This window comes from Flavobacterium sp. FlaQc-30 (assembly GCF_044005885.1).
In the GTDB taxonomy this organism is placed as follows: domain Bacteria; phylum Bacteroidota; class Bacteroidia; order Flavobacteriales; family Flavobacteriaceae; genus Flavobacterium.
On the sequence record NZ_JBIPCO010000004.1, the window covers coordinates 57,672 to 173,014 of the forward strand.

The 115,343-nt window shown below is 32.7% G+C and carries 111 protein-coding genes and 4 tRNA genes (2 of these 115 cut by a window edge); 62 read left to right on the forward strand and 53 right to left on the reverse strand.

Going from position 1 to position 115,343, the window contains the following annotated elements; translation table 11 throughout:
* The 10 genes from ACHRV0_RS10490 to ACHRV0_RS10535 form a co-directional block, all read left to right on the forward strand.
* On the forward strand, positions 1-145 hold the 3' portion of the coding sequence (locus ACHRV0_RS10490) for a trigger factor (protein ID WP_089054472.1). 1,178 nt of this gene lie to the left of the window's left edge; 145 of the gene's 1,323 nt are visible here — the last part of the coding sequence; its start codon lies beyond the left edge, outside the window; it ends in the stop codon at positions 143-145.
* Positions 146-478: 333 nt separating this feature from the next.
* Positions 479-1,153 (forward strand): ATP-dependent Clp endopeptidase proteolytic subunit ClpP, encoded by a 675-nt coding sequence (gene clpP / locus ACHRV0_RS10495; RefSeq protein ID WP_129024150.1) that lies wholly within the window; start codon positions 479-481, stop codon positions 1,151-1,153.
* Between the two features lie 189 nt (positions 1,154-1,342).
* On the forward strand, positions 1,343-2,575 hold the full coding sequence (gene clpX, locus ACHRV0_RS10500; RefSeq protein WP_395440803.1) for an ATP-dependent Clp protease ATP-binding subunit ClpX: 1,233 nt from the start codon (positions 1,343-1,345) through the stop codon (positions 2,573-2,575).
* A gap of 207 nt (positions 2,576-2,782) precedes the next feature.
* Positions 2,783-4,105 (forward strand): hypothetical protein, encoded by a 1,323-nt coding sequence (locus tag ACHRV0_RS10505; RefSeq protein WP_395440804.1) that lies wholly within the window; start codon positions 2,783-2,785, stop codon positions 4,103-4,105.
* An 18-nt stretch (positions 4,106-4,123) separates the two neighbouring features.
* Positions 4,124-4,600, forward strand: a complete 477-nt coding sequence (locus ACHRV0_RS10510) for a hypothetical protein (RefSeq protein WP_395440805.1) — start codon at positions 4,124-4,126, stop codon at positions 4,598-4,600.
* 7 nt (positions 4,601-4,607) lie between these two features.
* A complete protein-coding gene (locus ACHRV0_RS10515) occupies positions 4,608-5,183 on the forward strand; it encodes a DUF6705 family protein (protein ID WP_395440806.1) in 576 nt (191 codons plus the stop codon).
* 158 nt (positions 5,184-5,341) lie between these two features.
* Positions 5,342-5,545 carry a hypothetical protein gene (locus ACHRV0_RS10520; RefSeq protein ID WP_395440807.1) on the forward strand — a complete coding sequence of 68 codons (204 nt, stop codon included), beginning with the start codon at positions 5,342-5,344 and terminating at the stop codon, positions 5,543-5,545.
* A 400-nt stretch (positions 5,546-5,945) separates the two neighbouring features.
* Positions 5,946-6,266, forward strand: coding sequence for a hypothetical protein (locus ACHRV0_RS10525; protein ID WP_395440808.1), 321 nt, complete (start codon positions 5,946-5,948; stop codon positions 6,264-6,266).
* Positions 6,267-6,273: 7 nt separating this feature from the next.
* Entirely contained in the window at positions 6,274-6,867 is a 594-nt protein-coding gene (locus ACHRV0_RS10530) for a hypothetical protein (protein ID WP_395440809.1), read from the forward strand.
* Between the two features lie 174 nt (positions 6,868-7,041).
* A complete protein-coding gene (locus ACHRV0_RS10535; protein ID WP_395440810.1) occupies positions 7,042-7,641 on the forward strand; it encodes a hypothetical protein in 600 nt (199 codons plus the stop codon).
* 26 nt (positions 7,642-7,667) lie between these two features.
* Here the strand turns inward: ACHRV0_RS10535 and ACHRV0_RS10540 are convergent, their stop codons facing one another.
* Complete coding sequence (locus ACHRV0_RS10540) at positions 7,668-8,633, reverse strand: GlxA family transcriptional regulator (RefSeq protein WP_395440811.1); 966 nt, start codon at positions 8,631-8,633, stop codon at positions 7,668-7,670.
* A 143-nt stretch (positions 8,634-8,776) separates the two neighbouring features.
* Between ACHRV0_RS10540 and ACHRV0_RS10545 the strand changes: the two genes are divergently transcribed.
* From ACHRV0_RS10545 to serB, 7 genes are all read left to right on the forward strand, one after another.
* A complete protein-coding gene (locus ACHRV0_RS10545) occupies positions 8,777-9,187 on the forward strand; it encodes a VOC family protein (RefSeq protein WP_395440812.1) in 411 nt (136 codons plus the stop codon).
* A 17-nt stretch (positions 9,188-9,204) separates the two neighbouring features.
* Positions 9,205-9,618, forward strand: a complete 414-nt coding sequence (locus ACHRV0_RS10550; RefSeq protein WP_395440813.1) for an SRPBCC domain-containing protein — start codon at positions 9,205-9,207, stop codon at positions 9,616-9,618.
* An 18-nt stretch (positions 9,619-9,636) separates the two neighbouring features.
* Positions 9,637-10,041 carry an SRPBCC family protein gene (locus ACHRV0_RS10555; RefSeq protein WP_395440814.1) on the forward strand — a complete coding sequence of 135 codons (405 nt, stop codon included), beginning with the start codon at positions 9,637-9,639 and terminating at the stop codon, positions 10,039-10,041.
* A gap of 90 nt (positions 10,042-10,131) precedes the next feature.
* Positions 10,132-10,539, forward strand: a complete 408-nt coding sequence (locus ACHRV0_RS10560; protein WP_129026111.1) for a VOC family protein — start codon at positions 10,132-10,134, stop codon at positions 10,537-10,539.
* Positions 10,540-10,541: 2 nt separating this feature from the next.
* A complete protein-coding gene (locus ACHRV0_RS10565; RefSeq protein WP_395440815.1) occupies positions 10,542-10,979 on the forward strand; it encodes an SRPBCC domain-containing protein in 438 nt (145 codons plus the stop codon).
* A gap of 61 nt (positions 10,980-11,040) precedes the next feature.
* The gene (locus ACHRV0_RS10570; protein ID WP_395415193.1) at positions 11,041-11,478 is read left to right on the forward strand and encodes a VOC family protein; all 438 of its coding nucleotides are present in this window, start codon (positions 11,041-11,043) and stop codon (positions 11,476-11,478) included.
* Between the two features lie 241 nt (positions 11,479-11,719).
* Positions 11,720-12,949: a phosphoserine phosphatase SerB gene (gene serB, locus ACHRV0_RS10575; protein WP_129026105.1), complete on the forward strand. Its 1,230-nt coding sequence runs from the start codon at positions 11,720-11,722 to the stop codon at positions 12,947-12,949.
* 430 nt (positions 12,950-13,379) lie between these two features.
* Here serB and ACHRV0_RS10580 read toward each other — a convergent pair whose 3' ends face one another.
* Positions 13,380-14,888: a GH3 auxin-responsive promoter family protein gene (locus ACHRV0_RS10580; RefSeq protein WP_129026103.1), complete on the reverse strand. Its 1,509-nt coding sequence runs from the start codon at positions 14,886-14,888 to the stop codon at positions 13,380-13,382.
* Between the two features lie 225 nt (positions 14,889-15,113).
* Here ACHRV0_RS10580 and ACHRV0_RS10585 point away from each other — a divergent pair, with 225 nt between their 5' ends.
* Positions 15,114-15,908, forward strand: coding sequence for a DUF2797 domain-containing protein (locus tag ACHRV0_RS10585; RefSeq protein ID WP_395440816.1), 795 nt, complete (start codon positions 15,114-15,116; stop codon positions 15,906-15,908).
* Between the two features lie 259 nt (positions 15,909-16,167).
* Complete coding sequence (locus ACHRV0_RS10590) at positions 16,168-17,247, forward strand: glycosyltransferase family 9 protein (RefSeq protein ID WP_395440817.1); 1,080 nt, start codon at positions 16,168-16,170, stop codon at positions 17,245-17,247.
* A gap of 53 nt (positions 17,248-17,300) precedes the next feature.
* Here the strand turns inward: ACHRV0_RS10590 and ACHRV0_RS10595 are convergent, their stop codons facing one another.
* The 3 genes from ACHRV0_RS10595 to sppA all read right to left on the reverse strand — a co-directional run bounded on the left by ACHRV0_RS10595 (position 17,301) and on the right by sppA (position 22,790).
* Entirely contained in the window at positions 17,301-19,901 is a 2,601-nt protein-coding gene (locus tag ACHRV0_RS10595) for an AsmA-like C-terminal region-containing protein (RefSeq protein ID WP_395440818.1), read from the reverse strand.
* Between the two features lie 169 nt (positions 19,902-20,070).
* A complete protein-coding gene (locus tag ACHRV0_RS10600) occupies positions 20,071-21,018 on the reverse strand; it encodes an alpha/beta hydrolase (RefSeq protein WP_395440819.1) in 948 nt (315 codons plus the stop codon).
* Between the two features lie 14 nt (positions 21,019-21,032).
* Entirely contained in the window at positions 21,033-22,790 is a 1,758-nt protein-coding gene (gene sppA / locus ACHRV0_RS10605; RefSeq protein WP_395440820.1) for a signal peptide peptidase SppA, read from the reverse strand.
* A 201-nt stretch (positions 22,791-22,991) separates the two neighbouring features.
* Between sppA and ACHRV0_RS10610 the strand changes: the two genes are divergently transcribed.
* Positions 22,992-24,182: a carboxypeptidase-like regulatory domain-containing protein gene (locus tag ACHRV0_RS10610; protein WP_395440821.1), complete on the forward strand. Its 1,191-nt coding sequence runs from the start codon at positions 22,992-22,994 to the stop codon at positions 24,180-24,182.
* Positions 24,183-24,240: 58 nt separating this feature from the next.
* Positions 24,241-25,374: a 2-amino-4-hydroxy-6-hydroxymethyldihydropteridine diphosphokinase gene (gene folK, locus ACHRV0_RS10615; RefSeq protein WP_395440822.1), complete on the forward strand. Its 1,134-nt coding sequence runs from the start codon at positions 24,241-24,243 to the stop codon at positions 25,372-25,374.
* 37 nt (positions 25,375-25,411) lie between these two features.
* Here folK and ACHRV0_RS10620 read toward each other — a convergent pair whose 3' ends face one another.
* The 3 genes from ACHRV0_RS10620 to ACHRV0_RS10630 form a co-directional block, all read right to left on the reverse strand.
* Positions 25,412-27,607, reverse strand: a complete 2,196-nt coding sequence (locus ACHRV0_RS10620; protein ID WP_395440823.1) for a T9SS type B sorting domain-containing protein — start codon at positions 27,605-27,607, stop codon at positions 25,412-25,414.
* 107 nt (positions 27,608-27,714) lie between these two features.
* Positions 27,715-28,257, reverse strand: a complete 543-nt coding sequence (locus ACHRV0_RS10625) for an RNA methyltransferase (RefSeq protein WP_395440824.1) — start codon at positions 28,255-28,257, stop codon at positions 27,715-27,717.
* Between the two features lie 74 nt (positions 28,258-28,331).
* Entirely contained in the window at positions 28,332-28,769 is a 438-nt protein-coding gene (locus ACHRV0_RS10630; RefSeq protein WP_089054493.1) for a DUF1573 domain-containing protein, read from the reverse strand.
* A gap of 159 nt (positions 28,770-28,928) precedes the next feature.
* On the opposite strand from ACHRV0_RS10630, the gene mutS reads away from it, so the two are divergent.
* The 4 genes from mutS to ACHRV0_RS10650 all read left to right on the forward strand — a co-directional run bounded on the left by mutS (position 28,929) and on the right by ACHRV0_RS10650 (position 32,377).
* Positions 28,929-31,535 carry a DNA mismatch repair protein MutS gene (gene mutS, locus ACHRV0_RS10635; protein WP_395440825.1) on the forward strand — a complete coding sequence of 869 codons (2,607 nt, stop codon included), beginning with the start codon at positions 28,929-28,931 and terminating at the stop codon, positions 31,533-31,535.
* A 150-nt stretch (positions 31,536-31,685) separates the two neighbouring features.
* Positions 31,686-31,758, forward strand: a tRNA-Gly gene (locus ACHRV0_RS10640).
* Between the two features lie 14 nt (positions 31,759-31,772).
* Positions 31,773-31,858, forward strand: a tRNA-Leu gene (locus ACHRV0_RS10645).
* Between the two features lie 138 nt (positions 31,859-31,996).
* Positions 31,997-32,377 carry a DUF1508 domain-containing protein gene (locus tag ACHRV0_RS10650; RefSeq protein WP_129023926.1) on the forward strand — a complete coding sequence of 127 codons (381 nt, stop codon included), beginning with the start codon at positions 31,997-31,999 and terminating at the stop codon, positions 32,375-32,377.
* Between the two features lie 120 nt (positions 32,378-32,497).
* Here ACHRV0_RS10650 and ACHRV0_RS10655 read toward each other — a convergent pair whose 3' ends face one another.
* Both ACHRV0_RS10655 and ACHRV0_RS10660 read right to left on the reverse strand, forming a co-directional pair.
* Positions 32,498-32,722: a hypothetical protein gene (locus tag ACHRV0_RS10655; RefSeq protein ID WP_089054494.1), complete on the reverse strand. Its 225-nt coding sequence runs from the start codon at positions 32,720-32,722 to the stop codon at positions 32,498-32,500.
* A 346-nt stretch (positions 32,723-33,068) separates the two neighbouring features.
* Positions 33,069-34,298 carry a 3-deoxy-D-manno-octulosonic acid transferase gene (locus ACHRV0_RS10660; protein ID WP_395440826.1) on the reverse strand — a complete coding sequence of 410 codons (1,230 nt, stop codon included), beginning with the start codon at positions 34,296-34,298 and terminating at the stop codon, positions 33,069-33,071.
* A gap of 134 nt (positions 34,299-34,432) precedes the next feature.
* On the opposite strand from ACHRV0_RS10660, the gene ACHRV0_RS10665 reads away from it, so the two are divergent.
* From ACHRV0_RS10665 to ACHRV0_RS10685, 5 genes are all read left to right on the forward strand, one after another.
* Entirely contained in the window at positions 34,433-35,566 is a 1,134-nt protein-coding gene (locus tag ACHRV0_RS10665; protein ID WP_129023928.1) for a DegT/DnrJ/EryC1/StrS aminotransferase family protein, read from the forward strand.
* A 42-nt stretch (positions 35,567-35,608) separates the two neighbouring features.
* Positions 35,609-36,622, forward strand: a complete 1,014-nt coding sequence (galE, locus tag ACHRV0_RS10670; RefSeq protein ID WP_395440827.1) for a UDP-glucose 4-epimerase GalE — start codon at positions 35,609-35,611, stop codon at positions 36,620-36,622.
* 123 nt (positions 36,623-36,745) lie between these two features.
* Positions 36,746-37,651, forward strand: coding sequence for a DMT family transporter (locus ACHRV0_RS10675; RefSeq protein ID WP_395440828.1), 906 nt, complete (start codon positions 36,746-36,748; stop codon positions 37,649-37,651).
* Positions 37,652-37,703: 52 nt separating this feature from the next.
* Positions 37,704-37,901, forward strand: coding sequence for a hypothetical protein (locus ACHRV0_RS10680; protein WP_129023931.1), 198 nt, complete (start codon positions 37,704-37,706; stop codon positions 37,899-37,901).
* Positions 37,889-38,206: a hypothetical protein gene (locus ACHRV0_RS10685; RefSeq protein WP_129023932.1), complete on the forward strand. Its 318-nt coding sequence runs from the start codon at positions 37,889-37,891 to the stop codon at positions 38,204-38,206. The genes ACHRV0_RS10680 and ACHRV0_RS10685 overlap by 13 nt, the downstream gene beginning before the upstream one ends.
* Before the next feature lie 95 nt (positions 38,207-38,301).
* On the opposite strand, the gene fabD is transcribed toward ACHRV0_RS10685, so the two are convergent.
* Entirely contained in the window at positions 38,302-39,177 is an 876-nt protein-coding gene (gene fabD / locus ACHRV0_RS10690) for an ACP S-malonyltransferase (protein ID WP_155102558.1), read from the reverse strand.
* A 72-nt stretch (positions 39,178-39,249) separates the two neighbouring features.
* Complete coding sequence (locus ACHRV0_RS10695; protein WP_071636409.1) at positions 39,250-39,612, reverse strand: DUF983 domain-containing protein; 363 nt, start codon at positions 39,610-39,612, stop codon at positions 39,250-39,252.
* 95 nt (positions 39,613-39,707) lie between these two features.
* On the opposite strand from ACHRV0_RS10695, the gene ACHRV0_RS10700 reads away from it, so the two are divergent.
* Positions 39,708-40,571, forward strand: a complete 864-nt coding sequence (locus ACHRV0_RS10700) for a helix-turn-helix domain-containing protein (protein ID WP_395440829.1) — start codon at positions 39,708-39,710, stop codon at positions 40,569-40,571.
* 297 nt (positions 40,572-40,868) lie between these two features.
* Here the strand turns inward: ACHRV0_RS10700 and ACHRV0_RS10705 are convergent, their stop codons facing one another.
* The 5 genes from ACHRV0_RS10705 to ACHRV0_RS10725 all read right to left on the reverse strand — a co-directional run bounded on the left by ACHRV0_RS10705 (position 40,869) and on the right by ACHRV0_RS10725 (position 45,153).
* Positions 40,869-41,402, reverse strand: coding sequence for a YceI family protein (locus ACHRV0_RS10705; RefSeq protein WP_395440830.1), 534 nt, complete (start codon positions 41,400-41,402; stop codon positions 40,869-40,871).
* Positions 41,403-41,667: 265 nt separating this feature from the next.
* Positions 41,668-41,898 (reverse strand): (4Fe-4S)-binding protein, encoded by a 231-nt coding sequence (locus ACHRV0_RS10710; RefSeq protein WP_395440831.1) that lies wholly within the window; start codon positions 41,896-41,898, stop codon positions 41,668-41,670.
* A 172-nt stretch (positions 41,899-42,070) separates the two neighbouring features.
* Complete coding sequence (locus ACHRV0_RS10715; protein ID WP_395440832.1) at positions 42,071-42,787, reverse strand: pirin family protein; 717 nt, start codon at positions 42,785-42,787, stop codon at positions 42,071-42,073.
* A gap of 381 nt (positions 42,788-43,168) precedes the next feature.
* On the reverse strand, positions 43,169-43,579 hold the full coding sequence (locus ACHRV0_RS10720) for a DUF4375 domain-containing protein (RefSeq protein ID WP_395440833.1): 411 nt from the start codon (positions 43,577-43,579) through the stop codon (positions 43,169-43,171).
* A 92-nt stretch (positions 43,580-43,671) separates the two neighbouring features.
* Entirely contained in the window at positions 43,672-45,153 is a 1,482-nt protein-coding gene (locus ACHRV0_RS10725) for a helix-turn-helix domain-containing protein (protein WP_395440834.1), read from the reverse strand.
* A 208-nt stretch (positions 45,154-45,361) separates the two neighbouring features.
* Here ACHRV0_RS10725 and aceB point away from each other — a divergent pair, with 208 nt between their 5' ends.
* Together aceB and aceA are read left to right on the forward strand one after the other, a co-directional pair.
* The gene (aceB, locus tag ACHRV0_RS10730; RefSeq protein WP_395440835.1) at positions 45,362-46,963 is read left to right on the forward strand and encodes a malate synthase A; all 1,602 of its coding nucleotides are present in this window, start codon (positions 45,362-45,364) and stop codon (positions 46,961-46,963) included.
* 303 nt (positions 46,964-47,266) lie between these two features.
* The gene (gene aceA, locus ACHRV0_RS10735; protein ID WP_395440836.1) at positions 47,267-48,547 is read left to right on the forward strand and encodes an isocitrate lyase; all 1,281 of its coding nucleotides are present in this window, start codon (positions 47,267-47,269) and stop codon (positions 48,545-48,547) included.
* Between the two features lie 195 nt (positions 48,548-48,742).
* On the opposite strand, the gene ACHRV0_RS10740 is transcribed toward aceA, so the two are convergent.
* The 9 genes from ACHRV0_RS10740 to ACHRV0_RS10780 form a co-directional block, all read right to left on the reverse strand.
* Complete coding sequence (locus ACHRV0_RS10740; protein ID WP_395440837.1) at positions 48,743-49,318, reverse strand: Crp/Fnr family transcriptional regulator; 576 nt, start codon at positions 49,316-49,318, stop codon at positions 48,743-48,745.
* Positions 49,318-49,635: a DUF6370 family protein gene (locus tag ACHRV0_RS10745; RefSeq protein ID WP_089054968.1), complete on the reverse strand. Its 318-nt coding sequence runs from the start codon at positions 49,633-49,635 to the stop codon at positions 49,318-49,320. Before ACHRV0_RS10745 ends, ACHRV0_RS10740 begins: the two co-directional genes overlap by 1 nt.
* 3 nt (positions 49,636-49,638) lie before the next feature.
* The gene (purT, locus tag ACHRV0_RS10750) at positions 49,639-50,799 is read right to left on the reverse strand and encodes a formate-dependent phosphoribosylglycinamide formyltransferase (RefSeq protein ID WP_395440838.1); all 1,161 of its coding nucleotides are present in this window, start codon (positions 50,797-50,799) and stop codon (positions 49,639-49,641) included.
* A gap of 413 nt (positions 50,800-51,212) precedes the next feature.
* Positions 51,213-53,087 (reverse strand): U32 family peptidase, encoded by a 1,875-nt coding sequence (locus ACHRV0_RS10755; protein WP_395440839.1) that lies wholly within the window; start codon positions 53,085-53,087, stop codon positions 51,213-51,215.
* A gap of 312 nt (positions 53,088-53,399) precedes the next feature.
* On the reverse strand, positions 53,400-54,446 hold the full coding sequence (locus ACHRV0_RS10760; RefSeq protein ID WP_395440840.1) for an RHS repeat domain-containing protein: 1,047 nt from the start codon (positions 54,444-54,446) through the stop codon (positions 53,400-53,402).
* Positions 54,447-54,494: 48 nt separating this feature from the next.
* On the reverse strand, positions 54,495-55,040 hold the full coding sequence (locus tag ACHRV0_RS10765; RefSeq protein ID WP_395440841.1) for a dihydrofolate reductase family protein: 546 nt from the start codon (positions 55,038-55,040) through the stop codon (positions 54,495-54,497).
* A gap of 60 nt (positions 55,041-55,100) precedes the next feature.
* Entirely contained in the window at positions 55,101-55,691 is a 591-nt protein-coding gene (locus tag ACHRV0_RS10770; RefSeq protein WP_395440842.1) for a hypothetical protein, read from the reverse strand.
* A 146-nt stretch (positions 55,692-55,837) separates the two neighbouring features.
* Positions 55,838-57,028, reverse strand: a complete 1,191-nt coding sequence (locus tag ACHRV0_RS10775; protein ID WP_089058197.1) for a pyridoxal phosphate-dependent aminotransferase — start codon at positions 57,026-57,028, stop codon at positions 55,838-55,840.
* Between the two features lie 72 nt (positions 57,029-57,100).
* A complete protein-coding gene (locus tag ACHRV0_RS10780; RefSeq protein WP_395440843.1) occupies positions 57,101-58,198 on the reverse strand; it encodes a fatty acid desaturase family protein in 1,098 nt (365 codons plus the stop codon).
* A 107-nt stretch (positions 58,199-58,305) separates the two neighbouring features.
* Between ACHRV0_RS10780 and rsmG the strand changes: the two genes are divergently transcribed.
* Positions 58,306-58,935 (forward strand): 16S rRNA (guanine(527)-N(7))-methyltransferase RsmG, encoded by a 630-nt coding sequence (gene rsmG / locus ACHRV0_RS10785; RefSeq protein ID WP_129023948.1) that lies wholly within the window; start codon positions 58,306-58,308, stop codon positions 58,933-58,935.
* Positions 58,936-59,002: 67 nt separating this feature from the next.
* On the opposite strand, the gene ACHRV0_RS10790 is transcribed toward rsmG, so the two are convergent.
* Positions 59,003-59,734, reverse strand: coding sequence for a hypothetical protein (locus tag ACHRV0_RS10790; RefSeq protein ID WP_395440844.1), 732 nt, complete (start codon positions 59,732-59,734; stop codon positions 59,003-59,005).
* A 278-nt stretch (positions 59,735-60,012) separates the two neighbouring features.
* Between ACHRV0_RS10790 and ACHRV0_RS10795 the strand changes: the two genes are divergently transcribed.
* From ACHRV0_RS10795 to ACHRV0_RS10810, 4 genes are all read left to right on the forward strand, one after another.
* Positions 60,013-60,777: a carbonic anhydrase family protein gene (locus ACHRV0_RS10795; protein WP_371414516.1), complete on the forward strand. Its 765-nt coding sequence runs from the start codon at positions 60,013-60,015 to the stop codon at positions 60,775-60,777.
* A gap of 183 nt (positions 60,778-60,960) precedes the next feature.
* Positions 60,961-62,016: a sensor histidine kinase gene (locus ACHRV0_RS10800; protein WP_395440845.1), complete on the forward strand. Its 1,056-nt coding sequence runs from the start codon at positions 60,961-60,963 to the stop codon at positions 62,014-62,016.
* On the forward strand, positions 62,013-62,732 hold the full coding sequence (locus ACHRV0_RS10805) for a LytR/AlgR family response regulator transcription factor (protein WP_395440846.1): 720 nt from the start codon (positions 62,013-62,015) through the stop codon (positions 62,730-62,732). Before ACHRV0_RS10800 ends, ACHRV0_RS10805 begins: the two co-directional genes overlap by 4 nt.
* Positions 62,733-62,744: 12 nt before the next feature.
* A complete protein-coding gene (locus ACHRV0_RS10810; RefSeq protein WP_395440847.1) occupies positions 62,745-64,487 on the forward strand; it encodes a CocE/NonD family hydrolase in 1,743 nt (580 codons plus the stop codon).
* 97 nt (positions 64,488-64,584) lie between these two features.
* Here the strand turns inward: ACHRV0_RS10810 and pruA are convergent, their stop codons facing one another.
* From pruA to map, 6 genes are all read right to left on the reverse strand, one after another.
* On the reverse strand, positions 64,585-66,210 hold the full coding sequence (gene pruA, locus ACHRV0_RS10815) for an L-glutamate gamma-semialdehyde dehydrogenase (RefSeq protein ID WP_129023956.1): 1,626 nt from the start codon (positions 66,208-66,210) through the stop codon (positions 64,585-64,587).
* 156 nt (positions 66,211-66,366) lie between these two features.
* A complete protein-coding gene (gene apaG, locus ACHRV0_RS10820; RefSeq protein WP_008467225.1) occupies positions 66,367-66,753 on the reverse strand; it encodes a Co2+/Mg2+ efflux protein ApaG in 387 nt (128 codons plus the stop codon).
* A gap of 79 nt (positions 66,754-66,832) precedes the next feature.
* Positions 66,833-68,092, reverse strand: coding sequence for a DUF5103 domain-containing protein (locus tag ACHRV0_RS10825; RefSeq protein WP_129023957.1), 1,260 nt, complete (start codon positions 68,090-68,092; stop codon positions 66,833-66,835).
* Between the two features lie 74 nt (positions 68,093-68,166).
* Positions 68,167-71,067: a DEAD/DEAH box helicase gene (locus tag ACHRV0_RS10830; protein WP_395440848.1), complete on the reverse strand. Its 2,901-nt coding sequence runs from the start codon at positions 71,065-71,067 to the stop codon at positions 68,167-68,169.
* A 112-nt stretch (positions 71,068-71,179) separates the two neighbouring features.
* On the reverse strand, positions 71,180-71,953 hold the full coding sequence (locus ACHRV0_RS10835; protein ID WP_129023959.1) for a class I SAM-dependent methyltransferase: 774 nt from the start codon (positions 71,951-71,953) through the stop codon (positions 71,180-71,182).
* 19 nt (positions 71,954-71,972) lie between these two features.
* Positions 71,973-72,791, reverse strand: coding sequence for a type I methionyl aminopeptidase (map, locus tag ACHRV0_RS10840; protein WP_089058210.1), 819 nt, complete (start codon positions 72,789-72,791; stop codon positions 71,973-71,975).
* Between the two features lie 186 nt (positions 72,792-72,977).
* Between map and ACHRV0_RS10845 the strand changes: the two genes are divergently transcribed.
* Positions 72,978-74,231: a DUF445 domain-containing protein gene (locus tag ACHRV0_RS10845; RefSeq protein ID WP_395440849.1), complete on the forward strand. Its 1,254-nt coding sequence runs from the start codon at positions 72,978-72,980 to the stop codon at positions 74,229-74,231.
* An 84-nt stretch (positions 74,232-74,315) separates the two neighbouring features.
* On the opposite strand, the gene ACHRV0_RS10850 is transcribed toward ACHRV0_RS10845, so the two are convergent.
* The 5 genes from ACHRV0_RS10850 to gpmI form a co-directional block, all read right to left on the reverse strand.
* Positions 74,316-75,704 carry a TolC family protein gene (locus ACHRV0_RS10850; protein ID WP_395440850.1) on the reverse strand — a complete coding sequence of 463 codons (1,389 nt, stop codon included), beginning with the start codon at positions 75,702-75,704 and terminating at the stop codon, positions 74,316-74,318.
* Positions 75,704-77,050, reverse strand: coding sequence for an HlyD family secretion protein (locus ACHRV0_RS10855; RefSeq protein ID WP_129023962.1), 1,347 nt, complete (start codon positions 77,048-77,050; stop codon positions 75,704-75,706). Before ACHRV0_RS10855 ends, ACHRV0_RS10850 begins: the two co-directional genes overlap by 1 nt.
* On the reverse strand, positions 77,044-78,714 hold the full coding sequence (locus tag ACHRV0_RS10860) for a peptidase domain-containing ABC transporter (protein ID WP_129023963.1): 1,671 nt from the start codon (positions 78,712-78,714) through the stop codon (positions 77,044-77,046). Before ACHRV0_RS10860 ends, ACHRV0_RS10855 begins: the two co-directional genes overlap by 7 nt.
* A gap of 16 nt (positions 78,715-78,730) precedes the next feature.
* On the reverse strand, positions 78,731-79,402 hold the full coding sequence (locus ACHRV0_RS10865; RefSeq protein ID WP_395440851.1) for a TetR/AcrR family transcriptional regulator: 672 nt from the start codon (positions 79,400-79,402) through the stop codon (positions 78,731-78,733).
* 123 nt (positions 79,403-79,525) lie between these two features.
* Complete coding sequence (gene gpmI / locus ACHRV0_RS10870; protein WP_395440852.1) at positions 79,526-81,043, reverse strand: 2,3-bisphosphoglycerate-independent phosphoglycerate mutase; 1,518 nt, start codon at positions 81,041-81,043, stop codon at positions 79,526-79,528.
* Between the two features lie 502 nt (positions 81,044-81,545).
* On the opposite strand from gpmI, the gene ACHRV0_RS10875 reads away from it, so the two are divergent.
* Positions 81,546-82,271, forward strand: coding sequence for a murein L,D-transpeptidase catalytic domain family protein (locus tag ACHRV0_RS10875; RefSeq protein ID WP_129023966.1), 726 nt, complete (start codon positions 81,546-81,548; stop codon positions 82,269-82,271).
* Here the strand turns inward: ACHRV0_RS10875 and ACHRV0_RS10880 are convergent.
* Both ACHRV0_RS10880 and ACHRV0_RS10885 read right to left on the reverse strand, forming a co-directional pair.
* Entirely contained in the window at positions 82,260-83,843 is a 1,584-nt protein-coding gene (locus tag ACHRV0_RS10880; protein WP_395440853.1) for a murein L,D-transpeptidase, read from the reverse strand. The two genes, ACHRV0_RS10875 and ACHRV0_RS10880, sit on opposite strands and share 12 nt — an antisense overlap.
* Position 83,844: 1 nt before the next feature.
* Complete coding sequence (locus tag ACHRV0_RS10885; RefSeq protein ID WP_129023968.1) at positions 83,845-84,282, reverse strand: GNAT family N-acetyltransferase; 438 nt, start codon at positions 84,280-84,282, stop codon at positions 83,845-83,847.
* A gap of 136 nt (positions 84,283-84,418) precedes the next feature.
* Here ACHRV0_RS10885 and ACHRV0_RS10890 point away from each other — a divergent pair.
* Positions 84,419-84,491: transfer RNA gene (locus ACHRV0_RS10890), tRNA-Gly, on the forward strand.
* A gap of 107 nt (positions 84,492-84,598) precedes the next feature.
* Positions 84,599-84,671 (forward strand) — tRNA-Gly (locus ACHRV0_RS10895).
* Between the two features lie 133 nt (positions 84,672-84,804).
* On the opposite strand, the gene pepE is transcribed toward ACHRV0_RS10895, so the two are convergent.
* Positions 84,805-85,512, reverse strand: a complete 708-nt coding sequence (gene pepE, locus ACHRV0_RS10900) for a dipeptidase PepE (protein WP_129025990.1) — start codon at positions 85,510-85,512, stop codon at positions 84,805-84,807.
* A gap of 163 nt (positions 85,513-85,675) precedes the next feature.
* Between pepE and ACHRV0_RS10905 the strand changes: the two genes are divergently transcribed.
* From ACHRV0_RS10905 to ACHRV0_RS10940, 8 genes are all read left to right on the forward strand, one after another.
* Entirely contained in the window at positions 85,676-86,422 is a 747-nt protein-coding gene (locus ACHRV0_RS10905; RefSeq protein ID WP_241686631.1) for a carboxypeptidase-like regulatory domain-containing protein, read from the forward strand.
* Positions 86,409-87,170, forward strand: coding sequence for a carboxypeptidase-like regulatory domain-containing protein (locus ACHRV0_RS10910; protein ID WP_395440854.1), 762 nt, complete (start codon positions 86,409-86,411; stop codon positions 87,168-87,170). The genes ACHRV0_RS10905 and ACHRV0_RS10910 overlap by 14 nt, the downstream gene beginning before the upstream one ends.
* A 22-nt stretch (positions 87,171-87,192) precedes the next feature.
* Positions 87,193-87,885: a carboxypeptidase-like regulatory domain-containing protein gene (locus ACHRV0_RS10915; RefSeq protein WP_129025988.1), complete on the forward strand. Its 693-nt coding sequence runs from the start codon at positions 87,193-87,195 to the stop codon at positions 87,883-87,885.
* Entirely contained in the window at positions 87,875-88,630 is a 756-nt protein-coding gene (locus ACHRV0_RS10920) for a hypothetical protein (RefSeq protein WP_129025986.1), read from the forward strand. Before ACHRV0_RS10915 ends, ACHRV0_RS10920 begins: the two co-directional genes overlap by 11 nt.
* Positions 88,630-89,133: a DUF6702 family protein gene (locus ACHRV0_RS10925; protein ID WP_395440855.1), complete on the forward strand. Its 504-nt coding sequence runs from the start codon at positions 88,630-88,632 to the stop codon at positions 89,131-89,133. Before ACHRV0_RS10920 ends, ACHRV0_RS10925 begins: the two co-directional genes overlap by 1 nt.
* A gap of 66 nt (positions 89,134-89,199) precedes the next feature.
* On the forward strand, positions 89,200-91,437 hold the full coding sequence (locus ACHRV0_RS10930) for a M1 family metallopeptidase (RefSeq protein ID WP_395440856.1): 2,238 nt from the start codon (positions 89,200-89,202) through the stop codon (positions 91,435-91,437).
* Between the two features lie 103 nt (positions 91,438-91,540).
* Positions 91,541-91,888: a twin-arginine translocase TatA/TatE family subunit gene (locus ACHRV0_RS10935; protein ID WP_089054939.1), complete on the forward strand. Its 348-nt coding sequence runs from the start codon at positions 91,541-91,543 to the stop codon at positions 91,886-91,888.
* Position 91,889: 1 nt separating this feature from the next.
* On the forward strand, positions 91,890-92,453 hold the full coding sequence (locus ACHRV0_RS10940) for a phosphatase PAP2 family protein (RefSeq protein ID WP_129025980.1): 564 nt from the start codon (positions 91,890-91,892) through the stop codon (positions 92,451-92,453).
* 61 nt (positions 92,454-92,514) lie between these two features.
* On the opposite strand, the gene ACHRV0_RS10945 is transcribed toward ACHRV0_RS10940, so the two are convergent.
* The 7 genes from ACHRV0_RS10945 to ACHRV0_RS10975 form a co-directional block, all read right to left on the reverse strand.
* Positions 92,515-93,240, reverse strand: a complete 726-nt coding sequence (locus ACHRV0_RS10945; protein WP_395440857.1) for a phytanoyl-CoA dioxygenase family protein — start codon at positions 93,238-93,240, stop codon at positions 92,515-92,517.
* 72 nt (positions 93,241-93,312) lie between these two features.
* Complete coding sequence (locus ACHRV0_RS10950; protein WP_089054937.1) at positions 93,313-93,954, reverse strand: O-methyltransferase; 642 nt, start codon at positions 93,952-93,954, stop codon at positions 93,313-93,315.
* 110 nt (positions 93,955-94,064) lie between these two features.
* Complete coding sequence (locus tag ACHRV0_RS10955) at positions 94,065-94,430, reverse strand: hypothetical protein (protein WP_089054936.1); 366 nt, start codon at positions 94,428-94,430, stop codon at positions 94,065-94,067.
* A 182-nt stretch (positions 94,431-94,612) separates the two neighbouring features.
* On the reverse strand, positions 94,613-95,164 hold the full coding sequence (locus ACHRV0_RS10960) for a hypothetical protein (RefSeq protein ID WP_395440858.1): 552 nt from the start codon (positions 95,162-95,164) through the stop codon (positions 94,613-94,615).
* A 10-nt stretch (positions 95,165-95,174) separates the two neighbouring features.
* Positions 95,175-96,626, reverse strand: a complete 1,452-nt coding sequence (locus ACHRV0_RS10965) for a hypothetical protein (protein ID WP_129025977.1) — start codon at positions 96,624-96,626, stop codon at positions 95,175-95,177.
* A gap of 5 nt (positions 96,627-96,631) precedes the next feature.
* Complete coding sequence (locus ACHRV0_RS10970) at positions 96,632-97,201, reverse strand: YceI family protein (protein ID WP_395440859.1); 570 nt, start codon at positions 97,199-97,201, stop codon at positions 96,632-96,634.
* A 319-nt stretch (positions 97,202-97,520) separates the two neighbouring features.
* Complete coding sequence (locus ACHRV0_RS10975) at positions 97,521-98,084, reverse strand: YceI family protein (protein ID WP_395440860.1); 564 nt, start codon at positions 98,082-98,084, stop codon at positions 97,521-97,523.
* Between the two features lie 360 nt (positions 98,085-98,444).
* Here ACHRV0_RS10975 and rlmN point away from each other — a divergent pair, with 360 nt between their 5' ends.
* Positions 98,445-99,488 carry a 23S rRNA (adenine(2503)-C(2))-methyltransferase RlmN gene (gene rlmN, locus ACHRV0_RS10980; RefSeq protein ID WP_089054931.1) on the forward strand — a complete coding sequence of 348 codons (1,044 nt, stop codon included), beginning with the start codon at positions 98,445-98,447 and terminating at the stop codon, positions 99,486-99,488.
* Between the two features lie 82 nt (positions 99,489-99,570).
* Here the strand turns inward: rlmN and ACHRV0_RS10985 are convergent, their stop codons facing one another.
* The gene (locus tag ACHRV0_RS10985; protein WP_395440861.1) at positions 99,571-100,431 is read right to left on the reverse strand and encodes a hypothetical protein; all 861 of its coding nucleotides are present in this window, start codon (positions 100,429-100,431) and stop codon (positions 99,571-99,573) included.
* Between the two features lie 157 nt (positions 100,432-100,588).
* Between ACHRV0_RS10985 and ACHRV0_RS10990 the strand changes: the two genes are divergently transcribed.
* The 5 genes from ACHRV0_RS10990 (at position 100,589) to dnaG (ending at position 106,726) form a co-directional block, all read left to right on the forward strand.
* Positions 100,589-101,566, forward strand: coding sequence for a polyprenyl synthetase family protein (locus ACHRV0_RS10990; RefSeq protein ID WP_395440862.1), 978 nt, complete (start codon positions 100,589-100,591; stop codon positions 101,564-101,566).
* Positions 101,567-101,758: 192 nt separating this feature from the next.
* Complete coding sequence (locus tag ACHRV0_RS10995; protein ID WP_129023820.1) at positions 101,759-102,319, forward strand: RNA polymerase sigma factor; 561 nt, start codon at positions 101,759-101,761, stop codon at positions 102,317-102,319.
* Positions 102,306-103,046 carry a hypothetical protein gene (locus tag ACHRV0_RS11000; RefSeq protein ID WP_395440863.1) on the forward strand — a complete coding sequence of 247 codons (741 nt, stop codon included), beginning with the start codon at positions 102,306-102,308 and terminating at the stop codon, positions 103,044-103,046. Before ACHRV0_RS10995 ends, ACHRV0_RS11000 begins: the two co-directional genes overlap by 14 nt.
* A 431-nt stretch (positions 103,047-103,477) precedes the next feature.
* On the forward strand, positions 103,478-104,527 hold the full coding sequence (locus tag ACHRV0_RS11005) for a hypothetical protein (protein ID WP_395440864.1): 1,050 nt from the start codon (positions 103,478-103,480) through the stop codon (positions 104,525-104,527).
* 129 nt (positions 104,528-104,656) lie between these two features.
* The gene (gene dnaG, locus ACHRV0_RS11010; protein WP_395440865.1) at positions 104,657-106,726 is read left to right on the forward strand and encodes a DNA primase; all 2,070 of its coding nucleotides are present in this window, start codon (positions 104,657-104,659) and stop codon (positions 106,724-106,726) included.
* Positions 106,727-106,812: 86 nt separating this feature from the next.
* On the opposite strand, the gene ACHRV0_RS11015 is transcribed toward dnaG, so the two are convergent.
* Positions 106,813-107,442, reverse strand: a complete 630-nt coding sequence (locus ACHRV0_RS11015) for a response regulator transcription factor (RefSeq protein ID WP_026730588.1) — start codon at positions 107,440-107,442, stop codon at positions 106,813-106,815.
* Positions 107,443-107,534: 92 nt separating this feature from the next.
* Positions 107,535-108,341 (reverse strand): NAD(+) synthase, encoded by an 807-nt coding sequence (gene nadE, locus ACHRV0_RS11020; RefSeq protein WP_129023816.1) that lies wholly within the window; start codon positions 108,339-108,341, stop codon positions 107,535-107,537.
* A gap of 99 nt (positions 108,342-108,440) precedes the next feature.
* On the opposite strand from nadE, the gene gldB reads away from it, so the two are divergent.
* Both gldB and gldC read left to right on the forward strand, forming a co-directional pair.
* Complete coding sequence (gene gldB / locus ACHRV0_RS11025; RefSeq protein ID WP_089054923.1) at positions 108,441-109,397, forward strand: gliding motility lipoprotein GldB; 957 nt, start codon at positions 108,441-108,443, stop codon at positions 109,395-109,397.
* Positions 109,397-109,732, forward strand: coding sequence for a gliding motility protein GldC (gldC, locus tag ACHRV0_RS11030; protein ID WP_155102616.1), 336 nt, complete (start codon positions 109,397-109,399; stop codon positions 109,730-109,732). The genes gldB and gldC overlap by 1 nt, the downstream gene beginning before the upstream one ends.
* A gap of 120 nt (positions 109,733-109,852) precedes the next feature.
* Here the strand turns inward: gldC and yihA are convergent, their stop codons facing one another.
* Both yihA and ACHRV0_RS11040 read right to left on the reverse strand, forming a co-directional pair.
* A complete protein-coding gene (gene yihA / locus ACHRV0_RS11035; protein ID WP_129023814.1) occupies positions 109,853-110,473 on the reverse strand; it encodes a ribosome biogenesis GTP-binding protein YihA/YsxC in 621 nt (206 codons plus the stop codon).
* 41 nt (positions 110,474-110,514) lie between these two features.
* Positions 110,515-111,279 carry an alpha/beta fold hydrolase gene (locus tag ACHRV0_RS11040; protein ID WP_089054921.1) on the reverse strand — a complete coding sequence of 255 codons (765 nt, stop codon included), beginning with the start codon at positions 111,277-111,279 and terminating at the stop codon, positions 110,515-110,517.
* 377 nt (positions 111,280-111,656) lie between these two features.
* Here ACHRV0_RS11040 and ACHRV0_RS11045 point away from each other — a divergent pair, with 377 nt between their 5' ends.
* The 4 genes in view from ACHRV0_RS11045 to ACHRV0_RS11060 are tightly spaced (at most 16 nt apart) and all read left to right on the forward strand, a layout consistent with a single transcriptional unit that may run on beyond the window.
* A complete protein-coding gene (locus ACHRV0_RS11045) occupies positions 111,657-112,130 on the forward strand; it encodes a division/cell wall cluster transcriptional repressor MraZ (protein WP_395440866.1) in 474 nt (157 codons plus the stop codon).
* Positions 112,105-113,013, forward strand: a complete 909-nt coding sequence (gene rsmH / locus ACHRV0_RS11050) for a 16S rRNA (cytosine(1402)-N(4))-methyltransferase RsmH (RefSeq protein WP_206733598.1) — start codon at positions 112,105-112,107, stop codon at positions 113,011-113,013. The genes ACHRV0_RS11045 and rsmH overlap by 26 nt, the downstream gene beginning before the upstream one ends.
* Positions 113,014-113,029: 16 nt before the next feature.
* On the forward strand, positions 113,030-113,377 hold the full coding sequence (locus ACHRV0_RS11055; protein ID WP_129055279.1) for an FtsL-like putative cell division protein: 348 nt from the start codon (positions 113,030-113,032) through the stop codon (positions 113,375-113,377).
* Positions 113,368-115,343, forward strand: partial view of a penicillin-binding protein gene (locus ACHRV0_RS11060; RefSeq protein ID WP_370432554.1) — the 5' portion only. Its footprint extends 34 nt past the window's final position; 1,976 of the gene's 2,010 nt are visible here — the first part of the coding sequence; it begins with the start codon at positions 113,368-113,370; its stop codon lies off the right edge, out of view. Before ACHRV0_RS11055 ends, ACHRV0_RS11060 begins: the two co-directional genes overlap by 10 nt.

The following is a 115,343-nucleotide window of genomic DNA, read 5'->3' on the forward strand; positions in this document are numbered from 1 at the left end:
AGTTTTATCTAACCAAGAAGAGGTGAAAAGACTTTCTGAGCAAGTTGTAGCTGAGAAATTGTTAGAATTGTTTAAAGAAAAAGCAAATCCAACAACTAAAGAAGTAACTTACGAAGAATTTATTGCTGCTTCTTACGGAGAATAAATTTTAGTCTGAAAGTCGAGAGTTGTAAAGTCAAAAGTTAAGAAGCAGACTTCATTAACTTGATTCTAAAAATTAAGATTTTATTACAGAAACTGAAAGATAAAAATAATTATATTTGAACGTCAATGGAAGTTTTTCTTCTATTGACGTTCTTTTTTTGTTTCCGGTTTCAGTTGGTGAACGTTTCTTAGTTTTAAAAAAAACTTAGAATCTTAGCAGCTTAGAATCTTAGTATCTTAAAAAAGAAGACAAATTGACATCCTTTAGAAAGAGGTACAACCTTTGATAAAAGAATATATACATTAAATAAAGTAAAACTTAGAACAGATACATATGAACTACGGTAAAGAATTCAAAAAATTTGCTACAAAGCACCAAGGAGTAAACGCGATGTACTATGACAAAATCATAGCAGCGATGAATCCAACTAATATGACTCCATATATTATCGAAGAGCGTCAGTTGAATATTTCTCAATTAGATGTGTTTTCAAGATTGATGATGGATAGAATTATTTTTTTAGGAACAGGTATCGATGATCAAATTGCAAACATCGTTCAGGCTCAATTACTATTTTTAGAAAGTGCTGATGCTTCAAAAGATATCCAAATTTACTTAAACTCTCCAGGTGGAAGCGTTTATGCAGGATTAGGAATTTACGATACAATGCAATACATCAAACCAGACGTAGCAACGATTTGTACAGGAATGGCAGCTTCTATGGGAGCAGTTTTATTATGTGCAGGAGCGGCAGGAAAACGTTCGGCTTTACCACATTCAAGAGTTATGATTCACCAGCCGTCAGGAGGAGCACAAGGAGTTGCAACTGATATGGAAATCAACTTACGTGAAATGTTGAAATTGAAAGATGAATTATACAATATCATCTCGCATCATTCAGGACAAACTTTTGATAAAGTACACAAAGACAGTGAGCGTGATTACTGGATGATTGCTGACGAAGCAAAAGAATACGGAATGATTGATGAAGTATTAAGAAGAGGATAATTTTCTTAAAGGTTGAAAGTTGCAGGAACTATCCCGATTCCTCGGGACTAAGATTGACATGAAACCTGAAACAAAATTAAACTTGAAATAAAAAATAAAGATTAAGCTGTAAAGAAGTTAAGTTTTTAAGTTTTAAATTAAAAAGCTTAGAAACTTAGTATCTTTGCAGCTTAGTAACTTAAATAAAGAATGGCAAAAGTAGTATTAGAATGTTCGTTTTGTGGAAGAAAAAAGCCAGAAACTAATTTATTAATCGCGGGTATCAATGCACATATCTGTGATAAGTGTATTGAACAAGCACACGGAATTGTATTAGAAGAATTAAAATCAAGCGGAAGCTCAAAACTTGTTGGCGACTTAATTTTAAAGAAACCAAAAGAAATTAGAGCATTCTTAGATCAATACGTTATCGGGCAAGACCAAACTAAAAAAGTAATGTCGGTTGCTGTTTACAATCACTACAAACGTTTAATGCAGGAGCAATTAGACGACGAAGTAGAGATTGAAAAAAGTAACATTATCATGGTTGGTCAAACCGGAACAGGAAAAACATTAGTTGCTAAAACAATTGCAAAAATGTTAGACGTTCCTTTGGCTATTGTTGATGCGACTGTATTAACAGAGGCAGGTTATGTAGGAGAAGATGTTGAAAGTATTTTGACACGTTTACTGCAAGCTGCGGATTATGATGTAACCAAAGCCGAAAGAGGAATTGTATTTATTGATGAAATTGATAAAATTGCCCGTAAGAGCGATAATCCATCAATAACACGTGACGTTTCTGGAGAAGGTGTTCAACAGGCATTATTAAAACTATTAGAAGGAACAGTTGTAAACGTACCGCCAAAAGGAGGACGTAAACATCCAGATCAAAAATTTGTTGAGGTAAATACTCAAAACATTCTGTTTATTGCTGGAGGAGCTTTTGATGGAGTGGAGCGTATTATTTCAAAACGTTTAAACCGTCAAGCAGTTGGATATTCAACTTCTAAAAATGTTGATAATATTGACAAAGACAATTTACTGCAATATATTATTCCTAAAGATATTAAGGATTTTGGATTGATTCCAGAGATTATTGGTCGTCTGCCAGTTTTAACACATATGGATCCGTTAGATCGCGAAACACTTCGTGCGATTTTAACACAGCCTAAAAATGCATTAGTAAAACAATATCAGAAATTATTTTTAATGGATGAGGTTGAATTTACAATTACAGATGAAGCATTAGATTTTATTGTTGATAAAGCATTAGAATATAAATTAGGAGCTCGTGGATTACGTTCGCTTTGCGAAGCAATCCTAACAGATGCAATGTACGAACTGCCAAGTTCTGATGATAAAGTTTTATCGATCGATAAAGATTATGCAGAACATACTTTGAGTAAAAACTTATTGAAGCGTATGGAAATTGCTTCTTAAATCTTGATATTACTTTGTCAAAGTTCAAAACTTTGACAAAGTTTTTTTTATAAACCTGTTCACTTATTTGAACAGGTTTTTTTTTATGCTTTTTTAGAATTTCAACCTATTTTCGGGTAGTTTAAATAAATTCGTACAAAATGAGTTTGTTGTAAGAATTTATTCTATATATTTGATTTGTAGTTTTAATCTTAAATATTATAAATTATGAAGCAAAAAATTCAAAAAATTATTATTTTAAGTACTGTAATGATAATTTCAGTCACTTTTTTGAGGTGTCAAAAAGATGAGGATTTATTAAGTCCAGAAATTAAGAATGTCTCACTTGCCAAAGAATGGTTTAAAAAATATGAAGGAAATGGAGATAATCTTGATTTGTTTCGAAATTTAAATTACGAATGGGAAAATGCCGAGATTAAAGAAACCAAAGATGGTGCTCAATTAATTGTCGTTCCAATTGCAGAGGCAAAAAAAGACGAAAGCGAAACTTGGGAACAAAGGCTTTACATTTATAAATTAAATGGGAATGAGTATAAAGCACTATTATATGAGTTTTATCCTGATAAAGATACTGAAGATATTGTAAGTGTAGAATCAAATGGTTTTAACGGATATATTGTTGCTTGGGATCTAAAATCAGGTTTTATAAAAGCCGCTCGTTTTGAAAATGATGTCATGGTCTGTGCAGGGAATGTTGAAATATTGTCTAGCAAAAATCCAAATAGCAGTGCAGCAAAGGTACCAATGGAATCGGATGACTATGAGTATGGTTGTGCGCAGACTGGATGTAATAATCCAACACCATTAAGACCTGTAGTTGTGCAAAATGATTACAAAAACAATACAATCTATTACAACCCAAGAGGTTCAGATATTACAGGAGGAGATTCAGCTGATTATACTTCTGGTTATGCAGGAGGAGGCAGTGGTAGTAATGCAGGTAATAGTTTAACAGCTTTTACTATTTTAGCATCAGGGCCTAAAATAGATCCTAAAAAGGAAAATAAGTGTTTTAATTTATCTAAATCGGCAGAATTAACTATTTATGTGCAACAGGGTAAGGAAGGAACGAGAGAATTAATAGGTCCAAATGAAGTTGGTCATGTTTTTATTGGTATAAGACAAGATGGAATAGAGCGTTATTATGGCTTCTATCCTGAGTCTGGAGCTAATAGTGCTTTGGTTGGTGTAGGTAAAAATTATGTTTCTGAATTAAGAGATAATAGTAAAGAAATGTATCATGTCAGTATATCCAAATTAATTTCATCCAGCCAGTTAAGTTTAATAGTAAATTATGCTAATAATCCTCCTGGAACTTACAACGTAAATAGTTATGCGTGTACAGATTTTGGAATCGTTATAGGTAGACTCGGAGGTATTAATTTGCCATCAACAAAAGTTTCAGCCATAACATTTAGCGGAACCTCGCCTGGGAATTTAGGAGAAGATATTAAGAGTGGTAATTTCCCAAATACTACAAAAACAATAATTAAAAGTACTGCTCCAGCGAGAAAAGGGGATTGCAAATAGAAATTTAAAATAAAAAAAATGAAATATGTAATTTTGACTTTATTAGTAGTTAACTCTTTTAGTATTAATGGACAGGAAGTGACTGATCACAGCCAAATTTTAAAAGAATTTTATTTTGATCTCTATGCTGATAATATTACTCCAGAAGAAATAGTTTCAGAGTATATTCTTTATTCGGATGCAAGTCAATATAAGAAAGCTATTGATATGGTATTAGACTTTCGTAACCTTGCTATTGAAGAAAATGAGCATTTTGGTTTGCTAAAAAAAGATATTAAGGAAAATAATTTTTCTATTTCTGCTTACAGTTATTTTGATGAAAGTGACAAAGTAAAATTTACTGAAGTTGCTAAAGAGAAGAGGAATAATATTTATAAAGTTACTTTAAAAAATACCATTCCTCAGTATGTTTTATTAGAAAACAATAAAATTGTATCCTTTTTTGGATTTCAAAAGGCAGGATCTAATGAATATTACTTTGTCGGTTTTCAGTAAAATAAATATGAAAAAAATATTAATATTAGGATTTATAATCCTGTCAGCTATATCATGTAAGGCACAAACAATTGTTCCTGTAGAAAAAATGGGTGATTATATTGATGCTGGAGATGGTATCCCAGAAAACACTTACCTGAAAGATGTGAATAATTTGCTTGCCAAATATGTAGGCACTTGGAAGGGATCTTATCAAGACAAAAATTATATTCTATTTATTAGTAAAACTACCTCTAAATATGGAACAATAACTAGTGATAAATTACTGATGCGCTATTTAATCACATCAAGTAATGGTGCTTTAATATCAAGCACTCAAAATCTTTCTGATAATAGCCCATATATTATTGAAGGATCTTATTTTGGCAAGGACTTGGCTGTTTATGCATTAGATTTTTCTGGCAATAATTCGATGTGTGGAAATGCGGGAACGGTGTTTATACGTATGAAAAATGTAGCAAATACACTATTGTCATTTGGTTTTGAACCCGATAAAATTATGATTTCAGAGGATACCTGCCCAGGATTAAAACCAGCAGAATTAACTTTTCCTAAAGATGGTTTGATGCTGATTAAACAATAATTTTTATTTAAACCCCTCAAGAACTTTTAATACTTGAGAGGTTTAGATATGATAAAAATCAGGAGGATTCAATCAAGTAAAAAAATGGAGGCCATATTTGTAATGTATCCGGACACATAGGACAAATTTCTCCGCAGCAATTGCAGAAAATTATTTCTTTGTCAGTAAAATATCAAAATAGTTGGTACGATTTAGATGCTAATAATTGTTCAGATTTTACAGCTGATGTATTGAATATTGTGGGAGTTGCAAGTAATAATTCGTTCGAGACTCCTAATAAAGTTGCAAACACATTGCAAAAAGTACCAAATCACACTTCTAATCCAAGTTATGCACCAAAAACAAAAAGAACATGTCCTTAACGATTAAAATTTTAAAAACCGTAGCAATAATTTCATTTTTAATGCTACCAGGGCTTAGTGAAAATGGAATTCCATATTTTGCCTTTTTATTATTCTGCTTACGTCAATTTATTACTAGTCTATCTGGTAATTCAGATTCGATATTTTGGCAAGGATTTCTTGTTTTGCCTATATTGGCAACTTTAATTGTTTTTCTTATTAGCAAAGTCAATAAAATTTTGTCTTTTTGCTTTTTAGGTTTATTAATAACACAGATACCTAGTTTAATAACTAATTATAAAAGAATCGATTTTTTGTTTTTATTTCTTTTTTTGACTTTTATAATATCGTCAATTTGTGTAATTGTGTTAATAAAAAAGAAAAGGAGGTGAAATATTCATTTTTATGATTAATGAAAAGCATGGAAATTGATAAAGATAAAAGCAAAATGCCAAGTGAGCATCATGAAGTAATTGCGAAAAAATATGTAGCAGTAATAGCAGCAACGATTCAAGAATTTCATACAAAAAAAAGTGTGCCTTTAGGTTTTGCCTCTGAGATATATACAGATTTGGCGTGGTCTGGTCTTTTTGGCACTAGTGAGTTTAATAGATTATATCCAAATGATCCGAGTTCAGTATGTTATAATGATAGAGAGAGAATAATAAATAGATTTTATTCAGAAAAAAATGCTGAATTAAGAGGTGTTTTAACTCCGACAGGAATCCCATGCGTAAAATAAAAGTTTTATGGAAAATTTAAAAAAAATAATGTTTCTAGTTTTTTCGTTTTTTCTTCTATCCTGTGCCTCCTTACATTTTAAAAGTAATGAACCGATAAATACTTTTTTAGAATTAGAGAATGTTTCTAGTAAGAAAAACTATATACTAAGGATGAAGGAAAGTAGTAGTCAGATTTTAAGAATTTTTAATAGAGGAGAAGGGGATAAACATAATGTATATCCAAATAAAACAGATTATACAAGTAAATTATTTAATGAAAAACATTGGCGGAAACTATATTCGAAATATTCTCCAGATACTATTAAAAAATATTGGAAAAATGATGACTTTCCTGAATTTAGATTTGTAGAAGGAAATCGAAGTCAGCTTTTTACGAATGTTTTTTCAAAAAAATATCCAGATCTAAAAGATGTCGAAAATGTAATTGTTTTATCTGAACCAATTTATTATTATAAAAAAAGATATGTAATGTTCTTTTATCATATTGATAACTCTTTATATAGTAGTAAACCTCAAATTGTTGTTGTAATGAAAAAAGAGGGAAATAAATGGATACTAGTTGAAAAAATAACTGATTATAGTTGCAGTGGATGTTTGTAGGATTGAATTTGTGGTGTACTTAAGTTTCTTCGGGATTTAATGTTACTCCTACAAAAATTAGTTACTACACCTGTTCATTTATTTGAACAGTTTTTTTGTTGAATATTCTTAAGTCATATTTTTCTTTCTTTACTTAAAATAATATATTTGATACTTAATCTTTTACCGTAAATTATGATAACTGAAGTTTTGAAAAAGTTAGCTCATCTATATTATCCTAAAAACATATGTCCTTGGACTCAAAAAGAGTTATATTTTGAAACTGTAGAGTATAAAAGATTACAGTCGTTAATTGATTTTTTTGATTCAGATAGCAATCGGGAAATTCGAAACAATATTAAAGCTGAATTTGCTAAAGATTCTGTTCTAAAAGATTTTCAAGATTTTTCTAGACTTGATAATCAGGATCGATGTTATACTTTTTTTTTGAATGTCGTTGAGGGAGGAGAATTGTGTTCTATTACCTTATATTTGAGTATATTGATTCCTTATTACGTAATTAATGTTTTGGTTCATAAAAAACAAATGATCATACCAAGATCTAAAATTGAAGAATTGGAAAAGGAAAATTTAGATCCAAGAAAAATTAAGGATTTGGTTTTAGAAGTAGAAAATATAGTTGAAAAAAAGTTATTTTATTCAAAATTTCCAAATGAAATATTAAACACTAAATTTGAAGATATTAGTTTTCAAGATTCATATTTAGGTGAATTTAAAATGTTTAATGCTTTTTTCAATAATCACATTATTCATCGAGATGAACATGGTAATTAAGAGTTCTTCAATTCTGCTTTTAAAAACTATTGCACCCTAAACTTTTCTCGATATTCAATAGGTTTCATTCCAACCATTTTATAAAATACCTTTCTAAAGGCTTTCGGGTCATTATACCCTGTTTTTTCTATAATTTCTGAAATAGAAAGCTGCGTTTGTTCAAGATATTTTTTAGAGCTTTCAACTCGAATGTTTTGTAGATACTCAATTGGCGGAATTCCGGTAACTTGTTTAAAACGACGCGTCATGTTTCTGGCACTCGTGGGAATGTCTTTTGTGATTTCTTCCAGTTTTTCTATGCTGTGGTATTGGCTTTCAATTTTATGTTGTAACATGGCAACCAAAGTATCATTATGCAAATGATTCGGCCTAAAAGTGCTGAAATAACTTTGTTTATATCGATTTAAATCAATCGAGAAAATCTTGGCAATTTGTACCGCAATTTCATTGCCGCAATATTTCTGAACTAAAAGAATCAGCAAATGAAATGTTGAGGTCGAACCGCCGCTTGTATACAAACTGCCATCAGCAGTTAAAGTTTCTTCTGGTTTTAATTTTACCATCGGAAAAGCTTTTGTAAAAGCACTGCAGGCATCAACATGAGTAGTAGCCAGTTTTTCGTTTAATAATCCTGATGCAGCAAACAAAAATGCTCCTGTGCAAAAGCTCGCCAGTTCAGCTCCAGATTGATGCTGTTTTTTTAACCATGGAATAAAGTTTTTGTTTTTTGCGATCATTCCGCTCATATCATCAGTAGTGAAAGCGGGAATCAAAATCAAATCTAAAACTTTGTTTGAAGTTTCAATCGAGTTGGTTTCATATCCAAACAAAACACCTTGATTAATTTGTTCTGCTGATTGAAAAACCATAATGTCAAATGGTTTTTCGGTTTCCTTACTTAATTTATTTGCCGTTTCAAATACTTCTAAAATTGCAGCAATACTCAACAATTTATACTCGTGAGGAACGATTAAACCTACTCTTGTGCTCATGATTCTGTGGTTTTTTGGAAGATTAATGATGTAACAAATGTAAGTAAAATGTCTCAAATGCCCCTAAAGTTGACTTTTATTGTATCCTAAAGCCGATAGTAATATTCTAAATTTGCTTTAAATAATTTGTAACTTTAGATATTATGGAGACAAAAATTTATATAAATCTTGCTGTAAAAGATTTAAAAAGAGCAATTTCATTTTTTAATGAATTGGGGTTTTCTACCAATTTGAAATTTACAAATGAAAAGGGAGCCTGTATTGTTATTGGTAAAAACATAAATGTAATGCTTTTGCTTGAGGAGTTTTATAAAACGTTTACCGATAAACAGATTTGTGATTCAAATACAACCAGCGAAGTTCTTATTTCTATTTCTGTTGAAACACGTATGGAGGTCGACGAAATAATAGACAAAGCAGTTAAAGCCGGAGGAACAGATTATCAAAAAGCAAGCGATTATGGATGGATGTATCAAAGAACTTTTTTAGATTTAGACGGACATCATTGGGAAGTTTTCTTTATGGATGAAACTCAAATTCCAGAGCAGATGTAATTTTTAAAAGGAAAAAAATGATCACAGTTCAAAATACAATTAATGCATCTATAGAGAAAGTATGGGATTTTTGGATTTCTCCAAAACACATACAAAACTGGAATTATGCTTTTGACAGCTGGCATACACCTCAAGCAGAAAATGATTTAGAGGTAAAAGGTAAATTTAAATATAAAATGGAGGCTAAAGATAAAAGCGCAGGTTTTGATTTTGAAGGTGAATATACCAAAATAGAAAAATTTAGATTAATAGAATATAAGCTTTTAGATAACAGAACAGGAAGCGTTCATTTTGAAGATTATGGCGGCAGGGTAAAATTAACAGAAGTATTTGAGCCCGCAAAAGAAGATTCTGAAAGCATGCAGAAACAATGGTGTCAGGCTGTAATTAACAATTTTAAAAAATATGTAGAAAACATTGAACAACAATAATCTTAAAAAATATAAATAATGATAACAGTACAAAATACAGTCAATGCATCAATAAACAAGGTTTGGGATTTTTGGACTTTGCCGGAACATATTACAAAATGGAGTTTTGCCTCTCCAGATTGGCATACGCCTTATGCCGAAAATGATTTGCAAGAAGGAGGAAAGTTCAAATCGACTATGGCAGCAAAAGATGGCAGTATGAGTTTTGATTTTGAAGGTGAATATACATTGGTGCAGCCAAATAAAAATATTGAATACATAATGGCTGACGGCAGAAAAGTTGAAATTACTTTTAAGGAAACGGAGAATGGGGTAGAAATAATTGAAAGTTTTGATCCAGAAACTCAAAATCCAGAAGAAATGCAGCGTGGCGGGTGGCAGGCCATTTTGGATAACTTTAAAAGATATGTAGAGAACAATTAATTTTTTTTAAGGAACAAAGTTGCAGAGAAGCAAAGGTTCAAAGAAAAACTTAGCATCTTAAAAAATAAGTTTAACGAAAAACATCAAAAAATGACAAAGCAAATATGGCTGAATCTGCCAGTGAAAGAGGTGGCAGTTTCAAAAGCTTTTTTTTCGAAAATAGGATTCTCTTTTAATGAAGAACATGATACGCCAAGTTCGACCTGTATGGTTGTTGGTGAAGGGAAATTTGTGGTAATGCTTTTTGAAGAATCGCTTTTTGCGAGTTTTTCTCAGAACAGTTTAACAGATACAAAATTAAGCTCAGAAGTTTTGATTTCGATTGATGCCGAAAGCAAAGAAGAAGTCGATGAACTAGCCCAAAAAGTGCAAGATGCCGGCGGTACTATTTTTGCTCCGCCCGCTGAAAGTCAAGGTTGGATGTATGGCTTCGGTTTTGCTGATACAGACGGTCATCGATGGAATGTTTTATTTATGGATTTTGCTAAATTATCTTAATTATGGAAACCTTAGAATTTAAAATACGAATTAAAGCTCCAGCCGAAAAGGTTTGGAGTGTTTTATGGGATGAAGAAACGTATAAAAAATGGACTAGTGTTTTTTGCGAAGGATCTCATACTATAAGCGACTGGAACGAAGGGGACAAAATACATTTTATGTCACCAAACGGAGAAGGAATGTATAGTATAATCGAAACAAAAACACCAAACGAATATATGGCTTTTAAGCATATAGGCGAAATAAAAGATTTTAAAGAACAGCCTCTCAATGAAGAAACCAAAAAATGGAGCGGGGCAATGGAAACTTACAGATTAATTCAAGATGATGAATTTACAGATTTGATTGCGCAGGTCGACTCGGGCGAAAAATTTGTCGATTATTTTAAAGAAGTTTTTCCAAGAGGTTTAGAAGTCGTTAAAGAAATTTCGGAGATATAAATTACAATAACAAAATCAATTAGAACAAAGAATAGTAACAAACAAAAAACAAAAAAAAATCATGACAACAGTAAATCCTTATTTAGTTTTTAATGGAAATTGCGAAGAAGCATTTCTACATTACAAATCCGTATTTGGCGGAGAATTTCCATACATTGGAAAATTTAAAGACATGCCTGCTGCTGAAGATGGCGGCTGTACTCAAGTTTCAGAAAAAGAAGCCAACCGTATCATGCACGTTTCACTGCCTATTGGGAATACCATCTTAATGGGAAGCGACAGCACTGAACAATCAGGCGATGTGAAATTTGGAGGAAATTTTTCTGTTTCGGTTAATGTCGAAAGTACAGAAGAAGCAGATCGAATTTTTAACGGACTTTCAGAAGGCGGGAACGTTTTTATGCCAATGGATAAAACATTTTGGGGCGCTTATTTCGGAATGTTCACGGACAAATTTGGCATCAATTGGATGGTAAACTTCGACCAAAGTCCAAAATAATTTTTATCACTGTGAATTCACGAATTGTGTAAGCATAGTGCTTAAAAAAATACGAATTCGAAGCTGAAAAAAAATCAAATTTAAATTATGTTACGTTATTTTAATAGCGGAACATAATTGTTAAATTACTCAAAAAAGCACATTATTATGTGCTTTTTTGCTGTAAAAAAATAACTGTTATTCTTTTTTATCATCAAGAGATTGTCGATTTTTGTCGCTTCGTAAAATCAATTCAGATAACATGGCAATAGAGAATAAAGAAATTATTTTATTAAAAGTTTCAGGACATGATAAACCAGGAGTTACAGCTGGTTTAACAGCGGTATTAGCGGCTTATGATGCTGTTATTCTAGATATTGGGCAAGCCGATATTCATGATACGCTTTCTTTAGGAATTTTGTTTGAGATCGAAGCAGGTTCTACTTCTGGCCCAGTTTTGAAAGATTTGCTGTTTAAAGCTTATGAATTAGAAGTGAAAGTAAAGTTTATTCCAATTTCACTTGAAGATTACGAAAAGTGGGTAAAAACACAATCAAAACAGCGTTATATCATTAATATTTTAGGAGAAAAATTGGCTGCGTCGCAATTGGCTGCCGTAGCAAAACTTTTATCCGATCAAAATTTAAATATCGTTTCTATAATAAGATTAACAGGAAGAACTTCTGTTGTCGAAAAAGAAGAATACCCAAGATCTTGTATACAATTGTCCCTAACAGGAGATATTGTCGATAAGATTGCCATGACAGCAAGTTTCATGGAAATTTCCAGAACCTTAAACGTAGACATATCTTTTCAAGAAGATAATATTTACAGACGAAACCGTCGTTTAGTTTGCTTTGATATGGATTCAACTTTAATTCAGACAGAAGTTATTGACGAATTGGCAGAGTTGAATGGAGTAGGGCCTCAAGTAAGAGCAATCACAGAATCGGCAATGAATGGCGAAATTGATTTCAACGAAAGCTTCAAACAACGCATGGCTTTGTTAGAAGGTTTGAGCGAAGAAGTTTTGCATAATGTTGCTGTAAATTTACCAATTACACAAGGAGCACATCGTTTGATGAAAGCCCTAAAATATTACGGCTATAAAACCGCAATTCTTTCTGGAGGATTCACCTATTTTGGAGATTATCTTCAAAAAGAACTCGGAATCGATTATGTTCATGCCAATCAATTAGAGATTAAAGACGGTAAATTAACCGGTAAATATTTAGGCGATATTGTAGACGGACAAAAGAAAGCGGAATACCTAAAAGCAATTGCCGAAAAAGAAGGCATTCACATCAACCAAACCATTGCGGTTGGAGACGGAGCAAACGATTTACCAATGCTTAATTTAGCTGGTTTAGGAATTGCTTTTCACGCAAAACCAAAAGTAAAAGAAAGCGCTTCAACATCAATTTCAAGTTTAGGACTTGACGGAGTTTTATATCTTTTAGGATACCATGATCGATATATTGATATGATGTAAATAAAACAGTTTGTCATTTCGACGTAAGGAGAAATTACAATCGAAACTCCATAAAGTGAATTGTCAATCTTTGTCGATTATTGTGTGTGATTTCTCCTTACGTCGAAATGACAAATAGAACCTAAATAAAACAAACAAACAAACCTTAGTTTTTCAATAAAAGCTAAGGTTTTTTTATGGGCAAGTCCCTCTGGAACGGATAGTCCTCATGCGACTTAGTGGAATTAATCTTTAAGAGAAAAGACAAGTTTTAAAAAGTATTTTTATTATGAATTGCCTCCTGCTTTAGCTGGAGGAGTATTGATTGGAATAGATTTTTGGCTAAAGCCAAGAAAAGATGCATTTATACCACTAGCTAAAGCTAGTGGCTATGGAAAAATAGATATTAAAATTCGTGCTAATTAGTGAAATTCGTGGCAAGCCTTAAATCCTACATCTCCTTCAACTGCTCCAAATAATCTCTCTGATTTGAAAGTCTCGGAATCTTATGCTGCCCGCCAAGTTTATCACGTTCCTTTAGCCAGTCATAAAATAAGTTTTCGCGAGCTACATTAATCACCAAAGGATTTAATGTCATATTATTGTAGCGTTTCGCTTCGTAATCAGAGTTTAAAGTTTGCAGCGTTTCATCCAGCACTTTTTGGAAAAGACCAACATCAGCAGGTTTTTTCTTGAATTCGATCATCCATTCATGTGCGCCTTTTTCTTTGTCTTGCATAAAAATAGGAGCAACCGTATAATCGATAACTTCAGTATGTGTAATTTGACAGGCTTTTGCAATCGCTTGATCTGTGTTTTCGACCATTAATTCTTCGCCAAAAACATTAATATGATGTTTTGTTCTTCCAGTAACTCTTATTCTATAAGGATTTAAAGAAGTAAAACGAACCGTATCACCAATTAAATAGCGCCATAAACCAGAATTGGTTGTAATAACAATAGCGTAGTTTTTATTCAATTCCACATCAGCTAAACGAATTACTTTTTGATTTGGAGTTCCAAAAGTCTCCATTGGAATAAACTCGTAGAAAATTCCGTAATCGAGCATCAATAATAAATCGCTGGAATTGTTTAAATCCTGAATCGCAAAAAAGCCTTCAGAAGCATTGTAAATTTCGTAATATTTAAAATCTTTACTCGGCAAAATTTTCTTGTATTGTTCTCTGTAAGGAGAGAAACTTACGCCTCCGTGAAAATATACCTCAAGATTCGGCCAAAGTTCTAATAAACTTTGCTTGCCCGTATTTTCTAAAACTTTGTTCATTAAAACCAGCATCCACGAAGGAACTCCAGCAAAACTCGTTACATTTTCATTTTTCGTTTCATTTATAATCGCAGCGATTTTAGTTTCCCATTCGCTCATTAACGAAGTTTTACTGCTTGGTGTACTGCTGAATTCTGCCCAAATAGGCATATTCTCGATCAAAATGGCCGATAAATCTCCAAAGAAAGTATTGTTGTTTTCATAAATCTGAGAACTTCCGCCTAAGCGAAGACTTTTTCCAAGAAACAATTCAGAATCCTCATTATTATTCAAATACAAACAAAGTAAATCTTTGCTCCCTTTATAATGACAATCTTCTAAAGCTTCATTACTAACAGGGATAAATTTACTTTTCGCATTAGTAGTGCCACTCGATTTGGCAAACCATTTAATCGGTGATTCCCAAAAAACACCTTGTTCACCCTGACGTGTGCGTTCAATCAAAGGCTGCAGCTCTTCGTAACTTGAAATAGGAACCCTTTCTGCAAAAGTTTGATAAGAATTTATAGAAGCAAAGTCATACTGTCTTCCTACAACTGTATTTTCTGATGCTGTCAATAAATTATGCAAGAGTTCTTCTTGAACTTCATTTGGATATTTTAGAAAAAGTTCTATTTGATGTATCCTTTGTTTCAGGACCCAAGAAGCGAAAGAATTTATAATGGATAAGGGCATGAGTGAATTTTAGATTTTAGATGTTAGTCTTTACAGATTGACGTAAAAAACACGAAACTTAAAATTTGAATATCGACAGACAAATATTAACTTTGCCGTTGTATCAAAAATAGTGTTTTTTTGCAAAAAACAATTCTATTTAAGGCAAAGATTCTACTTCAAAAGCCGAACTTCTCAGAACTGAATCTAAAATTTTTAAATCAGCAATCTAAAACCTAAAATTAAATGCAATATCAAGGCGTACTTACAAAAATGCAGACTGAACTAGGAAACCCAATTCAATATTATTTGGTTTTTGAGGACAGTTTTATCAACGTTAATCAGTTATTGAATAAAGAGATTGAGATTAATTTTGCAGGTTATGAATGTTTGAATTGCCATAAAAAGAAAAAAATCTACAGACAGGGTTTTTGTTACGAGTGTTTTTATTCAAGTCCAGCTGTGGGCGACTGGATCATGAGACCAGAATTGAGTACGGCGCATTTAGGAGTTGCTGATCGAGATTTAGAATACGAACAAAAAGTACAATTGCAGCCGCATATTGTTTATCTGGCATTGTCGAGCGAGATAAAAGTAGGAGTAACGCGTAAAACGCAAGTTCCTACCCGATGGATTGATCAAGGAGCAACGCAGGCAATTACAATTGTTGAAGTTCCAAATCGTTATTTGGCAGGAATTACTGAGGTTGCATTAAAAGATCATTATGCTGATAAAACAAATTGGAGAAAGATGCTGCAGAGTACCGCAGAATCTTGTGATTTGATTCTTGAAAAAGCAAAAGTAGAAAACCTAATCCCTGCTGAGGTTAAAGATTACTTTTACAGCGAGAAAAACGATGTTTATGAGTTAAACTATCCCGTTTTAAATTACCCATCAAAAGTAGCAAGTTTGAATCTGGATAAAACACCTTCATTTCAAGGAAAACTAATTGGAATTAAAGGTCAGTATTTAATTTTTGAAAACGGAACTGTCTTTAATATCCGCAGTTCTGAAGGATATGTGGTCAATATAAACGTCTAGGGAATTTACCTATCTGTCGATTTTTATTGCGTAACTATCTAGTATTTTGTCGTTTATGAAATTAATATTGTATTTTTATGTCTCTTTCCAAAGACATAAAGATGCAAATATTGATACATTTGGTTACAATTTTGTAATAAATGCTTATTGAAAGAATTTATTTTTAGAAAAATAAAGAACCTAGATTTGGAAACAAGTCATTAGAGGTTTTATTCTAAAATTAAGAGCGATTTAATAATTCATAAATTATTCGATACAGATGAGTGTTCTAACAAAAGTAAATCAATACAGGCGTAGTATAATGCGAGGTCTGACTAAAAATATTGGAAAACCAAAGGAAGATCCCGGTTTTGTTTTAGTAGACAAAATGGAGATAAAAAGGGTTTTAGTCTGCAGACCAAATGCCAGATTAGGAAACCTTTTATTGATTACTCCGCTTGTTCAAGAAGTAAGCGAAATGTTTCCAAATTGTAAAGTCGATTTGTTTGTTAAGGGAACTTTAGCTCCGGTAATTTTTGAGAATTATGACTGTATCGATAAAGTTATTGATTTACCCAAAAAGCCATTCAAAAGTTTGTTGAAATACCTAAATGTTTGGATTTCGATAAAAAGACGAAAATACGATATTGCGATCAACGTCGATCAAAATTCTTCTTCAGGACGTTTAGCGGTCCAGTTCTCAAATGCTAAATACAAATTCTTTGGAGATTTATTAGAAGAATCTCAACTTGTAAAAAGCGACTACAATCATATTGCAAAATATCCTGTTTATAATTTCCGATATTATCTAACAAAACTAGGATTTGCAAAAAGCAACAAAATAATAGCTCCAATAGACCTTAAATTATCTTCTCCTGAAATTGCTGAAGGCAAAGAAATTCTAAATGATTTAGTTTCTAATGCCAAAAGAACAATTTGCATATTTACTTATGCAACTGGTGCAAAATGTTTATCTGTAGAGTGGTGGGAATCTTTTTATTCGCAGCTTACCGCAGAATATAAAGACTATAATATTGTTGAAATTCTGCCAGTAGAAAACGTTTCGCAGATTGATTTTAAAGCGCCGACATTTTATAGTAAAGATATTCGCGAAATAGGCTCGGTTATTGCAAATGCGGATTTGTTTATTGGTGCTGACAGCGGAATTATGCATTTAGCAAGTGCAGTTCAAACACCTACAATTGGTTTATTTTCTGTTTCAAACATACAAAAATACGAGCCTTATGATAATTGCAGTGTAGGCATAGATGTCAATTTGTATTCTAAAAAGGATTATATAAAAACCATTAATTCAATTCTAAACAATGGTAAATTAAATATCTTTTCGAAAGCTATTTAAAAACTATAGATCAAAAAAAAGCATCCGTTTAACAGGATGCTTTTTTTTTGGGTTTAATTTTTCTTCTTAAATAATCCATTCAATAAGTCGCTGGCTTTTTTAGTAACCTCTTGAGTTTTTTGTTCTTTTTCAGTTTTCGCAGCCTGAGTCGTATCTTTTGCTTTCGTGTTTTTATTGATTAAATCAGTCAAAGCAGCAGTACCCTTTTGCGTCAGCTTTTCTTTCTGCTGATTTGCTACTTGTGTGGCTAAACTAGAAACCGCAGTTTTCATATCAGTAGTAATTTTTGGATTAGAAAAATTACCAGTAATTATTGCGTTTATTGGTATGTTTTGCAGTTTTGCAGCATCTGCAGGAGACATTTTAGCAATAAAAGCATTTGCTTCATTTCCTAAATATTTAGCAGGAACATCAAGTTTTAAATTGTAGTTCATCGTTTGATCAAAACCATGAGTTCCGCCAACCGTAATTTTTATGTCTTGATATTTAATATCAAACGGTTTTACGTTTACTTTTCCATTATCAAAAGTCAAAGCCGCTTTAATATCATTCAAATTGACTTTATTCATGTCAATAAATTTGATGTTTGAACCTAAAGCATTCAATAAAGTAGAGTTTTTAGAGTTTACAGTAGTCGAAAGCAGCTGCCCTAATAAATCGCCTGAAATTGATTTTAGATCTGGAGTAAGTTCATTGGCATCAAGATTACCGTTTAGTTTTACAGTCGAATTTAATTTTCCATTTATGATTCCTGCAATTGGAGCAATTTTTTTCATCATGTCCAATTGCGTAAAAGTCTGCGCAATATCAACTTGGTTAAAGCCTAAATTCATATCAAATGTGGGAACTTTAGTTTTAGTCGAAACAGCACCGGTTAAACCAATTGTTCCGCCAAAAATTGATGTTTTAAAGTTTTCCAATAAAGCTTTTTCATCTTTGATGATTAATTTTCCAGAAACATCTTTAAGCTTCAAATTGTCGTATAAAACAGTTGTTGCTTTTGCATTCAAAGTACAGTTTAAAAAAGCTGGAATTTTCATTGCCTCTGCTGGTTTTGCTGCAGTTTTTGTTTCTGCTTTTGCAGGTTCGCCCGCAGTCATAAAATCATCAACAGCCAATTGATTTGAACTCATATTAAAGTTTCCTTTTAATTCCTGTTTTTTGAACATAAAACCATAGAAGTTTTCAAGAACACCATTTATTGCAAGATCACTTTTTCCAGTAGTTGCATTAAATTGTTTCAAATTAATCGTACTTGGATTGAACTCAACTAATGCTGTGCTGATATTCATCGATTTATTGTTTTCATCAGTATATTTAAATCCTGATAAACTCATTGTTCCAGCATTTTTAATGTTTTGATACTGACTTTTTTCTACAGAAGCCATATCAAATTGTGTAGTAACATCCGCTTTTAAAATACCAGCCAAAGGTTTATCCATCTTAATAGGATATGCTTTTGATAGATTAGCCAAGTTGATTGTTCCTTTTAAAGCCGCATTAACAAAAGGATTTACAGTAATGTTTCTGATATTTGCTTTAGCGTTAAAAACATCCTGATCAATTCTAAACGATAGTTTGTCTAGATTAACATAAGTATCATTTAAAATCCCAGTTTCATTTATAATTTTAGTATCGATTACAATATTTTGAACTGATTTTGGCAAGTTAGGATATTGAAATGAAGCATTATTTGACGCGATCGCAATATTAAATTTTGGTACAGTAGTATCTGTTAATTGCCCTTTTGCAAAACCTGCAACCGTAAAGTCTCCCGTTGTTTTTACACCATCAAGACTTGATGAATAGGCTGACGGGATTAAACCTAAGAAATTAGTAAACGATGAGGTTGGTGTTTTAAATTTTAAATCATAAATCTGTCCCGCTTCAACCATTTGTATAAAACCGTCAAACTCTAATGGCAATTGATTAATTAAAGCTTTGTTTTCTTTAAAAGTGTATTTGCTTTGATCTAAATCGATTCCTAAAACTGCGTCTAAAGTCAATTTTACATTTTTCATGTAATTGATCTTGTCCATATCTAAAGATACTTTAGCAGTTGATTTTGTTGTTAAATCCAATTTGGAATTGGTAAAATCTCCTGTTCCTTCATGATTTAAGCTATCAATAACCATTTTTATTTTTGATCCTTGATCAATGTATCTGAACGTGAAATTTTCGATTTTATAATTTTGAATTTTTAACGAAAGTGGTTTGCTTGCATTATCCTTAGTAGTTTCTTTCTTGTCTTTCAAAGCAATATCAAAGTTTCCTACGCCGTCTTTATTAAAGATGATATTTACTAAACCATTTTCAGAAGTAATTCCCTGAATGTTCAATGGTTCATCTTTTCCTTTAAAAAGTTCTTTAATGCTCATTTTTAAATTCAACTCGCCTAGCGAAACAAGCGTATCACCTTCAAAAGGAGCTTTGTTAATGATTACTAGTTTTTCAATTCCTACCGCTGCATTTGGAAAGTTTTTAAACAAACTCAAATCAGCATCAGCAAAACTTACTTTAGCATCTACACTTTCATTTATAGCATCGGCAATTTTTGCTTTGATTTGATCTTTAAAGAAATAAGGAATGGCGAATAATGCGGCAACAAAAACCACAATTACAATGGCGCTTATTTTTAAAATTTTCTTTAACATATTTATAGATTTGAGATTTAATTTGAAATTAGGACTCTTGCAAAAATAGTTTTTTTGAATGAGACAGACGATAAAGTTTTCTTAAAAACTGTAAGAAATAGCTGTAAAACGGAAATAAAAAAAATCCGTCTGATAATTTTCAAACGGATTTAAATTTATGATATTGCATTTATTTTTTAATAAAGGAGACTATTTTTTCAATCAACACCTCCGAAATTGGCAGGGTTTCATTATTATAACTGTCCATATTTGCCTGCTTATCGCCGTCAATAATTTTCATAACATGATTCATTTTATCAATGATTGCCAATTGCGAGTTTTTATTGGCTTGAGCCAAACTTTCGGCATCTTTAACGCCTACTTGCATATCGTTGTTTCCTTGTAAAACTAAAACAGGAACGGTTAATTTTTTAATCTCAGTTTGAGGATCATATTTAAACCATGAAATTAAGTAAGGCTGAATGCTTGGTCTAAAAAGAGAATTTAGAAGCGGATCAACTTTATTTACTTTATTGCCGCTTTTTAAACTGTCAATAATAGGAAACGTCATATCCTCCAATTGCTTATTTGATTTAGAAGCTATTTGAGATTTTATAAGTTTATCTGCAGATTCTCCTGCGCCTGCAATAGAAACAAATTTATTCGCTTTTGCTCCCGCAATCATTCCAATTAAGGAACCTTCGCTGTGACCAATAACAGTAAGTTGTGTAAAACGTTTGTCAAGTTTCAAAAAGTTAATCCAGCTTTTTACATCTTCAGTATAGTTTTCAAAAACCAAGCTCGATTCTGTTATTGCAGAAGCTTTACTTTCTCCAATTCCTCTTTTGTCAAATCGTAATGATGCAATTCCGTTTTTTGCCAAAGCTTCTGCCAGCATTTTTAAGGAATTATTTTTCATCATCGGATTGTTCCCATTTCGGTCAGTTGGCCCTGAACCTGCAATTATCAAAGCAACCTGACATTTTTTGACTTCATCAGGAACAGTAAGCGTTCCGTACAGCTGATCAACATTTATTTTTAAAGTTACATTAGTTTCTTTAAAAGTATGCTGCTTTGTACTTTGTGCATTAGTAATTGTCAAGAATAAAACGGAAAAAAAGAGAAATATAGTTTTCATTTTTTTAAATAGTATTACTTAATGTTTATTCCAAACGGCATCATTGCCTGTACACCTTTTTGTCTTTGAAACCTTTTAACTTGCTCAATAAGCAGATAATTTTCTTCTCCAATTTCTTCTTTTATAAACGCCTCTTTCGATTGTGCAAAAGGAAGATTAGCCATTAAATCGCTAAAAGTTTTTTCGTACTCAGGATAATTTTGTGTGCTGTAATCTTTGATCTTAGCAATTTTAGCAGCTTCAGCAATTGCGTCATTAAGACCGCCAATTTTGTCTACTAATCCAATTTTTACAGCCTCAGATCCAGACCAAACTCTTCCTTGAGCAATAGAATCAACTTGTGCAAAAGTCATTTTTCGACCTTCGGCAACATGCGTAACAAAATTTTTGTAGATCTGTTCAACTCCTTCAAGTGTAAACGCTTTAAATTTTTCATCAAGCGGCACAAACGGACTGTAATTTGCTGAATTTTCGTGGGTTTTAACCTGTTCTGTATAAATTCCTAATTTAGTAGCCAGCGGCGTGAAATTTGGCAATACTCCAAAAACACCTATAGAACCCGTAATCGTATTACTTTCGGCAAAAATCTTATTAGCATTACAAGCAATATAATAACCTCCAGAAGCTGCATAATTTCCCATTGAAACCACAACTGGTTTTACCTTTTTAGTGATTTCAATTTCTCTCCAAATTAAATCTGAAGTTAAAGCGCTTCCGCCCGGACTGTCAATTCTAAGAACAATAGCTTTTACATCATCATTTTTTCGAGCTTCTTGCAGCGAACGACGCATTGAGCCTTCGCCAATTACAGTGACATCACCTTCGCCGCCAATAATTTCGCCTTGAGCATAGATAATCGCAATTTGATTATCAGCAGTATTTGTTAATGCAGTAGTAATATTGTTTTGAGTATAATCTAGAATAGAAATTTTGTTATAGTCATCATCACCAGTCACTTTCAAAGCTTTTTTGATGGCATTATGATAAACATCTTCATAAGCAACAATGTCTACTAAACGTTCTGCTTTTGCCATTGCAGGAGTTCTGGCTAATAAACCATTTGCTATTTCATTTAATTTCGCAACAGGAATATTTCTGCTTTTCGAAATATCGCTGCAAACCGTTGTCCAAATAGAATTTAAAAGTGCAGTAACTTGTTCTCTATTTGCATCGCTCATTTTATTTTCTAAAAATGGCTCAACAGCACTTTTGTATTTTCCGTGACGGATAACTTCCATATGAATCCCTGATTTTTCCTGAAAATCTTTAAAGAACATAACTTCAGACGAAAGTCCTTTAAAATCTAAATCTCCAGCTGGATTCAAATAAACAGTATTGGCAACAGAATTTAAATAATATTCTTTTTGAGAATAAGTATTAGCATAAGCCCACACAAATTTTCCTGATTTTTTGAAGCTTTCAAGAGCATTTCTCAAATCTTTATATTGAGCCAATCCTAAAGATGATTCATCATTTAAAATCGAAATTCCCTTAATATTACTGTCTGTTTTTGCTGCTTCAATAGCATTAATAACATCCGTTAAACCAATTCCTTTTTTTTCTGAAAAAACAGTTACCCACGGATCTTTATACTTACCTGCATAATCATTATTGATTTGTTTTAGATTTAATTCTATAACTGAATCATTTTTTACAGAAACCTTGTCTTCTCCTCCAAAAATGGCTCCAATTAGAATAACTCCAAAAAAGAAGATCATAATAAATACAAAAATACCAATAACAGTGGCGATTACATTTCCTAAAAATTTCATATGTATATTTTTTTAATAAGTAGCAAAAAGACGGATTTGTTACAAATATAATCTAAAATCGATTTAACTTTTGTATCCGCATCAGCGAAATATTTGTAGTTTTTACATTTTTAATCGTCTAATTAAAGATAGCATAATTTGTAAGATAAGTATGGTTTGAAGTTGGAATATTTTATATTTGATAAAAATAAATACTGCAATATGAAAGATAAAATTGCCTTGTTGAGCCTTTTTTTTCTCGTTGGTTTTTATGCCGAAGCACAAAAAGTACAAACTAAAAAAGTGGTGGTTGATAAAATGACAAAACTGCCATTGGAAAAAGTAAATGTTTATAATCAAAAAGATAACTCTATAACAAATGAAGAAGGTTATTTTTCTTTTATTACAGATTATAATGAATTGAATTTTAGCTTGATTGGTTATGAAAATCTAAAACTTAGTTTTGAGGAAGTAAATAAACGAGATACAATTTTTTTACAAAGCAAAACAATTGAGCTTGAAGAAGTAGTAGTAGGCGGCGAAATGGCTATAATGAAAAAGGCATATGCTAAAATGAAGGAAAATTATATACTCGAACCTTATAATGAAAATTTCTTTCTGCGATGTGTTTTGAAAAGAAATGACGAATTAGTCAGGCTGCAGGATATTTATGGAAAAGTATCAAGAAAAAGTATTTTTAAAACCAAAACTCAGCCGGATAATAAATGTGAAGTTGAGATTTTGAATATGAGAAAAGTTGGAATTAAGGATAAAGAAGATTTTATTTATTTTGAATTTCAAAGCTTTGAAAAATTATTTGATATCAATGCGATGATATCTATAAAGTTGGAAGACTTCGAACTTACACAGGAAAAAAATGCAGCGAATAATTTTTTTAAAATTAGTTTTAGTAAAAAAATAGATAATTCTGTCGGGCAAAAAACAAGCGGTTATTTTATAATTAATAAGGAAGATTATGCAATTGTCGAAACACACTTTGATCTTTATGATGATGGAGAAAAAGTGCCGTTTCAAAAAAAGGGTAATGTCGAATATCGAACAACGATTTTTAAAACGACATCAAATTATAGAAAGAGCAGCAGTACCAATAAATATTATTTAAATAATGCAAAATCAGATGTTAGAGTAGAGCTGCTTGGTAACGAAAAGGTTCCAAAAGCTTTTTATGATTATTCGACCAATTTTTTTGTAACGAATAGTTTTATTGCCGAGAAAGCAAAATCAAATTTATCTATGGATAAAGATATTTTTAAAGTAAAATATCCATATTCAGAACAATTTTGGAAAAGTCAAAACCAATTACCTCTAACGAGCGATTTAAATGCATTTTTAAAACGTGTTTCAGAAAATAAAGACAATAAGAAAGAGTTTGAAGTGGTTGGAAACTTCTAATTCTTGAAACAAATAATGTGGTTAATTCTAAAATAGTTTTAGTTAATTTGCATTTATTATGAAGTCACAGCATCAAGTCGTTTTATCTATAGGCAGCAATCAAGGAAACAGGTTAGAAAACATCGAAAGCTGTATCAATTTGATACATCAAGAAGTGGGAACAGTAATCAAGGTTTCAAAATTGTATGAAACACCTGCCTGGGGTTTTGAGAGCGATGCTTTTTATAATTGCGCTTTACTTTTGCATACGGCTTCATCTGCACAAAAAATATTAAATCAAGTTTTAAAAGTCGAAAAACAATTAGGCAGAATTCGATCTAATAAAGACGGATATCAATCTAGAATTATTGACGTTGATTTGATTATTTATGATGATGAAATTATCGAATCTGAAAAACTTCAGGTTCCGCACCCATTAATGCAGAACAGAAATTTTGTTTTATTACCAATATCAGATTTAAAATTGGATTGGAAACATCCGGTTTTTCAGAAATCAATTTCGGAGTTAATTGCAGTTTCTCCAGATGACAGCGTTTGTACAGTAGTTCAAGATCTAAAAAATCCTTTGCAGGAAATTGCACTTGAAAACTATAATTATATTGCTTTCGAAGGTAATATTGGTGCAGGTAAAACTACTTTGGTGCATAAAATTGCCGACGATTTTAACGCAAAAACAGTTTTAGAGCGTTTTGCGGATAATCCGTTTTTACCCAAGTTTTATAAAGACCAAAACAGATATGCGTTCCCGCTCGAAATGTCTTTTCTAGCCGATCGTTATCAGCAATTGTCAGATGATTTGGCACAGTTTGATTTGTTCAAAGACTTTATCGTAGCCGATTATCATATTTTTAAATCGCTGATTTTTGCTAAAATTACATTGGCAGAAGATGAATATCGCTTGTACCGAAACTTGTTTGATATTATCTACAAAGAAATGCCTAAGCCGGATTTGTATGTTTATTTATATCAAAATACAGAACGACTTCTTCAAAATATAAAAAAACGAGGCAGAAGCTACGAACAAAATATAGAAGCTGAATATTTAGATAAAATCAACAATGGTTATTTAGAATATATTAAATCCCAGTTTGATTTGAATGTTTTGATTATTGATGTTTCTAATCGTGATTTTGTAAAAAAACAAGAAGATTATCTTTTTGTTTTAGACGAAATTAGAAAGAAATTGAATTAAGATAATTTTCTAATTAGCACATTCTCTAATTAGTAAATTATCTTTTCAGCGAAAAATGACCTCTTAAAATAGGTTGTGTATTATCTATTTTTAAAGCATACCAATAGTCAGAAGCAGGCAAAAGAGTTTTGTCGAATGTTCCGTCCCAGCTCATTTTAGATGCATTTAGCTGCGCAATCAACTTTCCGTATCGATCAAAAATAGTAACCTGTGCCTCAGGATAATTTTCCATTCCGGTAACTTCCCAAGTGTCATTATAAGAATCATTGTTCGGAGTGAAAAATGCTGGAAAAATAAGAACAACAAAATTTTGCATATCCAATCCACAACTATTTTTATCTCGAGTATACGCCGTTTGCAATCCGCCCGGAACATCATAAAAAGTATTTGAGTCCTGAAAGTTTATTCCATCAACAGAATATTCAAAATAAGCAGTTTCTTTTTTAAGATAAATCACAACTTTTGTTCCACTGACGCCAATTCGATCTATTTGTGGAATCTCATGTTCTTCAACCGTAATTGTCTTTCGGCTTGTACAATTTTCAGGAGCGGGACTGCTTACATCAACAGTGTAAATACCGCCTTGAGTAATGTCCGTAGTCTGCGTTGTTGCTCCATTAGACCATAAATAACTCATTCCTGTAATTCCAGCATCTAATGTTATAGTTTGAAATTGGCATAAAGGCAAAGTTTCATCTGTAACAACAGGAGGAGTGTAGATAGTAATGGCAACTGGAATACGATTCGTGTTAATGCAACCGTTATTTGAAGCTTCTGCGTAATACGTTGTATTTGTAGAAATAGCAGGAGTTTGAAAACTATTGCCTGTAAAAATACTTGTGCCGCCAGTTGAGTTTGCATACCAATTAATAAGCCCAATATTTGAACTGGCTTGCAAAGTTACACTTCCAACACCGCATCTTGAAACATTCGAAGAAACAGCAGTTGGAATATTTGGAGTTTGATTAACCGTTGCAATTACCGATTTTCTATTTATTTCACAGCCCGCATCGGCATAATAAGTTGTAGTTACTGTTATTGGTGATGGAGTTGTATAACTGTTTCCTGTTCCTAATAAAGTTCCACCTGTAGCTGAATCGTACCAGCTAATAGTGGCGCCGGCAGTTGCAGTCGCGTTAAAAGTAAAGTTTCCTGAGTCACAAACTGGACTTGGAGTAGGTAAACTTGTGATTTGAGGAATTGTGATTTTTGTGCTTGAGGCAATTTGTAAAGGAGCCTCTCCAGGCATTCCGCCATATTCAACAACATAGCCTTTAGGTTGATAAGCATCACCTGTGGTTAATGATCCCGTATTTGATAAATCGTTCCAAGAACCTCTTATGCCTACGCCAGGCTGCGTAATATGAGCATAATCTTCATTTCCTTGATTGTTTGGTTCACCAGTGTTCCAAAAAGCAAAATTTGGTGTTGAGCCATTTGCAGTTCCGTTCCAGAAAACAGTGCCTGCCTCAGGGCCGGTAACCCATTTCCAAACACCTTCTGTTTCTGCATCGCTTCCTCCAATCCATCCCGTTCCAGAGGCTTGTTCACCAATTAATTTAGCTTCGTCAGCAGATAAAATAGTTGCAAGATAACCTTGTAATCCATAATAAGTACTTGATTCGGCTGCTGTTTTTGCACTCGACCACGTGATGCCAATACTTGGTACGAATAAATAAAAATGTTGTGTTGAAGGAAGGTAATTGGCTTGACCAATCGTTATAGAAAAAGTTCTAGTGCCTGAGGCTGTAGCTGAGGAATTAGAATATACAACATCCTTAATTGCATTAACAAAATCAGAGTATAAGATATTCGCTCCTGTTGAACTGTATAATCGTAATTTTCCAGCGGTTACATCCCAGCTTGTTGTAATTGCAGGATGAGAAGCTGGGTTTAAAAGTTCTAGTTTGTCAAGACCACTTGAATAACCAGATGAAATTTGAATGTAAACTGCCTGAGTTGATGGTTCAGCAGGATCGTGAGTTATGCTAATAGTCTCAACAATTTTTATAGTGCTTTGCGGACAGTAAAATTGATTTCCAGTTGCAGTTATAACGGGAGGTGTGATAGCAAAATCTAAGGCTGTATTTCTTTTTTTATTCGTTTTAAGACTGTCATGTAAGCATATGTCTGCATACTTATTTTTAGTTTTAAAATTCTCATTTGCATGAGTTTTTACCACATTTAAAAGAAGTAGTAAAAGCGTTATTTTGAAGAAATTAACATTTTTCATTTTATAAAAGTATCAATTTTATAAGAATAAAAAAATATATTTAAAAATCTAACATTTACAGCTGCTTTTCGATTTAAAATCACAGTTTTTTGTGAAAGAATAATTTCTTAATTGTTATTTGGCCAGTTTAGTTTTTGAAACAAATCCCAGACTACAATTCCTGCGCTAACTGCTATATTCAAAGAATGTTTTGTGCCTAATTGAGGAATTTCGATACAGCCGTCGCAAATAGCTACAGCTTCTTGTGCAACACCGTATACTTCATTCCCAAAAACCAAAGCATATTTTTGATTTTTTTCCACTTTAAAATCTTGAAGAAAAATAGAGCTTTCCACTTGTTCAATGGCTAGTGTCATTACATTTTCTTTTTTAAGATTCTCGATAACTTCTAATACATTTTCGTGGTGTTCCCAGGCGACTGTTTCGGTAGCGCCAAGAGCGGTTTTATGAATCTCTTTATTTGGAGGTGTTGCAGTGATACCGCATAGAATTATTTTTTCGATCAAAAAAGCATCCGAAGTTCTAAAAACAGATCCAATATTGTGCAAACTGCGAATATCATCCAAAACTAATATTAAAGGAGTCTTGTCTGATTTTTTAAAATCTTCAATTGATTTGCGCTCTAGTTCGCTGTTTTCTAGTTTTCTCATTTGTATAAATTCAGGTCATAAAAAAAGCTTCCAAAGATAAGGAAGCTTTTTCGATTATTTTATTGTTTTTCAGATTAGCTTTTTACTGGATCTGGTAAAACTGTACCTTTAATAGTAAGTACTTTTGTTGGTTGTCCTTCAGCGTTAGAAGTAACAGTTACTGTTTTTGTAAAAGCACCAACTCTATCAGTAGCATATTTTACACCAATAATACCTTTAGCACCAGGAGCAATTGGCTCTTTTGGAGTTGTTGGTACAGTACATCCACAAGATCCTGTTGTGTTTGTAATGATTAACGGTTTTGTTCCGTTGTTAACAAAAACAAACTCACGTTTTCCATCAGCATTGTGAGCGATAGTTCCGTAATCAATAGTTTCAGTTTCAAAAGCCATTCCAGCTCCTTCAATTTTAGCTACTTTGGCAGCTTTAGCAGCAGCTTTTTTAGTGCTTTGAGCGTTAGAAGCTGTAATACCAACAACTGCTAACATAGCGAATAAAATTATTTTTTTCATCTTTTTAGATTCTTAGTTTAAATGATTGAACAAATCTATATAAAATTCTTAAAAGTGAGCTTAAAAATAGCTTAAAATATTTTAATTTTTGAAGCCTTCAATATGCCGTTAAAAAATTATAAATTCGCTGTCTTAATTTTCATTTAAAATATATCAATTTTGGCAGCTAAAGAAAAAGTAGTGAAGGAAACACCTTTAATGAAACAGTACAACGAAATCAAGAGAAAATATCCTGATGCATGTCTGCTTTTCAGAGTAGGAGATTTTTATGAAACATTTGGAGAAGATGCCATTAGAGCTTCAAAAATTCTTGGCATTACTTTAACAAAAAGAGGCGCGGGTTCAGATACAGAAACAGCGCTGGCAGGTTTTCCTCATCATTCTGTTAACACCTATTTGCCAAAATTGGTAAAAGCAGGACTTCGTGTTGCCATCTGCGATCAGCTGGAAGATCCTAAGATGACTAAAACTATCGTGAAACGAGGTGTTACAGAGCTTGTAACGCCGGGAGTTTCTTTAAACGATGAGGTTTTGCATTCTAAAACAAATAACTTTTTAGCATCAGTTTATTTTGCTAATAAAAATATCGGAATCTCTTTTTTGGATGTTTCAACAGGAGAGTTTTTAACGGCTCAAGGAAATGCAGAATATATTGATAAGTTATTGCAGAATTTTAATCCGAGTGAAGTTCTAGTTCCTAAAAATAATAAAAGCGATTTTAGAGATGCATTTGGCGATGATTTTCACAGTTTTTACTTAGAAGATTGGATTTATAAAGAAGATTATGCACTCGAAACGCTTACCAAACATTTTCAAACCAACTCTTTAAAAGGTTTTGGAGTAGAAGAATTAAAAGAAGGAATTATTGCTTCTGGAGCGATTTTGTATTACTTGTCCGAAACGCAGCATAATCGTGTGCAGCACATAACGGCTATTCAGCGAATTGCAGAAGATGCATATGTTTGGATGGATCGTTTTACAATTCGTAATTTAGAATTGTATCATAGTTATAATCCAAATGCTGTTACGCTTTTAGATGTTATAGACAGGACACTTTCTCCAATGGGAGGGAGATTGTTGAAGCGTTGGCTGGCTTTGCCTCTTAAGGACAGTAAAAAAATAAAAGCACGGCATGATGTGGTTTCATATTTGAAATCAAATCCAGAAGTCTTACATAATATTCAATATCAAATTAAACAGATTTCAGATTTAGAGCGTTTGATTTCTAAAATCGCAGTAGGAAAAGTTTCTCCTCGCGAAATTGTTTATTTAAAAGAATCTTTAGATGCGATTATCCCAATTAAAACATTAGCGCTGGAAAGTAAACAAGAAGCGGTAAAAATTATCGGAGATAGTCTGCATGCTTGTGATTTACTGCGAGAGAAAATAAAAATAACTTTAAATCAAGATGCGCCAGTTGCGATTGCAAAAGGAAATGCAATTGCCAAAGGTATAAGTGAAGAATTAGATGATTTACGTGCTATATCAACTTCAGGAAAAGAATACTTAGAAGGAATTGAAAGAAGAGAGTCAGAAAGAACAGGGATTTCTTCTTTAAAAATTTCATTCAATAATGTTTTTGGGTATTATATCGAAGTTAGAAATACGCATAAAGATAAAGTTCCAGAAGAATGGATTCGTAAGCAGACACTTGTAAATGCGGAACGTTATATTACAGAGGAATTAAAAGAATATGAAACAAAAATATTAGGTGCAGAAGAGAAAATTCATAAAATTGAAACAGAGCTTTTTGAGCAATTAATCGCTTGGATTGCAACTTATATTAAGCCTGTTCAAATGAATGCAAATTTGGTGGCGCAACTAGATTGTTTATGTTCGTTCACTCAGTTAGCTGTAGAAAATCAATATGTGTGTCCAGAAATTGATGAAACTTTTGAACTTGATATAAAAAACGGAAGACATCCTGTAATCGAGAAACAATTACCGGTTGGAACACCTTATATTGCAAACGATGTTTTCTTAGATAGAGAAACGCAGCAGATTATTATGATTACTGGTCCTAATATGTCTGGTAAATCGGCTATTTTAAGACAAACCGCTTTAATTGTTTTACTTGCTCAAATGGGAAGTTTTGTTCCTGCAGACAGCGTAAGAATGGGAATTGTAGATAAGATTTTTACTAGAGTTGGAGCTTCTGATAACATTTCGATGGGAGAATCTACTTTTATGGTAGAAATGAATGAAACAGCTTCGATTTTGAATAATTTATCAGATAGAAGTTTAGTGCTTTTAGATGAAATTGGAAGAGGAACCAGTACTTATGACGGAATTTCGATTGCGTGGGCGATTGCTGAATTTTTACATGAACATCCTGGTAGAGCGAAGACTTTGTTTGCAACGCATTACCATGAATTGAATGAAATGACAGAATCTTTGTCTAGGATTCAGAATTATAATGTTGCTGTAAAAGAGCTAAAAGATACTGTTCTTTTTGTTCGTAAGCTTGTAAAAGGAGGAAGCGCACATAGTTTTGGAATTCACGTAGCAAAAATGGCGGGAATGCCTCAAATTGTAATTTTAAAAGCACAGAAGCTTTTAAAGAAGTTAGAAAAAAATCATTCTAATGAAGCTTTAAATGGAGTGAAAGAGGTTAATGATGAAATGCAGATGAGTTTCTTTAATTTAGATGATCCTTTGTTAGAAGAGATAAAAGAGGAGATTCTGGGGCTTGATATAAACGCGATTACACCTGTTGAAGCACTGATGAAGCTTAACGAGATAAAAAGAATGTTGGTTAAAAAATAATTTCATATTTAAAGTTTAGGTTATCAGAAAGTTATAAAATAAGTTGATTTTTTTTTGAAAAAACGCTTGTGTAATTGAATAAATGTCCTAAATTTGCACTCGCAATGCAAGACAAGTCAAGTGTTGCGGTTCTTAATTAGAATTTGAAATGCGAAAATAGCTCAGTTGGTAGAGCGCGACCTTGCCAAGGTCGAGGTCGCGGGTTCGAGCCCCGTTTTTCGCTCAAAACCATACAATGCTCGGATGGTGAAATTGGTAGACACGCTGGACTTAAAATCCAGTGAACAGCAATGTTCGTGCGGGTTCAAGTCCCGCTCTGAGTACTAAAGCCTCTTCTTTTGAAGGGGCTTTTTTTGTGGTGTAAACTCAGTGATAAAATCAATTTACAGAGTAGATTGATTTTGAAGATTCTAAGGAAATCTAAAATCAATAATTTAAAATCTAAAATCAACAATCAAAATATGGGGGCTTTTGTAATTAGCAAGCGGTTTAATGATGAGTATAAGTTTGTGTTTACATCTAGGAAGGGAAAGGTTATTTTTACGAGTTTGAGTTATGAGTTGAGGTTTGAGTGTGAAGAAGATATTGAGAAGTTTAAAAAGACAATTGAGCTTTCGAGGTTTTTAAAATTTAAAGGCTCGGGAGGGAAGTATTTTTTTAAATTGATGCTGGGTGATGTTCACTTTGCAACAAGTCGAAAATACACTACGGAATTGCTTCTTCAAAAAGGAATTAAGGAAATTGTGACTTATGCTTCGAGATCGGAGATTTTAGATTTCTCATCGGGCGAATCTATTTTTGGGGATGAAGAGATTCCGGTTGAGGAAGAAGTAGAAGAATAAAAAAAAGCGTTCACCAAGGTGAGCGCTTTTTTTTTTAGTTGTAAAATCCAAAGGTTGAATTTTGGTCAAAAAAAAACCATCGAATCGATGGTTTTAAAATTTTTAGAATTTAGGTTCTAATTATTTTTTTACTTCTTTAGCAGCTTCTTCTACTTTAGTAGCAGCAGAATCAACTTTAGCAGCAGCAGAATCAACAGTTGCAGCAGCAGAATCAACTACAGTAGCAGCAGAATCAACAGCAACAGCAGTAGAATCTACAGCTTCAGTAGCTGCAGCGTCAGCTTTTTTACAAGATACAACAGTTAAAACAGCAACAACAGCTAAACTTAAAAATACTTTTTTCATCTTACTTTATTATAAAAGGTTAATTATTAATTCGTGGCAAAGATATAAATTTTTTAATATGTAAAATATTTTTTTATTTTTTTTTTAAAATATTTTCATCGCTCACGTTTATCTTAGTTAACAAATAATGTGCCAGAATGATAAAGTTATCTTAAATTGTTTATTTTTCTGTGCAAATTATTATTTGCTGAATATTCTTTATGGAAATAGGTGGTTTTGATCCTCTTGGTTAAAGTTTATTTTGTTTTCTTAGTGAATTTATAAGATGGTAAAAAAGAACAAAATGGGTAAATTGGTGTATGATGTGAAAATAATAGCCATAATAATGAGTAAGGGAAAAGATTTTTTATGAAACGATCCTCATTATAGTATCAGTTGCGCCTTTGTTTTCTTGAATAAACGACTTGCAGATTTTGCTTTTTTCTTTATAAAAGATATCATCATTTAATAAACGATCAAAAACAGTCTTCAATTCGTTAAAAGTAGATACAGATATGCATCCTTCAAGTTCTACTAAAGAAACAGCTTCTGCAAAATTTGCAAAATTTGGTCCAATCACAATTGGAATTCCAAATGTGGCTGGTTCTAGAATATTATGAATTCCTGGATTTCCAAAACCGCCGCCCACATATGCAATTGTAGCATAACTATAAATCTTTGTTAGAAGTCCAATAGTATCTATTATAAAGACATTGTAATTTGATAGGTCTTTCTCTTCTTTTTCAGAATACAAAATAGTAGATTTTGTAAGGAGCGATTTCAATGCATTAATTTGATCGGTCTTAATATTATGAGGAGCAATAATGAATTTTATATTGTCTGGTGCTTGATTGATATATTCGGCTATTAAAGCTTCGTCTTTTGGCCAAGAACTGCCTATAACTATCGTTGGCTGATTGTTTTTGAAATTTTCGATATAATCAAGTGTATTATCTCTTTCTAAAATTGCTGCGACTCTGTCAAAACGAGTATCGCCGGAGATAATTACATTTTTAAAACCAATTGTTTCGATTTTTTGTTTTGAACTTTCGTTTTGAACAAAAAAGTAGGCAAAAGCTTTGAGAGCATTTCTATAAAAACCTCCATACCATTTAAAGAACATCTGACTGTCTCTGAAAATTCCCGAAATCAAATAAGTTGGTATTTTGCTTTTCTCCAGTTCTTTTAAATAGTTCAGCCAGAATTCATATTTAATGAAAAAGACAAATTCAGGATGAACGAGTTTTAGAAAACGTTTTGCATTGCTTTTAGAGTCTAATGGCAAATAAACAGTAACATCGGCAACAGTGTTGTTTTTACGCACTTCGTATCCTGAAGGCGAAAAAAAGGTTACAACAATTTTGTGAGATGGATATTTTTCTTTGATTTTTTCAATTACAGGCAGACCTTGTTCGTATTCGCCAAGTGATGCAGAATGGAACCAAATAGTTTTGTCTGAAGGTTTTATTTTTTCTTCTAAAATTGAAAAAACGTTTTTTCGTCCCTCAATGAAAAGCTTAATTTTCGGACTAAAAAGGGCGACAATTTTCAGAAAAAAGCCCACAATAGAAATAACTAAATTATATAGAAAAAGCATCTGTTTATTTTTGTGGCTAAAATACATTTCTTTCGACTATTTTCATGGTTTGAAGTTATTAAATAACTATTTTTGTTCCTCCTTTTAGAGAATCTGATAGTAAAATAGATCTTTAATTTTAAAATATATTGAAAATGAAAAAAATTCAAATGGTTGACTTAAAGAGTCAATATGAAAAAATAAAAACTACTGTTGATGCTTCGATTCAAGAAGTTTTAGATACTAATACTTATATAAACGGACCTTTAGTACATCAATTTCAAAAAAATCTTGAAGATTATTTAGGGGCAAAACACGTAATTCCGTGTGCAAATGGAACTGATGCTTTGCAAATCGCTATGATGGGATTAGGTCTACAGCCAGGAGACGAAGTTATTACTGCTGATTTTACTTTTGCAGCAACTGTTGAGGTTATTGCACTTTTGCAATTAACACCAGTTTTGGTTGATGTTGATATGGTAAATATGAACATCGATATTGAAGCAATTAAAAAAGCAATTACGCCAAAAACAAAAGCAATTGTTCCAGTACATTTATTTGGACGCGCAGCTAATATGGATGCGATTATGGAAATTGCAGCTGAGCATAATTTATATGTAATTGAAGATAATGCTCAGGCGATTGGAGCTGATTACATTTCTAAATCAGGAACAAAAAGTAAAGTTGGAGTAATTGGTCACGTTGCCGCAACTTCATTTTTTCCGTCTAAAAACTTAGGTTGTTATGGAGACGGTGGAGCAATCTTTACAAACGATGATAAATTAGCACACATAATCCGCGGAATTGTAAATCACGGAATGTATGAGCGTTATCACCATGATGTTGTGGGGGTAAATTCACGTTTAGACAGTATTCAAGCTGGAGTTTTAAATGCAAAACTGCCTTTGTTGGACGAGTATAATAAAGCACGTCGTTTAGCGGCAACAAAATACAATGCAGCTTTTGCTGGAAATGCACATATTATTACGCCAGATTTTGATGCAAACGAAAACGATCACGTTTTTCATCAATATGTATTAAGGATTTTAGATGCTGATAGAAATGCTTTGATGCAGCACTTATTAGATAAAGGAATTCCATGTGCAATTTATTATCCAATTCCGCTGCACTCTCAAAAAGCATATGTAGATTCTCGTTATAAAGAAGAGCAATTTCCAGTTACCAATCAATTAGTAAAAGAAGTTATTGCTTTGCCAATGCATACAGAACTTGATGACGAACAAATTAAATTTATCACAGATTCTGTTTTAGAATTTTTGAATAAATAAAATAATTAAACCAAATAAACAACAGCACAAAACAACCACAAAATGAAAGTATTAGTAACAGGAGGATTAGGATTTATTGGTTCTCATACCGTAGTCGAATTGCAAAATGAGGGCTTTGAAGTTGTGATAATTGATAATCTTTCAAACTCTACCGAAGATGTTTTAAAAGGAATTACGACAATTACAGGAAAAACGCCTTTATTCGAAAAAATTGATTTAAGAGAAAAAAGTGCCGTTCAGGATTTCTTTAAAAAACACAACGATGTTACAGGAGTAATTCATTTTGCAGCGTCAAAAGCAGTTGGAGAAAGTGTCGAAAACCCATTACTGTATTATGAAAACAACATTAACACTTTAGTTTATCTTTTACAAGAATTGCAGCAAAAACCAGAAGCGAGTTTTATTTTTAGTTCGTCTTGTACAGTTTACGGTCAAGCCGAAAAAATGCCAATTACAGAAGATGCTCCAGTGCAAACCGCGATGTCTCCTTATGGAAATACTAAGCAAATTGGAGAAGAAATTATTACAGATACAGCCAAAGTAACTAATATCAATGCTATTTTATTACGTTATTTTAATCCAGTTGGGGCACATTCTACAAATGAAATTGGCGAATTACCAATTGGTGTTCCTCAAAATTTAGTGCCGTTTATTACACAAACTGGAATAGGACTTCGCAAAGAATTGTCTGTTTTTGGAGATGATTATCCAACTCCTGACGGAACTGCCGTTCGTGATTACATTCACGTGGTAGATTTAGCAAAAGCACACGTAATTGCATTACAGCGTTTGTTGAATAAAAAGAATTTGGCAAAAGTAGAAACCTTCAACTTAGGAACAGGAAAAGGAAGTTCGGTTCTAGAAGTTATTCATAGTTTCGAAAAAGTAAGCGATAAAAAACTGCCTTATAAAATTATGCCGCGTCGTGAGGGTGATATTACCGAAGCTTATGCAAATACAGATAAAGCAAACAATGTTTTAGGCTGGAAAGCTGAATTAAGTCTAGACGAAGCAATGGCAAGTGCTTGGAAATGGGAACAAAAAGTTCGTTCTTAAAGAAAGAACTATAAGAAAGATATATATTGTCGAGACGCACAACAGTGTGTTTTAATTAATAAAAAATACCAGATAATCGATTTTTGATTATTTGGTATTTTTTTTAAATGGTATTTCACATTTATGAAACAAAGTTTAGATTATAAATTGATTTTTGCTCTTGCGGCGGTTGGAATTATTTGGGGGACAACATTTTTAGGAATCCGTGTTGCCGTTGAAACCATTCCGCCTTGGTTTGTAACTTCAATTCGTCAAGGACTAGCAGGATTTGTAATGATGGCTATTTTGTTACTTAAAAAACAACTAACATGGATTGGCTGGAAAAATTTAAAACAACAACTTATTCCGTCAGTTTTAATGATTGTAATTGCAAATGGTTTTACGACAATTGCAGAGCAAACACTCCCTAGCGGATTGGCTTCTGTAATAAGTGCGTTGTCTCCGATACTTATTTTTTTAGGAAGTATTTTATTCGGATTGCAAAAAATGAGTTTAAGAGGATTTGTTGGTGTGATTATTGGGTTCTCTGGAGTCGTTTTTATTTTTAAAGACGGACTCGGATCCTTTTTAGATGCAAATTACAAAACGGGAATGATGTTCATGGGATTTGCAATTCTAGCTTGGGCAGCGGGAACAATTTATACAAAAACACATGCCGTAAAATCTAATAATATTACGCTCAATTTGTTTTATCAATTTACGATGGCTTCTTGTATTCAGCTGGTGTTGGCATCTATTTTTTCGCCAAATCCAGATTTCAGTTCGTGGAGTTCAAGAAGTGTTTTTGCGGCTTTGTATTTGTCAATTTTTGGATCTGTAATTGCTTTTTTTAGTTATAGTTATGCTTTAAAACATGTTACAGCGGTTCAAGTTTCTATTTTGGCGTACATAAATACGATAATTGCAGTTTTTCTTGGATGGTTGCTTTTAGATGAAGTTATTACAATTGATTTTATTATTGCTACAGCGTTGATTATACTTGGAGTTTTTATTGTGAATTATAAAAAGAAGGAAAAGAAAGTTGTATAAATTTTGATTCATTTTATTTCGTAAATTTGTAAGAATTAAAAGTGTAAGAATAATGGATTCCGATAAAGAAAATAAAAAGAAAGATAAGGTTGAAGAACCAAGAGTAGAATACGAAGTTCAAAAGCCAAAATTTAAAGGGATAGATCCCGAAACTTTTGATTTTGATGCTGAGTTTGCAAAAGGATTGACCCCTGAGGAGTTTAAAGCTGAAATGTCTAAAAGAATAAAGGCATATCCTTGGAAAAAGTAATTTTTAAAAATGCTGTTCTGGAGTATTTTGATGATTTAGTTTATATTCTTTTTAAGGACGAATATTTTGGTTTTGCTGAATCGGCTCAAAATTATGTTGATAAAATAGTAGATTTTGTCATTTTAAGTATTTCGAATTTCCCTCACAAGAAAACCCCAAAATCACTTCAATATTTAGGTTCGTATTATATTTTTTATAAATCAAATGCCAGAACAACTTGGTACGTGTTTTTTGAAAAAAGAAATCAAAATTATCTAATTACTGGAATTATAAATAATTATAGTGAAGAAATAAAAGAATTATAAAAACAAAATCCTCATAAACTGAAAAGTCTATGAGGATTTTTTGTATGTAAAGTTTTTAACTGATTACTAAAAACTGAATACTGACGGCTTAAAAATTAAGCATTCGCAGTAACCGCTTCTTTATCAATTTTATTAATCAAACCAGCTAATACTTTTCCTGGTCCAACTTCTGTAAATAAAGTAGCGCCGTCAGCGATCATTTGTTGTACAGATTGTGTCCATTTTACAGGAGCTGTTAGTTGAATGATTAGGTTCTTTTTAATTTCGTTTGCGTCAGAAACCGCATTTGCCGTTACGTTTTGATACACTGGGCAAATAGGAGTAGAGAAAGTAGTTGCTTCAATTGCGGCAGCCAATTCTTCTCTTGCTGGTTCCATCATTGGTGAGTGAAAAGCTCCTCCAACAGGTAAAATTAAAGCACGTTTTGCTCCTGCAGCTTTCATCGCTTCACAAGCTTTTTCAACTGCTGAAGTTTCTCCTGAAATTACCAATTGTCCTGGGCAGTTATAATTTGCGGCAACCACAATTCCATCGATAGAAGCACAAACTTCTTCAACAATATTATCCGCTAAACCTAAAACCGCGGCCATTGTAGATGGAGTGATTTCGCATGCTTTTTGCATTGCTAAAGCACGTTGAGAAACCAATTTTAATCCGTCTTCAAAAGACAAAGTTCCGTTGGCAACTAATGCAGAGAATTCTCCTAAAGAATGTCCTGCAACCATTTCTGGTTTAAAATCTTCGCCCAAAGTTTTAGCTAAAATAACTGAATGTAAAAATACAGCAGGCTGTGTAACCTTAGTTTCTTTTAGTTCTTCGGCAGTGCCTTCAAACATAATATCTGTAATTCTAAAACCTAAAATCTCATTAGCTTTTTCGAATAATTCTTTGGCTAAAGCCGAGTTTTCATATAAGTCTTTGCCCATTCCTGTAAACTGTGCGCCTTGACCTGGAAATACGTATGCTTTCATTTGTCTAATTTGTTTTTTATTTTTTTTGGAATTGAAAATTAGCTTCAATTGAAAGGCAAAAATAACACTTTTTTATTTCGTATAATCTTTAAACATATAAATCCATGCTAACCTAGAGAATCTCAAGTTGAAAGAAGTTAGTAAAGTAATAACAACAGCAATGATTGGAATGATTCTTAAATCGAAATTTTTCTCAAAGAAAAACTGTGCAATACAATAGGTGGCAATTCCTTGAGCCACTGTTAATCCGTAGTTTACATACATAGCCCCAAAGAAATAACCAGGTTCTTTTTGAAATTTGTAATTACAATGACTGCAGTATTCATTCATTTTTGGAAGTCCGAAAGTCAAAAAAATATTTTTGTCTGTAAATACTTTTCCTTTATGACAAATAGGACATTCGTTGCTTAATATATGAGTTAATGCGCTTGACATGATCTTGTTGTTTTTTATTTATACAAAGGTAATTCAGAGTATTATAAAAGGCTTTTTTATATCTTCGCTGATTATAGCACAATAAAGACATTTTTATGAAGAAATATCCCGTTTATAGTGTTCAAAATTTTAACTGCAATGATATTCATCGTGATTTTTATGTGAATACCTTTAAAGAACATCTAAAAAGCCACAGCTTTGTCGAAGAACCGCATCGTCATGATTCGTATTTAATGGTGTTTTTTACAAAAGGTTCTGGATTGCATGAAGTCGATTTTGATCAATTCGAAATAAAAAAAGGCAGCTTGTTTGTGCTGCAACCTGGGCAAATGCATCATTGGAGTTTGTCTGAAGATGTCGAGGGTTTTGTAATTATTTTTTCTCAGGAATTGTATAATTTATATTTCGGACAAAAAAATATCAACGATTACAATTTTTATCATTCCATTCATAATCGTCCTGAAATGGTTTTTGAAGAAAAAGAAATTCCCAGAATTCTTTCGTATTTTAATTTACTGATTCAAGAAAGTAATGAAAATGCGAAATATCAATTAGATAAAATGCTGAATTTATTAGATTCAATTCATATTGAAATTGCTCGTAAATACAGTGAAACCTATTCACATCAAACACATTCATATAATATTAAAATCAACAAGTTTGAATCACTTTTAGAGGAATATTTCAGAACTGAAAAGCTACCCTCTTTTTATGCCGAAAAACTAAATATTACTTTGAAGCATTTAAACAGAATCTGCAATGAAATCCTGCAAAAAACCGCCACAGAAGTAATTACAGACCGCGTAATCCTTGAAATAAAAAGAATGTTAATCGATAAGCAATTAGCTGTAAATGAAGTGGCGTTCAAGGTAGGCTACGAAGATTATTCATACTTCTCCAGATTCTTCAAAAAACAAACAGGAGTTTCGCCAACAGAATTTCGAAATACTGTGCGATAATTTTTTTTAGCCACGACTCGAGCGATAGCGAACAGGCGAAGCAATTGCACTAATTTCCACGAATTATTATTTTAGTTTTTGTCACAGATTAAAGGATTTTCACAGATTATTTATTCTCACAAAGCAGGAAAAAAATCTTTTTAATCCTTTTAATCTGTGGCAGAAAACATTTTCAGTTTAGAAAGAAAAAATTAGTGAAAATTAGTGTAATTCGTGGCAAACCCCAAAAAATAAGCCTGCACTTCCTAAAAAAGTGCAGGCTTATTAACCAACCAAATTAAAACCTATTATAAAGTATTAAGCTTGTTTTACAAATTGTAATTCAATGTTTAATTTCACTTCTTCTCCTACTAAAACACCTCCAGTTTCAAGAGCTGAGTTCCAGTTTAAACCCCAATCTTTACGATTAATTTTTCCTTCTATGTTAAGACCTACTTTTGTGTTTCCCCAAGGATCAGTCATAGTTCCGCTAAATTCTACAGGAAATTTTACAGTTTTAGAAATCCCCTTAATATCTAAATCTCCAGTTAATTCATATTCTCCATCATTTACTTTTTTGAAAGAGGAAGCTTTGAATGCTAATTTTGGATGATTTTCAGCATCAAAGAAATCCCCGCTTCTTAAGTGACCATCTCTGTCTGCATTTGCAGTATCGATTGAAGCGATATCGCCAGAAAACTGGATATCTGCATTTTCGAAATTATCTTCGTCTGAAGTAATTGTTGCATCATAAGTTCTAAATTTGCCTGAAACATTTGTAAACATCATGTGTTTAACTTTAAAACCAATTTCTGAGTGTGTTGGGTCAATTGACCATTTTGTAGTTGCCATAATTTATTTTTAAATAATTAATTTCATTTTGATAGGACAAAGTTACGGTGGGAGTAAGCGTAACGCACTTAATCTAGATTAAGAAATAAAAAATGTGATGTTTTTTGTCGCAGATTACACATATTAAAAAGATTAAAAAAAATATGTCGCCACGAATTACACAAATTTTTAACCCAATTTAATTAGTGAAAATTTGTGTAATTCGTGGCGACTAAGAATCACTTTAATCTGTGTAATCTGTGGCGAAAAAACTAATGCGTAAAGTTTAGCTTTTCTTATTCATATAAAATGTCAAAGCTCCAGATGGACATTTTTTTACAGTTTCTATAATTTTATCAGAAGTCGAAGCTTCGGCTACAATCCATGGTTTTTCTTTTGGACGAAAAACATCTGGATTGTTTTTTACACAATTGGTCGAATGTATGCATTTTCCAGATTGCCAAACAATCGTTACTTCGCCATTTGTATATTCTTTAGTTAGGTTATTTGGATTCATGATTGAAAATTTTAAACAGTTAGTTTTAAGTAAATTAAGACCGGTTTCTATCTAATAAAATTACGTTTTCTTTTTGAGTTTTGATGGAATTTTAGCAAAAAAAGAAACGATAATAAGCTGAAAATCAACTTAAATATCGTTTCTAAAAAAAATATTAATTGTAATCTTTGAATTAATAGTTCATCGGGATGTCCATCAATAAAAATTCAGCGTCTGTGTTGGCTTTAATGTTTAAAACATCTGTTCCTGAAATTCCAACCGCATCGCGAGTGTTCAATTCCTGACCGTTGATGGTAACATTTCCTTTCAAAACAAAAGCATAAACTCCGTTTCCTTCTTTTTTGATTTTATATTCCGTTGCAATTCCTGCATCAAAATTTCCCATATTAAACCAAGCATCTTGATGAATCCAAACACCTTCATCATCAGCATTTGGTGATAAAACCTGAGCTAATTTATTGTGTCTGTCAGCAACATCTAAAGTAATTTGTTGGTAACGTGGCGTAACATTTCTTTTATTCGGAAACAGCCAAATTTGCAATAATTTAGTCTGCTGATCTGCATTTGGGTTAAACTCACTATGTTGAATTCCGGTTCCGGCACTCATTACTTGAATATCACCATTTTTGATAATTTCAGTATTTCCCATGCTGTCTTTATGAGCCAAATCACCTTCTAATGGAATTGTAATAATTTCCATGTTATCGTGAGGATGCGTTCCAAAACCCATTCCGCCTGCAATTGTATCATCGTTCAAAACACGAAGCGCTCCAAACTGAATTCTGTCCGGATTGTACCAGCTCGCAAAACTAAAGCTGTGATAAGCGTTCAACCATCCGTGATTTGCGTTTCCTCTTGTTTCTGCTTTGTGCAATACTATATTTTCCATGATTTTGTATGTTTTGTTAATTTTATAGTACAAAGATACTATCAAGGTAAAGGAAAAGCACTTAATGTAGATTAAGAAAGATTCTGAGGTTCTGAGAAGCTAAGGTTTTTTGAAATTTTTGCGATTCAGTAAAATTATCTAATTATTTTTTGAAGCAGAAGTTTGGGTTTTCAAAAGACGTTTAGTCCCGCTATCCGTTTCAATCTTTTACGGTGAACCCCACCATAAAAGGATTTCCACTTTTATCGGGGCTAATTTAGAAGTTTTTGTTTTCAGAAGTTGAATAGACGTAAAGGGAAAACGTTCCGAAGGAACAAAATATATTCTAGGGATGGATTTTAATCCATTCTACGCATGAAGCTCTACAAAGATTGGTGTAGATTATTCTTGTAAATTTCCATCAGGGTATTTATAAAACTCTAAATCCAAGAGTTCTAATTGTGTATTTATTTTTTCATTGTTAAGTTCTTCAACTTCTCGATTTCGGAGTTTTTTAATCAAATCTTCATTGGATAGTTTTTTTGGATTAATTAAATTAATTGCCGATTCAAGAATTTTTGCGGTTTTAAACTTTTTATTTTTCTTTAATGATTTTAATGTTTCAAAACAATTTTGACCACTTGAATTAAAAAAGTATTGATTAAATCCTCCATTATTTACTTCCATTTCTAATTCTTCAATATTAGCTGTCGGTTTTGAAATATTAGTTTTCTCTTTGTTTGAACTAACTTGGCCTAAGCAACTTGAAAAAGTCATTAGAAGTAAGAGAAAAATGGAGTTGAATAATTTCATTGCTTACGGTTTTGGGATTTTAATGCTTTGTTAAGTTACTTACAGAGATCTCTCCTTCGTCGAGATGACAAGATTGCGTATAATATCTAAGATCAACTATATTGACTTATAAACTGCTGCACAACAGCATCAGTATTTTCATGACGTTTTTTCTTTTCCAATTCGATTGGCGGAGAAGCGCGTTCCAAACAATCTTTTACATCGCAAGTCTCACAAGTAACACCAACAATTCTCTTGACTAAAGGTTTTCCTTCAATGAATTTGAATTTCTTTTTCATGGTCGGATTAATTAAAATTCCAACAGAAATACTTCGAATGGTATCATGTAAAAAAGGATCTTTAGTTGCCGATGAGAAAACCAGATATTCATTTCCGCTATGAACGTAACTCGAAATTTGCGCATCAAAAAAATGTGGTTTATTTTGTTTGATGGCTTCGTCGATGGTTTTTACTGAAACCCATCTTCTGCAATAATGTTCGTTCGTTTCGTTGGCATGTGGTTCTTGTTGGTTCGTTATGTGTAGTTCTTTTTTAATATGATAAACATCTGAACCAATTTTATGAGACATTCTTAAAAAGAATAAATTTTTAAGCTGAAAATCTTTCGGCAACAAATTCGTTAATCGTTGGTAAAACGATTCTGGAGAAACTTCAAAACTTTCAATCAACGCTACAAATTCTTCTGGATTTGGTTTTTCATTGATTAAAAAAGCATTCACTTTGTCTACAACCAATTGTCTAGGTAATAATAAAGCACCAGCGAAATAAGAAGCATAAAAATTATTTAAGACCTGATCAAAATTTTCAAATTTAATCCAACTGAAAGTTAGTAAGCGATCCGAAATTTTCAAGTAGTTATAAGCGATCTCTTTAGCTAAAATAAAAGCTCTTTGTGGTGCATCGATTTCTGTTGAAAGCAATAAAGTTTTGCTTTTCGGAACATAAATAGAACGCAAATCGCCCAAAGCTTCTTGATCTGTAAAAGCGATTTCTTGAATTTTGTATTCGTATTCTTCTTTTAAAATTGCCTCTAATTCTTCAATTGTGATTTTAGAATCCAGATTTATCTGAAATGATTTAGAAAACGTAATTACTTTTTCTTCTAAATCTTCAAAATAATTACTGTGTGCTTCCTGATACGAACGTAAAGCTGCTAAAAAGAAACTTTCGCGACTTAAATTATAATGCTGAGCGATTTCGATAATAGTACTAATAAACGCATTGACTTTTGCAGGAGCATTAGCAATAATATCAATTAAATCAGCTTCCTGAATGCCAAAAAGCTCTAACGGAATCTCTTTTAAAATTCCGGATTTCAAAATTTCGCCAATTGGAGCGAGATTATTATCGAGTTTTAATGACACCATTTGGTCATAAGTAACATCTAAATGTTCGCAGAGAAGCAAAATTTTATCTGTTTTTGGATATTTTTTCCCCTTTTCAATTTCATTTAAATACGATTTTGAAAGATTTGTCAGTTTGGCTAAGCCAAAAAGTGACAGATTTTTTTGAGTACGAACTTGCTTCAATTTTAGTCCGAAGATCAGCTTTATATAGTCTTTTTCGATATCCATGAACCAAATATAACCATTATAAAAATAATCGCCAAAAAATTATTTTTAATATTTAGCGAACGTTCGCTTGTTTTGTAAAAAACTTTTTTCTAATATTGTCATGTAGAAATTATTAAAAATCAAAACGTTATGATTTTTATATTCTGAAATGAATAAATGATAATCTAACGAAAAGATTTTTTTTTAATAAAAAAATAAAACCATAGCTATGAAAAACCAATTAGAAATTACCGAAACGGCAATGGAATTTTTAGCCGAAAAGAAGCTTCGTTATCCAAAAATCTGGACAGAAGAAGCGATTGTTTTTATAACCGAATTGCATCGAAAATTCGAATCGCAACGAAAATTATTGCTTTTGCAGCGAGAACAAAAACAAGTCACTTTTGATCAGGGAGTCCTGCCAGTTTTTATTCCGGAAACCAAAAGCGTAAGAGAAGGCAATTGGACAGCTGGTGAAATCCCAAAAGATTTATTAGACCGAAGAGTGGAGATTACCGGACCAGTTGATCGCAAAATGATTATCAATGCGTTGAACTCAGGAGCTAAAACTTTTATGGCCGATTTTGAAGACAGTACTTCGCCGACTTGGCAAAATTTGATGGACGGACAAGTGAATTTAATTGATGCGGTTAACAAAACAATTACCTATACCGATTTGGTAAAACAAAAATCCTATCATTTAAATGAAAAAATAGCAACCTTAATTGTTCGCCCAAGAGGTTTGCATTTGCCAGAAAAGCATGTTTTGATTGAAGGAAATGAAGTTTCGGGTTCGTTGGTAGATTTTGGTTTGTATGTTTTTCATAATCATAAACGACTTTTAGAAAATAATTCTGGACCGTATTTCTACATTCCGAAATTAGAACATTATCTGGAAGCTCGCTGGTGGAATAATGTAATTGATTTTACCGAGGATTATCTGAAACTAAAACGAGGAACAATAAAAGTGACGGTTTTAATTGAAACCATAACAGCAAGTTTTCAATTGGACGAAATTATTTACGAATTGAAAGAACATATCGTGGGATTGAACTGCGGACGTTGGGATTATATTTTCTCTTACATTAAAAAGTTTAGAAAAAATCCAAAATTCATAGTTCCAGATCGTGATCAAGTAACTATGACTTCGCCTTTTATGAATGCTTATTCGAATTTAGTTATTCAAAGATGTCATAAAAGAGGAATTCATGCGATTGGCGGAATGGCAGCTCAAATTCCGATTCGGAATAATGAAGAAGCCAATGCCATAGCTTTCTCAAAAGTAAAAACCGATAAAGAACGAGAAGTTCGAAACGGACACGACGGAACTTGGGTGGCTCATCCAGATTTAGTTGCACTGGCAAAAGAAATTTTTGATAAAGGAATGCCAACTCCAAATCAGATTCACATTAAAAGAGAACATCGAAAAATTACAGAAGAAGATTTAATTGAACCACCAATAGGAATCATAACTGAAAACGGCGTTCGAAAAAATATTAATGTTGGAGTTTTGTATTTAGCTTCATGGCTAAACGGACAAGGAGCTGCTGCATTACATAATTTGATGGAAGATGCCGCAACAGCCGAAATTTCGAGATCGCAATTGTGGCAATGGCTTCAGAACAAAGTGATTTTGGATAATGGACGAAAATTAGATTTGGCTTATTATCATGAATTGGCTTTAGATGAATTCAGAAAAATTAAGGAAGAATTAGGAGAAGAAAATCACGAAAAACAACAATTTCCGTTAGCTGAAAAAGTGCTGGAAAGATTAGTAGTTAATCCTGATTTCGTTGATTTCTTGACAATCCCGTGTTACAAATATTTATAAGAAAAAAATCCGCTTAATCTGTGAAATCTGCGGGCGAATAATTTTTTCACGCAGATTTTGCAGATCAGGGAGATAAAATGAGAATGAAACTTTGGCTTAAATTATCTAACACATAGAAACATAGATTTTAGGTTTTAAATAAAAAGGAAGAAGAAAAAAACAAGTTTTTCACACATAGCTATGTGTATTGAAACAAGTGAAACGCCTTTTACCACAAAGTATAACTATGTTTCTATGTGTTAAAAAAAATATCCAGTTAAACTGAACACTATATACTTACTAACCACTTTAACTATACTATTTATGAAAACAACAGAAGACAGAATTCAGGAATTGATTAACGATTGGATAACGAACCCGAGATGGAAAGGTGTTGAACGTCCTTACACTGCGAGTGAAGTAGTTACACTTCAAGGATCCTATCATATTGAGCATTCTATTGCAAAAATGGGAGCGCAAAAATTATGGAGAAAGTTAAAAAGTCAGGATTTTGTCGCTGGTTTGGGGGCGTTGACTGGAAATCAGGCGATTCAAGAAGTCGATGCGGGTTTAGAAGCGATTTATTTAAGCGGATGGCAAGTTGCTGCAGATGCAAATCTGGCGGGAGAAATGTATCCTGATCAATCACTTTATCCAGTAAACAGCGTTCCGATGGTGGTAAAAAAGATCAATAATGCGTTGTTACGTGCTGATCAGATTCAGACAGTAAATAATATTGAAGATAAAAAAGATTATTTGGTTCCGATTGTGGCTGATGCCGAAGCTGGTTTTGGGGGAAACCTAAATGCTTTCGAATTAATGAAATCTATGATTGAATCTGGAGCTTCTGGAGTTCATTTTGAAGATCAGCTGAGTTCTGCTAAAAAATGCGGACACTTAGGCGGAAAGGTTTTGGTTCCAACTCAGGAAGCGATTAACAAATTAATTGCAGCACGACTGGCTTCAGACGTTATGGGCGTTTCGACGTTAATTGTTGCTAGAACAGATGCAGAAGCAGCTAATTTATTAACGAGCGATGCAGATCCGAGAGATCGTAAATTCCTAACTGGGGAAAAAACGGCTGAAGGTTTCTTCTATGTGAAAAACGGAATCGAGCAGGGAATTGCAAGAGGGTTGAGCTATGCGCCTTATGCCGATTTAATTTGGATGGAAACCAGTAACCCAGATTTAGAATTCGCAAGAAAGTTTGCAACAGCTATGAAAAAAGAATTCCCGGATAAAATGTTAGCATACAATTGTTCTCCGTCATTTAATTGGGCAGCAAAATTGACGGTTGCCGAAATGGAAACGTTTAGAGAAGATTTAGCTGCAATGGGATATAAATTTCAATTCATCACTTTGGCAGGTTTCCATGCCTTAAATACAAGTATGTTTGAATTGTCAAGAGCGTATAAAGAACGCGGAATGGCAGGTTATTCTGAATTGCAGGAACGAGAATTTGCTTTACAGAAAAACGGATTCAGAGCTGTAAAACACCAAGCTTTTGTGGGAACTTCTTATTTTGATGCCGTTCAAAATACCGTTATGATTGGAAAATCAACGATAACAGCGATGGAACATTCTACAGAGGTTGAGCAATTTTAATTCAAAAGAAAAGCCAGTTCATCGAACTGGCTTTGTTTTTTTTTGCCACAGATTTCACAGATTAAAAGGATTAAAAAAGGTTGCCACGAATTACACAAATTTTTGCGAATTTTATTTTAATTTTTAAATCAATTAATTTGTGTAATTCGTGGCTAAAAAAAATCACTTTAATCTGTGAAATCTGTGGCGAAAAAACTATTTCTTTAAAAGGCGAGCTTTCATTTTGCTGAAAAATTCTGGAGTTACTCCTATAAAAGATGCGATTTGTTTTTGAGGAACTTTATGAACTAACGTTCCGTACTTTTTGCAGAATTTTTCAAAACGCTCTTCTGCAGGTAAACTCAAGTTGTCCATTAATCTTTGTTGATTCGCAACGAGTGAATTTTCGATCAGAATTCTAAAAAAGCGTTCCAATTTTGGAATCTCAAGAAATAATTGTTCCTGATTTTCTTTGGATAAAGAAACAACTTCTGCATCTTCTAAAACTTCAATAAAAAGCTGTCCCGGTTTTTGCGAAAAGTAACTGTACATATCACTCATCCACCAGCCTTCGCAGGCAAAAGAAAGAACGTGCTCCACAATATTATCGTTGATATTGAAACTTCTTAAAATTCCAGAGTTTACAAAATACGAATGTTTGCAAACTTCTCCTGCACTTAATAAAATAGTTTTGGCTTTATAAGTCTTAGTTTCTATTTTAGACAAAAAAAGAGCTTGTTCTTCGAGTGTTAATGAAACGTGCTTGGCAATATTTTCAAGAATTAATGCCATTATTTTTCGTTTACTAAAGTGAATGAAGTAGCTTTAAAACGATTTTTTTCGATTGTTCCGGTTACTGTTGCTTTTTTGACTGCATTGCAAAATCCGTCTTCAGCATGAGCATCACCATGATCATCGATTTTTGTTCCGTCAACGAAATAGGTTTTTCCATCAATACGAACGGCCAAATCACAGCTTTTGCCTTTCATTCCAAATTGACATTCTCCACAAGCAGCTTCTACAACTGTTGGTTTGTCAATTACTTTTTTACTTTGAGCCTGAGTTGAAATACCAACAAATAGGAAAATTACGAATATAAGTTTTTTCATTTTTTAAGAGTTTACAGTTATTAATTTTGCCGTTTCTTTGGCACGTTCTATTACTTCAATTATTGGAGTTGCAAGTGAATCGTGGCTTAAAACAACTCCCATTCGGCGATAGGGTCTCGAAGTCGGTTTTCCAAAAATCCTGAAATCAGTTTTTGATAATGCTGCTACTTTTTCGATTCCGTTAAACGTTGGATTTGTAGAATCTTCTGATGCTAAAATTACAGCGCTTGCTCCAGCTTTTTCTAAAGTGATTTCAAAAATTGGAAGACTTAAAATAGCTCTTAAATGAAGTTCAAATTCGTTGAAATTTTGCGTTCCAGCCAAAGTTACCATTCCGGTATCGTGCGGACGAGGAGAAAGTTCAGAGAAGTAAACGCCTTCTTTAGTAAGGAAAAATTCAACACCAAAAAGTCCGGCACCTCCAAGTGCTTCGGTAATTTTTTCGGCCATATCCTGAGCTTCGTACAAATCTTTTTCTGAAACTAAAGCTGGTTGCCAGCTTTCTTGATAATCACCGCGTTCTTGTCTGTGGCCAATTGGCGCACAAAACAAAGTTGGATTGTTATTTTGAGTAATTGTTAAAAGCGTAATTTCCGAATGAAAATCAACAAAGGCTTCTACAATAACTTCGATAACATCGCCACGCGAACCTGCAACAGCATATTGCCATGCCTTTTCGATATCGCTTTCTGTTTTTATAGTTGATTGCCCTTTTCCTGATGAAGACATTAAAGGTTTTACGACACATGGAATTCCAACTTCTTGAACGGCTTTTTGTAATTCTTCGGCTGAAGTCGCGTATTGATATTTTGCTGTTCTTAGTCCGAGTTCTTTTGCTGCTAAATCACGAATTGCTTTACGGTTCATGGTGAAATTAGCCGCTTTCGCTGAAGGAACAACCGTGATTCCTTGTTTTTCGTAATCATAAAAGCGTTCAGTGCGAATGGCTTCTATTTCTGGAACTATAAAATCGGGTTTATGTTTGGCTACGATTCGGTCCAGTGCTTCGCCGTCTAGCATATTGATCACTTCAAAACTGTGAGCGACCTGCATGGCCGGTGCATTTTCGTAACTGTCAACTGCAATTATGGTTTGTCCGATTCGTTGCGCGGCAATGACAAATTCTTTGCCTAATTCGCCTGAACCTAGGAGTAGTATTTTCATTTTGGAGTGTTGTAATGTTTGAGTAGTAAAAGTACAGAAAAAGCTTTTTTTAACCGCAAAGAGCGAAAAGAAATTCTCACGTAGATTTTGCAGATCGAGCAGATTTAATTTTGTTTTAGATTTTAGTTCTGACAAAGTAATCACGCAGTTTGTCATTTAGAGGAACGAGAAATCACACTAGAAGCTCGACAAAGATTTGTGATTCACTTTTTGGAATCCCGCGTGCGATTTCTCCTTACGTCGAAATGACAATATTGAGGAAATGATAGTGAAAATTTAACCGCAAAGAGCGCAAAAAATTACGAAAAGAACTCAAGGTTTTAACTTTAAGTAAAAAAGGTTCGCAAAGATTGTTTTAAAATCTTTGCGAACCTTGCGTATACCTTTGCGAACTTTGCGGTTAAATAGTAATATTAATGAAAATGATCTTCTTCAATCTCAAATTCGGCATCTTTTTCCCAGATTTCCATTTCGCAGGGTTTGCAGTTGAATTTTAGTTTGTATTCTAATTCTCCCTGTTTCAATACTAATGGTTCTTTTACCTTAACACCAACTATATCTTTTTGGTGTATTGGGCATTTTTTTAATTCGTATTTGATGCAATATTTTGTTGTCATTACACGAGATTTTCCTGGATCCCATTGTAATTCGAATGCTTTTTCGATTTCAGTCACACCATGACGTTCGTAAAATTTACGAGCCGTTTTGTTCGAAACATTGTACATGAAATCCAATTTGGTTTCAGGATACGGATGTGACGTTTTTACTAATTGGTGTTCTTCGCGTTTGTAATTTGCCAAACGAATTTCAGTTAATTGATCGTAAACAGTTCTTCGCATTTCGTTGATTTTTGAAATAGGAAGGAACCAGTTTTGAGAAAACATAATGTTGATTTCATTAGCAGTATAAGGCGTAAAACCTGTTTTAGCTAATTGTGTTTTGATATTTTCTTCGATTGATTCGCCCGTTTTTGTTTGCTCTTTTGCGTGATCTAAATTAACGATGCTTACATTTCCGTCTTCATCGGTTGCGATTAATTCAAAACCAGTTTCAGTTTCTGTAAGTAATAAAGTGGTGCTTAATTTACGAACGGCGCTATCTTCTCTTTCAACAATTTTGATGAAAGCGGCGTCATTATTTCTGTAGATGAAAGTTCCGTCTTTTACTTCTTTTAAAACGTTTGGATAAATTTTGCCGTTTTCGGCTTTGTTTACATAGATTCCGTCAGCTTCATTATTTTCGTTGATGAAGCAAAGTCCGTCACCGTTGTTTAATAATTCGCCGTTTTCGATTTCATAAGCGTTTCCAATAGTTCGGATTAATTTACCAATATATTGACCTTTTGATTTTGGGCTTTCCCAAGAACCGATAGAGCTGTGTCTTTCGTTAACGAAATAATCGGTATAACCACGATTGAAGGTTCTGCTTAAAGAAGAATCAAAAGTATACGTGCAAGTTCCAGAAGAAGCTTTCATGTATTTTTCGCTTCCTTCGCCTTCTAAATAACTGTCTAGTTTTTGACGTAAATAAGAAACGTTGTTTTTAACGTAAACTACATCTTTCAATCGTCCTTCGATTTTAAAAGAAACGATTCCGGCTTCAATTAAATTCGGAATTTGTTCTGAAATATCTAAATCTTTTATCGAAAGCAAGTGGCTGTTTCTGATTAAAGTTTCTCCGTTTCCGTCGATTAAGTTATAAGGCAAACGGCAGTTTTGAGCGCAAGAACCACGATTGGCGCTGCGTTCTCCGTTTGCTACACTCATGTAACAGTTTCCGCTGAAAGAAACACATAATGCTCCAGTTACGAAAAACTCTAATTCAACATCAGCTTCGTCGTAAATCGTTTTAATTTGATGCAAGTTCAACTCACGTGCTAAAACGACACGTTTGATTCCAGCATCTTTTAAGAATTTTATTTTATCGGCATCACGATTGTTGGCTTGTGTGCTGGCGTGAAGTACGATAGGAGGTAAATCCATTTCCATAATCGCCATATCTTGAATGATCAAGGCATCAACACCAATATCGTATAACTCCCAGATCATTGAACGACACGTTTCAAGTTCGTTATCGTATAAAATGGTATTCATAACAACAAAAACCTGAGCATTAAATAAATGCGCATATTGTACTAAAGCAGCAACATCTTCAATAGAGTTGTTGGCGTTAGAACGTGCACCAAATTGTGGTGCTCCAATATATACTGCATCGGCGCCACTGTTTATTGCGGCCATTCCTCCAATTAAATCTTTAGCAGGTGCTAATATTTCGATTTTCTTCTTCATTTCTAAAACTTTAGACTTTTGTGGTATTCCCGAAAAAAAGTGTGCAAAGGTCTTATAAAATATTCGAGTTTGCTAATGATAGAGGGATTTTTTTGAAATTGTTAACTTAATATGGGATGATGATGGTTAAGATTTGGGTTTGAATTGATTGGGGGGCTTAAAATAGTGTTGAATAAAAAAAAACAGATAAACAATCATTTTCGAAGAATCAAGAAAATGATTGTTTATCTGTTTTTTACTTTTTATAAAATATTGTTAAGTTAATTAGTTGGAAATTAATAAAATAAATCTGTTCTCAATTTTATCTGTTAACTAATATTCAAACAAAGTTATAGACGATGCTATTCCATTTGTGTATTCGGTTGTTGTAATTTTTTTAATTAGGTAACCTTGTTTATTGTAAATGTAATGTTCTTTAATTGGTCTATTAGCGTACCAAAGCCAGTCTGTAATATGCGTAGTTGGTGTAGGAGAAAAAGTAACATAATCGCTGCCTTGAGTTTGCATATAAAATAGAATAGGATAGCCTGTTACTTTATACCAAGCTTCATTAGCATAAATTCCCGGTTTAGAAGTATCAATATTATAAACATCTTCGTTAAGGCTGTAATGCTCTTGTCCTGGTACAATATGGCCACTTTTATCATAGGTTTGCATCCAGTAATAGGCGGATACTTTTACTTTGTTATCGCCCATATCCATGTAAACAAAGTCAATTATATATCTGTGCCCAGAGATATTTGGAAAGAATGAATTATTGTAGGCTACATATTTTTTTGCCTGAGTTAAACGGTCTTGATCATCATAAGTATATTGAACAGTTATGTCGTCATTTGTTTTTAATTCGGTGATATTACCTCTTGTATCATATAGATATCTATTTTCTGTGGTGGTGCTTACTTTGCCGTTAGAATAAGAAAAAGTATCCATAAAATCAATATTACTACTTGCCTGATTACCGTTGTAACCTGCTGCATATTTTTTGGTAGATTTTAATTGTTTTCTTGCGTCATATTCAAAATCAGTTCTACTTCCCCACCAGCGCTTTATAGTATCTCTAAATTTGTTTAGTGAATCTTTAATAGCGGCTTCTTGTGCAAAATGCAGTACATCTCTATAGTAGTATACTTTCTTGACTAATTTTAAAGAATCACTTTCGGCGGTATTTTTAGCGGTTAGTGATTTAAGAATGTTGTTAGTAATCGCAGGTTTAAGTACGACTTTAACAACCGGTGGTACTGTCGGTGTAATTGGCTCAGTTGGAACATTGCCTTCTGGTACAGTAGGAGTAGGAGTTTCTTCGCTTGCACAACTAATTACAATAATGGTTATTATAATTGCGAGTAGTGTTTTCTTCATTTTAGTTGGTGGTTTTTGGTTGTGATTATTCCTGATAAAAATAATCTTTTATTTGATAGGTTCGTAAATAAGCTGTACTACTCCAGATTTGAAAATATTGGTTTTAAGTAAGGTTAATTCTAGTCGTTCTTTTAAGTCTTCAAATAATGGCTTACCGCTTCCTAGAGCTATTGGATGAACTGATATTCTGTATATGTCAATAAGATTTAATTGAATAAAGGTTTTAATAAGACTTGCTCCACCATAGAGCCAAATGTCACCTCCGGGTTGTTTTTTAATCTCATTTACTTTTGTTACAATATCTGAGTTTATAAATGTTGCTTTGTTGTCTTGTCTGCTTTGACTTGAAAAAACATATTTCTTTTTTGAATGTACTCCTTTCCAAAGCATTAGTTCTGCATTACTTGCATTTGTTTCTGGCTGATAATTGCCCCAAGAATCATAACTTACCCGACCATAAAAAATGGTATCTATGCCTGACAAAAATCCATCAAAATCTATTTCATCATCCATAATACACCAATCAATTTCTCTGTTTGGACCTTCAATAAAACCATCTAAGGTTACAGCTAAATCTAGAATTACTTTTTTCATTTGTGAAATTTTTATGCTTGTTACAATTTAATAAAAGATAGTTTTTAATTTGAATAAAACCTAATCTAGAGGGATAGAATATCCAATAGCAAATACACCGGTTGACTGTTTTGCAGCAGGATGAAAATATCCAGAAATACCAATTTCCAGGCTGTTTTTTCTGCCCAGCGCTAATCCAATACTAAATGGGATATGCAGTAAAACATCACTTTTGTTAAAATTAATGTTTGGTGTAAAGGTTTCGAATTTACCTATCGAAGTTCCTATACCACCTTCGATAAATGGTGCTACCCATGGAATTGGTGCGCAAATACGAACTTTTCCTCCCATTAAAAAAGCATTAGTTGTTACTTTATATTGAGGTTGGTTTTGTATATTTTGATCTTTATCTACAGATTCAAAAATGGCGCCAGCATAAGGTCTTATACTTAGCCATGATCTTACTCCTAAAACATATTCTGCTTGAAGATAAAGTCCGCCTCCCATAACATCTACTTCTTCCTGACTTCCATAATCTTCGATGTAATATGAACTGCTCGATCCATAACCTATGGATGCTTTAATAAAATTACCCATAGTCTGGGCTTTTGAATGAGACGAAAATAATAGTGTAAACATTATAGCAGTAAAATAGCGTAGAGTTAAGGTCATTGATTTTTTTTTTTTAGATTATTAAATAGTGAGGCGAATATAAGAATTTATTTACATGTTTAAACAAAGACAAAAAAACAGCTTAAAGTATAAAAGTGATGAAACTTTTGAACCTTAAGCCGTTTTAATAAAACTTATTTATGTTGTTATGCAGTCAAAGCTTCTTTGATTCTGCGTAATGCTTCTTTTAAAATATCGTCGCTTGTTGCGTAAGAGAAACGAATACAATTTGGATTTCCGAAAGCGTCTCCGGTTACAGTTGCAACGTTAGCTTCAGCTAAAAGATACATCGAAACGTCGTTTGCATCTTTAATTTCAGTTCCTTTTAAAGTTTTTCCGAAGAAAGAAGAAACGTCTGGGAAAACGTAAAATGCTCCTTCTGGAACGTTGATTTTTACTCCAGGAATTTCTTTTAATAATCCAACCACTAAATCTCTACGTGTGTGGAACGCCTGAACCATGTGGTTTAATACACTTGGATCTGCATCTACTGCTGTAATTGTAGCACGTTGCGCCACAGAATTTGCTCCAGATGTTACTTGTCCTTGAATTTTTGTACATGCTTTTGCAATAAATTCTGGTGCTCCAATATAACCAATTCTGTATCCTGTCATGGCGAAAGCTTTTGCAACTCCGTTTACAGTGATTGTTCTTTCTAACATTCCTGGGATTGAACCGATACTGCAGAAAGTTCCTGAGAAATTAATGTGCTCATAGATCTCATCTGCAACTACGTAAATATTTGGGTGTTTTTCTAAAACTTTAGCAAGTGCTGTTAATTCTTCTCTGCTGTAAACAGAACCTGAAGGGTTGCAAGGAGAAGAAAACCACATCATTTTTGTTTTTGGTGTGATGGCAGCTTCTAATTGTTCTGGAGTAATTTTAAAATCTGTATCTACAGAAGTTGGAACTTCAACGGGAACTCCTCCTGAAAGTTTTACAATTTCGAAATATGAAACCCAGTATGGCGCTGGTAAAATAACCTCGTCACCATCATTTAACATTACTTGTGCAATGTTGTATAAAGATTGTTTTGCTCCTGTAGAAACTACGATTTGAGTTGGTTTGTACTCTAATCCGTTGTCTCTTTTAAATTTTCTGCAGATTGCTTCTCTTAATTCAAGGTAACCTTCTACTGGAGAATATGTGCTATAATTTTCGTCTACTGCTTTTTTAACAGCTTCTTTAATAAAGTCAGGTGTATTAAAGTCAGGCTCACCTAAACTTAAACTGATAATGTCTTTTCCTTGTGCTTTTAATTCGCGAGCTAATGCCGCCATTGCCAATGTTTGTGAAGTCGCAAGGTTGTTGATTCTGTCTGAAAGAATATGGTTCATTATAAAAATTTTGAATGTCCTTAATTTTCAACTTTTAATTAAGGAAGGTTATTATTAATAGATTTTTTTAGCTTAAACTGATAATTCAGGTTTCATTCCTAAATCGCGTAAATGCTTAAAGTGTGCAACAATAGCACTTCGCATTGTTTTGTATTCATAATAAGGCAAGTTGCACTCCTTTGCAGTTTCTTTTACAATTTTTGCAATTTTACCGTAATGAATGTGACTTATATTTGGAAAAATATGATGTTCGATTTGATGATTCAATCCTCCTGTGTACCAGTTAACAATTGCATTTTTTGGAGCAAAATTTGTTGTAGTAAACAATTGGTGAATTGCCCAAGTATTGTCCATTTCTCCTAATTCATTTGGGGTTGGATTTGTAGTATGTTCTACAACGTGAGCCAACTGAAAAACAACACTTAAGATTAATCCTGCAGTGTAGTGCATTACGAAAAAGCCAAGAAGAACTTTCCACCATGTAATTCCTATCACAATTGGTAAAACAATCCAAATAGAAACATATATAATTTTGGTGATGATTAAAGTTGTCCAAAGAATTTTTGGGCTTTTTGGTTCACCATAAGATAATTTTCTTTTAAGGTAGTTTCTCATTTGCTTAAAATCGGTAGTAATGGCCCAATTAAAAGTCAATAATCCATATAAGAAAACAGAATAATAATGTTGAAAACGGTGAAAACTATGCCATTTTGCATCTTGAGTAAAACGGATAATTCTTCCAGCGTCTAAATCTTCGTCATGTCCTGGAATGTTGGTATATGTATGATGAAGCACATTATGCTGTACCTGCCAGTTGTAAACATTTCCCGCCAGTACATAAATAGTACCTCCCATAAATTTGTTAATCCAGTTTATATTAGAATACGAACCATGATTTCCATCATGCATTACATTCATTCCAACACCAGCCATACCAATACCAATTACGATCGATAAAAGAAGCATTACCCAAAAAGGCATATTAAGTGTAAGGATTAAAAAATACGGAGTAAGAAAAACCGCGAACAGAATAACAGCTTTTAAGTGCAGCTTCCAGTTTCCGGTCTTCTGAATGTTGTTCTCTTTAAAGTAATTGTTTACCCGAGAGTTAAGTGTTCTGAAAAACTTCAGATTGTCTTGCCTTGCAAAAGTTGGAGCAGTGTTATTCATAATTAATTTAAATAGTTTTCAAAGGTAATTATTATAAATTTTCAATTTGCAAAATTGAGTTAAATATTTCAATCGTAAAGTAGTACTTTTGTTAAAAATTTAGAGCAATGGATGAGATATTGAAATATTTTCCTGATTTGACCGATCTTCAAATCGAACAATTTCAAAAATTAGACTTTTTATACCACGATTGGAATGAAAAAATCAATGTGATTTCTAGAAAAGATATTGATGCCTTATATACAAAACACATCTTGCATTCTTTAGGAATTGCTAAAATCATGAAATTTGAGCCGGGAGCAACAGTTCTTGATGTTGGAACTGGAGGTGGCTTTCCTGGAATTCCGTTGGCGATTCTTTTTCCTGAAACACGTTTTTATTTAATTGATGTAATCGCAAAAAAAATAAAAGTTGTTCAAGGTGTTGTTGATGCATTAGAATTAAAGAACGTAAAAGCGGAACAAAAGCGTGCCGAATTAGTAAAAGGTGATTTTGACTTTATTGTCAGCCGTGCCGTAACCAATATGCCAGATTTTGTTTCTTGGATAAAAGATAAAATTAAAAAGCAGCACAAGCATACTTTGAAAAACGGAATTTTGTATTTGAAAGGAGGAGATCTGACAGAAGAATTAAAAGATTTTCCAAATACAACTCTGTATGACTTATCAGAAATATTTGACGATGAATTTTTTGAAACTAAAAAAGTGGTTCATCTGCCTTTAAAATTTAAAGCTTAAATTAAACATAAAAAATAACCCGAATGAATTTTCTTTCGGGTTATTTTTTGAATTAATATTAGGTTGGCTAGGATGCCTTTTTAGCAGAATTCAAAAAAGGATTTGCTTTAAGATTTAAATTATCAATAAAATTTTGAATTGCATTTTCTGACGCTTCAAGACTGTATTTAAACTCAGGATCAAAGAAAAAATCGCGGCATATTACAGGCTCATTTGATGAATTGTAAACTGCCTCATCAGATTCGTTTAAATCAATATAACTATAAGTACAAGGATAAAGTGAAACTAAGTTAGCAATTGTGCTGCTAAGCCATTTGTCAAAAGTTTTCTTTTTTGGAGTAATATGACGCGCTAACAATGCTAATCCTAAAAGTTCATTTTGTAAAAAATAAGATCCTTTTCTATATCTAACATCAATCATAGTCACGTTCATTAAAGCAATCCATAATGCACCGTCAACAGGACCTGCGGCAGGAATTTCAAGTTCTGTATCAAACAATAAAGGATTTGTCTGCTCTCGGTTATTAATAGAGCACCAAAGAGCTTCAATTCGTTTTTGGGTGTCATTTGTTGTTTGTGTGAATCCTGTAAAGCGCCAATAAATCCATTCTAATAATGCCGCAGTTAGACCAATAGAGCCTTTATGGTTAATATGGGTTAACGCATTTTCCAACTCTTGATTTTGTTCAAGAGGATCTAAAAATTTGTTTATTTTCTTCCGAGTCCACGTAAAATCAATTGAATGACCAATACTTTTTGATTCTAAAATTATTTTAGGGACATTGTTTAAATTCCTCATTTGATTAATGTGTTAAATTATTTTAGACAAATTTAAAGTGATGTTTTTTTACGAAATGTTATTAGAAGTTTTTAAAACAACAAAATAAGTTTTTTAACAAAGTGTATAATATTGACAATCAGTAAAATAAGAAAAGTATTACAATAATTATTCAAAAAATGCCAGTTAAAGTAATGTTAATTTGTGTAAATTTAATTTGGTAAAAATTGTAAGAAATTCTATTTTACTTTGATTGATTATTTGAACCTTTTTTATTATTTAATTTAAAAATATGTATGATGAATAAAATACTTTGTACGATTGGTTTAATGATGTTTTTCGTAGCTTCTTGCGAGAAAAAACAAACAAAAGAAGCGCAAGAGCCTGAAGAATTACATGAAAATGTAATGATCGAAACAGCTTCAAAATTAGTTCCATTAAAAGAAAAAGTTCTAACTGCAGAACAACAAAAAGCACTTACACCCGATTTGGTTATTCAGAGATTGAAAGAGGGAAATAAGCGGTATATGAATAACGACTTAACTTTAAGAGATCATTCAGCATTGGTTCGTGATGCCGTTGAAGGGCAATACCCAAAAGCAGTTATTCTTTCTTGTGTTGACAGCAGAATTCCTGTAGAAGATGTTTTTGATAAAGGAATTGGAGATCTTTTTGTTGGAAGAGTCGCTGGGAATTTTGTTAATGAAGATTTATTAGGCAGTATGGAATTTGGCTGTAAAGTTTCTGGAGCAAAACTCATTTTGGTTTTAGGACATGAATCCTGCGGAGCTATAAAATCAGCGATTGACAATGTAGAATTAGGAAATATCACGGCGATGCTTGCTAAAATAAAACCGGCAATAGCAAAATCTCAAGATTTTAAAGGAGACAAAACTTCTAAAAATGATGAATTTGTAGAGCATGTTGCAAAAACGAATGTGCTTGAAACAATTGAAGATATCAAAGCAAAAAGTCCTATTTTAAAAGAAATGGCAGATAAAGGCGAAATCAAAATCGTAGGAGCTTATTATGATTTACATTCTGGAGAAGTTGTTTTTCTTTAATTCTATAAACATTAAAAATAAAAGCCGAATCTTGAAAATAGATTCGGCTTTTTTCATGCAGATAAAATTCTAAGTAAGAAAATTTCATTTATCACCTATTATTTTTCTTTCATGTACTTTTATTTGTTCGCTCTATATTAGAGAAATACCTTTACGATGTAATAAATACCTTTTACTTTGAAAATGAATAAAACAATATCGACTTATTGGAAAATTCAACTGGCGGGATGGCTTACAGCATCTTTATACTGGGGATTTCAGGCTTTTTTCAGCGGTAATTTTATCTGGAAAATTGGTGTTGCCGATTTAATGCTAGATGTCTCGATTGGCATTGGACTAACACATCTTTACCGAAATTTTGTTTTAAAAAAGGGATGGAATAAATTAAATCTAAAAAAATTAATTCCAAAAATGATAATAGGTGTTTTGATTCTTTCTTTGGTATACACCGTTTTGATTGCTGGTAAATTATATCTGGTTCGTCTCTTTATACTAAAAGGCGGTCTTTTACCTTTTACGGTATTTTTTAAGTCGATGCAATTACAAATTTTTATTACAGGAACCAGGCTAATGTCGATTTGGGTATTAGCGTATCACCTTTATCACTATTCAAGACTTGAATTGCAAACAGTAAAAGAAAACGCTAGACTGTCTATTATTGTAAAAGAAGCACAACTTAATAATTTGAGTGCGCAACTTAATCCGCATTTCTTTTTTAATTCATTAAATAATATAAAATTTTTAGTATTAGAGAATCCACATTTAGCCAGAAGAGCAATTGACCTTTTGTCTGAATTGTTAAGGAATTCTTTAAGCAGTAATGTTGAGAAATTAATTCTTTTAAGTGATGAAATTAATCTTGTTAGAGATTATCTCGAATTAGAAAAAATGCGTTTTGAAGAACGCTTGCAAGTCAAAATTGAAGCAAATGAAAAAGAATTAACGCATTTGATTCTGCCTTTTAGTATTCAGTCATTGGTTGAAAACGCTGTTAAACATGGAATTGAAAAAAGAAAAAACGGCGGATTTATAGAAGTAAAAGTAAAAGCCGAAATTGATTTAATTAAAATTACGGTTCAAAATTCAGGCAAATTCAACAAAGAAATAAAGGATTCGGGCATTGGACTAAAAAATCTAAAAGAGCGATTGCTGCTGCAATATAATGGGCAAGCTTTTTTTGAAATTAAAGAGATGCAGGATGAAACAGTTTTGGCAACCATTTTAATACCATCGAAATGAAAAAGATAAAAGTTGTAATAGTTGATGACGAACGTTTGTCGAGAGAAGAACTTAAAAGAGCTTTATTATTGTATGAAGATTTTATTCTAATTGGTGAGGCTGAAAATGCGTATGATGCCAAAGATCTGATTGAAAAGAAAATGCCTGATTTGATTTTTTTAGATATTGAAATGCCTGAAAAATCTGGATTTGATTTATTAGAATCCTTAAAGAATGTTCCGGAGGTATTATTTATTACAGCCCATAATCAATTTGCAGTACAAGCATTTGAGGTAAATGCATTAGATTATTTGCTGAAGCCCATAAGAGATGAACGTTTTTCGAAAGCAATTGAAAAAATAAGAAATACCATAGGCATGAAATCTGTTTTGAGCAGTGCGACAGAACAAGACCGAAGGATTTTTATTAAAGATGGCGAAAAAAGGTTTTTCATTCCATTAGATGAAATTTATTTAATTGAATCTCTAGAGAATTATACGAGACTTTATTTTCAAGACAAAAAAGCGATGCAAAGGCGATCACTCCGACAATGGGAAGAGATGCTGGATAGAACTGTTTTTTTTAGAATAAACAGAACCGAAATTGTAAATATTAAATACATACAACAAGTTAATAGTACAATCGATGGCGGACTTGAAGTAAAACTTAAAACAGGAGAATTATTAAAGGTGTCTAAACGTCAATCTGCAAAATTTAAAAAAAGCAATGGGATTTAATAAAGCTATTCAATGAAAACAATTTTAAATTTTGTATTTCTTATTTTAATAGTCTCAAATACATTTTCACAACAAACCAACAGAATAAAATCTGAAGATTTAAAAAGTGCTTATGATATTCAAGACAGTGTAATGATTAAAACACGAGATGGCGCTTATATTTCGGCAATAGTTGTTCGGAAAAAAGAAGTTTCTAGTCCAAAACCAGTAATACTTCAGTTTACGATTTATGTTAGAGATAAAGGAAGAGACATTAAATCCTTAAAAGAAGCTGTTGATAATGGCTATGTAGGTGTAATTGCCTATACAAGAGGAAAGCGATTTAGTCAAAGCGATATACTTCCTTATGAAAATGACGGCAATGATGCTTATGATATTATTGATTGGATCAGTAAACAAAAATGGTGTAACGGAAGCGTAGGAATGTATGGCGGCAGTTACAACGGATTTACACAATGGGCGGCTTGTAAAAAAATGCATCCAGCACTTAAGACGATAGTTCCGTATGTTGCTAACAGACCCGGAATGGGCTTGCCAATGGAAAACAATGTATTTATAAATCCTAATTATGAATGGTCGTTTTATGTTGGTAATAATAAATATCTGGATACAATTGCGGGAAATGACAGGCAGCGTTTTAGAAAAATGCAATGGAAATGGTGGGAAACAGGCGAAGCTTACAAAAAACTAGACAGTCTCGATGGAAGCCCGAATCGACTTTTTCAGCGATGGATTAAGCATCCTTCATTTGATGAATATTGGCAAAAAATGGCACCCTATAAAAATGATTTTGCCCAAATAAATATTCCCGTATTAGTATTTGATGGTTATTATAATGATTCTCAAAATTCAAGTTTATATTACATAAGAGAACTTCAAAAATACAATCCCAAAGCTCCAGTCTACGTAGTTATTGGACCCTACGATCATTTTGGGACTCAGGTTGGAGGTGAAAAAGAATTGTATGATTACAAAGTTGATTCAGTGTCGATAATCAATATTAAAAAAATAACCTACCAATGGTTTGATTACATTTTGAAAAATGGTGCAAAACCAGAAATACTCAAAGACAAGATTAATTATGAAGTAATGGGTGCAAATGAGTGGCGAAGCGCTCCTTCTCTCGATAAGATGGCTAATGGTTTTCTTAAATTGTATTTGTCAGATAGTAAAAGAGGAAAATTCTATTCTTTAAAAGAAAAAAAAGCAGCTCAAAAAAAGTATCTGTACCAAGAAGTTGATTTTGCTGACCGACAAATCCAAAATAATGACTATTATCCAGATCCTATTATCAGAAAAGAAATTGACACAACAAATGGCTTTGCTTTTGTAAGCGAACCGTTGAAAGAGCCGATCTTGATTAATGGTTCGTTTTTAGGCGAAATAAAAGCCAGTATCAATAAGAAAGATATGGATATAGGAGTTACTTTGTATGAAGTAATGCCAAATGGGGAATATTTTCATCTTTCATACTTTTTAGGACGTGTGAGTTATGCTAAAGATATTACTAAAAGAAATTTACTGAAACCAAATGAAATTGAGTCAATTCCTTTTTCAAATACGCATTTAGTAAGCAAACAATTAAGTAAAGGAAGTCGTTTGCTGGTAGTTATTAATGTCAATAAAAATCCGTTTTCTCAATTAAATTATGGAACAGGAAAAGAAGTCAGCAATGAAACAATTCAAGATGCAAAAGAACCATTAAAAGTAAAATGGTACAATGACAGTTTTGTAAAAATTCCAATTTGGAAATAAAATAACACAAAAAGCAAAAGCCTCAATTTTCAATTGAAAATTGAGGCTTTTTTTATATAATCTAAAATCTGATTTCTAAAATCTAAAATCAGAAATATTAACCTAAGAAAGGATATCTGTAATCTTCTGGAGTTACAAAAGTTTCTTTGATAGTTCTAGGAGAAGCCCAACGCAATAAGTTCAATGCAGAACCTGCTTTATCGTTAGTTCCAGAAGCTCTTGCTCCACCAAAAGGCTGCATTCCTACAACTGCTCCAGTTGGTTTATCGTTAATATAGAAGTTACCAGCTGCATTTTGCAATTTAGTAGTAGCTACTTCAATAGCATAACGATCTTGGCTGAAAACAGCTCCAGTTAAAGCGTACTCAGAAGTAGTGTCAACTAATTCTAAAGTCTCTTCCCACTTAGCATCTTCGTAAACATAAATTGTGATAACTGGTCCAAATAACTCAGTTTCCATTGTAGTATATTTTGGATTTGTAGTTACAATAACCGTTGGCTCAACAAAGTATCCAACAGATTTATCGTAATTTCCACCAACGATGATTTCTGCGTCAGCATCTTTTTTCGCTTGGTCAATATAACTTGCTAATTTATCAAAAGAACCTTCGTGGATAACTGCAGTAATAAAGTTTCCGAAATCTTCTGGAGAACCCATTTTCATAGATTTTACATCAGCAATTAATTGCTCTTTTACAGCCGGCCATAAACTTTGCGGGATATAAGCTCTTGAAGCTGCAGAACATTTTTGCCCTTGAAATTCAAATGCACCACGAGTAATTCCTGTAACCACTTGTTTTACGTTTGCGCTTGGGTGTGCAATGATAAAATCTTTACCACCAGTTTCTCCAACGATTCTTGGGTAAGTTTTATAATTATGGATGTTTGCTCCAATTTTTGCCCAAATATCTTTAAATACGTGAGTTGAACCTGTAAAGTGAACACCTGCAAAATCGCGGCTTGCTAAAACAGTATCAGTAATCATTAAAGCATCTCCAAAAACTACGTTGATAACACCGTCAGGAACTCCAGCTTCTTTGAAAACTTCAAGAATAATTTTTGTAGAGAATACTTGGCTGTCACTTGGTTTCCAAACCACAACGTTACCCATCATTGCAGCACTTGCAGGCAAGTTTGCAGCAATAGCAGTAAAGTTAAAAGGAGTAATTGCGTAAACAAATCCTTCAAGAGGTCTGTATTCTAAACGGTTCCAAACAGAAGAATCTGATTTTGGCTGATCGTTATAAATTTGAGTCATGAACTCTACGTTGTAACGTAAAAAGTCAATTAATTCGCAAGAAGCATCAATTTCTGCTTGGTGAATATTTTTAGATTGACCAATCATAGTAGCAGCATTAATGCGTGCTCTGTATGGCCCTGCGATAAGTTCAGCAGCTTTTAAGAAAATAGCAGCACGTTGTTCCCATGCCATGTTTGCCCATGCCGTTCTTGATTCAAGAGCATTTGCAATCGCTTTTTCGATATGTTGTTTTTCAGCTAAATGATATTTTCCAACGATATGTTTGTGATCATGAGGAGCTGTAATGTTTCTAGTGTTTCCAGTTTTGATTTCTTCACTTCCAATATATAAAGGAACATCAATTTGAGAGTTCCACATTGTAGTGTAAGCCGCTTGAACAGCTGCTTTTTCTGGAGAGTTAGGTGCGTAGCCTTTTACGGGTTCGTTTACCGCTTTTGGTACATGAAAGAATCCTTTTAGCATGTTATTTAAAATTAGATAATTAGACAATTTACAGGTTAGATGATTTGATTGTTACGAATAATCTAACGTTGCACAAAAGTACAAAGGATAAATTAATAATTTGATAAATTTATGATTTAGATAACGATAAAAAGAAGACAGCCTTTAAACTATGATTTAGTTTAAAGCAAAAGGAGCACACATTCTAAAAGTAGGTACAATAACCTTGAATGTTTTTGTTGTAGTAAAATTGATCATATTAAAATGACCTTTCATAGCACCATATGGCGATGATAATAAACAGCCTGAACTATAAGTGTGATTTTCTCCCGGTTTTAAAACTGGTTTTTTACCAATTACACCTTCACCGTCAACAACTTCCAAATCATTTAGAGAGTCAAAAATTTCCCAATGACGAGAAGTTAACTGAACAGAATCTTTACTATGATTTTCGATTGTAACTACGTAACTAAAAGCAAAGTGAATTTTGTAGTTTTTGAAGTAAGTTCCTTCAAAACTAGTCAAAACAGATATTTTTATGCCTCTTGTAATTTGAGAAACCATACTAACGTAGTAAATATGTGTATATTATATATGCAAATCTACAAAAAAAAATCTTTTGTCCTAAAACCTTAACAATGTTTTAATTTACGATATTTATTGAGTTTGCATTTCCTTTTCCTATAACTCTTTGATAACGATCTATGCTTTCTTTATAATAAACCAAAATTGTGTATTCGTTTTCTGTTTGATAAAAATTGCCATCAATAGCATTTTCATTATCGATGTTTCCTTTTTTATCAGCTACCGTATATTGAAAATTAGTAAAACCTTGTTTTATCATTACAGCCTTTTCATAGATGCCTTTTTCCGTATTATAATCCATTTTGTATTCTGGTGATAAACTGTAATTATTAAACATTCCTGTTATATAAATATCTTTGTTAAGTCTAAAGGCAGGAGCCGAAAGCGAAAAGTAAACCCACGCATAATCAGCCTCAATATCGTTATTTGATCCGTTTATGTTCTTAACTACAAAATTACCGTTAACGTCTTGGTATAAAGTATAGATCTGATTGCCTCGAGCGCGATTCGTGTACAAATATGAATTGTAAACATCGTTGCTGGTTCCCACTTTTCCAACATTATTATTGGCAGCTCGAATGTCTTTGTTTTCAAAATATAAAAATTCATTCCCGCCCCAAAACTGAGTTTCAGCATCGTATTTGTAAACAAGTTGATTTCCAATTGTATATTGTGGTGGAACATTTTTTATTGCAGTATTGAAATTTCCGTTTTGCAATAAAAGAACTTTTACATTTTGCGTCGGCGTTTGAAAAACAATATCATTTGAAACTATTGCAAAATCAAGATTCTGTTTAAAATCAATGTTGCTGAGGTTACGGCTTCTTTTTACTTGAGCTGCAACGGTACAATGATTCTCAAACAAAATAAACTTTCTTGCAAGTACAACTTCTTTATCTTCATTTAAAATTTTTAAAATGTAGTTTCCAGAAATTCGCAGCTGCGTAGTAAACTGATTTGGAAACGGAAGTCTATAATGTGAATATATTTGAAGCGTATTAAAAGAATTAGAATAATCAGTTATTCGCTGACCATCAAAACCACGTAAAAAATCTGTTTTTGGAATGTCTGACGGAATCCAATTGTAATCGCAATGAGTAATTTCGAAGTAATAATTGGCTTCGCTTCCAAATAAATCATCAAATTGAAATTCAAATGTTGATCCTAATTCAAAAATAGGAACAACATTACTGCCATTTTGTACAAACGAAACAGTTTTGATATTGTAAGGCGGATCAATTTCTTTTTGAACATTTTGGGCTTTCGCCAAAGTGAAAATTAGAATAAAAAATAAGCTTGTATATAAAAATTTTGGCATCTTATTACGTTGTAAGATTGTAAATATAACAATTTTATGTAACGAAAAATAGACTGTTTTATTGGTTTAACGTATTAAGAATTCAAAATGTACTCTAAATTAGCTTCGATTTCGTCATTGATATAACTTTCTTCTAAAAGCGAATCAGATAACAGTTTTTTGTTTTCCTGCAGTTTGATTATTTTTTCTTCAACCGTATTTTTCGAAATAAATCGTATAACATTGACTTTGTTAAGTTGTCCAATTCGATGCGCGCGGCCAACTCCTTGTTTTTCTGCAAAAGGATTCCACCACGGATCTAAAAACAAAACATAAGAAGCTTTGGTAATATTCAATCCAACGCCGCCGGCTTTAAGTGAAATAAAAAACAACAAAGGATTTTCTTTTTCCTGAAACAGTTTTACCTGCTGTTCTCTTTTATGAGCAGGAGTTTCGCCCGTAATTTCGCAATACTCTATTTTATTTTCTTTACACCAATCAGTGTAGAAACTTAGATTAGTAACAAATGAACTAAAAATGATCGCCTTTTGTTTTCCTTTTACTAAAGTTTCTAAATAATTTGTAACGGCGATATATTTTCCAGAATCGATTTCTGAATCTTGATCTACCATTTTTGGGTGATTACTTAATTGTCGCAGCTTCATCAACGTATTGATAATACTGATTTTATCAGGACTAGAACCATCCGTTTTAAGTAAAAAATTACGCGCTTTTGATTTTTCTTTTTCGTATAATTTCTCCTGTTCAGGATCCATAGTACAGTAATAAATCTGCTCCGATAACTCAGGTAAATCTTTTAAAACCTGTTCTTTAGTTCTTCTTAGAATATAAGGCTGAACAAGATTTTTTAGTTCAAACAAAATATTTTCATCTTGTTTTTTTTCTATCGGAATTTTAAAATTGGTGGCAAAGAAATTGTAACTACCCAAAATATCTGGATTTATAAATTGCATCTGCGACCATAAATCGTCCAAAGAGTTTTCAATTGGAGTACCGCTCAGCGCAATTTTATGAGCCGTGTCAATTTTGTTAATAGCTTTGAAAATCTTAGAATCTTTGTTTTTTATGTATTGACTTTCGTCTAAAATCAAATAACGGAAATCATATTTTTCTAAAATCGAAATATCACGATGAATAATGCTGTAGCTCGTAAAAATTAAATCAGTTGAGGCTAGTCTGCTCGCTAATTGCTTTCGGTCATTGCCTACATATTGCATTTTTGAAAAGTGCGGAGTAAATTTTGCAGATTCGTTATACCAGTTAAAAACCAATGAAGAAGGTAAAACAATCAAAGCTTTAAGCGGTTCTCTTTCTATCGTAGTTTCATTGGCAAACAAATCAAAATTTGTAGTTTTTGTTGTAAAACCTAATTGTTCCTGAACGGCAACAAGAACTGCGAGCGTTTGCAAAGTTTTTCCAAGTCCCATATCATCCGCAAGACAAGCGCCCAAATTGGAGTTGTGATGACCTAAAAGCCATTTTACGCCGTCAATTTGATAAGGTCTTAAAGTTGCTTTCAGTAACTCAGAAAAGGTATATTCAGCTTTTTGAATAACTTCGTTTTTGATTTCTGTAATGGTGTCTAAGGCAGCAAAATTACTTTTACGCAAAAGCAGATTTCCATTTTCTGTTTTAGCTAGTTTTGCCAGCGAACTGTATTTGCTGAACCATTCTAACGGAATCAAAAAATAGTTTCCGTCAGGCAGTAAAAAGAGTCTTTCTTTGCTTTTTATATTGGGAATAATTTCACTGAAATTGATCGTATACGACCCAATCGTGATGATTATTTTGATGTCAAACCAGTCTCCAGCGGTTTCTTTTGATGTTAAAACAGAATGGTTTTCGGTAATAATTTCTTTGCTTTCTAGTTTTAGATTTTCAATTGTAAAACCCAAACTTTCAAGTTCTTCTTTGTGATCAATAATGAATTGAATATTGAGATAAGGATCTGGAGTTTCTACTGAGGCATTTAATCCAAATAATTCGTTTTTGATTTTTATTAAACCAATTTCAAGCAGTTTTTCTGTATATAAAGTTTCATCAGAACTTCGTTTGAACTGAATAATTTTAGGTTCGCCTGCAGCGTTGAAATCTACAAATGAATGTGTTTTTTTTGTTTTACCTGAATCAAATGTATAACCATTGTAGTCAAAATAAAGGTTGAGGTAATAACAGTTTTTAAAGAAATCATAAACGGGCTGAATCGTACAGGAAATAATCTTGTCACGATTTTCAACCTCAAAACCAGTTGCTTCTATGTCAATTTTTTTAGCTATTTCAGGAATGAAATTTTTGAAAAAATTATCGACTAATTTTGAAGGTATTTCTATTGATTTTTTAGTTAAAAAGGGCTGTAACTTTTTAGTGTTAAGATCTTTTAGCTGTCCTAATTTTTTATTGATAATCAGCCAGCCTGGTTCATTTAAAAGAATATCAATTTTACTGTTCATCGGTAGAAAAACAGTTTCATTTTCTTTTAAAGAAAGGGTATAAGTGATTCCTTCAGAATGTTTGTCGAACTGAATAAGCGGTTCAAAATGCAGCGGATTTACATCAACTCTGGAATGATAAAAATCCTTCTCAGGACCAATGTCAATAGACAGCGGAAATTGTTTTTTTACAATTAGATTATAAAATGAACTTAAATTAAAGTTTAAATATTGACGAATAGCAAAATCAATTTTGGAATCTTTTTGCAAATCAGCAATGGTTTTTGCCGATTTTACTTTTGCACTGAATTTTTTAAAAATGAACTCCAATTTTAAAGATTCGCAGGCAGTCAATATTTTTTTTGTGTTAGAATCCAAGCTTTCAAATGCGATTCCAAAACTTTCAAGTACTTCAGCGCTTGCTTTTTTGTTTAAGTATTTAATTTCATCAGTGTTCTCAACAATGTATGCGGTCGGGATGTGAGTGTTTAGGTTTTTTTCAAAACTGATGTCAAAACAAAATTGATATGATTTTGCAGGTTCCAAGATTTAAGATTTGGTTTGATTTGATAAGGCGTATAAAAATTAAAAAGTTTTCAAATTATCGCTATTTTGAAAACTTTTTAAATGAACTTATGTTACTATATTGGGAGAAAAATTAGTTCTCTGGTTTAAAGCAAAGCGGGATGATTTCTCCTTTTGCTAAACAATATTTTTCTACCAGTTCTGGTGCAATTTTATTAGTATAATCTTCTTCAATTACAATAAAGCCAATACTTCTTAATTTGTCGAAATAATCACGTCCGTAAATGCGAACATGATCGTATTGTCCAAAAATTCTAGCACGTTCTTTTTGATCTGTAATCGAATCATCAGCAAATGTAACTTCACGAGATAAATCTTGTGGAATTTGAAGAATCGCCATTCCGCCAGGTTTTAAAACTCTAAATAATTCCTGCATTGCTTTTGTGTCGTCTGGAATATGTTCTAAAACGTGATTACATAAAATCACATCGTATTCGTTGTCTTTGAAAGGTAAATTGCAGATATCTGCTTTTACATCTGCCAAAGGCGAAAACAAATCGGTTGTTGTATAATCAAGATTTTTCTGCTTACGGAAAAGTTTATAGAAAGCTTGTTCCGGAGCAAAATGAAGTACTTTTTTAGGTGCTGTAAAAAAATCAGTTTGGTCATTTAAGTACAACCAAAGCAAACGGTGTCTTTCTAAAGAAAGTGTACTTGGTGAAAGTACATTATTACGCTGTTTTCCATATCCGTAAGGCAAAAACGATTTGAAACTTTTTCCGTCAATAGGATCAGTAAATTTGCTTCCTTTCAGCGATAAAGCTAAAATTGGACGTGCCACGTAACTCAAACGAATTAATATCGGTCTTGGAATAGTATTTAAAACTAATTTGAAAAGTTTTTTCACAGGTTTGATTCGGGTTGTATTATAGTACTAATGGCACTTTTCTAAATTCGTCTTCTTCATTGCTTTCGATTCCTAAAGCTTTGTAGATGTATTGAAAAGTAGATAATAATTCAGGTTTACCATCAACTAGTGCTACGTCATGTTCGAAATGTGCACTTGCTTTTCCATCTGCAGTTGTAATGGTCCAGCCGTCCTTATGTTGCTTAATGTTTCTGGTTCCAAGGTTAATCATTGGTTCAATTGCAACTACCATTCCTTCAACGAATAGTTTTCCGCGTCCGCGTTTTCCGTAGTTTGGCATTTCTGGTTCTTCGTGCATTTTTTGCCCAACACCGTGTCCAACTAGTTCACGAACAACTCCGTAACCATGTGCTTCTGTGTATTTTTGAATCGCATTTCCAACATCTTCAACGCGATTTCCTGCTTTAAATTCTCTAATTCCAACATAAAGAGATTCCTTAGTTACCTGCAAAAGTTTTTTAACTTCAGGTGCAACTTCTCCAATTTCGAAACTATACGCATGATCTCCGTGATATCCATTTTTAAATGCTCCACAATCTACCGAAATGACATCACCGCTTTTTAGAGGAGTGTTATTTGGAATTCCGTGAACAACCTGAGAATTTGGACTCATACAAAGTGAATTAGGAAAATCATATAATCCTAAAAAGCTTGGAACGGCACCGTGATCACGGATAAATTCTTCGGCTAATTTGTCAAGATATAATGTTGTAACTCCTTCTTTAATTTCAGAAGCAATCATTCCTAATGTTTTTGATACGATTAAAGCACTTTCGCGCATTAATTCAATTTCCTCTCTAGTTTTTTGGATAATCATATTTTTCCCATTTTCAGTTCGCAAAAGTACAATTTTATATTATTTTTTTCGCCACGAATTTTACGAATTCACACTAATTCAAACGAAGTAGATTGTAATTCGTGCTAATTTGTAAAATTTGTGACAGACTTTTTTAATTCAATATCCCAGAAAAAACCCTAAATTAGTAGTAAAATGTCAATAATCATGGAAATTTCGACTGATCAGGATATTGCAAAAGTAAAAGCATTAAAGAAAATGAAGAGAAATGCTTTGTTGCTTTTGGGTATTGCCGTTTTGCTGTTTGTAGTGGCAATTTATTTTAAAATCCCAATGCTTCAGGCTTTCAGCGAGGCAGCGATGGTTGGCGGAATTGCCGATTGGTTTGCAGTTGTGGCTTTGTTTCGTCATCCGCTGGGAATACCAATTTGGCATACTGCTATTATACCGACGAAGAAAAATGAGATTGGAGAAAATCTTGGGAATTTTGTTTCAGAAGAATTTCTAAATCGTGAAAAACTGGAAATTAAATTGGATGAGTTCAATTTTGCAGCAAAAGCATCAGATTGGCTTTCGCAACAGGAAAATGCAGATAAAATTGCAAATGTTGTTGCCATAAATATTATTCCGGGAGTTTTAAGAACGATAAAAGATGAGGATGTAAAGCGATTTATTCAAGTTCAATTTGCGGCAAAACTTGAAGGAATTAATTTTGGAGATTGGGTGGCTTTGGCTTTGGAGCCTTTGCAAAAAGGAAATGTAAAAGATCAATTATTGACGAATCTTTTGACGGTTATGAGTGAGGAACTGACGAATAATAAAGACTTGATTCGGAAAAAAGTAAAAGCATCAACTCCGTTTTTGAGTTTTGGTCTTGCTGATAAAAGTATTACAGAAGGTGTTTTTAATGGATTGCAGGATTTCTTGAATGAAGCCAAAAATCCAGGAAGTGCGGTACGAATTAAAATTGATGAATACGTTTATAATTTTTTAGAAAAGGTAAAAAACTCTGAAGAAATGAGAGTTAAGATCAATAATATGATTTTAAGTTTTGTTGGAAAAAAAGAAGTTCAAGACTATATCAATGGAATTTGGGATGAAATAAAACTTTCGATTTCTAATGATTTAAATAAAGGGGAAGATTCGTCTATTAAAAATAGTATCGCTGGATTAATTCAAAGTTTTGGGAACGGCATAAAGGAAGATTCGCATATGATTGATAAGATCAATAATTTTATTAAAAATGATCTTTTGTCTGTTCTTTTGAATAATAAAAAAGTTATTGGCGATTTGATCTCTTCGACCGTAAAAAGCTGGGATGGAAAAGAGGTTTCTGAAAAACTAGAATTAGAAATTGGTAAAGATCTTCAATATATTAGAATTAACGGAACTTTAGTTGGCGGACTTATCGGTCTCGTAATTTATGCTGTCGAATGGACGTACCATTATTTTATAGTTTAACCATATAAATGATATAAGTTCATTTAAAAAAATAGCGCAAAAGCTAGTAACTTAAATAACTTATATCACTTATATGGTTTAAAATCAATCAGGATTTGCCATGATTTTGAACAAGTCAGAATTAGAGATATAAAAACGGTTTTCCAATGCAATTGAGGCCAATTTTGCACTTACTAAATTGTTCTCGCGTGTGTTGATTAAGAACAAAGAGCTTTCTCCAAATGAGAATAAACGTTCTTCAGAATTTAGCATTGTCAAGTTGTTTTCGACTAAATCTTTGGCTAGTTTTTTTTGTTTTATAAGCGAATTGATTTCTAATTTTTGAGCACTGATTTTGTTAGTCAATTGTGTTTTTTCTAATGCTAATGCAAATTCGTTTTCTTGAAGTTTGTATTTTGCTAGTTTTAAACTTCCTCTTTCTTTTCGCAGAAATAAAGGAAAGTAAAATTCCAGACCAATTTTGTAATCGTCAAATTTATAATTGTCGATGTAATTTGGTTCAGATAAATAGGCGTAAGCAATGTTTATTTTTGGCAGCAGCATATTTTGTTTTAGATCTTTTTCTACATTCAAGATGTCTATTTTGTTCTGCATCGCATTTAGTTTAGGATGCGTTTCTAAGCTGAAATCTTTTTGCAAAAGATCGTTTGTTTTTAACGTTTCCTGCAGTGTACTTTCTAGGGTGCTTTCTGGGATAAGTTCATCTGAAATTTCAAGAGGAATATTGTTGTCAAGCCACATAAAATTTGATAATTCCAGTTTTGCTTTAGCTAATTTTAATTTAGAATCTTCAAGGCTCAGGGTTCTGTTTTTTACAATAATTCCTGCTTCAATACTGTCAATCGCGGGTTTGTCGCCTTGATTGATTAAAGATTTAATTCCTTCCAAACGTATTTCGGCATTTTTATTATAAGTCTCATACAGTTTCATTTCTTCAAAATTCTTTTTCCAATTGAAATAAGCAAGAGAAGCATCGTATAAAACGCTGACAGCTTCAAGTTTTCGTTCAGATTCACTTAGTTTTATCTGAATTTTTGCCTTGCGAACATCCGCCATTCGTTGATTAATAAATAATCCTTGTCCAACAGGAACACTGATTCCAAACGAAGTTAAACCTTGATTAGGTGTTGTGTTTTCAGGATTAAGATAAACACCTTCATTGTTGTCAAATCCAGCTTTTAACTCGATTCCGTACCAAGTTGGGATTTTAAAACTGCTGTTTAAAATAGAATAATATTCTTTGTCTTTAAATTGTTTTTGACTAAAATCTACTTCAATTTTTGGATCAAAACCACCTCTTGCCATCATTAAATTGGCTTGTGCTTTGCTGATTTCTAAATTGGCATTTTTTACCAAAGGATGATATTTTTTTACATATCCAAGAAACTCATCGTAAGTAAGTTCTTTAGATATGGGCTGCTGGCCAAAAACCGTACAGCTCAAAAATAGAAAAGCTATAAGTATCCGTTTCATTATTTTTTCTCTTTAGTTTCTTTTTCGCCAGTTTTGTAATAATTAGGAGGGAAACCATTTAAAGTTCTCCAGATTTCGAACCAAATTGGTACTGTGTCTAGTAAAGCAATTGTTTGGGCGCCAGAACCAATGCTCAATTGCTTAGGCCAATGTGCTTCTTCAGGATCTGGAGCAATTAAAACTCTGTATTTGCCATTTGTACTGATAAAATTTTCTATCGCCACAACTTTTCCTCCAAAAGTTCCGTACGATATATCCGGCCATCCTGCAAATACAATTGTTGGCCAGCCGTCAAACCAAACGCGGACTTTTTCGCCTTTTTTGATTAAAGGCAAATCTATTGGGTTTACATACGTTTCAACCGCAATATCATAATGAGATGGCATTATCGTTACAATTGGAGTCCCTTCTTTTACCGTTTCGCCCAATCCTGCTTGCAAAGCTCGGTTGATATAGCCGTCTTGCGCAGCTTTAATATAATACATGCCATTTCTTAAGCTGTAATTCGTGTATTGGTTTTCTAATTTGCTTACTTGAGCTTCAGTATCAAACTTGTTGCTTAGAGTAGTAAATTGATCGCTTTTTGCTTTGGCTGCTTTTTCAGCATATTCAGCCGAAATTCGGTTAACTTCAACTTTAGCGTTTATGTATTCATTTTTACTGGATAAGAATTTGTTTTCTTGTGTTATGATTTTTGCATCAACATCTTGTAATTTTAAACGTTTCTCTTCAACATCTGTAAGCGGTTTCAATCCTTCTTTGTTTAATTGAACAGAACGATTGTATTGTGTATTTGCGATTCGCAGTTGTGTTCTTGCGGCAACAAGATCAATACTGTCGCTTTTTATTTTTAAAAGCGATTGTCTGACTTTGTTTTTTGCTTGTTCCAGTTTTAGCCTTTTTTCGCTTTCAATAGCTTGAATTTGAGTAGAAAGAGTTTGTACTTTCTCGTCATATGATTCTAGAGAGTTTTTCTTTGCTTCTACCTGATTTTTGGTATTTTCGACCAAATTAGGATCCATATAATCCTCCTTTATTTCAGAAATAAATAAAATGGTATCTCCCTTTTTTACAAAATCACCTTCTTGTACATACCATTTTTCAATTCGACCAGAAATAACACTCTGAATTGATTGTGGTCTTTGATTAGGTTTTAAAGTGGTTACAGATCCTGATCCCGAAACATTTTGTGTCCATGGCAGAAAAAGAGCAATTATTCCTAAAATTGAAGTACCTATTATAATCTTATTTAAAATTTTATAATGACTTCTATTGTTTAGGTTTTTTACAGTCTCGTATCGTTCAAGAGACTGCAGTCTGGTTTTATTGTCAGAAATGTTTAGCATGGCATATCGTTTTTTTGATCAAGTAGAATAAGACCGTTTTGCATTGTTATTTTTCGTGTTGATTTTGTTTTCCAATGCGGATTTTTGGATGAAACAATAATGGTCCACTTGTTTTTATCTGAAGTAAGAAAGTCTATGATTTCGTTAGCTACATTTTCATCCATAATATCAGTTGGATCTTCATAAAAAAGTATTTTTGGTTTATGAATGATGCTTCTAGCTAATAATATTTTCTGTGCATTTGAGGATGATAGTTGTCTTCCTTCAGGATAAATATGTGTATCTAAACCTTTTGGCAGTTGTTTTATAAACGAACTCAGCTGTACTCCGTCAAGTGCCCATTTTAAATCTTCGGAACTTATTGTGGGGTCATTAAAAGTTATGTTTTCAAAAATGGTTCCTTCAAATGGTGTTTCGTTATGGATAATTGTTCCAATTTGTGAGCGATATTGTTTAATATCTATTTTTTTGAATGTATCGTCATTGATGTAAAACGCACCGGAACTTTGTTTTAATAAACCAGATAACAATCTAATAAGAGTTGTTTTTCCAGAACCGTTTTCACCGTCAATTACAATTTTTTCACCTTGCTCTATTTTAAGAGATATAGAATCTAGAGCATATATTGGAGAATCTGGAAATTTAAATTTTAAGTTTTCAGTCTCTAAGGTGATATTCGTGTAACATGTGTCGTTTTTAGACTCAATATATTCTTCTAATTCCAAATCAGTTACCTGTCCAATTTTTTCAACAGAAGTCAAAACGTCATAAAAAGTTTCAAGTCCAAGAATGATTTTTTCAACAGAGGTAATTACTAATAAAATAATGATCTCTGCCGCCACAAATTGCCCAATATTCATTTCCTGACTTAGTACTAAATATCCGCCAATAGAAAGCAAACTTGCCGTAATAATGATTTTAAAAACAATCAATTGGGTAAATTGTTTTTTGATCACATTAAAATGTTTCTCGCGATAGTTGATATAGTTGTTTACGATCTTGTTGTTTTTTTGAAGCGCAAAATCATAGTTTAATTCATTTCTAAAACTGTAATTATTACGCGCCATTTCTTGCAGCCAGCCAGCTACTTTATATTTGAATTTAGATTCTTTTAAACTTGTTTCTAAACCAGATTTGTATGAAAATTTAAAAATGAAAAACAAAAGCAAGAATAACAATAAGCCAAATACAATAAAGGACGGATGATATAAAGACAGTAAAATTAATCCAAATGTAATTTGGAGTAAAGCTGCCGAAAAATCAATCAGTAATTTTGATGTACCTTTTTGAATGCTTAAAGTGTCAAAAAAACGATTTGTTAACTCCGGCGGATAAGTGCCGTATAATTCCTCAGGTTTTATTTTTGGCAAGCGAGCCGCAAACTCAAAGGAAGAACGAACAAATATTTTTTGCTGTAAATTTTCAGTAATTCGCAATTGCATTAATGATAAAAGTCCAACAAGTGCAACTCCGGCAACAACCAGAATAATAAGTACAATCCAAGATGCACTTACTCTTCCAGATTGTATAAACGCTATAATAGCCTGGATTCCTAAAGGAAGCGACAAACTAACTAAACCAGCAAAAATGGCGTAGAAAAAGATTTGGTATATATCTTTTTTGTCTAATTGAAGTAAATTGTAAAATCGTTTTAAAGGTGTCATGTTGATTTTTTTATGGTTAGCGTAAAACGTTTTCTGCAAGATTGATGTAAAACTCTGTGGTTGTTACTGTTTCATTACAATTCGTAATTGTTTTTAAATGATCTGTTAAAAAGTGCTGATGCAAACTTCCTTCAACAATTGTTGAAACCAGTGATTTTGCATATGGATAATCGGGATTTACTTCTTTTACAATGGCAACAATTCTATTGATAACCCTTTTGTAAATTAAGAAAAAACCTTCTTTGTTTTCCTGGTCAACTTCTTTAGTATGAAGTGTTTTTGTAAATTCAGCAATTATTATCTTGTTTAAAACAGCTTCATTTATATGATCTGTTGCAATGTCATCTGTTATTTTTTCAGTAACTAATGTGATGGCTTTTCTCAGTTTTTCATTTTTATCTATAATGTTGGTCGTAGTAAATACTAATTTGTATTCGATCCAGCTCCAATACCAAGAAGATAAATAAACTAAGAGTTTATGCTTGTTCTCAAAATAACGATAAATCGAACTTTCGTTTGATCCTATTTTTTCTCCTAATTTTTTAAATGTAAAGTTATCAAAACCAATGGTGTCGATAAGAAGAATACTCTGTTCGATTATTTTTTTTCCCAGTGCGGATGTTTCGGGATCTTTTACATAGATCTTTTCGTTTATTTGGATTTTTAGATTCGATAGTATAATTTCCATAAAAATTATTTTAAATGCAAAGATAATAGTATTACTATTAATAAAGAATATTTAGCTTTTATTTTTGCAAAAAAAAAGCTGCTCTAAATCAAGAGCAGCTTTTAAAAATTATTTAAACGGAGTTTATAGTAATGAATGACTGGTCATTGCATTTGGCTGTTGTACTCCCATTAATTCTAAAATAGTAGGGGCAATATCTCCTAAAACACCATTTTGAATGTTTTTTAAATCCTTATCAACTAAAATAATCGGCACTGGATTTGTTGTGTGTGCAGTATTTGGACTTCCGTCAGGATTAATCATTGTTTCGCAATTTCCGTGATCGGCAATTACAATCGTAGTGTAATTGTTTGCAAGAGCAGCTTCGATAACTTGTTTTACGCAAGCATCAACAGCCTCGCAAGCTTTGATAGCGGCGCTCATAATTCCCGTATGACCAACCATATCACCGTTTGCAAAATTCAAACAAACAAAATCTACTTCACCGTTATTTAATTCAGGAACAAGTGCATCTGTAAGTTCATAAGCGCTCATTTCTGGCTGTAAATCGTAAGTAGCTACTTTTGGTGAATTTCTTAAAATACGAGATTCGCCTTCAAAAGGAGTTTCTCTTCCGCCAGAGAAGAAAAATGTTACGTGAGGATATTTTTCAGTTTCAGCAATACGAATTTGCTTTTTACCTGCTTTTTCTAAAACTTCACCAAGAGTTTCAGTAATATTATCTTTGTTGTAAACGACTTTTACATTTTGGTATGTTTCGTCGTAATTTGTAAGCGTAACATAATACAAGTTTAGTTTGTGCATGTTTTGCTCGTGAAAGTCTTGTTGTGAAAGCGCTTCAGTTAGTTCGCGCCCTCTGTCAGTTCTAAAATTGAAGAAAATAACAACATCGCCTTCTACAATTGTAGCAAGAGGTTTTTCGTTTTCATCAACCATAACAACCGGCTCGATAAACTCGTCTGTGATGTTTTTTTCATAACTTTCAAGAACGCTTGCAACTGCATTTTTTGATGGAGTTCCAACTGCATTAACAACTAGGTCGTAAGCTAATTTTACACGTTCCCATCTTTTATCACGATCCATTGCGTAGTAACGGCCAATGATTGAAGCGATTTTTACAGGAGTATCTTTAATATAATCCTCTAAATCATGAATGTATTTAGCTCCAGATTTCGGGTCAACATCGCGTCCGTCAGTAAAAGCGTGTATGTAAACTTTGTCTAAGCTATATTCTTGCGAAGCATCGATTAAACCGCGTAAATGAGAGGTATGAGAGTGAACACCTCCGTCAGAAACTAATCCTAAAAAGTGTACTTTTTTATTGTTTTCTTTAGCGTAAGTAAAAGCGTCAATTAAAACCTGTTCTTTAGCAAGTGTTTTGTGGGCTACTGCTAAATTTATTTTGGCTAAATCCTGATACACAATTCTTCCGGCACCAAGATTCATATGTCCAACCTCACTGTTTCCCATTTGGCCTTCAGGTAAACCAACGTTTAAACCGTCAGTACGAAGTTGTGCGTTTGGGTAATCTTTATAAAGGCTGTTTATAAAAGGAACATTTGCATTGTCTATTGCAGATACTTTAGGGTCAGGAGATTTTCCCCAACCATCTAAAATCATAAGGATAACTTTTTTGTTCATTACTTTTTGTTTTTTACAAAGATAAGTCATTTCTAAAATTTGCGTGAAAGCATTGTCACATTTATGGTTAATAAAAAGAAGCGTATTAAAAAATAATAATTTAATTATAGAAGTCTTTATTTTTTAAAATTAATTCACGCTAAGCTCTTTTTCTGAACCTATTTTTGACGGCGTCGAAGTGTAGAAATTGTATGCAGGCTTTTAGAGGGGAGTTAATATCATGATTTTTTGCAAAATCTATTTGCTGATTACTTGTAATTTGTTTTGAGAATTTTATTTCTGATAACTAGAAGAAAAAGTCTAATTGTATTTTCTTTAAGAATTTATGCGGAAATCTTGGTGTTTTAGAAGGAAGTAAATATCTTACAGGAATACCTTTTTTTATGTTAATTATGTTAAAATTTAAACAAAAAAGGCCTGATTTTCAGGCTTCTATTTTGACGGCTGTAAATAATTTATATTTTTGCCATACCCAAATTTTTTATTAACCTAAAGAAATTCAATGATTTACAAAATTTATCCACTGCTTGTGTTTTTGCTGTTATCTTTTGGAGAAGATTCAAAAAACACACCCGAACTGAAAAATGCAACGACTGAAAACATTGCTAAGGTTGAAAAGAATCTTACGGTTGAGGCAAAAATCGAAAGTATTTATAAAACATTAGATACTAATAATTTTAATGTTCCTGAACTTAAAACTTTTACTGAAGCTTTAAAAGGTTTTTATCTTTTAAAAGAAAGAGGGATTGTTCAAAAAAACATTTTAACATTAATTGATTTTAGTTTGTCGTCAAATACCAAACGTTTATGGGTAATTGATATGACAACAAATAAAATTTTGTTCAATTCACTAGTTGCTCATGGTAGAAATACAGGAGAAGAATTTGCATCGGCATTTTCTAATATGAATTCATCGTTTAAAAGCAGCTTAGGTTTTTATGCTACAGGTGAAATTTACAAAGGAAAACATGGAGCTTCATTGCGTTTAGATGGTTTAGAAAGAGGTTTGAATGACAATGCTCGTGAAAGAGGAGTTGTAATGCATGGTGCTGATTATGTGTCTGAATCTTTTATTAGAGATCATAAAAGATTAGGCAGAAGCCAAGGTTGCCCTGCGCTTCCGGTTGAATTGACAGATGAAATAATTGAAACGATAAAAGATAAATCATGTTTGTATATTTATCATCCATCAAGAAGTTTTACGATGGAGGAGAGGCTAATTTCTTAGTTTAGTATACAAATCTGAATCTAGATTATAAATATCAGCTCTAAAAATGAGCTGATTTTTTTTGCTCCAAGCAGTCCAATACCATTGGTATAAAGCATATTTTTTGGTAATTTTTGCGCTCGTTGTTTTTTTGGTAGCGATTATAGTGTCAATTTTTTCTTTTGAAAACTTTTCAGAATCATCCAAAATATGCTCTGCTAATTCCAGCGGATTTTCAACACGAACGCAGCCAGAGCTTAGAGAACGATTATTTCTTCCAAAATAATTTCGGTGATTTGTATCATGAAGGTACACACTGTGGCGGTTTGGGAATAAAATTTTCATTAATCCTAATGAGTTATTATAGCCTGGGCTTTGTACGTAGCGATAATTGTTGGGTTTGTTTTCGTTCCATGCCATTGGTTCCACTTTGTTTCCAGCAGTATCGTAAATAGTGATGCTTTTGTTAGCTAAATAATTTCGATTTCGTTTCATAGCGGGAACCACATCTTCCTTTAAAATTGTAGGAGGAACTGTCCAAGTTGGGTTGAAAACAACAGTTTTTAGTACCGATGTAATAATTGGCGTTTTTCTTTTGCTGGTTCCAACAACAATATTTCTAGATAAAATAGTGTCTTGATTCTCGACAACATCTAAGCTGTAATTCGGAATGTTGATGATGAAGTATTCTTCGGCTAAATCAGTAGGAAACCATCTCCATCGTTCTAAATTGACAATAATTTGCTGTTTCCTTTTTTCTTTGGAATAGTTTAAAGCATTTATAGTTCCTTGTCCTATAACTCCGTCAGGAGCAAGACCGTGTCTTTCTTGAAATTTTTTAACTGATTCAAATGTTTTTTGATTGTAAATGTTTGTCAGGCTGTCCTTTCCTGACATATCATTCCAGAACAAAAGCCTTTTTTTTATGTTTATTAAAGCAGAATTGGTGTCGTTTAAAGTGATTTTTTCGAGAGATTGTATGCTTTTTATTTCGTCATCTGGAAAAGTTTTAATGATTTCCAATGCTTTTAACAGCTGTTTATAAGTTTGCGATTTAGGTTGGATATTGTCAACAATGCTATCTAATTTGTCTTTGTTAAAAGCTTTAATTAAAACATTGTTTACATCAAATGTTTTCTCTTCTAAATCCCAGTCTGTATATATTTTTTTAGGATCAAGTTTGCCTTTATAAAGATGATTTAGGTATTTTTCAAAATTATAAGTCAGTAATATGTCATACGCAGCCAAGTCAGAATCGCTCAGAGAGCTTATTTTACTTTCGAACTTTTTTAATTTAGATGCTTTGTAATCTTCGGGGTTTAACCCTAATTCATCTGATTTTTCTAACTGTGATAGGACGTAATTTCTCTTTTTTAAATTTCCCCAAACCGTTTTGTTTTCAGAAGAGTTGTAGAATTGTTTTAAAGTTTCGCTTTTAAAAGTACCAATTAATGCAGTGTCAATTTGAACCGTTCTTTCATCAGTAAGTATGATTGCTGGAGCTTTTTTTACAACAGCAGGTGCGGTTTTAGGAGTATCTTTTTTACAACTAATCAAACTGCATAATACTAATAAAAGGTAAAATTTTTTCATTCTATATTTTTTTAAACATCAAATAATGTTCTCCAACGTCTTTTATTTCAAATGGTTCGCCAAGAACTTCATAGTTCATTCTTCTGTAAAAACCTACTGCTGCGGTTCTGGCGTTAAACCAAATTAAATCGACTTTGTTTTGTTTACAATAGTCTTCGCAGTGTTTTACTAAAGCTTCTCCAAATCCCTTTTTTTGGTGATTCTCTAAAATTGCCATGCCGCGAATTTGACCCTGTAAATTTTCGGCAAATATAGGGTTGGATTTAGTGAATAATGAAATAATTCCTGTTAAATTTTCGTTTTGAAACAAACCAAAATGATGAGTCGTTTCTAAATCGTCTCCCTCAAAGACGCAGCTTTCTATAGGTTTTCCTTTTCTTAAAACTGGTTGGCGTACAATATAGGTTTCTTTTGATGGGATTTCTTTGATGATATTCATGATTTTTGAAAAATAATTGTTTTTATAACTTTTTAATTTTAAATGTGTTATAATTAAATGTTGATTTTAGTTGATTTTTTTTGCGAAAAAGCTTGTTTTGAACTTAACTTATTTTCTATATTTGCACCACAGTAATGCGAAAGTAGCTCAGTTGGTAGAGCTCCAGCCTTCCAAGCTGGTTGTCGCGAGTTCGAGCCTCGTCTTTCGCTCTAAAAAACCGAAATTTAATCGTTTCGGTTTTTTTACCAAAATTAAATAATTTTTTGATTTTTATTTTTTAGAATGATTTAATTGTTTATATTTGCACCCTGTTAATGCGAAAGTAGCTCAGTTGGTAGAGCTCCAGCCTTCCAAGCTGGTTGTCGCGAGTTCGAGCCTCGTCTTTCGCTCTTTAAAAGCCTCAAACATTGTTTGAGGCTTTTTTTTTTGTTTTTTTGAACCATATAAGTTATATAAGTAAAATAAGTTTTTTTTGGAAAGCTTTATTTAAATGGGTTTATTTAACTTATATGGTTCAAAAGATTATTTTAAATTACTCAAATCGCTTTCAGTTTCTAGCTCTGTCGGCGTTTCGTTTTGTAAAAATAAACGAGCTTGCAAGTTTCCTTTTAAAGTTATTTTTTCGCCTTTTACTTCCAGCCAGCTGCCTTCTCTTAAGCCTAAAACTGGAATTGAATTAAAAGCATGAAACTCCTTGATTCTTGTTTCACGCGTTTCTCCCATATGTTTAGAGTTTAAATCGGGATCTAAATAATGCGGATTTAAGTTGAATGGAATTAGTCCTAAAGTTTGAAAGCTTGGTGGATAAATAATTGGCATGTCATTAGTTGTCTGCATAGACAATCCGCAAATATTGCTTCCAGCACTTGTTCCAAGGTATGGAGTTCCGTTTTTTACTGTTTCAGCAAGTAATTGCATAATGTTGTTTTTGTACAATTGAGTAACAAGTAAAAAAGTATTTCCCCCGCCTGTAAAGATTCCTTCGGCATTTTTTAGGGCACTTTCAGGACTTTCAAATTCATGAATTCCTTGCAGTTTTATATTGATTGATGCAAAAGCCTGTGCGGCTTTTTGTGTGTATTCGTCATGAGAAATTCCGCCGGGACGTGCGTACGGAATAAATAAAATGCTTTTACAATTTTTAAAATGTACTTGTAATGTAGGTAATAAGTATTCTAAATAGCTGCCTTCGTGTAAAGTAGAGGTGCTTGCAATGATAATGCTTTTCATAATTTTTAAACTCTGATTTTGTATGTTAAAGGTATTAAAAATCTAGCTTTCTGAGTGTGTTTAACTTTGGTTAATTAACATATTTTTACCAACTCATTAATATTAAATTTGGAATACATTAGGATATTTTTACCTTTTTAATAAAATTCTAAGATTTTTTATTTTGATTACAAAAGTTGTCTGTTTTTTTGTTGCTGTTATGAGTCAAAACGTATGGTCTCAAAATCAAGAGCGCTCTGTTTTGAATGGCAAAATTATGGCTAATACCAATGATTTAGAAGGTGTTTATGTTGTAAACGCACAAACAGAAACAATGACTACTACAGATGCTTCTGGTGCTTTTTCGATTATGGCAAAAGCTGATGATACGCTTGTTTTTTCATCTATACAATTCAAAGAAAATAGAGTTTTATTGTCTGCTGCTGATTTTACTGAGCTGAATTTTATTGTAAAAATGAGTTTACTTATGAATCAATTGCAGGAGGTAATTGTAAAGAGATACGACAGAATAAATGCTGTTTCTTTAGGAATTGTTCCAGAAGGGCAAAAAAGATATACAGCAGCCGAAAGGAAATTGCATACAGCAACGGATTTAAAAGCTCCAGGAGGTGGTTTGACTGCAGATCCTTTAATGAATTTTCTTTCGGGCCGCACAGCAATGCTTAAAAAAGAAGTCGCTGTCGAGAAGAAAGAAGCTTTTATGAGGCTTTTGGAGAATATGTTTAGTATGGATCATTTCGTTAACAGATTGAAGATTCCGCTAGACTATGTAAAAGGATTTGAATATTATGTTGTCGATAATGATAGGTTTACAGCTATTTTGAATTCGAAAAATAAAACTTCTACTGAGTTTTTGTTAGGAGAGCTGGCAGTAAAATATAAAGAGATAATTGCGGGTGAAAACAAATAGTAGTTTGCTTCTTGTTTTGTTTGTTCAAATAGGTTTTGGACAAGAGACAGTTTCAAAAGAAATTTCGGGACAAATTTTAGAGCCGTCTATTTCGATTGAAGGAGTAAATATTATTAATAGCGCAACTCAGATAACGTCCGTTTCTAATGCCGATGGAAAATTTTCTATAAGAGTAAAAGAAGGAGATGTTTTGATTTTTTCTGCTGTAAATTTGGAGTCTCTAAAATACCTAATTACAAGTGCCGATTTTAGTTTGGCTTCGGTACGGATTAAAATGAAAACAAGACAAACAGAATTGAGTGAGGTTATTGTGGATGAATATGCTCATATAAATGCTGTGAATCTTGGGATAGTTTCAAAAAATCAAAAGAAATATACGGCTGCTGAGAGAAAATTGGCTGTTGCCGGCGATTTTAAACCTATTTCTCTTTTAGGATTATTAGGTGGTTCGATGCCTCTTGATCCTATTTTAAATAAGATAAATGGACGGACTAAAAATCTGAAAAAGAATATTGAGGTCGAGAAGAAGGAGGCTAGTATTGTGCAATTGGGATATATATTTGAGAAGGCTTATTTTGTGGATCGTTTAGGTGTTTCTTCTGAATATGTTCTTGGTTTTAAATATTACCTTGTCGAAAATGAGGAAGTCGTTTCTCTTTTGAGAAACAAAGAGAAGTCTAAGCTGGAGTTTTTGATAAACGAGCTGGCATTAAAATACAAAGAAATAATTTCAAGTGAACTTAAGTAATACTTTATATATAAGCTTTTTTATGTGCTTTGTTCAAATTTGTTTTGGACAAAACAGCAATGGAAAAGTAATTTCGGGGCAAATATTTGAGCAGTCTACTCCAATCGGGGGCGTGAATGTTATCAATAATGATACACAGATTGCGACTGTTTCTGACGATGATGGGCGTTTTTCAATTTCGGTAAAAGAAGGAGATGTTTTGGTGTTTTCGGCAGTAAATTTAGACCCTGTAAAACGTCGAATTACAAATGGTGATCTTGGTTTGAGTTTGCTTTCGATTAAAATGACTGCGAAAGAAATTGAGTTAAAAGAAGTTGTGGTTAATGATAATTACGGTATTACGGCTGAAAATTTAGGAATCGTGCCGCATGGGCAAAAAACGTACACGCCTGCCGAAAGAAAAGTGTATACTGCAACCTCTACATCGGTAGATAAGATATTAAACAGTATTTCGGGGCGGACTGCAATGCTGAAAAAGGAGATAAATGTTGAGAAAAAAGAGATGCTTTTTAGAAAAATAGAGTATCTTTTTGAGGAGAACTATTATACTGAGAGATTAAAAATTCCAGTTAATGATATTAAAGGATTTCAATTATTTTGTGTAGATGATACTGAATTTGCTGTATCTTTGAATACTAAGAATAAAACAATGAGCATGTTTTTAATTACTGATTTGGCTCGTAAATATCTTATAATCCTTGAAAATGAAAAATAAAATTACAATTGTTGTTATCTGCTTGTTTTGTCAAGTAATGTTTGGTCAAAATAATTCAAGAACCTCTTTGCATGGTCAGGTTGTTAACGGATCGCTTGCCATAGAAAGCGGTTATGTTATGAATGTAAATGCTAAAATTAGAACATTTATTGGTTCTGGCGGGTTGTTTGATATTATGGCAAGACCTAAAGATACGCTGTTGTTTACAGGTTTAGCTTTTCAGTCAAAGAAAATTGTTTTAACGGAGAAAGACTGTGCTCAAATTCTTTTTTCAGTGCCTTTAGATTTAGTAAGTAATGAATTGAAAGAAGTTTTAGTTCGAAAAGATTTAAAAGTTAAAGCTTTTCAAGGCGGAAACTCGCAAGCTCTTGTTGATATGCAGTTTGAAGATGATAAACAGTCTACAGCAAAAAATACCGTAATGTATTCTGATCAAACAATTAAATACGGAACTGATTTCGTTAGAATATTTAAGGATGTTAAAAAACTTCTTTCGAAAAATAAAGAAGTAAAAGAAGAAGTAATATCTGATATTGCTTTTGTGGAATATTCTAAAGCCAATTTTAAATCAGATTTTTATACAAAAACCTTAGGTTTGAAAGAAGATGAAATTGATTTGTTTTTAATGTATTGTTCTAATGATCCTGAATCTAAAAGGCATCTTAAGCCTGAAGAAAAATTTGAATTAATCGATTTTATGATTAATAAAAATAAGGAGTTTAAAAAGGTGAATTCTCCGCAGTAATGAAAAAAAGGTTTGTTTATCTTTTACTTGGATTATTGTTTCTCTCGCTTTCCGCTTTTGCCTTTCATAAGTTTTATGTAGGTGTTTTTCAGGTGGAATATGCTGCTGAAAAGAAAATGATTCAAATTACGTCTCGAATTTTTATTGATGATTTGAATAATGGTATGGAGAAAAAGTACCATAAAAAGACATTTGTAGGCACAGAGCGAGAAACTCCTGCCGATGTTGATTTGCTTAAAAAATATCTTTCTGAAAATTTTACGATTAAAATAAATGGACAAACAAAACCAGTTGCCTTTTTATCTAAAGAGGTTGAAGGTGATGTTTTGGTGTGTTATTCGAGAATAAAAGATGTTGAAAAGTTTAAGACAATCGAAATTGTAAATACCATTTTGGTCGACTGGAATGCTGAGCAGCAGAATATTACACATGTTACAGCATTTGGAACTAAAAGGAGTGTGCTTTTTACAGGATCTTCAAGGAAAGAATTGTTAAAATACTAATTTATAAGTTAAATGAGTATATTAATTATTATTTTCACACCCAGATAAAATTACCATTAAATTTTTATGAAAAAACTTTCATTATTATTAATTTTTCCTGCCATGTTAATTGCTCAGGAAAAAGGAACAGCGCCTAAACAGCAAGGCAAATACGATACAAATAAGTTTAGCCAGATGTACGATTTGCTGGCAACACCCAATATGTTTCGTACAGCATCTGGTGCGCCCGGACCAGCATATTATCAGCAGCAGGCAGATTATAAAATTGATATTGAATTAGATGATAAAAATTCAAAATTAAGTGGTTATGAAACCATTACTTATTCTAACAATTCACCAGATAGTTTAGAGTATTTATGGGTGCAGTTAGATCAAAATCAAGCTAAAGCTAACACGCAGACTTCATTGGCTGAAGGTGAAAAAATTAATCAAGTTTTACCGCTTGAAGGTTTTTCTACTAAATATTTAAAGAAAAATTTAGAACGTGGTTTTAATATTGAACAAGTAAAAGATGCAAAAGGAAATGCAATGTCTTATACGATCAATGAAACTATGATGCGAATTAATCTGGTTTCGCCTTTAAAACCAGGAGAGAAAATTGTGTTTTCAGTAAAATGGTGGTACAACATTAATAATTACAGAAAAGAAGGCGGACGTTCAGGTTATGAATTGTTTGAAAAAGATGGTAATAAACTATATGTAATCGCACAGTTTTACCCAAGAATGGCGGTATATAATGATGTTGAAGGCTGGCAGAATATGCAGTTTTGGGGAAGCGGAGAATTTGCGCTGCCTTTTGGGAATTTTGATGTAAATATTACAGTTCCTGCAGATCACGTAATTGATGCAACTGGAGAGCTAACAAATAGAAGTGAAGTTTTTACAGCAGAACAAGTTAAACGTTACGAACAGGCTCAAAAATCATTTGACAAACCTGTTGTAATTGTTACGCAAGCAGAAGCTGAAGCCGCTGAAAAAGGTTTTTCTGAAAAGAAAAAAACATGGAAATTCAGCGCTAAAAATGTTCGTGATTTCGGAATTGCATCTTCAAGAAAATTCATTTATGATGCGATGGCTGTAAAATTGAACAATAAAATTGTAATGGCAGAGTCTGTTTATCCAAAAGAATCAAATCCGCTTTGGGGAGAAACTTCTACAATGACAGTTGCACATACTTTAAGAAGTTATTCATCACATACTTTTGACTATCCTTATCCAAAAGCAGTATCAGTTTCTGCAGAGGATCAAGGTATGGAGTATCCGATGATTTGCTGGAATTACGGACGCCCTGATGAAAACGGGGTGACTAGTAAAGAGGTTAAAAACGGAATGATTGGTGTGGTTATTCATGAAGTTGGCCACAACTTTTTTCCAATGATTGTAAACTCAGATGAGCGTCAATGGACTTGGATGGATGAAGGTTTAAACTCGTTTTTAGAATATTTGGCTGAACAGGAATTAGATCCAAACTTTCCATCAAGACGTGGACCTGCAAAAAATATTGTTCCTTACATGAGCGGTGATCAAAAGTTTTTAGAGCCAATTATGTCTAACTCTGAAACAATTCACCAGTTTGGAAATAATGCTTACGGAAAACCTGCAACGGGTCTTAATATTTTAAGAGAAGTTGTTATGGGAAGAGAGTTGTTTGATTATGCTTTTAAAACATATGCAAACAGATGGAAATTTAAGCACCCAACTCCTGAAGATTTCTTTAGAACAATGGAAGATGCTTCGGCTGTAGATTTAGATTGGTTCTTTAGAGGTTGGTTTTATTCAACGGATTTTGTAGACATCGGAATTAAAGATGTTAAGCAATATTACGTTTCTGATACTCCAACGGCAGATATTAAAGATGTAAAAGTTAGAAAAGGTCGTTTTGGTTTTGAAAAAGGTCCTTTCGTATACTTAGTTTCTGGAGATAATGCAGAAGTAAGTTCTTCTAAGAAAAAAGCATTAGATGTTGAAGATATTAAGCCTCTGGCTGATTATGTTGATCAAACATTTACTGCCGAAGAAAAAGCAAGCATAAAATCGCCTAAGTATTTTTATGAAGTAGAGTTTAATAAACCGGGAGGTATGATTATGCCAATTCTTGTTGAAATAACTTATGAAGATGGTACAAAAGACAATTACAAATATCCTGCACAAATTTGGAGAAAAAACAATGATACAGCTAAGAAAGTATATGCAGTTTCAAAAGCAATAAAAAGTATTCAGATAGACCCAAAATTATTAACTGCTGATATCGATGTAACTAATAATTCTTGGCCAAAAGTAGAACAAAAGTCAAAATTTGACTAAGAATAAAGCTAAAAGACTCTGAAAAGAGTCTTTTTTTTTAAGGAAATTTTAAAACGGCAAGCTGCAAAATTTAATATCTTTGTGGCACACAAAAATAAAAGTTATGTTTGGTATAGGAGGAGGAGAATTAATTTTCATACTGTTTATAGTTTTAATGCTTTTTGGTTCTGATAAAGTGCCTGAAATTGCTCGTACTATGGGTAAAGCAATGGCTCAGTTAAAAAATGCAACCAACGATATTAAAAGTGAAATTCAAAAAGGAGCTGAAGCTAATGGACTTGATGCGAAGTCTTTGACTGATATAACAGGTAATATCAATGCGCAGATAAATGATGCGAAATCAAATATATTAGGAGATACTGGTAATCTGCTTGGAGATACAGCAACAGAAATCGATAAGGTAAAAGAAGATATAGATTCAATTTCAGGACCAGTAAAACGTCAAAGATAATATGCTTGAAAAAATACAAGAATTAGATGTAAATTTATTAGTATATCTAAACGGACTGGGTTCTGAAACTTACGATAAACTTTGGCTGATTATTACCAATCAATTGTATTGGACTCCATTATTTTTATTAATGTTTTATCTTATTTATAAAAAAATAGGAGGAAAGCAAACCTTGTATTTACTGCTTTTTATTGCAGTTTTAATTGCATTTACAGATCAAACTACCAATTTATTCAAACATACATTTCAGCGTTTACGTCCTTGTAATAATCCTGATATCAATTCGATTATTAGAGTTGTTCAGGTTAGAAAATCATTCAGCTTTTTCTCAGGACACGCAGCAAATACAATGGCAGTTGCTACTTTCTTGTTTTTGGTTTTAAAACGCCATTTCAAGTATTTGGGCTTCTTGTTCTTATGGCCATTAGTTTTTGCTTACAGCAGAATTTATTTAGGATTGCATTATCCAGGTGATATTCTAACAGGGTATTTCTTCGGAGCTCTTTTTGGGTTCTTGATTTATTTAGCTTACCGAAGATTAAAACCGCAATATTTTCCAGGATAGTTTTTTTAAGGTTCTGAGTTTCTAAGATACTAAGGTTCTAAGTTTTCATAATCTTAGAACCTTAATTGTTTTTGAGAACAGTTCTTTCGCTCCATTGTAATTCTGCAGGAAGCTCGTGTTTGCTAAATTCAATATGAATAACCCTTCTTCTTTCGTTGTTAGTAGTTTTGTTTGAAGCATGAAATAACAGAGGTTTCATTATCATAATACCACCTTTTTCAACTTCGCAGATTGTTTCTTTTTCATTTTCAAAATCCAGATTTTCAATTCTTAAAATTCCTTTGGAATGTGAATTATTGATGACTTTTAAAGCGCCATTGTCTTTTGTGGTTTTATCAATATGGATTCTGATTGTGAAATTGTTTTCTAAAATTTCTTTTGGAGGTTGAACTGCATATTGATTTTGTTTTACAGTCCAATTTTCAAAATTTTCAACATCAATTTTCTTATTCACAGAAATTGTTAAATCTTGATGGTAAGCCACAAACCAATTTGATTTTTCAGGTTTGTCAAAATAAATTGATTTGGTTATGAAGTATCCTGTTCCAAAATTAGATTTAATAATTTCTTTTAGATTTTGATTGAAAATTAAGTCTAAAGTTTCTGGAATTTCTTTGTGGAATTGTCTGATCGCGAATAAATCTTGCGATTTTCTAAAAGTTGAAACATTAAAATCATTTTTGGTAACATTTTCAATTAATGAAATCAATTTTTCAACTTCATTAGTAGTATAAACATTGTTTATTATTGAAAAACCTTCATTGTTTATCTGATTTAAAGTATTCATTCTGAATAGGTTTAAAATGGGAAAAGAAAAAAACTTAGAACCTTAGGACCTCAGTTTCTTAGCATCTTAAAATTATAATACCCTGCTCACTGTCAATCCATCCCGAATTGGTAGTAAAACCGTTTCTACTCTTGGATCATTTTTTAAGTGCAGATTATATTCTAAAAGCACTTTTGTACTCACATCATTAGGATGAACGGGTTCTAGTACTTTACCGCTCCATAAAACATTATCAGATAAAATAATACCGCCTTTGTTCATTTTTGGTACTATCATTTCCCAGTAATTAAGATAGTTTTCCTTATCTGCATCAATAAAAACTAAATCAAATTTTACATCTAAAGTGGGGATAATATCAATTGCTTCTCCTAAGTGCTGAAAAATTTGATTTCCCCACGGCGACGCATCAAAATACTTACGCTGAAAATCGATTAATTCTTCTTTAATATCAATGGTGTGCAATTGTCCGTTTTCCTGCATTCCTTCACACAAGCATAAAGCGGCATAACCCGTGTAAGTTCCAATTTCAAGAATATTAACCGGGCGGATCAATTTAGAGAGCATACTCAAAACACGACCTTGAAAATGTCCGCTCAGCATTCGCGGTAAAAGTATTTTCTGGTACGTTTCTTTATTGAGTTTCGCCAGTAATTCTGGTTCGTTTTCAGAATGTTGTTCGATATAATCTTCTAGATCTTGTGATATAAAATGCATTGTATTTGTTCTAATTTAAAGCAAAAATACAAAAAATATCGGCTTACTATTTTGCATAAAAAAACCATTCGTGTAAACGAATGGTTTCAGTATTAATTTCGAGATGAAAATTATTTTTTCAAAGCGTCATTTACTTCTTTAGCTGTTTTTACAGTTCCGTCTTTAGCAGCTTTAGCTGCGTTTTCTACTTTTTCAGCACCTTTTTTAGTGGCGTCTTTTACATCAGCAGCTGTTTTTTTAGCCGCAGTTTCAACATCATCAGCCGCCTTTTTAGTTGCATCTTTTACATCTTCAGCTGCTTTTTCTGTTTTAGTAACAGCGCTGTCTTTTACTTCTTTAATATCAGTTGTTAAAGAGTCAACTTTGTTTCCAAGAGTTAATTCATCTTCTGCTGGTTTTGGCTCTTTCTTTTCGCATGATTGTACCGCGAATGTTAGTAATGCAATTACAGCTAAAGTTAAAATTTGTTTTTTCATAATAAATTGTCTTTTTAGGTTAAAAATTTTAAAACGTCATAAAGTGGAATAATAAAAATACAAATTTTAAAATGATTGCGCGCTTTGTAAGATTATATTTTCTTTTGAGTGCAAGACAATTCTCGTGCCAAATTTTTAAATTTTGATCAGCCGATGCAATTTTTTTTAATGACAATTGCGAGTTAGTTTTTGTACAAACTAAAGTTTATCACAATGTCATCTTTAACTTTAATAAGCCCAGCCATTTTTACTGGAGGTTCTAATTCAAGATCAGAGAACTTTAAAGAAAGTGTGCCTTGAATTTTATCATCGACATTGTATAAAACAAAGTCTTTATATTTTAATGTTTTATTGGTGATAAAAAAGCTCAGGTTGCATTTGTAATTTTTACCATTAGGCTTTATATCCGTAAGGCAAACAGTACTATTAGGGAATATTTTAGCCTTAACAGTTCCTTGTAAATCTTTCGTCATTATCTTATTGCCGCAATCAAAGTTTGTCATTTTGATAGCGGTATTAAAAGTATTTTTTTTGTTTGAGTTTAAGTACACTGTATCTTTTATCGAAAAAGTATTTGAACAGTTGTACTTGCCAACAGATGATAGTCCTGTAATTTCTATTTTTATTTTGTTTATTACTAAAGTTGTATCATCTGCTAAAAAAGTGGGCTTAGCACTTCCTAAGAAAAAGAAAATTACTAAACCCAGAATTAAAAAAATAAATCTATTAAGCATTTTTGTTATATTAGAATGCAATTACAGCTTCGAATACTAAACCTTCAAATTTACCACCATAAAAGTTGTTCAGATTTCCAGTAGCAGGATCTCCTGTAAATTGTGAATAATCTTTATATTTTTGATTAACGTAGTTTAATTTAGCTAAAATGTTTTTAGTCATAAACCAACCAGCACTTGCTTCAAATTTATCTACACTAACCTTTTTAGCATCAGCATTAGATAATTTTCCAGATACGGTATTGTATTTTCCTCCGATGTAGAATTGTTCAGTTTCTCCAAATCTGTAAATAAGTTCTGAAGCATATTGATTAGCTGTACGCTTGTCGTCAGTGCCGGCTTTATCACCTCCTGAAGCTAATTCGATTGTTCCAAAGAATTCAAGTCCTTTATATTTTACAAAAGGATTAATCATGTATGTCGTAGCCCAATTTTTGAAATTAGGATTGAACGTTGCTTCTGGAGTAGATGTTTTACTAAAACTACTAGCAACATCAGTATTAGTTGTAGAAATAACATTACCATTTGCATCGGTCTTAGTAATGGTGTTTTTATAAGGGTTATTATTCAATATACCCCAATAACCAAATCCTGATCTATTTGCAGAATATATGTTTGCGTTACCAAGATTTGCATTATGGTAATAAGAACCCGTTAGTCTTACTCTTAAATCTTTATTAAGCTGTTTATCATAACCAAGTTTAGCTAAGATTGAAGGGCTGTGCGTTGTATTAGCATTTGGACCAGAAGGATAAAAAACTTCTTCGTTACTTTGATTTAAATTACCATTTGTAACACCTAACATACTAACTAATCCTTTTCTGTTATAGTAAACCTCCATACCCATTTCTGTAGTGAAAGAATACATAATGTTGTTTCCAACAAATGCATTTCTGATTGTATTACCATTATCAGAACCTCTGAAGTGAGCATCACCAAAATTGTTCTCCATCTGCCCAATTTTAATTGTAGTATATTTCATTACATCAGCTAAAAAGTCTTTTTTGATGAAGTCTAACTTGTCAATTTGTAAGTATCCACCTTTTACATAAGAATCATTGTGATGTCTTGAAGCTAAATAAACATCTAAATTTACTCTTACTCCATCAAACAATTGAGCACCAATATACATGTCAGCAGCAGGAAGCGTAAAGTTGTTTTCGTTATTCATTAAGCGATATCCTGAAATTGTTCTAGTGGTAGTACCAGTAGCTGTATTAGTTGTAGTCGTAATGTTATTAGGTTGGTTGTTGAATGAATTTGTTGCTTGAAAATCCATGTTGAAAGCACCACCAAGGTCAATACTAAGACCTTTAAATTCTCTAGTGTCTTTCTGTACGTCGAAAACATTAATACCATCTTTTCCTCTAGAAATTTGGTTTTGCATGTTTCCAAAACTTACCTGTGCATTAACAGCAAATGTGCTGACTAATGTTATTGCGAGTATATAAATTTTCTTCATGGCGTTTATAAATTAAAGTTTAAATTGAATTTTATTGTTAAATCTTGTCCCGTTTTAATGGTTCCAAGCATTGCAGTTGGAGATTTCATTCCAAAATCAGCAAAAGTGATTTTGTTCGATCCCTGCATGTTTAATCCATCTTTCGTAATAGTTGTTTTAACTGTAGTTTTATAAACTTTACTTACTCCAGCAATGGTATAAGTTCCAGTTAATTCCCAAGTGGTCTCATTTACCTTTTCTGCAGATTTTAAAACATATTTAATGTTTTTGTTTTTATCTGTCTTTAAAGTTGTATAAGCAACCTTGTCCATACTTTTTTTCTCACTTTTAATGCTCTCTGCTAATAGTGTTACAGACAAAGCTTCAATATCTGTTAGTTTTGAATTGGCAATCGTTAAAGTTGCCGTTCCAGTCCCTGAATCTGATTTCATTTCCCAATCATGAAGAGTTGAAGTACCTGCAACAGAAAAAGTTGATTTAGTATCTAATGTGTATGATTTTTGTGCTGAAGCAAATGTGGTAACTCCAAAGAGTACAATTACAGATGCAAAAAGTTTTATTTTGTTGATCTTCATTTTGTCATGTTTTTAGTGTAAAAAATAAGTTAATCAGTCGGCCGTTTTCTATACTAGTATTAAGAATGTTGTTTTAACTTGTACCAAAGATCTCCTTATAAATCAGTATGAGACATGATAAAAATCATTGTTAAAATTTTATTAAATTGGTATTTAATAACTACAACGTTTTCATTTTTGATAAAATCAATGCTGATATTAAAAAAGAGTTTGAGTTTTTATCAAATTGGCAGTTTTTAAAGTCTGACTTAATAACTTTTGGAGCGAATGGTTGTTTTTGTATTAGAAGAGAAGTTGCATTTATCTCGTGAAAATTGTTTCAGCTTAAAATAATATTGAAAATCACAGTTAAATCTTTTCCCGTTTTTACAACTCCAAGAGCTGCTTTTGGAGGTGCCATTTCAAAATCGCCAAAAGTAATTTGGTTGGAGCCTTGCAGAATAAAAGTGCCGTTATTAGCCGTTATTTTTACTTGAGTTTGGTATTCTTTGCTGACACCTGCAATGGTATAAGTTCCTGTTAGAATCCAAGTTGTTTCGTTTATTTTTTCTGCAGATTTTAAAACATATTCAATGTTCTTATTTTTCTCTGTATCTAGGGCTTCATATGCTACTCTGTCCATACTGGTTTTACTGCTTTTTAAGCTTTCGGCTAGTATTGAAATTGATAAACTGTTTATGCCAGCTAGTTTAGATTCTTTAACCGTTAAATTAGCAACACCTGTTCCTTCTGTAGATCTCATAACCCAATCATGCACGGTAGAAGTTCCCGCGACTTCAAAAGTTGATTTTGCCTCTACTACAGAATAGTTTTTTTGTGCACTTAATTGTAATGAGATTGTTGTAAAAATCACTGTAAATAAAATTGATTTAATTGTTTTCATTTTTGAGAATTTTAGGTTGATCTTTTAACTTAGAAAGCTTAAAACATTTGCAGTGGTTAAAGAGTTTAAAGCTTTCCTTGAATTTCTTAGGTCAAAATTATCAGGCATCCGCAAAAAATAGAATGATAAAAATCAGGGCAAAAGTGATATAAATTGTTATAGTAAATAATAGGGAAACAAATTGAACTTAATTATAGGTTTGAAACAAAGTGGTTATAATAGTAAGTATTTGTTTCTTAGTGAATTATTTCGTTTTTTGCGAAAGGTGCAAAACTCTTTTTATGTTAGATGATTTTTTTGATTTAACTAAGAATACGTTTAAAAATCAAAAAAAAGGACAAAAGTGATTAACTTTGCAGCATGCAAATGGAGAAAAAAGACATACGAGCCTTATCAAAAGAGCAATTACGAGATTTTTTTGTCGCAAATAATGACAAAGCTTTTCGCGGAAATCAAGTCTATGAATGGTTATGGAGCAAAGGAGCTCATAGTTTTGAAGATATGACAAATGTTGCCAAAGCAACACGATCTATGCTTGAAGACAATTTTGTAATCAACCATATTAAGGTTGATACAATGCAACGCAGTACAGATGGAACTGTAAAAAATGCGGTTAGACTTCATGACGGACTTGTTGTTGAATCTGTTTTGATTCCTACAGAAACTAGAACCACCGCTTGTGTATCCAGCCAAGTTGGCTGCAGTTTAGATTGTAACTTTTGTGCTACTGCTAGATTAAAGAGAATGCGAAATCTTGAGCCGGGAGAGATTTACGATCAAATCATGGCGATTGATAAAGAAAGTCGTTTGTATCACAATCATCCGCTTTCGAATATTGTTTTTATGGGAATGGGAGAGCCTTTAATGAATTATAATAATGTCATTAAAGCAATAGATATGGTTACATCGCCCGAAGGTTTAGGAATGTCGCCAAAACGTATTATGCTTTCGACATCTGGAATTCCAAAGATGATTAAAAAGATGGCAGATGATGAAGTGAAATTCAAATTAGCAGTTTCATTGCACTCGGCAATAGACGAAACCCGAGCTAAAATTATGCCTTTCAGTAAAAACTTTCCTTTAAAAGACTTACGAGAAGCATTAGAATATTGGTACAGAAAGACAAAAAGTAAAATCTCGTATGAATATGTGGTTTGGAAAGGAATTAACGACGACAAAGCTTCTATTGATGCATTGGTTAAATTTTGCAAATATGTGCCTTGTAAGGTTAATTTAATAGAATATAACCCAATTGATGACGGTGAGTTTCAACAAGCTTCAGAAGAGTCAATTTTAGCTTATATTAAAGCTTTAGAAAACATTGGAGTTGTGGTAAAAGTTCGTCGCAGCCGCGGAAAAGATATCGATGCTGCCTGCGGTCAATTGGCAAACAAAGAAGGATAGAATTTATCTTAAAATATAAAAAAAGCATTAAAAACAAAAATAGTCTTGTTTTTAATGCTTTTTTTCTGGGCAAAAAGGATTCTTATTTTTTCAAATCGATTTCTTCCGTTACTCCATCTTTTGTTACTTTAGCAAGTGTATCACAGTCTCCGTTGCCATAATCAATAATTGCTTTTGCATCATTTTTAGTTATTGATACAATACCTTTTACAGGGAATGGGTTTTTGCATGAAGCTTTAAATTCTAGAGGGGTTGTAATTTCTGCCGAAAAAGTATCTCCATTTGGGAAAGTAGTTGTACCGCTTCCGGTTACCACATAAACATTATCTTCCCAATCAGACCAAGTTTTATAACCAGCAGTCATTTCTTTAACCAAAGTGCCTTTTCTGGTGTAAACACTTCCATCATCAAAAGTAATAGTCATATCTATTGCAGCTGTTGAAACCGGATGTGCTTCTGCAAGTAAATCTGTTGATTTTACAGATCGAACTATGCTTTTGCTTCCTTGAAGTTTTTTGCCATTGTGATAAAATCCATCAAAAGTATAACTAATGGTTTGAGTTGACGTTGAAAAATCATTAGAGAAAGAAATAACCATTTTTCCTTTCACCGTATTTCCGTTTTCCAGAGTACAGCCTTCTACACCAAAATCAATAGTAATTGTCCAGGTGTTATTAGTTAATGCAGTTGTAATAGTAGCACAGCTCGGAAGGAAATTTTTTACCGGACCGCTTGGTTTTGCAGTTGAATTTTGCTGTGCATTAAATTGATCTTCAGCAATAGCAGTTACATCTTGAATCGAGGCATCAATTTTAGAATTTGTAACTATTTCAGTGTTTGTAATTGCGTCAGATGATCCGTCATTTGTTTTTTCATCAGAATTACAGCTGATAAAAAAAGATAAAGCGACTAATGTTCCAATAAATAAAAATTTTGTTTTCATAATAAATAGTTTTCTTGATTTTAATTAATGAATACAAATTAGGCTTTAACTAGAATGTGTTTTTGGTGTTTTTTTTAGGCGAGTAGAGAAAAATGTTGATATACTAACATAAAATACACAACGTTTTTTTATTTAAAATAGTATATTTGGAATCGAAATGAATATTACCTCACAAATAAAACTGCCCATTTTTAACGAAATGGAACTTTTTGAAAAAAAGTTTCATGAATCGATGACTTCAAAAGTGGCGTTACTGAACAGAATTACCTATTACATTGTCAACCGCAAAGGTAAGCAAATGCGTCCAATGTTTGTGTTTTTAACCGCAAAAATGGTCTCTGGAGGTGTTGTAAATGAGAGAACGTATAGAGGAGCTTCCGTAATTGAATTAATTCATACAGCAACTTTGGTACATGATGACGTTGTAGACGACAGTAATCGCCGTCGCGGATTTTTCTCGATCAATGCACTTTGGAAAAACAAAATTGCTGTTCTGGTTGGAGATTATTTACTTTCAAAAGGGTTGCTGCTTTCTATTGATAACGGAGATTTTGATTTACTTCGAATTATTTCTGTTGCCGTTCGCGAAATGAGCGAAGGTGAATTACTTCAAATAGAAAAAGCCCGCAGACTCGATATTACTGAAGATGTTTATTACGAAATTATCCGAAAAAAGACTGCTACACTTATTGCAGCTTGTTGTGCGCTTGGCGCAAAATCTGTAATTGAAGATGATATTCAAGTTGAGAATATGCGAAAATTTGGAGAGCTTATCGGAATGGCTTTTCAAATCAAAGACGATTTGTTTGATTACAGTGAAGAAGCAATAGGTAAACCAACGGGAATCGATATTAAAGAGCAAAAAATGACTTTGCCTTTAATTCATGTTTTAAATACTTGTACTCCGCAAGAAAAAAAGTGGCTGATAAACTCCATCAAAAACCACAACAAAGACAAAAAACGCGTAAAAGAAGTTATTGCCTTTGTGAAAAATAATAATGGTTTGGCTTACGCCGAAAATAAAATGGTGCAATTTCAGCAAGAAGCACTTTCACTTTTAGAGAATTACCCTGATTCTGATTTCAAAGCAGCACTTACTTTAATGGTAAACTACGTTATTGAAAGAAAAAAATAATTAGAAAATTAGAAAATTTGTTAATTAGATAATTGGTTTACTTTATTGTAAATCAGTTGTTTGTTTTGTGTATATTGGAGTTTTTTAATTTTTTTTTTAAATTTTTATTATCTCTGATGCAACCATTTTAAATCGACAATCGTCTATGCTAATAGAAGACTGTTTCTACAACCAAAAACCGAAAGCTTATTAATGAAAATTATTCCGTTACATCAAGAAGAAACCGAAATCATAAAGTTGGCAGTCGAAAATAATCGGCAGGCACAACAACAGATTTACAGCAGGTTTTCTTCAAAAATGCTCAGCGTTTGCCGTCAATATATAAAAGATATTCAGCTGGCAGAAGATGTAATGATAACGGCCTTTATGAAAGTGTTTACCAATTTAAACAAATTTGAAAATAAAGGAAGTTTTGAAGGTTGGATTCGTAGAATCATGGTTAACGAATGCATTTCGTATTTAAGAGTTCAGAAAAAAGTAAAATTTGCCGAAGATGAATTTTTTGTTGAAGAAAGTTTCAATGCAATCGACAGTCAATTTACTGTAGATCAGATTCAGTTTTTAATTGATGCTTTGCCCGATGGTTATAAAATGGTTTTCAATTTATATGCAATCGAAGGTTATAAACACAATGAAATTGCCAAGATGTTAGGAATTAATGAAGGAACATCAAAATCGCAGTTATCGCACGCTAGAAAAATGCTGCAAACACAAATTACTATTTTAAAAAAACAAGATAATGGCACCGAATAATTTTGAAAAGGATTTCCGTGACAAACTAAATCAACGCAAAATTGAGCCAAGTAATAAAGCTTGGGATCGATTGGATGCAATGTTGAGTGTAGCTGAAGAAGAGAAAACAATAGTTTTACCTCGCTCAAAAAAAGATTCAAAAAGAAAATGGCTTTACATAGCTGCAAGTATCGTCGGGTTTTTGCTAGTTGGAACTTTCTTTTTTAATCAAAAGGAAGCTTTAGTTGAAACTCCAAAGAAGAATGTTGTAATAGAAGAGAATGTTGAGAAAGATACAATTGTTCAACCCGTTTTAAATGCCATAGATTCAGTAAAGCAGGAAGTTGTAGTTTCAGAAAAAGAATCTATTGAGAAAAAAGAAATACTAAAAGATAAATATTTAGAAGTTTCGGGTCAAAAATCAAATAAAAATAAATCAAATCAAGTAGCGGAGTCTTCAATCATCATCAAAAACAATCAAGAAAAACAATCAAAAACAAATCAAACTAAAATTGCTGATACTACAAAAAAAGAGAGCGTAGATCAATTATTAGATTCAGCAGAAAAAACAATTATAGCAGAAAATTCGGCTAAGCCAAAATCAAAAGTAAAAGTAAATGCTGTTGATTTACTTAATCAGGTCGATGGCGAATTGGAGCTTTCCTTTAGAGAAAAGGTAGTGACAAAAGTCAACAAAAATTATCAATCGGTAAAAGTAGCTTTGGCAAACCGAAATCAACAAGAATAAAGAACGAATAGAGAAGAAAGAGCAAAGAAGCAAGAGAATATATAGGTTTTCAGTTCCATAGGAACGATCCATATTGTAGCGTCGGGTTTTAACCCGATGGGACAGAGAATGAAGAAGCAAGAAAAGATATAGATTTTCAGTTCCAAAGGAACGATTCATATCGTAACGTCGGGTTTTAACCCGATGGGACAAAGAATGAAGAAGCAAGAAGATATAGGTTTTCAGTTCCATAGGAACGATCCATATTGTAGCGTCGGGTTTTAACCTGATGGGACAGAAAGGAAAGAAGCAAGAATATAGTTTTTTAGTTCCGAAGGAACGATTCATATTGCAGCGTCGGGTTTTAACCCGATGATGAATATGGAGTAGAGAATTAACAATTAATAATTAAAGAATCGTCATCAATCAACAATCAAATTAAAAAATCAATCATGAAAAATTTTACCATTTATCTAGTAGTTCTAATTTTCTTATTTGTCAGTAAAGTTTTTGGTCAGGAAACTTTCGAATCAAAAGCAAAGAAAATTGCAAATCAAATAGAAAAAGTGACCAAAGAAGAAAAAGAAAAACTGAAAGAGGAAGTTGAAGCAGTAAATGTGCAATTGTCTGAAGGGAAAATTACACAAGAGCAGGCAGACAAACGCAAAAAAGAATTGGCAGAAGCCAGAGCCGTAATTATTGAAGAAAAAGTGACTTTGGCGCAAAATGAACTCAATGACTTGGTTCAGCAAAAAGTAGACGGAAAACTGAAAGAGCAGGATTCAACAAAGAAAGGCAAGATTGTTATTTACTGGAATAAGAATGACTGGAATAATAAAAAAACCAAAGATTCAATTCGAGGCGAAAAAAGAACGACTTCGCAATTTGTATTTGCTGCTGGTTTAAATAGCACAATGGTCGATGGTAAGCTTCAGGATTCAAATTATGATTTTATTGGGTCGCATTTTTACGAATGGGGTCTTACGTTTAATTCGAGAATATTGAAAGACAATAATTTATTGCATGCAAAATATGGACTTTCGTTAATGTATAACAACCTTCGTCCGACAGATAATCGCAGTTTTGTTGTAAATGGAGATCAAACAAATTTAGTTACAAACCCGATAAATTTGAAAGAATCTCGTTTTAGAAATGTGTATTTAGTAGCTCCTGTTCATTTAGAATTCGATTTTTCAAAAGATGGTCATTCTAATGGAAAAACCTATTATAGAACACATAAAGGTTTTCGTGCAGGATTTGGCGGATATGTAGGAATCAATGTAAAATCGAAACAGATTTTAAAATTTGAAGACAACGACTATAAAACAACACAAAAAACAAAAGGAGATTATAATGTAAACAATTTTATTTACGGACTGAGTTCTTACGTAGGTTACAAGGAAATAAGTTTATACTTAAAATATGATTTGAATCCTTTGTTTAAAAATAATACAGTTGACGAAAATAATGTTTCGTTAGGTATTCGTTTTGATTTTAATTAGTATAAAATTGAGTTTAGTTGAGAAGAAAAGCGTTTCGAAAGAAGCGCTTTTTTTTGCTCGAAAATTCTAAAAATTCAAGTAGGATTTATGTACTTTTACAAGCTCTCATTTTTAAAAATAATTTAAGTTTTGATTTCACAAAATACAATAGATACTGTTTTTGAAACTGCTCGCGTTGAGGAGGTTATTGGTGATTTTGTCAATTTAAAACGTGCAGGAAGTAATTTCAAAGGTCTGAGTCCTTTCTCAGATGAGCGTTCTCCATCGTTTATGGTGTCGCCTGCAAAAGGAATTTGGAAAGATTTTAGTACAGGAAAAGGAGGGAATTCTGTAAAATTCCTAATGGAACATTCTCAGTTTACTTATCCAGAAGCCATTCGCTATTTAGCTAGAAAATATAATATTGAGATCGAAGAAACCGAACAAACAGATGCTGAAAAAGCGATGACAGATGTTCGTGAAAGTATGTATTTGGTTTCTGAATTTGCAGCTAAGTATTTTCAAGATGTTTTAGTAAATTCTGAAGAAGGAAAAGCGATAGGACTTTCGTATTTTAAAGAAAGAGGTTTTACTAATGAAACCATTAAAAAATTCGATTTAGGATATTCTCCAGAAACTTGGGATGCTTTGACTAAAGAAGCATTAGGGAAAGGATATAAATTGGAATTCTTAGAAAGCACAGGTTTAACCATTGCGAGAGAAGATCGTCCTTTTGACCGATTCAAAGGGCGTGTAATGTTTCCAATTCAAAGTATGTCGGGTCGAGTTTTAGGTTTTGGAGGGCGTATTTTAACCAATGATAAAAAAGCCGCAAAATATCTAAATTCACCAGAAAGCGATATCTACCATAAAAGTAAAGTCCTTTACGGAATTTATCATGCCAAACAATCTATAGCCAAACAAAATAACTGTTATTTAGTCGAAGGTTATACCGATGTCATCCAGTTTAGTCAGGCTGGAATTGAGAATGTTGTGGCTTCGTCTGGAACAGCTTTAACGCCAGATCAGATTCGATTGATTAATCGTCTGACTCGAAATATTACAGTGCTTTTTGATGGTGATGCCGCAGGTTTACGTGCCTCTATTCGAGGAATCGATTTGATTCTGGAGGAAGGGATGAACGTAAGGGTTTGTTCTTTTCCTGATGGAGAAGATCCAGATAGTTTTGCACGAAAAAATTCGCATGACGATTTAGTTGCCTATTTAGAAAACAATAGTAAAGACTTTATACAGTTTAAAGCTTCGATTTTGATGAACGAAGCTAAAAACGATCCAATTAAAAAAGCCGATCTGATTCGGGATATGGTTACCAGTATTTCTAAAATACCAGATCGTATTCAGCGTGAAGTTTATATTCAGGAATGTGCTAGAATTATGGAAATTTCTGAGCAGGTCTTAGTGAGTACTTTGGCGCAGTTGATTCAAAAAGATTTGGCTGAAGTGGCTAAAAAACAAAAACAGGAACAAAAACCTTTTGAAGTTTTTAGAAACCAACCTCCAAAAAATGCTAGTTTTTCAGGAGGAGATCCAGAAGATCCAAGAACAGGACCGCCAGATGATTATTATCCAGGTGAACCAAGCTATCCTCAAGAGCAAGCAGAGAAAGTAGATATTTTATACGGTTTTGAAAGAAAAATTATTGAAATATTACTGCTCTACGGAAGTGTTCTAGAGGATTTTGAAGATGTATTTTTAAAAGCTGATGAAGAAGGTGTTGTAAAAGAAGTCAGCGAAAAGCGAAAATACAAGGTATATGAAAAAATCTATTTAAGTCTGCAGGAAGATGAGGTAGAACTTTCAAATGTATTGTTTCAAAATATTTTTACGGGGTTAATTGATTTTTACAATCAAAATGAGACTTTTAGTTTAGATAAATATTTGATGCATTTACAGCCAGAATTTGCGCAGGAAGTAACCAATATTTTAATGGAAGACGAAAGATTAACTGTTCATAACTGGGAAGGGCAGAATATTTTTCCAAAGCATAAAAATGAGACTATTGAGCAAAATGTTTCTGATACGATATTTTCTTTGCGATGGTATTTGGTTTCAAAAATCATTCATGATTTAAAACACTCGCTCCTGACAGATCCGCAAGACGATAATTCAGAATTGTTGTCTATGGTTATAGATTATTCTAAGTTGCTAAATAATTTTTCTCGAAAATTAGGAAGAGTAGTAGTTCCTTATCATCAATAAAAATTAAAAAGCTCTATAATGTTAAACACTATAGAGCTTTTTTTTAGGTTTATGATTTTACCAAAGCAAAATCAGATGCCTGTAAATTAAATAATTTCTAAAGTCTTAGCTTTGTTTACTAAGTCAACTAAATTAGTAACATTCAATTTTGTCAATAATCTTAATTTGTAAGTACTGATCGTTTTTTCGTTCAGATTTAAGATTTTAGAGATTTCATTGTTTTTCTTACCATCACTTAAGTAACGTAAAACCTCGATTTCACGATTAGAAAGTTTTCTGTACAAACGCTCACTTTTGCTTTGTTTAGCAATAAGTGCCATGTTTTTACGTACAGTTTCGTTGATAATAATTTTTCCTTCGTGTACTTTAATAATAGAAAGACCTAAAGTTTCAAGTTTTTCTGTTTTGTGTACATACCCAGATACTCCAGCTTTAATAGCATTTGGAGCATACATTTGCTCAGCTAAGTCACTGAAAATTACAATTTTTGTTTTTGGGAAATTTTTCAAGATTGATTTCACTTCGAAGATGCTAGAGAGACCTTCTAATTCTAAATCTAGAATTAAAATGTCAATTTCCTTCGTCTGAAGGATATCTCTAACCATTGAAAAATTGCCTACATTGGCAACAATTGAAATTTGATCGTGGTCTTTAAAATAAGACTTAACGCCAAAGTGAGTCACAGGATGATTGTCTGCAAGACATACTTTAATCATAATTTTTACCTTTTTTAGAATTGTTCATGTTTTTGGAACTGTAAAATTAATAAATAAATTCTGTAATTAATTGCAGATGAATGTTAAAAGTTTTATTTTAACGTTTTTGGTATCAAACAAACGGGTATTGCATCCATTTTGTGCTTGTTGCTGGTGTTTAATCTTTTATAAATTTCAAAGACAGATTTTTCTCTCCCACTAAAGTCATCCGCCGTATTTCCTGACTCCGCGGCTAACATTGCCCATTCAAGTTCGTCATAACTGGCTCCTAATTGATCTTCATCGGTTCTATTATCTCCAAAAAGACCATCTGTTGGCGCTGCAGTTAAAATAGATTCAGGAATTGTTAAAAACTCTCCCAAAGCATATACATCTGATTTCATTAAGTCGGCAATTGGACTCAAATCGACACCTCCGTCACCATATTTTGTGTAAAATCCTACGCCAAAATCTTCTACTTTGTTTCCAGTACCGGCAACCAGTAATCCATGAATTCCGGCTAAATAATATAAAGAAGTCATTCGTAAACGAGCACGTGTGTTGGCAAATGATAAATTTACCTTTGCCAGATCATCAGTTTCTGGTACTGCAGCTTTAAAAGCTTCAAAAACAGCTGTCAAGTCAGTTTCTACACTCGAAACATTTGCAAAACGTTTTTTTAATTGTGTAATATGTTCTCTCCCTCTAGAAACTTGGCTTTCAGCTTGGTGAATTGGCATTTCGACACATAAAACTTGTAAGCCGGTCTGTGCGCACAATGTAGAAGTAACAGCAGAGTCGACTCCGCCCGAAATTCCAATAACAAAACCATTTACTTTTGCATTCTCAGCATAATTTTTTAACCATTCTACAATATGTTTGTTTACTTTTTCTGTTTGAATAGTGCTTTTTTTAGCCATAATAGTTTAAGTTTTAAAATACAGGGATGTATATTTGCACAAATATTTTTGAGTAAGCGATTATTTAAATTTATGCAACACAAATCTAATTAAAATAAAATGAAAATATATCGCTTTGCAGTGGTTCTGTGCGTGTTTTTTTTGTCTTGCAGCCAGAAAACAAAGGTTGAAAAAGAAGTCGAAGAAATTCCAATTGATATTAAAGTAGAACGTTTTGATAAGGCGTTTTTTGAAACTAAACCAGAAGATCTGGAAAAAGTAAAAAAACAGTATCCTTTCTTTTTTCCAGCAGGTAATGACGATTCAGTTTGGTTAAAGAAAATGCAGGAACCAATTTGGCGTGAAGTTTATGAAGAAGTGCAAAAAAAATACGCCAATTTTGAGCCGGTTCGTCAGGAATTTAATTCACTTTTTCAACATGTGAAATATTATTTTCCTAAAACAAAAACGCCAAAAGTAATTACTGTTATTGGAGAAATGGACTATAATGCAAAAGCAATATATGCAGATAGTTTGGTTATTGTAGCGTTAGAATTGTATTTAGGAAAAGAACATAAATTCTATGAATTTCCAAATTATTTAAAATACAATTTTGAGGAAAAACAAATTATGCCGGATGTTGTTTCTAGTTTTGCTTATAGAAACATTCCTGCGTATCCTGATAAGAATTTAGTTTCTCAAATGATTTTTGAAGGGAAACAATTGTACGCAAAAGATTTATTGCTGCCCGAATATACAGATGCTGAAAAAATTGGCTATTCGCCAGAGCAGATTAAATGGTGCGAAGAAAATGAAGCCTATATGTGGCGTTATTTTTTAGAAAAAGAAATGTTGTACAGTACAGATCCTAAATTGACAACACGTTTTATTGCGCCGGCTCCGTTTTCAAAATTTTATTTAGAGATTGATAACGATTCTCCTGGAAGAGTGGGAGCGTGGATTGGCTGGCAGATTGTTCGTTCTTATATGAAGAACAATAATGTACAGCTGTCGGAATTATTAAAAGTGAATGCAAAAGAAATTTTTGAAAAGTCAAAATATAAACCTAAGAAATAATGTCAAATACAATAAACTCAGAGATTAAATTCAATATAGAATTAGATGAAAACCGTGTTCCAGAAAAATTAACGTGGAGTGCGCAAGACGGCGGTGTTCAGGCTGAAGAAGCAAAGGCGATAATGTTATCTATTTGGGATAGTAAAGCCAAAGAAACCATGCGTATCGATTTGTGGACAAAAGATATGCCTGTAGACGAAATGAAAATTTTCTTTCATCAAACATTAGTGGCAATGGCGGACACTTTTAAACGTGCAACAGATGATGAAAAAATGTCGGACACGATGAAAGATTTCTGTGATTACTTTGCAGAAAAATTAGAACTGACTAAGTAGTCTCAGAATTCCAAATAAAAAAAGTCCCAAATTCCAATTGTAAAATATGGAATTTGGGATTTTTTATATGTAAACCTTTTTTGTTCTCCTGAGCGAAGTCGAAGGATTAAAATTTGGAATTTAAAATTGGTTGTTGTTTTTAAAAACTTCCTGATTTACTTCGTCGATGTAAGTTAAAAGTTCTTCCTTTCCTATCGATTCTGTAGATGAGGTTACAAAGTAATGCGGCATTTCGGCCCAGTTGTTCGCGTACATTTGTTTTTTGTATGCAGCAACATGCGAGTCGATTTTTACTTTGCTGATTTTATCGGCTTTGGTAAAAATAATACAAAATGGTATTTCGCTTTCACCCATATACGACATAAACTCAATGTCGATTTTTTGAGCTTCATGGCGAATATCAATCAAAACAAAAGCGCAGACTAATTGCTCTCTGTTTTCAAAGTAGTCAGTGATAAATTGTTGGAAAACAGATTTTGTTTTTTTAGAAACCTTAGCATATCCGTATCCAGGTAAATCGACTAAAAACCAATTATTGTTGATCTTAAAGTGGTTTATTAATTGTGTTTTTCCTGGTCTTCCAGATGTTTTTGCTAAATTTTTATGATTGGTAATCATGTTGATCAAAGAGGATTTACCAACGTTTGATCGGCCTATAAAAGCGTATTCCGGCAGAAATTCGGCCGGGCATTTTGAAGCATCAGAATTACTGATAATAAATTCGGCGGTATTAATTTTCATGTTTTTTGTTTTAGAACCTTCTTAAATTCGAAAGTTAGATGCTATAAATTCTTTGCAACAAGCCATTCTTCAAGAATTTTATTGAATTCTTGAGGGTGTTCCATCATAGCAGCGTGTCCGCATTTGTCTATCCAATACAAAGTTGAATTAGGCAATAAGTTGTCAAATTCTTCAGCAACATTAGGTGGTGTTACGGCGTCATTTTTACCCCAGATAATACAGGTTTCAACTGTCATTTTAGGTAAATCTTTGGCCATATTATGACGAATTGCACTCTTGGCAATCGTTAATGTTTTAATTAATTTTATGCGGTCATTAACAGTTGCATAAACTTCATCTATTAATTCTGGTGTCGCAATTTTTGGATCGTAAAATACATCTTCAGCTTTCTTTTTGATGTATTCGTAGTCGCCTCTTTTAGGGTAACTGTCGCCCATGGCGCTTTCGTAAAGTCCAGAGCTTCCTGTAATTACAAGTCCGGCTACTTTTTCAGGATATAGTTTGGTGTGGTAAAGTGCAATATGTCCTCCAAGTGAATTTCCCAGTAAAATAACTTGGTCAAAACCCTTGAAATTAATAAAGTCTTTTACGTATTTGGCAAAGCTTTTTACGTTTGTTTTTAAAATACTCTGCGTGTATATTGGCAAATCTGGGATTACAACTTTGTATCCTTTCGTTGGAAAATATTCCGCTACAGCATCAAAGTTACTAAGGCCTCCCATTAACCCGTGTAAAATAACGATAGGAGTCCCCTCTCCAGCTTCATAATAGCTGTATTTGCCTTCTTTTTTGTAGTTTTTGTCCATCTAATCTAATGCCAATTTCATTTGGGACAAATATAGGGTTAAATAAATAAAAATGAATTTTTGCTGCCCTTTTTTAACTAGATTATTTCGTTGCAATTACTAAGTGGTTATAAATCAGCTTTTAGTGTTTGTTCTGTGAAAAAATGAGTTGTTAAAATAATTGCAGAATATTTACTTTTTTAAGAGAAATAAAGCAGATTTTTTGTAATTCTTAAATGAAAAGATTTTGAAACTGATTTTTGTCTAACGTATTGATTGCTTATGATTTAGCTGAGGTGGTAGTAAAGTGGTTAAACTTATTAACAAAGTGGTATATAGTGGTAATATGTGGTATTTTTTTTTATATTTTTGCTGTGTAACATATTAGTACGTTTTTCTTGAATACAATTGTTGGAACATATGAGTGTAAAGTCGATGCTAAAGGGAGGTTAATGATACCTGCACCTTTAAAAAAGCAATTGGCTTCTTCTCTTCAGGACGGTTTTGTCTTGAAGCGTTCTGTTTTTCAGCAATGTTTAGAATTGTATCCGATGGAAGAGTGGAATCTAATGATGGCAAAAATTAATAAGCTGAATCGTTTTGTAAAAAAGAATAATGATTTCATTCGCAGATTTACTGCCGGAGTTAAAGTGGTAGATATTGATACATTAGGAAGATTGTTGGTGCCAAAAGATTTAGTGACGTTTTCTGGTATTTCTAAAGATGTTGTTTTTTCATCTGCGGTTAATATTGTGGAAATTTGGGATAAAGATTTATACGAAAAATCAATAAGCGGCGAAGATATGGATTTTGCAGATTTAGCCGAAGAAGTAATGGGAAATATTAATGACGACGACAATGGAATATCATAATCCAGTTTTACTTCATCCAACAGTTGATGGTTTAAATATTAAGCCAGACGGCATTTATGTAGATGTAACGTTTGGCGGCGGCGGTCACTCAAAAGAAATTTTGAAAAGATTGGGGCCAAACGGAAGATTATTTGCTTTTGATCAGGACGAGGATGCGCTTGCAAATGCATTGCCTGACGAAAGATTTACCTTAATTAATGAGAACTTTAGATTTATAAAAAGATTTCTTCGTTTTCATGGTGTTAAAGCAGTAGATGGAATCTTGGCAGATTTAGGAGTTTCATCACATCAATTTGATGTTCCAGAGAGAGGTTTTTCAACCAGATTTGATGCCGAACTAGATATGCGGATGAGTCAAAAAAATGATTTAAATGCTTATCGAGTGGTTAACGAATATGAAGAACAGGATTTACGTCGTGTTTTTTTTGATTATGGCGAGTTGAAAAACGCACCGGTTCTAGCAAGAACGATTGTTGAGGCCAGACACGATTACCCAATCAAGACAACCGATGAATTAAAAGAAGTTCTTGCGAGATATTTACCAGAAAGAGTTAAGAATAAAATATTGGCTCAGATTTATCAAGCGATTCGTATTGAGGTAAATCAAGAAATGGATGTTTTGAAAGAGTTTATTGAGCAGTCTTTGGAAATTTTGAAACCAGGCGGAAGATTTTCAGTAATCTCATACCATTCATTAGAAGACAGGCTGGTAAAAAGATTCATTAAAAACGGAATGTTTGAAGGAGAGCCAGAACGCGATTTTTACGGGAATTTTTCAGTACCGTTTAAAACTATCGGAAAATTGATTGTTCCTGATGACGCTGAAATTAAAATCAATAATAGAGCGAGAAGTGCGAAATTAAGGATAGCTGAAAAGATATAATATATATAGGTAGAAAATGAAGAGTGGAGTATTTGGAATATTAAAAGCGAGATTTCTGCTAAATGATGATGCGGTAAAGAATTGGCGATTCATTGTTTTTATAATTCTGCTGGCAATTTTGATGATTGCAAATACACAGCGTTACGAGCAAAAGGTTTTTGAAATTGCAAAATTAAATAACGAAGTAAAAGAATTAAGATCTGAATTTGTAGATCGACGTTCAGAATTGATGAAGTTAAAAATGGAGTCAACAATATCGGACAAGATGCTTGAAAAGCAGATTTTTCCGTCGACAGTTCCTCCAGTGAAAATAGAAGTTGAAAAAGAAGAAGAAAAAAGTTTCTTTAAAAGAATATGGCAGTAGACGATAAACATATATCCTACAGAATTTACCTCGTAGCAGTTTTCATCTTTTTGATGGCAATTGCTATTGTTGTTAAATTGACCAATATTCAATGGGTTGAAGGAGATTACTACCGAAAATTAGCAAAACAGCGTACCGTTAGAAATTTTGTAATTCCGGCAAACAAAGGAAATATTTATTCTGCTGATGGAAGTTTATTAGCAACTTCAATTCCGAATTACGAGATTCGTTTTGATGCTAAAGCTCCAAAAACAGAAACTTTTGAGAAACATGTAAAAGCATTATCAGATTCTCTTGTAACGGTTTTAGGAAAATCTGGAAGTTATTTTGAAAAAGAATTACGAAAAGCCAGAGCAAATAAAAATCGTTATTATTTGATTGCTAGAAACTTAAGTTATACTGAATATGTGAAAATAAAAGGTTTTCCATTATTCAACTTAGGAGCTTTCAAAGGTGGGATTATTGTTGAGCAAGAAACAGTTAGAAAACATCCGATAGGGAAAATTGCTGAAAGAACAATTGGATATGATAGAATTGATCCAGCAACAGGAGTTGAAGTTGGAAAAGGAATTGAGTGGGCTTTTAAGAATTATTTGAACGGAAAAGACGGGAAAATCCTAAAGCAAAAAATCGCAAAAGGACAATGGAAACCAATTCGTGATTTGAACGAAGTTGATCCTATTGATGGTTATGATGTTATTTCGACAATCGACGTTTTTATTCAGGATATTGCGCATCATGCCTTATTAAAACAGCTAGAAGATTACGAAGCAGATCATGGTTGTGTGGTGGTAATGGAAACAGAAACGGGACATGTTAAAGCAATTTCGAACTTAGGAAGAGCTGAAGATGGATCGTATTATGAAACCACAAATTATGCAATTGCAGAATCTCAAGAGCCAGGATCAACTTTTAAACTAGTTGATTTAATGGCGATTTTAGAAGATAAAGTTGCTGATACAAGTAAGGTTTATGACAGTCATGGTGGTGAAATTAGATATTATGGCCGTGCTGTTCGTGATTCGCACAGAGGAGGATATGGAAAAATTTCATTGGCACGTGGATTTGAGCTTTCTTCAAATACAGTAATGGTTCAGGCTGTTTATGAAAATTACAAAAACAACCCATCTAAGTTTGTAAATCATATTAATAGTTATGGTTTAAATAAGACATTAGGACTGCATTTTAAAGGAGAAGGAAGACCTTATATTCCACAACCTGGAGATAAACACTGGTCGGGAATTTCGCTTCCGTGGATGGCTTTTGGGTATAATGTTTCAGTTACGCCAATGCAGACTTTAGCCTTGTATAATGCCGTTGCAAATAATGGTGTAATGGTAAAGCCGCAATTTGTATCGGAAATTAAAGAATGGAATAAAACGATTAAAAAGTTTGATGTTGAAGTAATAAACCCAAAAGTTTGTTCGCCTGAAACCATAAAAAAGGTGAAAGCAGTTTTAGCAAACGTGGTAAAAAAAGGAACTGGATCAAAATTGTACTCGAAGGATTTTTCGATGGCAGGAAAAACAGGGACAGCTCAGGTAAATTATGGCGGAAAAGAAGGTAAGTCTGCTATGTATTATGCGTCGTCTTTCGTTGGATATTTCCCAGCAGATCATCCTAAATATTCATGTATTGTAGTGGTTCATAAACCAAATACATCTAGAAATAATTATTACGGAGCAGACGTTGCAGGACCAGTTTTTAAAAGAATTGCTCAAAAAATATTTACAGACGCGCCATCAACAAATAAAATTAAACAGCTTGATTCTAAAATTGCAAAGCAGGAAAGCAGTTACGATAAATATGATGTAGAATCAAATAAAAAATCGAAACAAATTCCTGATTTAAAAGGAATGCCGGGAATGGATGCAATTGCTTTACTAGAAAATTTAGGTTTAAAAGTAAAAGTAACAGGAGTAGGAAAGGTTAAGAATCAATCGATTCAGGCGGGACAAAACATTAG

Bases quoted from the DNA above. Each gene is read 5' to 3' on its own strand.
- nadE (WP_129023816.1), bottom strand. From the start codon at position 108,341: ATGGCTAAAAAAAGCACTATTCAAACAGAAAAAGTAAACAAACATATT.
- ACHRV0_RS10930 (WP_395440856.1), top strand. From the start codon at position 89,200: ATGAAAAAACTTTCATTATTATTAATTTTTCCTGCCATGTTAATTGCT.
- ACHRV0_RS11015 (WP_026730588.1), bottom strand. From the start codon at position 107,442: ATGATTAAAGTATGTCTTGCAGACAATCATCCTGTGACTCACTTTGGC.
- pruA (WP_129023956.1), bottom strand. From the start codon at position 66,210: ATGCTAAAAGGATTCTTTCATGTACCAAAAGCGGTAAACGAACCCGTA.
- ACHRV0_RS10530 (WP_395440809.1), top strand. From the start codon at position 6,274: ATGGAAAATTTAAAAAAAATAATGTTTCTAGTTTTTTCGTTTTTTCTT.
- ACHRV0_RS10755 (WP_395440839.1), bottom strand. From the start codon at position 53,087: ATGAAGAAGAAAATCGAAATATTAGCACCTGCTAAAGATTTAATTGGA.
- rlmN (WP_089054931.1), top strand. From the start codon at position 98,445: ATGCAAATGGAGAAAAAAGACATACGAGCCTTATCAAAAGAGCAATTA.
- ACHRV0_RS10920 (WP_129025986.1), top strand. From the start codon at position 87,875: ATGAAAAATAAAATTACAATTGTTGTTATCTGCTTGTTTTGTCAAGTA.
- ACHRV0_RS10845 (WP_395440849.1), top strand. From the start codon at position 72,978: ATGGAAATTTCGACTGATCAGGATATTGCAAAAGTAAAAGCATTAAAG.
- folK (WP_395440822.1), top strand. From the start codon at position 24,241: ATGAAGTCACAGCATCAAGTCGTTTTATCTATAGGCAGCAATCAAGGA.
- ACHRV0_RS10625 (WP_395440824.1), bottom strand. From the start codon at position 28,257: ATGAGAAAACTAGAAAACAGCGAACTAGAGCGCAAATCAATTGAAGAT.
- ACHRV0_RS10790 (WP_395440844.1), bottom strand. From the start codon at position 59,734: ATGAGGAATTTAAACAATGTCCCTAAAATAATTTTAGAATCAAAAAGT.
- rsmH (WP_206733598.1), top strand. From the start codon at position 112,105: ATGACGACGACAATGGAATATCATAATCCAGTTTTACTTCATCCAACA.
- ACHRV0_RS10510 (WP_395440805.1), top strand. From the start codon at position 4,124: ATGAAATATGTAATTTTGACTTTATTAGTAGTTAACTCTTTTAGTATT.
- purT (WP_395440838.1), bottom strand. From the start codon at position 50,799: ATGAAAATACTACTCCTAGGTTCAGGCGAATTAGGCAAAGAATTTGTC.
- ACHRV0_RS10925 (WP_395440855.1), top strand. From the start codon at position 88,630: ATGAAAAAAAGGTTTGTTTATCTTTTACTTGGATTATTGTTTCTCTCG.
- ACHRV0_RS10715 (WP_395440832.1), bottom strand. From the start codon at position 42,787: ATGGAAAATATAGTATTGCACAAAGCAGAAACAAGAGGAAACGCAAAT.
- ACHRV0_RS10570 (WP_395415193.1), top strand. From the start codon at position 11,041: ATGACAACAGTAAATCCTTATTTAGTTTTTAATGGAAATTGCGAAGAA.
- ACHRV0_RS10650 (WP_129023926.1), top strand. From the start codon at position 31,997: ATGGGGGCTTTTGTAATTAGCAAGCGGTTTAATGATGAGTATAAGTTT.
- ACHRV0_RS10630 (WP_089054493.1), bottom strand. From the start codon at position 28,769: ATGAAAAAAATAATTTTATTCGCTATGTTAGCAGTTGTTGGTATTACA.
- aceA (WP_395440836.1), top strand. From the start codon at position 47,267: ATGAAAACAACAGAAGACAGAATTCAGGAATTGATTAACGATTGGATA.
- ACHRV0_RS10580 (WP_129026103.1), bottom strand. From the start codon at position 14,888: ATGCCCTTATCCATTATAAATTCTTTCGCTTCTTGGGTCCTGAAACAA.
- gpmI (WP_395440852.1), bottom strand. From the start codon at position 81,043: ATGAACAAAAAAGTTATCCTTATGATTTTAGATGGTTGGGGAAAATCT.
- ACHRV0_RS10950 (WP_089054937.1), bottom strand. From the start codon at position 93,954: ATGCATTTTATATCACAAGATCTAGAAGATTATATCGAACAACATTCT.
- ACHRV0_RS10935 (WP_089054939.1), top strand. From the start codon at position 91,541: ATGTTTGGTATAGGAGGAGGAGAATTAATTTTCATACTGTTTATAGTT.
- ACHRV0_RS10775 (WP_089058197.1), bottom strand. From the start codon at position 57,028: ATGAACCATATTCTTTCAGACAGAATCAACAACCTTGCGACTTCACAA.
- ACHRV0_RS10555 (WP_395440814.1), top strand. From the start codon at position 9,637: ATGATAACAGTACAAAATACAGTCAATGCATCAATAAACAAGGTTTGG.
- ACHRV0_RS10780 (WP_395440843.1), bottom strand. From the start codon at position 58,198: ATGAATAACACTGCTCCAACTTTTGCAAGGCAAGACAATCTGAAGTTT.
- gldC (WP_155102616.1), top strand. From the start codon at position 109,397: ATGTCAAATACAATAAACTCAGAGATTAAATTCAATATAGAATTAGAT.
- ACHRV0_RS10945 (WP_395440857.1), bottom strand. From the start codon at position 93,240: ATGAATACTTTAAATCAGATAAACAATGAAGGTTTTTCAATAATAAAC.
- ACHRV0_RS10850 (WP_395440850.1), bottom strand. From the start codon at position 75,704: ATGAAACGGATACTTATAGCTTTTCTATTTTTGAGCTGTACGGTTTTT.
- ACHRV0_RS10695 (WP_071636409.1), bottom strand. From the start codon at position 39,612: ATGTCAAGCGCATTAACTCATATATTAAGCAACGAATGTCCTATTTGT.
- ACHRV0_RS10860 (WP_129023963.1), bottom strand. From the start codon at position 78,714: ATGACACCTTTAAAACGATTTTACAATTTACTTCAATTAGACAAAAAA.
- ACHRV0_RS10915 (WP_129025988.1), top strand. From the start codon at position 87,193: ATGTGCTTTGTTCAAATTTGTTTTGGACAAAACAGCAATGGAAAAGTA.
- ACHRV0_RS10590 (WP_395440817.1), top strand. From the start codon at position 16,168: ATGAGTGTTCTAACAAAAGTAAATCAATACAGGCGTAGTATAATGCGA.
- ACHRV0_RS11005 (WP_395440864.1), top strand. From the start codon at position 103,478: ATGAAAAATTTTACCATTTATCTAGTAGTTCTAATTTTCTTATTTGTC.
- ACHRV0_RS10885 (WP_129023968.1), bottom strand. From the start codon at position 84,282: ATGAATATCATCAAAGAAATCCCATCAAAAGAAACCTATATTGTACGC.
- ACHRV0_RS10745 (WP_089054968.1), bottom strand. From the start codon at position 49,635: ATGAAAAAACTTATATTCGTAATTTTCCTATTTGTTGGTATTTCAACT.
- galE (WP_395440827.1), top strand. From the start codon at position 35,609: ATGAAAGTATTAGTAACAGGAGGATTAGGATTTATTGGTTCTCATACC.
- ACHRV0_RS10865 (WP_395440851.1), bottom strand. From the start codon at position 79,402: ATGGAAATTATACTATCGAATCTAAAAATCCAAATAAACGAAAAGATC.
- ACHRV0_RS11040 (WP_089054921.1), bottom strand. From the start codon at position 111,279: ATGGACAAAAACTACAAAAAAGAAGGCAAATACAGCTATTATGAAGCT.
- ACHRV0_RS11000 (WP_395440863.1), top strand. From the start codon at position 102,306: ATGGCACCGAATAATTTTGAAAAGGATTTCCGTGACAAACTAAATCAA.
- ACHRV0_RS10800 (WP_395440845.1), top strand. From the start codon at position 60,961: ATGAATAAAACAATATCGACTTATTGGAAAATTCAACTGGCGGGATGG.
- ACHRV0_RS10770 (WP_395440842.1), bottom strand. From the start codon at position 55,691: ATGACCTTAACTCTACGCTATTTTACTGCTATAATGTTTACACTATTA.
- ACHRV0_RS10875 (WP_129023966.1), top strand. From the start codon at position 81,546: ATGATTTACAAAATTTATCCACTGCTTGTGTTTTTGCTGTTATCTTTT.
- gldB (WP_089054923.1), top strand. From the start codon at position 108,441: ATGAAAATATATCGCTTTGCAGTGGTTCTGTGCGTGTTTTTTTTGTCT.
- ACHRV0_RS10680 (WP_129023931.1), top strand. From the start codon at position 37,704: ATGGATTCCGATAAAGAAAATAAAAAGAAAGATAAGGTTGAAGAACCA.
- sppA (WP_395440820.1), bottom strand. From the start codon at position 22,790: ATGAAATTTTTAGGAAATGTAATCGCCACTGTTATTGGTATTTTTGTA.
- ACHRV0_RS10810 (WP_395440847.1), top strand. From the start codon at position 62,745: ATGAAAACAATTTTAAATTTTGTATTTCTTATTTTAATAGTCTCAAAT.
- ACHRV0_RS10505 (WP_395440804.1), top strand. From the start codon at position 2,783: ATGAAGCAAAAAATTCAAAAAATTATTATTTTAAGTACTGTAATGATA.
- ACHRV0_RS10990 (WP_395440862.1), top strand. From the start codon at position 100,589: ATGAATATTACCTCACAAATAAAACTGCCCATTTTTAACGAAATGGAA.
- ACHRV0_RS11055 (WP_129055279.1), top strand. From the start codon at position 113,030: ATGAAGAGTGGAGTATTTGGAATATTAAAAGCGAGATTTCTGCTAAAT.
- ACHRV0_RS10805 (WP_395440846.1), top strand. From the start codon at position 62,013: ATGAAAAAGATAAAAGTTGTAATAGTTGATGACGAACGTTTGTCGAGA.
- ACHRV0_RS10710 (WP_395440831.1), bottom strand. From the start codon at position 41,898: ATGAATCCAAATAACCTAACTAAAGAATATACAAATGGCGAAGTAACG.
- ACHRV0_RS10960 (WP_395440858.1), bottom strand. From the start codon at position 95,164: ATGCTTAATAGATTTATTTTTTTAATTCTGGGTTTAGTAATTTTCTTT.
- ACHRV0_RS10700 (WP_395440829.1), top strand. From the start codon at position 39,708: ATGAAGAAATATCCCGTTTATAGTGTTCAAAATTTTAACTGCAATGAT.
- clpP (WP_129024150.1), top strand. From the start codon at position 479: ATGAACTACGGTAAAGAATTCAAAAAATTTGCTACAAAGCACCAAGGA.
- ACHRV0_RS10765 (WP_395440841.1), bottom strand. From the start codon at position 55,040: ATGAAAAAAGTAATTCTAGATTTAGCTGTAACCTTAGATGGTTTTATT.
- ACHRV0_RS10515 (WP_395440806.1), top strand. From the start codon at position 4,608: ATGAAAAAAATATTAATATTAGGATTTATAATCCTGTCAGCTATATCA.
- ACHRV0_RS10720 (WP_395440833.1), bottom strand. From the start codon at position 43,579: ATGAAATTATTCAACTCCATTTTTCTCTTACTTCTAATGACTTTTTCA.
- ACHRV0_RS10725 (WP_395440834.1), bottom strand. From the start codon at position 45,153: ATGGATATCGAAAAAGACTATATAAAGCTGATCTTCGGACTAAAATTG.
- map (WP_089058210.1), bottom strand. From the start codon at position 72,791: ATGATTATCCAAAAAACTAGAGAGGAAATTGAATTAATGCGCGAAAGT.
- ACHRV0_RS10565 (WP_395440815.1), top strand. From the start codon at position 10,542: ATGGAAACCTTAGAATTTAAAATACGAATTAAAGCTCCAGCCGAAAAG.
- serB (WP_129026105.1), top strand. From the start codon at position 11,720: ATGGCAATAGAGAATAAAGAAATTATTTTATTAAAAGTTTCAGGACAT.
- ACHRV0_RS10880 (WP_395440853.1), bottom strand. From the start codon at position 83,843: ATGAAAAAATTTTACCTTTTATTAGTATTATGCAGTTTGATTAGTTGT.
- ACHRV0_RS10620 (WP_395440823.1), bottom strand. From the start codon at position 27,607: ATGAAAAATGTTAATTTCTTCAAAATAACGCTTTTACTACTTCTTTTA.
- ACHRV0_RS10525 (WP_395440808.1), top strand. From the start codon at position 5,946: ATGGAAATTGATAAAGATAAAAGCAAAATGCCAAGTGAGCATCATGAA.
- ACHRV0_RS10975 (WP_395440860.1), bottom strand. From the start codon at position 98,084: ATGAAAACAATTAAATCAATTTTATTTACAGTGATTTTTACAACAATC.
- ACHRV0_RS10855 (WP_129023962.1), bottom strand. From the start codon at position 77,050: ATGCTAAACATTTCTGACAATAAAACCAGACTGCAGTCTCTTGAACGA.
- ACHRV0_RS10560 (WP_129026111.1), top strand. From the start codon at position 10,132: ATGACAAAGCAAATATGGCTGAATCTGCCAGTGAAAGAGGTGGCAGTT.
- ACHRV0_RS10825 (WP_129023957.1), bottom strand. From the start codon at position 68,092: ATGCCAAAATTTTTATATACAAGCTTATTTTTTATTCTAATTTTCACT.
- clpX (WP_395440803.1), top strand. From the start codon at position 1,343: ATGGCAAAAGTAGTATTAGAATGTTCGTTTTGTGGAAGAAAAAAGCCA.
- ACHRV0_RS10955 (WP_089054936.1), bottom strand. From the start codon at position 94,430: ATGAAAAAACAAATTTTAACTTTAGCTGTAATTGCATTACTAACATTC.
- yihA (WP_129023814.1), bottom strand. From the start codon at position 110,473: ATGAAAATTAATACCGCCGAATTTATTATCAGTAATTCTGATGCTTCA.
- rsmG (WP_129023948.1), top strand. From the start codon at position 58,306: ATGGATGAGATATTGAAATATTTTCCTGATTTGACCGATCTTCAAATC.
- ACHRV0_RS10540 (WP_395440811.1), bottom strand. From the start codon at position 8,633: ATGAGCACAAGAGTAGGTTTAATCGTTCCTCACGAGTATAAATTGTTG.
- ACHRV0_RS10595 (WP_395440818.1), bottom strand. From the start codon at position 19,901: ATGTTAAAGAAAATTTTAAAAATAAGCGCCATTGTAATTGTGGTTTTT.
- ACHRV0_RS10940 (WP_129025980.1), top strand. From the start codon at position 91,890: ATGCTTGAAAAAATACAAGAATTAGATGTAAATTTATTAGTATATCTA.
- ACHRV0_RS10965 (WP_129025977.1), bottom strand. From the start codon at position 96,626: ATGAAGAAAATTTATATACTCGCAATAACATTAGTCAGCACATTTGCT.
- ACHRV0_RS10795 (WP_371414516.1), top strand. From the start codon at position 60,013: ATGAATAAAATACTTTGTACGATTGGTTTAATGATGTTTTTCGTAGCT.
- ACHRV0_RS10995 (WP_129023820.1), top strand. From the start codon at position 101,759: ATGAAAATTATTCCGTTACATCAAGAAGAAACCGAAATCATAAAGTTG.
- ACHRV0_RS10535 (WP_395440810.1), top strand. From the start codon at position 7,042: ATGATAACTGAAGTTTTGAAAAAGTTAGCTCATCTATATTATCCTAAA.
- ACHRV0_RS10660 (WP_395440826.1), bottom strand. From the start codon at position 34,298: ATGCTTTTTCTATATAATTTAGTTATTTCTATTGTGGGCTTTTTTCTG.
- ACHRV0_RS10760 (WP_395440840.1), bottom strand. From the start codon at position 54,446: ATGAAGAAAACACTACTCGCAATTATAATAACCATTATTGTAATTAGT.
- ACHRV0_RS10545 (WP_395440812.1), top strand. From the start codon at position 8,777: ATGGAGACAAAAATTTATATAAATCTTGCTGTAAAAGATTTAAAAAGA.
- ACHRV0_RS10970 (WP_395440859.1), bottom strand. From the start codon at position 97,201: ATGAAGATCAACAAAATAAAACTTTTTGCATCTGTAATTGTACTCTTT.
- ACHRV0_RS10985 (WP_395440861.1), bottom strand. From the start codon at position 100,431: ATGAAAACAAAATTTTTATTTATTGGAACATTAGTCGCTTTATCTTTT.
- ACHRV0_RS10665 (WP_129023928.1), top strand. From the start codon at position 34,433: ATGAAAAAAATTCAAATGGTTGACTTAAAGAGTCAATATGAAAAAATA.
- ACHRV0_RS10675 (WP_395440828.1), top strand. From the start codon at position 36,746: ATGAAACAAAGTTTAGATTATAAATTGATTTTTGCTCTTGCGGCGGTT.
- apaG (WP_008467225.1), bottom strand. From the start codon at position 66,753: ATGGTTTCTCAAATTACAAGAGGCATAAAAATATCTGTTTTGACTAGT.
- ACHRV0_RS10600 (WP_395440819.1), bottom strand. From the start codon at position 21,018: ATGAAAACTATATTTCTCTTTTTTTCCGTTTTATTCTTGACAATTACT.
- ACHRV0_RS10705 (WP_395440830.1), bottom strand. From the start codon at position 41,402: ATGGCAACTACAAAATGGTCAATTGACCCAACACACTCAGAAATTGGT.
- ACHRV0_RS10655 (WP_089054494.1), bottom strand. From the start codon at position 32,722: ATGAAAAAAGTATTTTTAAGTTTAGCTGTTGTTGCTGTTTTAACTGTT.
- pepE (WP_129025990.1), bottom strand. From the start codon at position 85,512: ATGAAAAGCATTATCATTGCAAGCACCTCTACTTTACACGAAGGCAGC.
- ACHRV0_RS10740 (WP_395440837.1), bottom strand. From the start codon at position 49,318: ATGGCATTAATTCTTGAAAATATTGCCAAGCACGTTTCATTAACACTC.
- ACHRV0_RS10610 (WP_395440821.1), top strand. From the start codon at position 22,992: ATGAAAGATAAAATTGCCTTGTTGAGCCTTTTTTTTCTCGTTGGTTTT.
- ACHRV0_RS10550 (WP_395440813.1), top strand. From the start codon at position 9,205: ATGATCACAGTTCAAAATACAATTAATGCATCTATAGAGAAAGTATGG.
- aceB (WP_395440835.1), top strand. From the start codon at position 45,362: ATGAAAAACCAATTAGAAATTACCGAAACGGCAATGGAATTTTTAGCC.
- ACHRV0_RS10585 (WP_395440816.1), top strand. From the start codon at position 15,114: ATGCAATATCAAGGCGTACTTACAAAAATGCAGACTGAACTAGGAAAC.
- fabD (WP_155102558.1), bottom strand. From the start codon at position 39,177: ATGAAAGCATACGTATTTCCAGGTCAAGGCGCACAGTTTACAGGAATG.